Here is a 93,636-nt window from a genome sequence, read left to right on the forward strand (position 1 = left end):
GTTGCGGCCAGGTCCACGGCGCCGTCGTCCTTGAAGGGGGTGACCATGGCGGTGAGCAGTGTTCCGAACAGAGGCTTGTCCTGGTGCGCAGTCATGGCATACACCCTAACTTGCTGCGCCCGCGGACCGGGGTCCGGAATCGGCTCCGGCGGCAGAAAGTCGCACGGCCTGGCGCATGGCGCCGCGGGCCCGCCGGGTGTCCCCGGAGGCGCTGTACGCCAAGGACAGTCGATACCAGGCACGCCATTGCTCGGGTTCAGCCTCCACCTCACCCTGCCAGCGGGGGAAATCGGCATCCGCAGCCTCACGCACGATCCGGCCGGAAGGATGCCGTGGCAGATTGTCCTCCGGCAAACCGCCCTCCGCTGCCAGTTGCCGCCCCAGCTGTTCAATCCGCACGCCAAACAGCAGTTCACGTGCCAGCGCCCAGATGCCCAGAACGGGAATCAGCACCAGGGCCACCCCCATGATCCGGCTCACCCAGGTTTCGGCCGTCATCAGAATCCACGCACGCTGCAGGGACAGGGCCAGATAAAACACCAGCAAGGCCACCATGGCTGCCGTCAGCGCTTTACCCCGGTTGGTGGACTCCAGCAACGTGAAGACCCCGGCGAACGCGCCAATGACCAGCACTGTGAGCTTGGCCGTGGTGGGAATCGGAAGCAACCACAGGGTGATCAGGGCAGCAACCAGCACCACCCACCCCAGTAGCCGCAGCGAATTCATGGACGACGACGCCCCGCCGCCGTCTTGTACCGCACCCCCGTTTTTCACGCGTCCAGATCCATGAAGTTCTCCAACCCGTGAGTGAGGCCCGGATGGGTGACCACGTTACGCACGCCCAGAAGAACTCCGGACATGAAGGAGATGCGGTCAAAGGAGTCGTGACGGATGGTCAACATTTCACCCTCATTGCCCAGCAGGGTCTCCTGATGAGCCACCAACCCGCGCAGGCGCACCGAGTGGACGCTGACCTCCTCAATTTTGGCCCCGCGGGCCCCATCAGGATCTGTTTCAGTGGCATCGGGTGAGGCTCCCAATCCGGCATCGCGCCGGGCCTGGGCAACCAGTGCCGCGGTGCGGGCCGCGGTGCCGGAGGGGGCATCCACCTTGTTGGGGTGGTGCAGTTCAATGATCTCCGCGGATTCAAAGAACTTTGCCGCAATCGCGGAGAAACGCATGGCCAGCACGGCTCCGATGGAAAAGTTCGGGGCGATCAGAACGCCCACACCGGGATGCTGCTCCAAGAGGTCCTGCAAGCGATTCAGGCGTTCTTCATCCCAGCCGGTGGTTCCCACCACGCAATGGATACCGTTCTCCACGCAGAAGCGCACGTTGTCCTCCGTGGCGGAGGGAACCGTGAGGTCAATGGCCACCTGGGCTCCGGCCACCACCAGCTGTTGCAGAGAATCATTGTGGTCAATGGTGGACACCAGGTGAACATCCTTGGCGTGGTCCACTGCCTTGACGGCTTCGGAACCCATCCGCCCGTGGGCACCCAAAACCGCCACCTTGATGGGTTCGGTGTTGGCGGGATCGGCGTTGTTGCTGGATTCGGCCTTGCTGTTCTCTTGGCTCACTGTTGCTCCTTGCGTGCCTGTTGGCTGCGTTGTGTGTCCAATTCACCGGGGCCATCATCTGGTCCCAGATCATTGAGGTTGTACGGCGTCAATCCTGCTGCGGTGCCACCACCTGGACCACGGTGGGGCCTTGGGCCAGTTCTTGGGCCAGGGTTTGAACCTGCTGCGGGGTGACGGCACGGACCCGGTTCAACGTTTCTTCCAGGTCATAGAACTCCCCCGTGGTCAGCTCCGCCGAGCCCAAACGGGACATTCTGGAACCGGTGTCCTCCAAGGCCAGGACGGTTCCACCGGCAAGTTGTCCCACCACCTTGGTCAGTTCCGCCTCCCCGATTCCGTCATGGGCGAGCTTGTTGAGCTCATCGGTCATCAGTTGCAGCACCTGATCGGTCTTGGCCGGGGTGCACCCGGCGTACATCCCAAAATAGCCAGCATCTGAGTAAGACCCGCCAAAGGAGAAGGTGTTGTAGGCCAGCCCTCGCTTTTCGCGGATCTCCTGGAACAACCGGGATGACATCCCACCGCCCAGGGCCGCGTTGAGGACTGTCATGTGATAGCGGCGGTCGTCGCCGGCCACCAACCCGGGGAGACCCACCACCACATTGGACTGCTCCACCGGACGGTGCAGCATGTGCCTGCCCCACTCCGGCTGGGGTGTGGTGGCATCCACGGAGCCCCGGGTACGCCGTTGCTTTGCCGTGCCCGGTTTGTAGGCGTCCCATCCTGCGGCAGCCATGGACTGCACCACCATGTCCACCACGGCCTGGTGTTCCAAACCACCCGCGGCGGTCACCACCAGGCCCTCCGGACGGTAGTGCTCTTGGAAGTGCTGCCACACGCGCTGACGGGGTACCGCCAGAATTTCATCCGGTGTGCCCCCGATGGGACGGGACAGCGGATTACCGCGGAAGACATGCTCCACAAAATGCTCGAAAGCAACATCCGTGGGATCGTCCTGGTCCATGGCCAGTTCTTCCAGGATCACACCGCGCTCGCGCTCCAGCTCATCCGGGTCCAACACAGCGCCGGCCACCATGTCCGTGAGGACGTCCACGGCCATGGGCAGCTGCTCGGAGAGCACGCGGGCAAAGTAGCAGGTGTGCTCCTTGGCCGTGATGGCATTGGATTCCCCACCCACTTCATCAAAGGCTTCAGCGATCTGCAGGGCATTGCGCTTGGCCGTCCCCTTGAACAGCAGGTGTTCCAGGAAATGCGTGGAACCCAGATGTCCCGGGGCTTCATCACGCGATCCCACACCCACCCAAAATCCCACGGTGGCAGACAGCAATCCGGGCATGGATTCAGTCAGCACACGGGTGCCGCAGGGCAGGACTGTGCGGGTGACCACGGCGCCGCCGTCGCCGTCGTGAATCACGTGGGTGAACCCACCCTGGGTGGCGCTTCCCGCTGCACTGTGGTCGTGCGGAACGGAAGGCGAAGAGATGCGTTCAGTGGCGCTCGCGGGTGTTGAACCCGGAAGCAGAGGGAGGTCTACAACCGTCATGCGGTAACCGGTGTCTCCTGTGTGTATTGGTATCTGGGTGTATTGATGATGGTGTGGCCCCGGAGCGAGCCGGAATGACAGCGGAACCCCACAATCACCCCGTGATGGCCGTCATCCCCGGGGCTCACAGGAGCACCGGGGATGACGGCGAACTCACCGGTGCCATGAGCCCACCAGGAAACGATCCTGGTGCAGGCCACGGCGCCAGCGTGAGGATCAGGCCTCTTCAGCAGCCTCCGCAGAATCCGCGGAGTCAGCCGAGTCGTCCTCGGCCACCACCGGGGAGAGCGACAGTTTGCCGCGGTCATCCACCTTGGTGATCTCCACCTGGACCTGCTGGCCCACGGAGACAACGTCCTCGACCTCGTTGACGCGCTTGCCGTCGTTGAGCTTGCGCAACTCGGTGACGTGCAGCAGACCGTCCCGGCCCGGGGTCAGGGACACGAAAGCACCGAACGTGGTGGTCTTGACCACCGTGCCCAGGTAGCGCTCGCCGACCTCCGGGACCTGCGGGTTGGCAATGGCGTTGATGGCCGAACGGGCAGCCTCCGCGGAGGGACCGTCCACGGCACCGATGTAAACCGTGCCGTCGTCCTCAATGGAGATGTCAGCGCCGGTGTCTTCCTGGATCTGGTTGATCATCTTGCCCTTGGGGCCAATGACTTCACCGATCTTGGAGACGGGCACGTTGACAGTGATGATCCGCGGTGCGTGCTCGGACATTTCATCCGGGGCGTCAATCGCGGCGTTGATGACGTCCAGGATGGCCAGACGGGCCTCACGGGCCTGGCCCAGAGCGGCGTCCAGAACATCCGAAGGGATGCCGTCCAACTTGGTGTCCAGCTGGATGGCGGTCACAAAGTCCTTGGTGCCGGCCACCTTGAAGTCCATGTCACCCAGGGCATCTTCCGCACCCAGGATGTCGGTCAGGGCAACGTGGGCGTCCTTGCCGTCCACCTGGCCGGTGACCAGACCCATGGCAATGCCCGCCACCGGGGCGCGCAGCGGCACACCGGCGTTGAGCATGGACAGGGTGGAGGCGCATACGGAGCCCATGGAGGTGGAGCCGTTGGAGCCCAGGGCCTCGGAGACCTGACGGATGGCGTACGGGAATTCCTCGCGGGACGGGATCACCGGGGCCAGCGCGCGCTCGGCCAAGGCACCGTGACCGATTTCGCGGCGCTTGGGCGAACCCACGCGACCGGTCTCACCGGTGGAGTACGGCGGGAAGTTGTAGTGGTGCATGTACCGCTTGGACTTCACCGGGGACAGGGAGTCGATCTGCTGCTCCAGCTTGAGCATGTTCAGCGTGGTCACACCCATGATCTGGGTTTCACCGCGCTGGAAGATCGCAGAACCGTGCACGCGCGGCAGGATCTCCACCATGGCGGTCAGCTCACGGATGTCCTTGGGGCCACGGCCGTCAATACGCACGCCATCACGCAGGATGCGCTGACGCACGGTCTCCTTGGTGAGCTTCTGGTAGGCGTCGTTGACCTCGTTCAGGCGATCCGCGAACGGCTTGCCCTCACCGGTCAGATCAGCCAGCACCGACTGGTGCAGCTCATCGGTGGCGTCTTCGCGTTCCTGCTTACCGGCAATGGCGTACACCTCAGCCAAGCGGTCGCCAGCAGCCTCCTTGACGGCAGCTGCGACGTCGTCGCCGTGGCCACCAAAGTAGGGCAGCTCCATGGCGGGCTTGCCGGCGCGGGCCTTCAGATCCGACTGGGCTTCGCACAGCGCCTTGATGAAGGGCTTGGAGGCCTCCAGGCCCTCAGCCACGATGTCCTCCGACGGTGCCACGGCACCACCCTGGATCAGGTCCCAGGAGTTGTCGGTGGCTTCGGCCTCAACCATCATGATGGCCACGTCTTCGGTGCCGTCGGCAGCGGTCACCACACGACCGGCCACAGCCATGTCGAACACGGCGTTCTCCAACTGGGAGTGCTTGGGGAAGCACACCCACTGGTGCGTGCCATCAGCCTGGGCGATCAGCGCCAGACGCACGCCACCCACGGGGCCGCCAAAAGGTGCGCCGGAAAGTGTGGTGGACATGGACGCGGCGTTGATGGCCACGGTGTTGTAAATCTCATCCGGGTCAATGGCCAGGACGGTCACAACCACCTGGACCTCGTTACGGATGCCCTTGTCAAAGCCGGGGCGCAGCGGACGGTCGATCAGGCGGCAGGCCAGGATCGCGTCCGTTGACGGGCGGCCTTCACGGCGGAAGAAAGAGCCGGGGATGCGGCCATCGGCGTACATCCGCTCTTCCACGTCCACGGTCAGGGGGAAGAAGTCAAAACCATCGCGGGGCTTCTTGCCGATCGCGGTGGTGGACAGCAAGGTGGTGTCGTCGTCAATGGACACCAGGGTGGAACCAGCTGCCTGCTGTGCCAGCAGACCGGTTTCAAAGCGCACAACGCGCTTGCCGTATCGGCCGTTGTCAATCACGGCCTCTGCAAACTGAATCTCGGGACCCTCCACGGGTCACCTCCATTTCATGTGGGGATTCTTCTGATGTGGCAGCAAATCCACCGCACTCGCGCTCGGCCTTCGATCGAAGCCCACGGTGCCACCCACTGATGGGTGTTCCGTGAGCCACTGTCGAGGACCGTCACCCGAGTCTGGGTGGAACTTCACGTGCCGTGACGGCGTCACCTGTGTGGCGGCGTCGTCGTGGCCCTCGCCTCACGGCGATGACCGGTACTACATCCCTAGCCTGTCAGGTTCGTGGTCTTCACGCCTGGATTTGAGGCTGAGAATTCGCTGCGGGCACTGGTTTTTCGGTGCCCGGACAGAGGACAGGGGCGGGGTTCCACCCGATTCAACGGGCCGAACCCCGCCCCGGCTCAAGACGGTGATCAGCGGCGCAGGCCGAGGCGCTCGATGAGCGCACGGTAGCGGGCGATGTCGGTGTCACGCAGGTAGGTCAACATACGACGACGCCGACCCACCAGGCCCATCAGGCCGCGGCGGGTGTGGTGGTCGTGCTTGTGCATCTTCAGGTGCTCGGTGAGATCCGTGATGCGACGAGTCAGAACTGCGATCTGAACCTCGGGCGAACCGGTGTCGCCTTCGTGAGTCGCGTATTCCTTGATGATTTCCTGCTTGACGGCTGCGTCAAGGGCCATGATGAACTCCTTTAAGTTCAGTGCCGTGCGGCCCGGGCGTGATTCTTCACGCCGGGTCCCTGGACCCACTGGCGCGGGTCTTGCGGGGGTCCGTCCACCACGGACTGCAGGCGGACCACCGAATACTGTACCAAACGGCCCTTCGGCACGCATGGGGCACGATTCGAGCTTCCACCGAACTTTGGGCACGGCAAATGCGTTTTCCGGCCCTCCCCGGCGCATTTGCCGTGTTCAAGTTGACTGGATACCGAACGTGGTGGATCAGCTGCGGGACTCGGCCAAATCACCCTTGAGGACAAGCTCCCGGTCAATGCTTTCTATCAACAAATCGTGAAGGTCCAGGGGAACGAAGGATTCCAATCGGAGAAGACCCTTCTCGGTGAGGGTGACTTGTAATGGTCCGCGCTGCTCCGTCTGAACCCATCGAAAAGCTTGACCACCTCTGGCTGTGTCAATCGACCAGAAGGACCATGTACCCGCGGTGACCTCATCTTGAAGCCCCTCATGCCCCTCAAAGTCGATGACATCCAGAACCGGGTCCCCCAAGAAGGTGGATCCTGTGACAAATTTCTCCAAGGATTCAGCCGACACTGTCATTGCGACACTCAGTGGCCAGGTTGCCCTGAGCCCACTCCACGCAGCAATGATGGCCGGCGCCATCCGATAATGCTCGTGCAACAGGTAAAAGTGCCCATCGGCCCCAGCATGCAAATCTTTGGCGCTCGGGCCAATCAACATGAAGGCACCGTCTCCATCAAACCACACTGCGAATGTTGTTTTTGAGAAACCAACGTTTCCGCTACCACTGAGGTCGGGCTCGGTTGCAGAGACAGACGCAAATCTCTGACCCGTCTCCGTCAGCTCCCCCCGAGAAACCAGACCCAGACTTTCCAGGTACCGCAGTTTTCCCGAGTGCATCTTCAGTGAAAAGTCGGATAGCGGCCCACTGCGGTACATCTGATGCACCAGCTCCAGAACAGTATCGTGATCATGGTGAGAGCCCCCGGGAATATCAGCCAGGTAGAGTCCTGCTTCCTTGACCTGCGCTGCTTTCTCCAAAGGGACATTATCCACACCCCAGGATTCAGAAAATTCCTTAGTAGCGATGACGTCTTGACGATCCCGTGGTATTTGTGAAATAGAGTTCACAGCCCCCTCATCGGATCCCACAAGCCTGACAGAACCCGCAACAACCCGCCCCAGGTCAGCAAAATCTCTGTGAGCACCGGCCGGAAGCGTGAGAGTGATTTCAATAACTGAATCATCAGCACCAACCAACCAATGCCACTGCGTGATGGGCACGCCAGCCTCAAACAGCGAGAACACCACCTCCCGCCCGCACAATCCTGATTCCGTGCAAAAAGCATCCCAACCCAAGAGAGAACTTCCGACAAAGGTAGAAAGCATATCGCGTGTGCAGTCTGCGCTTGCCAGAGCAACGCCACCATCAGTGGCCGCACACCGAAAGAACCTCACCACCAGATTAGGGACTATCGAGTGACGTTCCCAAACCGCTTCCCACAGCACATCATCCACTGGCATGGTTGCAACTACCAAACCAGGAATGTCACTAGGGACAAGAATCCAGTCCCCCGGAATGGATAGCACAGCCTGCCCCACTCGGATCATTTCAAAACTCAGCGCTTTATCATCCAAGCCATCGATATTCAGCATAATAAATTCACCCTCAAAAGCCTTTCCGTGAACTCCGGTTCTGATCAGAGATTAGAATCCTCGCGCTCCTCTTTTACTCAGCTGGGATTCGACAACTGATATCACTCCATACGGGCTAGCCAAGGAAGACTGAAGTCCGACCGTGTCACCGGCGGCAAGCATGCCACCCACGCCACCGGGGCGCCCGGAGTGCCAGCGATTAACGGGGCGGATACGCTCTGCAGCTGCCGGAGTGACATGAACGACAACCTTGGAGCGCGCTGATTCAAGTCCCTTAATCTCCGACCAGCCCAAACACCACGATCGAGTACGAAGACCAGACTCATCTATCGTCACATGCTCCGGACGAAGTGCACCCCACATGAAATATGATCCGAACAAGATTAGGAACACGCCAACAATCGGCAACAGAGGCCAAATCAACCGAGTCACACCTCCGCCAGGCTCCATAGCACCCGTGACCAAACCAAAAAATATCCACAGACTCGATACTCCCAAACCAAGACAGAAAACACCGCTGATCAACCAACGCCAAACCTGGACTCGAACAGTCACCAGCAATGGCTGGATCGCAATATTCTCCTTCACCACTGGGCGACTACTCTCAATCTCCAACAAAGAATCGTAGTGGGGATTTTCTTGTCGAACTCGTAGGTACTCCCTGATCCACCGAGGCAACAGAAACTTTGGCAACGGCAAATACATCCCCCAGAGGCCGACCGGAAGCAGGATAATCAAATGAATAAGGCCTATAATTGTAAAAATATTCCCTAGGGGAGTTGACAATCCATGCTCTTGTGGACTGAAGGCCATAGCAAGTCCCCCAAATGATATTCCTTGAAAGAACATCGCAATGGAGAAGCCCTTCAACGGCGGCCAGCCTGCACCTCTATATTTTACCCACTCACGATTGAGTCCCATCCAGGCCGGGAGCCACAACAGATAGCCCAAACCGGCAAAAAACATTAATGGCGGGATGGCAAATAGCACATTAGAATTATAAATCATTAGTTTCCGCCAAAAAATCCTGAGAACTTACTTGCACTTTTTTTCAACAAATCACGACCTTGGTTTGCCAGCCCCTCGGCAAAATGACCTGCAGTGGAACCCAGACTTTCCTTCTCGTAGTCGCCATAAATGTCCGACAGGAACTTGACATTGTCGACCACACCCGCGGCAACAACCACGCCACTGACATCCGTTCCTCCAATTCAGAGAATCTCGAAGCTCATCCCGGACTGACGCGCGACCCACACTCAGCAACCTACCCTCTCAAATGCGATGCTCCATATGAGTTTTTCCTCACGAATCGTTTCGATAAACTGTGATTCCGGACAAGGATTAAAAGAGCGGCGATCCCCTTCGACTCAACTGGTATTCAACAATTGATATCACTCCATCCGGATTAGCCAAGGAAGACTGAAGTCCGACCGTGTCACCGACGGCAAGCATGCCACCCACGCCACCGGGGCGCCCAGAGTGCCAACGATTAACGGGGCGAATACGCTCTGCAACTGCCGGAGTGACATGAACAATAACCTTGGAACGCGAAGATTCAATTCCCTTAATTTCCGACCAATCCAAACACCACGAACGGGTCCGGAGCCCAGACTGATCTATTGTCACATGCTCCGGACGAAGACCGCCCCATACAAAGTACAGTCCAAGCAAAATCAGAAACGCGCCGGAAATCGACAATAGAGGCCAACCCAACCGAGTTATACCCCCACCAAGCTCCATGGAACCTGAGACCACACCAATAAATATCCACAGACTCGCTATTCCCAATCCGAGACAGAGGATGCCACTGATCAGCCATCGCACAACCTGAACCCGAACTGTTATCGGGAATGATTGGGTCCCAAGACCTTCGTTCACCACTGGACGACTATTCTCAATCTCCGACAAAGAATCATAGTGGGGATTTTCTTGTCGAACTCGTAAGTATTCTCTAATCCAGCGAGGTAGCAGAAATTTGGGCAGCGGCAAATACATTCCCCATAATGCGATTGGCACGACAATGAAGAAATGGAACCCAGCAACCAGGTACAGGGCATCACCCAACGGCGTCGATCCATCAGCACCGCGCGGCATGAAAGCTTCGGCGAGCATCCCGAAAGCAGCCCCTTGAAATAATGCTGCAATAGCTAGGCCCTTGAGTGGAGGCCAGCCCGAATTCCTCTCCTTAATCCATTCTTTATTTAAGCCAAGCCAAGGAGGAAGAAATATTAGATAGCCGAGTGCAGCAAGAAACATAAATATTGGAACACCAATAAGCATGTCAGGTGATTTCAGCAAATTAATCCCCTCCAAAAAATCCACGTACGGCATTTATTCCATTTCCAACTTTGTCTCGAATAACATTGCTGGCTCTTTCGGTCATATGCCCCACGGCCTGCCCTGCACTCTCACGTTCACCGTCGCCATCCATGTCCGGTAAGATTTTGACATTGTCGACGACACCGGCGGCAGCAACGCCGACTAAGGCGCCTGCCACGCCACCAACAATCGTTCCACCGACTGGAATGATGCTGCCGATCGCTGCTCCGGCAGCAGCACCGGCGGCCACGCTGGCACCAACTTGTCCCGCTGTATTGGCGGCAGCGTCAAAGTTGGCTTCTTTCTTAATATCAGCTTCAGACATTCCTGGGTTTTCACGCCTCAGGTCTTCAACATTGGATTCGCGTTCATCTTTGAATGTCAGCCCCGCGGTGGCAACGGTCCCAGCCACGCCGAAGGCCCTGCCCCCATATCGCAGACCCTTAGACCAACCCTTCTCCTTCACGCGAGTACTTTCCTCGACCACAGTCAGTGAGTTCCCTTTCAGCTCGGAACCCTTGAGCTTGACTGTCTTCTGGTCCCGCGCCTGGTGCATCTCTTTGGTGAGTCCGGCCAACGGCAACCCCTCCAGGAAATTGTTGGCAAAGCCTTTCGCGCTCCACTGGAGCCCCCGGAGAGGGCTCCCTCTATATACGGACTTACGTTCCTTCCAAAGTTCCTTCATTTGCTGTCCGGACCTGGCTGCATCACGCGACGCCAACCCCAAGATTCCGTTCTTGCCTTGCCAGAGTTCGCTGCCAAATATTGATGTGGTGTTTCGAGCTCTGGTCCTACCGGTCTCCGCCGTGGCTCGCGCCGCGCCCTTGCCACTGTCAGTGAATTCTGTTCTGTAGGTACGGTTCGTCGTGGTGGTAGTTGTGACTCGTTGTCCTTGAATAACTGCCAGTCCTGCAGCTACAACATAGCTTTCACTCGACGCTGCGAGGCCAGCAGTTACGGGACTTCGTACATCACCCCAAGAATGGTAGCCTCGGCCGCCAGGCGCAGGCCCCAGCGGATTCAGTTCCAAACCGCCCAGGGCTCCGACCACAACAGAAATGATGGATTCGTATCTCTTCTGCAGAGAGTCCATCTGATCGATGAGCTGATCGTGACGCAACTGTTCATGCGGCTCCAAGTCGCTCCACCCATGGAACAGGTGCTCTGCATTGAAGACTTGAACTTCGAGTGAGAGGTCTTCACGTTGGGATCGCAAAGCTGTCAATTCGTCGCAGAATGATTCGAGTTGACGAGCAGCTTTGTCCCCGTAGGTCTTGACATCGTCAGCCAGAGAGTTGGGAGTGTTGAGTCCAGCAACCAACTCCGCGTCTGAGTCACCCCGGTAGTGGTTTGCCAGATTTCCCCAGGTGGAGTGTGCATCTCCGATGTGGTCATTGAACCGTCGAGCCTGGTCACGGAGGTCCCCCGCCAAGGACTCGATCGGCCCCGGAGATTCCCACGTGGTGAATTTGAACGGGTTGATGAAAACCATGAAATGTCCTGTTCTAAAGGATGCCCGGCATGTCGGGGCGCATGACGGTGCTGGCAGCAGTTGACGAACGATCCCGCATCTCGCGATCACCACTGACCACGTGGCCCACAGCCTGACTCCCGTGGTAGGTAGCACCACTCACATGTTCAACAATGGACTCCATGGTGGGGACAATAGTTGTATCCCTCAACGCTGTGAGGGCGGTCCGCAGCTCGGGACTCTTGGCCTCCTGGATGAGGCTGTCGACCGTCCGATCCAGGCTGCGCCTCTCGGTGTCAGCCGATTCGCAATCAGAATCAACGGTTTTGAACACGTTAGAGCAAGCTCCCGTGTCTACGCTGTATGAGCTCACAAGCTGTCCTTTCTGAATAACCAACCAGCAAGAGGGTACTCGTAGGCTTGCATTGCTCCTAGCCGAAAGCATATTGGGGACATCATGAGGATCACTTTGCATCCATCTCATGGACGATCCGTGCATTCTCGCGGAGTTGAGGACTTCCATCAGCTATCTCCTCTGCGTAACAATTCCAAATCAGTCGCAATGGCCTGGCTCAGAAACCCCGCGGCTCCCTTCCTGGTCGGTCCCCCATTGACAGCCCACTGACGGGCAGAATGGACCCCAAGAGCACACCAGCGTCTACCGGAAGGCATCTCCCCATGAGTCACTCCACCACCCAGCCGGCCCCGCAACGCGGCGGCAGCAACGCACAGGAACCGGAGATCGAGTACGACCAGGAGAAGATCGACCAGGCCGGGCGGGAGGCGGAGCAGCAGGAGGACTTCTTTGACGATCACGAGTTCAACAAGGAACTCTCCGACCAGGTGGGGGTGGCAGATCGCCGCCACACGCTGCATGACGGGAACAAGATTCCGCCCATCGGCCTGGGCACCGCACGCATGGACAATGGCGTGGCCGAAGCCGTGGTGTATGAAGCCCTGAACGCCGGCTTCCGCCTCATCGACACCGCCGCCAATTATGAGAACGAAGCCGGCGTGGGCCGCGCACTCAAAGATTCGCTGCTGCCCCGTGAGGATGTTTTTATCACCACCAAGCTCCCTGGCCGCGATCAGGGCACGGACCCGGTGCGTAGGTCACTGGAACAGTCCCTCCAGCGCTTGCAGCTGGACAAGGTTGACCTCTACCTCATCCACTGGCCCAACCCCCAGCGGGGTCGCTACGTGGAGTCCTTCCGCACCATGTTGGAGCTGCGTGAGGAAGGGCTGATCGGCTCGGTGGGCGTCTCCAACTTCACCCCGGAAATGGTGGATGAACTGATCGCCAAGGTGGGTGAAGCCCCCACGGTGAACCAGGTGGAACTCCAACCCCAGTTTCAGCAGGAAGCCTTACGCGCCCATCACCACGGTCACCGGATTCTGGTGGAGGCCTGGGCGCCCCTGGGCTACAACTCCAAGGTCATGAACCACACCTGGATCCAGGAAATAGCGGCTGACCAGGGCCGGACTCCCGCTCAGGTGATCCTGCGCTGGCACATCCAGAACGGCGTGGTCCCCATCCCCAAGACCTCCAAGCCCAACCGTATGGCGGAGAACCTGGACGTCTTCGGCTGGGAGCTGAGCCCCGAGCAGATGCACCGCATCAAGTTGCTGCACACGGGCCTGTCAGCTTCCGGATTCGACCCCTGGGAGCATGAAGAACTCTGAAGTCACCCTCCCCCACTGAACCCCAACGACGGCGGCACCCCGGTTGATACCGAAGGGCCGCTGTCATTGGGTGTGGGGTTGGTCGGTTGAAGTGGTGTGGACTGTCTGGACTCAGGTTTCGGCCAGAAGCTCCCGGGTCTGCTCAACGTCTTTGGTCATCTGTTCGATCAGCTTCTCAACACCTTCATAGGCCACCATGCCCCGCAGGCGCTGCACGAACTCCACAACCACTTCCTGCCCGTACAGGTCAAAGTCCTCCACGCGTTCCACGGGGCGGTCGATCACATGCGCCTCCACCACCCGAGCAACACCGTCAAACGTGGGGTTGGAACCCACGGACACTGCCACGGGCCAGCGGCGGTCCTGAGCATCGTGGAGCCAGCCGGCGTAGACGCCGTCGTCCGGGACGTAACCGTCCGCTTCCGAATCCAGGTTGGCCGTGGGGAAACCAAGCTCCCGGCCCCGGGCCGCACCGTGCACCACGGTGCCGCGAACACGGTGTGGGCGCCCCAGCATGACCGAAGCCTCTGCAACCTCTCCGCGGGCCAGCAACTCACGAATCCAGGTGGAGGAGATGCGACGGTCGGTGTGCTCACCCACCAGCTCGCCCTCCAGGTCGGCCACCACCACAACCTCAAAACCTTGCTGACGCCCCAGGTCACGGAGGACTTCAACATCACCCGAGTTGCCGTGGCCAAAGCGAGTGTCCGCACCCACCACCACACAGTCGGCTCGCAGTCCCGTCCGCAGGAAATCAGTCACGAACTGCTCCGGGGACTGCGCCGCAAAATCCAGGTCATAGTGCTGCACCAGCACCGCATCCAGCCCCAACGCCTCCATGGCATCCAGTTTGTCCCTGGTTCCCATGATCTTGCCGCGGTGCGTTTCCGGGCGGTGAACTTCCGCCGGATGCGGGTCAAAGGTGAGAACCACGGCCTGCCGGTTCTGCTCCCGAGCCATCTCCACGAGCTTCCGCAGGACCTCCTGATGGCCACGGTGAACACCGTCGAAATTACCGACGGTCACCACAGACGGCCCAAAGTCCTCCGAGACTTGGGTGAGGGAGTGGTAGCGGTGCACGGTGCTCCTTGTGCGCGTGGGTCTGGTGGTGCAGTACGGGTTTGCTGACGGTGTGTTTTACCGGCACTCAGATTAGCCGGTTCCACCCTCCCCCGCCGATTTTCACGACGACGCCGGTACGGCCCATTCGTAGGCTGCCCCCTGGGAGTCCGTGGCCCGGATGGAGGCCATCCAGCAGTCCCGGATCTCGCCGCGCTGCTCCAGGTAACCGGGGATGAACACGGGCTTCCCGAAACCGAGTTTCCAGGAAAGTTTGACCGATGCCCAGTTGCCGTCGAAAGCGACCCAGTGCAGGTGCGTGAAGCCGAGGGTGTTGAAGGCGTAGTCCATGAGCAGTCGGCAGGCCGCCTCCGCGGCTCCGGTGCCACGGGCGTGCGGCCCAAAGTTCAAACCGATGTCCGCGGCACCCGCGCGAATGCGAGACAACTCGATGGTGCCCAAAAGCCGTTCGTCGGAATCGTGGACCGCCCAGTTCAGAGCCGTACCGTCCCGCCACGCTTGCGGCGCGTGTTCCAGGAGGTACCAGCGCGCGCCGCTATCCGTGTAAGGCACCGGCACGGTGGTCCATTGGACCGCCACCGGGTCCTGGCAGTTGAGCACCAGCTGATCTACGTCCGCCTCAGACATTTCCGTCAGGGTCACAAATCCATCGGTCAGCGTGGGTGGCTGCTGCGGCAGAGCTTTCACGATTCCTCCGTTCCGGGCTGGACGCCTGCTGTGCCGTGACGGCTGGGCAGAGTGCGCCACAGCCACCACAGGCCGATGAACGGTAGCACCAGGGGGATGAATCCGTAGCCCTGGCCGAAGTGAGACCACACGGTGGCATCGGCAAAGAGGTTTGGAGCCAGGTAGGTCCAGGCACCGATTCCCACCACTCCCACCAGCTCGATGAGCACGGCCACCGTGGCCACCTTGTGCCAGGTCGCTCCGGTACGGGTCAGGGCCACCGCCGCCAGGATGTAGACCAGCGCCGCAAAGAGGGAGAGCAGGTAGGCCAGCGGGGCGATGTCGAACTGCGTGCCGATCTGGTAGGCCGCACGCACGCCGGCCGAGAGCGCAAAGATGCCGTAGACGGCAATGATCACGCGACCGAACCCGCTGTTTTTGGCATCATGCGGGTGCCCGCTCTGTTGCTTGGGACCAAAGCGGCGCTGCAGCACACCCCCGCGTGCGGTTGGCTCCTGTGCAGGCTCGGCTTTGGCGACCTGGGCGGTGGGGCTGGACATGGTGGGGTCGTGACTCACGTCAGGATTCTCCGGTTGGATGTGATTGAACCTTCGATACAGCTCGGTACCGCATCCTCCATTGAACACGAACCGAAGCACTACCAACTCTACGGCCACATCACTGGTGAGAAACCACATACCCGCGGAGGAAGGGTCACCCGCACAAGAAGCTCGTCGGCCTATCGGCAGGCGGAACCGCCGTCGCTGCTTGACGTGTAGCGCAATGTCTGACCGTCGGACAACGTGACCACGACGACTGCAAAGTTGGGCACCACGGCAGTCGCGGTGGGGCAAGTTCTGGGTGGCACAACCCCGCTGTAGGTCACTGCGAATCGTCCCGACGGACCGGTCGTGAAGTCCCGGCATCCATCTGTGTCGGTGGTGTACGTGCCACTCGAACCGTTGGTGCCGGCTGTCCAGGAGAAGTTCAGATCCCAGGATTGGCGGGTGACGCCGTCCGGATAGACTTGATTGGTCAAGTTCTGAGTATTGCTCACGGTATTGCGCCAGGCCGTGCCAGCTCCCGGCGTGTAAGGCATGGCAGCAAGGTTCTCAGACCGGCGATTGGAGCTCTGATTACCGACCCAGAAAGCACCGGGCCCGGAGGAAGTCTGGCCGATCCGATTTGCGATCCACCACTCGTAGGTGACTTGGGTGACCGTGACGCCCGCAGGCAGGTTGTCGACATACGTCTGAGCGCCAACAGACAGAGACTGCGTCGTGGACGGCGCACCCAGAGTTCCCCAGTTGTAGGCCAACCCACCGCTCACGCGCAGAGTGGGAACGCACCGTGACGCTGCGTACGCCGGAGCAGCGGAGGCCACAGCAATGGTGGGTACCGTCCAGGCAAGTCCTTTGGCCACTGTGCGCCGAGATACGTCTCGGATTAGCTTCTGATTACTTGACATGGATTGAGATTAACACCGATCAATACGGGAAATGATGGGTGTGGGACTTTCCAATACGATCAACACATTTGTGGGTGCTGTGGCTTGCGACCTGGGCATCAATCCGACTCACCTGCAGGGGCACGCTCGCCGAAGAATTCTTCGCAGCCGACATCAAGAAGCCTTGAACCACAAAGACCTTGGGGCTCATCACAGTGAGCAAACCCCTATTGGTAGTACCAGATGAACTAGACGACACGGGCATAACAGCTAGTGAAAGCTAGTTCGGTTGTGTGGCAGTCCGCACAGGGTCCGCAGGAGCTTCCGCAGCCGCCCGCATGAGACCCGCCGCAGCCGCCCTTGTGGTGTCCTCCGCAGAAGGCCACATATGAGAATAAGTGTTCAGAGTGATGGTTGCAGAAGCGTGCCCCAAAGCCCGCTGAACAGTCACCACATCACACCCGGCGGCAATCAACCCGGAGGCATAAAAGTGCCGCAGATCGTGAATCCTGCAAGGCTCTCCCCCGACCTGCTTGCGCGCCTGGTTCCACCGGTAATCGGCTGAGCTTCCACCCATCAGACCACCGGAGGCCGTTGCGAACAGGAACCCCTCAACGCCGTGCACTCCTTGCCCAATGTGCTGACTCAACATGTTCAACAGGTCATCGGGAAGGTAGACGTCCCGTTCCGAATGCGCCTTCGGAGGGCACAGTTCCAACCCTCCCCCGGCCTTCCGAGCCACCTGGTTGGCGACTCGCAGCTTCCGCCCCAAGAAGTCGATGTCCTGTACTCTCACAGCGCAGGCTTCTCCGATCCGTAGGCCGGCAAAAGCGCAGAGGGCGAACAGCGGCCGGTGACGGGCGTCCGCTGCGTCGATCAGCGTGGCAACCCGTGCAGGGCTGGGAATGACTGTGTGCTGTTCACGGCGGCGCTGTTTCGGCAGTGATACACCCAGCGTTACGTCTTCTCTGAGCAGTCGGTCAGCCACCGCACAACGGATCACGGTCCGCAGATTCGTGAACCGCACTTTGATGGTGCTGGCGGCCAAGGTTTGGGCTTGTTCCTGCACCCAGGTCTGAACGTGTGAGCGGCGCAGCTTCCCGAAGGGAAGGTCCAGGAATCCAGCCGAGTTGATGGACTGGTCCACGGCCTGTTGTGTGCGGTGGTTCCAAATCTGGCGGGCTCGAAAGTCCTGGTAATAGGTTCTCAGCGTGATGCTGTCGTTGCTGGGGTCCACGTAGCGACCGGTGGCCGTGTCCACGGTGACGGTGTCGAGCCACTTTTGAGCGTCGATTTTGCGCGGGAAGTGCTTGGCGTGCTCCTTGCCGTCCTGGTCCCGGTAGCGGGCGCGCCATGACCCGTTCGGGCGCTTCTTAATCGATGCCACGCGTTAAATCCTCAACATCTTCAGCCAATCCGAGGCCAGTCAGCTCAGGTAGTGCTTGCCGCGGATCCCTCCGATCCCGCCTTGCCCCAAGATGCTGGGCAACGCCTTCAACTACACCGCGGCTCACTGGGAACTGAGCAGCTGTGTTTGCAGCCCACGCGAACGTGTCTTTCAGGGCGGCGTCATCCCCTGAATCTTGGGCTAGGGCATGCCGCAATGAAGCGTGAAGCATCAGCAATCTGCCCACTTCATCCTTAACCTTCGACACAGCTGGCCCCATCGCTTCGACCAGATCACGAACTAGTTGCCGCTGTGACATGTCCTGTGACGTCATCAGCAAATCATCAAGTGTGCAGTCCAACTTGCGGGCGATCATTGCAGCTTCTTCAACAGTCGTGGGCCGAGAACCGCGCTCGATCTTGGCGATTTTGTCCCTGGTGAGTCCGTGAGAGTTCAGGAGGTCCGCAAGGTCCTGCTGGGTCATCTTCTGCGCCGTCCGGATGAGTCTGAGGTTTGTCCCAAACCGCTCCTTGAAGTCTGCACTCACAGTGTCACCATCCATCGCTGCATCCATATACGCACACGCTATGTGCTTGACAGGCACAACGCAACCAATCAAACTAGATGTGCGTCAAACGCTCACCAAATGATCGCACCTCGCACACTGGAGGAATGATGACCACGCCCACCCAACCCGACCGCCTGCTGTACATCGAGGACTTCGCTGAACTGATTAGACGGTCACCCTCAGCAGTGAGGTACATGCTCCATGCAGGCACCGCACCCAGGTCCGCCCTGATCGGGGGCCGTCGCATGTTTAGGCAATCCGACGTCACGACCTGGCTTGAAGCGCAGTTTGAGGCCGCATCGTGACCCGCCACCGTGGAGCCGTGCTCGTGCCCCTGGAGGACTATCACGACGCGAATTTCTACCCACACGACAAAACCCGCCCCGGTGCACCAGCCGCCAAGCACGGCACCAAGACGGGCAACCCAACCACCAACAACCAGCAGGAGGGCACTCGCATGTCTATCACAGCAAGCACGGTCACCATTCCGGCCGGATTCAAACCCCAGTACGAACATGACCCCACACCCGAGCAGCCCAACCTGGCTGTTCTGGACCGGGCAGAAGGTCCAAGGTTCCACGATCACGGCTTGAACCTATCCGCTGAGTGGCACACCAGCACGGGCGTCAAAATCCACACCTGGGTATCACCCGGCGGGGAACCACAAACCGCCGTGGATGACCTCCCGAGACTCGCCGCAGCACTCCTGGCGTTCTATGACGAGGTGCGTGCTGCCACCGCGGAGACTGTCGATTTGCCGTTCACTCGAACAGACGGCAAGCACAACAACTAATCCCAATGAGTGGGAGCCCCGCGCCAACCCGAATGAGGCGGGGCGGGCAAACACGGGGCTCTCACAATTCACACCACACGGAAAGAATTGAGCGTGCGACACCACAAGTCTACCCGAATCCGGGCGAATAGATACGCGGAAGCCACCCCGCCACTAACACGCGAAGAATCCGCCACCACTGAAAATGATTGGTTGGCTGTTACCCGGAAAGCGCGGGGCCTCATTGATCAAAATGACCCCCTTGCGTTGGAAATTTTCAACATGGGACGCCGCCACGGGCAAGAAATTCAGGAATCCCGATCACAAATCGCCATGCTCGCATTCATGGAAGGGATCGACCCGAATTATCAGGGCAATGTTTCCTACGTGTGGACACGGTTGGCCAATGCCTGCCGGATATGGTCCGACCCCACAGTTTCCCACCCTGTGCAACCCCGCACGCCCGCTACGCACTTCTTCACCCCCACCCAGGACCGGGCCCAGGCGTGGGCGAACCTGGCAACCCAGGGGGTGGCCGCGTGAACCGCCCAGAAACAGAACCCTGGTCAGAAACGAACCTGAAGCTCACCCGCGCATCAGATGTGCGAACACGCCGCCAACGCTGGTTGTGGGACGGGATTATTCCGCTTGGTGTTCTGACCTGCTTCGCCGGGAACGGCGGAGAAGGTAAGACCACATTTGCGCTGGACGTCGCAGCCCGTGTCACTCACGGCACCCTGGACGGAGACTTACACGGAACCCCTCGTGATGTGATCCTCATTGGTGCTGAAGATGACCCAGCATCAACCGCCGTGCCCCGGCTGAAAGCAGCGGGCGCGGATTTGGAGCGCGTGCATTTCGCCCAGGTGGAGACCGTCACCGACTTCCACACTGGGCAACGTGAGCTGAAGTTCCCGATGGATACCAGCATGCTTCGGCAAGCCGTTGAGGCCACGAACGCGACCCTGATCATCATTGACCCCATTTCCTCAGCCATGAGCAATGGCGATCTGAATAAGGTCCAAGATGTTCGGGCAGCAGTGGAGCCCATTGCCGCGTTGGCGGCATCACAGTGTCTTTCCGTGATCCTGGTCAACCACTTCAACAAGGGATCCGGCAGTGTTCGCAACAAGGTGTCCGGCTCGCACGGTTTCCGTGATGTTCTGCGGTCTCTGCTGGTGTTCGCCAAGGATGAGGAAACTGGCGAGCGAATCCTGACGCAAGACAAAAATAATTACGGCACGGGCCTGAATTCGTACAAGTTCACGATTGAGTCAGTCGAGGTGTCCACCGATGACGGGGAGACGGCGGAAGTCGGGCGGGCACGATTCCTTGGGGCATCCGATATTTCCGTGGGGGACATCATCAATCGGGAGCCGGGTGGTGCCGATGATGCCGAGGACCGGAACGCCGCCCAAGAGTTCCTTCTCGATTACTTGCGTGACCAAGACAGGCATGAAGCTGTTGCCGGTGACGTGATCAAGGCGGGAGCAGCAGCGGGATTCAGCCGAGACGAGATGAAGAAAGCCCGCGCACGATGCCAGTCGCCACGTGTTGTATCCACGAAGTCTGGTTTCGGCTCCAAGGGCGGTTGGGTCTGGATGATCGAGGAATCCCCCCATGAAGGGAATGCCCCTTCTAACGGTGGCACCTTTGGCACCTTAACGGCAGAAACCTGTGTTCCCCCTAGTCAGACCAAAGGGGCCACCTCCCCAGTGGATGACACCTCAGGCAAGAGCCCATCTGATAAAACCCCTAGTCAAACCAAAGGTGCCAAAGGTGCCACTTTGCAAGAGGGCGACACCTTTGTGACCACCCCAGCCGAGGACGGCGGCTTCTGCCAACGCGTCGGCTGCGCCGGCAGGGCAATCAACGGCGGGAAGTTCTGCCGCCACCACGACGGCCTGACGGACCGTCTGGAAGCCGACCGGCGAACCCACCTCACGGTGGTGGAGCCATGAAAGACCGCACCAACCTTGGCCTGTCCCCCGCAACCACACCAGGCGCTTGCGCAGGAACCCCCCGTTGCATCAATGGGTGGTTAGGCACACCAGACACCCCCGCCCCGTGCCCAATCCACCGGCCCCATCTGAAACACGGTTTAGGTGGCTGGTACCTGGATCGAGACCAGTTGCCGCAGAGGGGGAAGCGATGACCCACACACGGGAAACCGCCGGAGCCTGGGTACAGGAGTACCTGACAACCAAGGGAGGGAGCGCACCAGGGGCTAAGGTCAACGCAGCAGCCATGGCGGACGGTTACGCACCCAGCACCCTCCGGGCCGGTCGGCTCACAGCGGCCGCGCCGTGGATCGCCGTCACCCGCGATCCCACCGACACCCGCCGCACCGTCTGGTCGTTGACCGACACCCAGCCAGCACCGCACAGGAGCACCCCACTCCCGGGAGGCCTGGGGACCACACACCACCGGGCGTACCGGGAACTTATGGCCCTGGTGGATGCCCACCCGGTTCCCTGCCGGACCGACCGCCACCGGCACGCCTGGACCAGCCCAGACACCGAGGATCAGGAGTACGCCGCCACACGCTGCACCGCCTGCCCCATCCGACGTGCTTGCCGCCAATACGCCACCCGCTGGACAGAAACCGGTGGTGTTTGGGGTGGGAGACAGGAACCCGCCGAGAAAAACCCAAACCCCCAACGAAAGGACAACCAACAATGAACCCGCTTACGAATTTCGAGAAAATCACCGGATACGAATTCGCCGCCGATCTTGTGAAATCCCAGTTGGAAGGTAATCAGGAACGCTTTGACCACATTTTCAGTGAATGCGTGAATGGTGATCCGCGTGTCGCGCAGCTCGCATTGAAATCAATTGCCGTAGTCGCAGCCAGGTCTTTGTACGCGCTCCACGCTGGTAATCGACAGACCGCAGCAGATCAACTGGATACCGACATCATGGGAACGGTCATGCAACTGCAGAACACACCCGAATCCGAATGACCCTGTTTACCAATCTGGGGTAAAATCATGGGCAGGTGAATGTGCGGATGGTTTTTTGGTTGTTCCTCACTAATCCGCATCAACACCCAGACACCGAAGTGTGACCCACCGGGCGGCCAGCCTAAGGCCCGCCAGCCCTGTGCCACGCGCCCCACCAGGATGGTGACGAGACCTTGGCCAAGGTAAGTCACTGGTCTTGGTGGGGCAACTTCGGGGGATGCCAAGCCAGGCAGCCGCGCCAGCCCAGACAGGAACCGGCGGACGAGACCCCACAGGGTAAGTCCACCAGTCCCGCTGAGCGGCCCCGCTAGCCTAGGCTCGCGTGACCCGCGTCGTGACCACAGAACACAGACCCCTATTCAGGGGCTATCACGATTGCGAGAACAAACAATGGATACGAAACTCCAAGCCCTCACTGCCGAAGCGCAGGGCATCATTGCCGCCTACAAGGCTGGCACCATGACCGATGCCCAACGGAACCGGCTGAACACCCTCAACACAGAGATTGAGGCACGTAAGGCTGAGGTAGACCAGATCAAGGCCGGCGAAGCCCTGGTGGCGGGTATTGGTGCGGAAAAGAGCACCGGCACACCCAAGGGCCAACGCCTGACCCGTGGGGCCGTGCAGAAGACCGCCGGTGACCTGGCGAAGCAGATCACCCGGAATTCCCACAGCATGGGCACAAAGGCCGCCATTACGGGCGTGTATCAGTCCGAGTGGGGCGAGAACATCACGGTGTACACCACCCCCTTGGCCCCGTCCCTGACCTCATTGTTCACGGCCTTGCCGCTGACCCTCCACGGGCAGGAGCACTACAGCTATCTGCGCACCGGAGAGAACGATCTACGGGCCGATACCGTGGTGAAAGGTGAGCTGAAGCCCACCTCCACGTTCGGTGTGGAATACGTCCAGGATCGACTGCGTATGTTCGCCCACGTCTCCGACCCCTGTAACGAACAGGTCTTGGAGGACGCCCCGGTGCTTCACCAGTTCCTCGGCAAAGGCCTCACTGACGGCCTGTTGACCGCCCTGGACCGGCAGCTGATCAGCGGTCGCGGTTCCACCGTCCCCGGCCGACCGGACATCGCTGGTCTGCCGCAGGACGAGAACAACGACGACGAACCGAAGCGAGATGAAATTCTTGGTTTGGCGAACGTTGATGGAATTCTTGTTGTTGAGGTTGCTGAAGGCGTTGGAATGCTCAACAGCATCCGAAAGGCAATCACTTCCATCTCGCTGGCCAGCGGCGCAGAAGCCAACACCGTTGTGATGCACCCAGCACAGTATGAGGAACTGGAGCTCCAACAGCTCACTGATGGTGCGTACCTGCTGGATTCCTCACCGGTTGCATTGCACACAAACACGCTTTGGGGCTTGAACATCACGCTCTCGCAGGGTGTGGAGATGGGTGAGGCATTCATCCTGGATACCAACGCCGTGCAGCTCTCCACTGATTACCAGGGCATCCGCCTGGCGATCTCCAACAACGTGGATGACGATTTTCAGCGCAACAATGTCCGCTTCCGCGCTGAAGCACGGTTCAACCTGGACGTGATCAATCCCAAGGGTGTCGCCCGCGTCCGCACCGCAGCGTAACCCCACACAAGAAGAAGGGGAGCCTCGCCGTCAATGGTGGGACTCCCCTTCTCCTGTATCCACAACCCCACACACCTGTTAACGAAAAATGTTGAAGTTGCAAACGCAAAGGGCGGAGGCTCCGATGATGGTTCTCTCCCCCCGGACCCCACCCCCTCCCCCTAAACGGTGTTCAAGTTTGGTTTGGGCACCCTAGTTTGTCGCCTGGTGAGCGTCGTGAGCCTGTGTCTGAGCAGTCCGACGCGGGCATGCCCACACGCGCCATAGCGCCCATTGTCGGGACCGACCAGGCGACTGTTGCCAGAGACACCCAAGCACAGTCTGATACCCCTCAGAAGGTGCCTTCTCCCACTGTCGCGGTCTCCGTTACTGGCATGGACGGGAAGACCCACACCCGGCAAGCCCCAACCCAGCCGGAACCACGCGGCACACGTCCCAACCACCGCAGAGCGCAACGCCACACCGCGCAACGTAGTGGGACCGGATTGAACACCCAGGCGACTTTATGAGCATCCCCTCTGACAAGATCAGGGCATGCTTGATTCAAACACTTGGTCAGCCCTGTACCCCTACGTTGCTCTCATAGTGACCCCCGCGGTCGGCCTAGTCGGCATATGGGTGGGAGAGCGCCTAAGACGCGCCAGCAACACTGAGTCAGCCGCTAGAGAGCGCGATATCGCCCGGCGCGGTCAGGTAGCTGCCGCGGCTGTGTCGTTGATAACCGCCGTTAGGCAACACCTTGCGTTCAACATGGCCAAGGCTGACCATGACCGAAACACCACTATGTTCAACCGGAAACCAGCAGTGGGCATCCAGTCCTTAGAAGGGATGATTGACGACCAGTGCGAGGCTCTGAGCCGGGAGCGGGATCATTTATTGGCACAGCGGACGAAAGTCAACAGTGACCTGTCCACAGCTGTGGCATTGATTCAAATCCTGTGTCCACATTTGCACGGCCGAGCGCATGAGCTGGCCAGGATGGCCGCCAAGAGCGATTCCCCCTCGGTCGAACTCGAATTGCACGTGAGAGAGTTCGCGGACGCAGCGGCAGAGTACGTCTAACCACGGTGGCGCAATCACGGTCTGAGTCCGCACAGAGTCCGCAAAAAGTCCGCAACAGGGCCAAAAACACCAACCACCGACAACACCAAGAACCCCGGAATCACGCGGAAGTTAGCGCCTCACAACCACCCGCTAACCCCTACTGGTAGTACCAGATGAAGTTCATGCGATAGACCATCACAATAATGGTGGGGCCTGTGGCGGCCAGGACCCAGTTGGACCAGCTGGAACGTTCCACCAGAGACCAAATGAAGGTGCCCGCGGGGATGATGAGCGCTGTGAGCAGATAGCCCCAGTACTCCAATACGCTACCCGAGGCTTCCGGACCCACGAACATCATCACAATTGACCCCAGCCCGTACACCACCAGGAAGGCTTCCAGCAGCAGCACGGACCCCTGGGTCAGGTCACTGGGGGCGCGGCCCCGCATGGCTTGGACCACGCACACCAGGCAGGACAGGGTGCCGAGCACCACGGAGGCCCAGAACCAGCCGTCATATCCCCACAGCATCAACGCACTCCTTCACGTGCAGAAATCATTGTGCCCGCAGCACCAGAACAGGCTTTGCGGTCCGCTCACCGGGATTGCCACGGTCCTCCAACAGGGCAACCACACCGCCATCGGGGGCAAAACCTGCGGTCAGTTCCGAGGAACCGGTGGCGGCAATGCGCTTGCCGTGACCCAGGTCGGTGGTCTCTGAGGCCGAGAGTTCCCGGGCCGGGAACATGGCCCGGGCTGCGGTGTCCAGGGAGGTCACGGGAACGGTACCGCCGCTTGCCACTATCTCCCGCAGCTGGTCCAACTCGGCAGCATGGGACAAATCAAGCGAGCCCACCCGCGTCCGCCGCAGAGCAGTCAGGTGCCCGTGAACACCCAACACATCACCCAGATCACGGGCCAGGGCACGCACATAGGTACCGGAGGAAACATCCACCGTGACCGTCACGTCCACCACCTGGGTGCCGTCTTCCAACTCCCGCCGTTCAGCAGCATGGACGTCAAACCTGGACACCGTCACGGATCGTGCTGCCAGTTGGACGTCCTCACCTGCACGAACACGGGCATAGGAGCGCTTGCCGTCCACTTTGATGGCGGACACCGCCGAGGGAACCTGCTGGATCTCCCCCGTCAGTCCCGCCACAGCAAGGGCGATCTGCTCATCAGTCACGGCCTGAACGGCATCCGCATCAGCGACGTCGGTCACCTCACCTTCGGCGTCCTCGGTCACCGTGGCCTGACCCAACCGGATGGTGGCGTCATAGGTCTTGTCCGCACCCACCAGGTAGGTCAGCAGTTTGGTGCCGCGGCCCACGCCCACCACCAGAACGCCGGTGGCCATGGGGTCAAGAGTGCCTGCGTGACCCACTTTTTTGGTGCCGCACAGTCTGCGCAACCGACCCACGACGTCGTGGCTGGTCCAGCCCTGCGGCTTGTCCACCACAACCAAACCCTCCGGGACGGGCAGGGACGGGTCCGGGCGTGGAACATCCTCCCGCGGCCGAGAAGATGGGTCGCGGGAGGATGTGTGATCCGCAGATGCAGACGTCAACGGTTGGTGTCCTCCGCCTCAGCCTCGGCTGGTTCCTCCGCCGCAACCTGGGTGGTTTCGCCGGCGTGGGCGGAGTCGTCGTCGTTGTCATCGGAGGTGCGGTAGGGGTTCTCCCCGGAGGCGTACTGAGCGCCCACCGCGGCCGCCGCCACCTCCGCGTCCTTCTCCTTGGCTCGGCGCAAAACGTCCTCCAGGTGGGAGGCCGCTTCCGGAATTTCATCCGCCACGAACTCCAACGTGGGAGTCAGGCGAGCGGTGATGTTCTTGCCCACCTCCGAGCGCAGGATGCCCTTGGCGGACTCCAGCGCGCGAGCTGAATCAGCCTTCTCCTCAGCCGTGCCGTACACGGTGTAGTAGACAGTGGCGTGCTGGAGGTCGTTGGTCACCCGGGCATCGGTCACGGTCACAAAACCCAGGCGGGGATCCTTGATCCGGCGCTCCAGGGCTTGGGCAACAATCACCTTGATGCGATCCGCCATCCGGGTGGCGCGCTGTGCGTCAACCATGGTCACTCCTTCAATCAGTTCACAAAGTTCTTCTGCTTCCAGCTTGCCAGTCATCCACACTCACAGCGGCCGGCAGGCTGGACAAGGCAACGGCCCGTACCCGTCCGGTCAGGACTGACGGTACGGGCCGTTGCATGCTCGTTTTCGCAGTGGCGAAAACTGAGGCGATCAGACGCGGGGCTTCTCCTGAAGCTCCCAGGTCTCAATGATGTCGCCTTCCTTGATGTCGTTGAAGGAACCGAGCCCAATACCGCACTCGTATCCGTCGCGGACCTCAACGGCGTCGTCCTTGAAGCGACGCAGCGATTCGATCTTCAGCTTCTCCTGCACCACGTTGCCATCGCGCACCAAGCGGGCGTTGGCGTTGCGCTTGATCAAGCCTTCGGTCACGTAGGAACCGGCAATGTTGCCCCACTTGGAGGAACGGAAGACCTCGCGGACCTCCGCCTTGCCCAGCTCCACTTCCTCGTACTCCGGCTTGAGCATGCCCTTCAGCGCTGCCTCAACATCATCCAGAGCGTTGTAGATGACCGAGTAGAACTTCATCTCCACGCCTTCGCGGTCCGCCAGTTCGGAGACGCGCTCCGCGGGGCGAACGTTGAAGCCAATGATGATGGCGTTGTCCACGGTGGCCAGGTTGACGTCGTTCTGGGTGATGGCACCCACGCCGCGGTGAATCACGCGCAGCTGAACTTCATCAGAGGCAACCTCAATCTTCATGAGCGAATCTTCCAGGGCCTCCACGGCACCGGAAACGTCACCCTTGATGATCAGGTTCAAGGTGTCGATCTTGCCCTCGGCCACGGCGGCGTCGAAGGATTCCAAGGTCACACGCTTGCGCCGCTTGGCCAGCAGGGCGTTACGGTCAGCTGCCTGACGCTTCTCAGCGATCTGACGGGCCGTACGCTCTTCAGCGGTCACCAGGAAGGTGTCACCGGCGCGCGGCACGGAGTTCAGACCCAACACCTGCACCGGGCGGGAAGGAGTGGCCTCCTCCACAGCCTGGCCGTCCTCGTCGAACATGGCACGCACGCGACCGTGGGCACCGCCCACCACCATGGAATCCCCAACACGCAAGGTGCCGGACTGGACCAACACGGTGCACACGGCACCGCGGCCACGGTCCAGGTTGGCTTCAATGGCCACACCGCGGGCTTCCTTGTTCGGATTGGCCAGCAGTTCCAAGGTGCCATCTGCGGTCAACACAACGGCTTCCAGCAGCCCCTGGATGTTCTGCCCGGCGCGGGCGGAGACATCCACGAACATGGTGTCGCCACCGTATTCCTCCGGAATCAGACCGTATTCGGTCAGCTGACCGCGGATCTTCTCCGGGTTTGCCTCCGGCTTGTCGATCTTGTTCACCGCAACCACGATCGGCACATTGGCGGCCTGCGCGTGGTTCAAGGCCTCAACGGTCTGCGGCATCACGCCGTCGTCCGCAGCCACCACCAGCAACGCGATGTCCGTGACCTGGGCACCACGGGCACGCATGGCGGTGAACGCCTCGTGACCCGGGGTGTCAATGAAGGTCAGCTTGCGCTCCTGATCGTCAACCTCCGTGGAGATCTGGTACGCACCGATGTGCTGGGTGATGCCGCCGGCTTCGCCCTCAATCACGCGGGTGTTGCGGATGGCATCCAGCAGACGGGTCTTACCGTGGTCCACGTGGCCCATGACGGTCACGACGGCGGGGCGCGGCTCCAACACTTCTTCATCCTCGGCAGCCGATTCGGCGGCCAAGTCGATGTCAAAGGACTCGAACAGCTCGCGCTCCTCGTCCTCCGGGGAGACGATCTTGATGACGTAGCCCAGCTCGGCACCCAACAACTCAAAGGTTTCCTCGTCCAAGGACTGGGTTTGAGTTGCCATTTCGCCCAGGTGGATCAGTACCTGGACCAGTGCGGCCGGGTTGGCCTCAATCTTCTCCGCAAAGTCCATCAGCGACGCACCGCGGCGCAAACGCACCTCGGTGGAACCGTTACCGTGCGGCACAGAGACGCCACCGATCTTCGGTGCATTCATCTGCTCCAGTTCCTGGCGCTTTGCCCTGCGCGACTTACGCCCCTTACGGGACGGGCCACCACGACCGAAAGCACCCTGGGTGGCACCGCGGCCACCGCGGCCCGGACCACCACCGGGACGGAATCCTGCTCCGCCACCGGCACCCGGGGCACCGCCACCACCGCCTCCGCGACGGGGACCGCCCTGGCCACCACCGGCACCGCCGCGGCCACCCGGACGGGCTCCGACCGGCGCCACATTGGTGGTGTGACCGGGCATCATGTTCGGGCTGGGGCGCGGACCGGACGGACGCGGGCCACGGGGAGCCTGGCCGGGACGCGGCGCAGCTGGGCGAGGACCGCCCTGGCCGCCACCCTGTGCCTGACCGCCGCCTTGACCCTGGCCCGGACGCAGGCCTGCGGGACGGGGACCACCTTGGCCACCACCCTGACCGCGAGAACCCGGACGGGACATACCCTGCTGGGAAGCAAACGGGTTGTTACCCGGACGCGGGCCTGCGGGACGGGGACCGCCCTGGCCACCACCCTGACCGCGAGAACCCGGACGGGACATACCCTGCTGGGAAGCGAACGGGTTGTTACCCGGACGCGGGCCGGAACCACCCGGCTTGGGACCGGGAGTGGGGCCGCCAGCGGGCTTGGGCGCGCTCTCCTGAGCCCCTGCAGCAGGGGTTGCAGACTCGCTGCGCTCGGTCGGCTCGGACTTCGCGGCAGCCTCGGGAGCGTCGGTCGGAGCCGAGGCTTCCGGCTTTGCTGCAGCCGCACCGGGTTTCGGCGCAGCCGAAGGCTTGGGAGCGGGCTTGGCTCCCGGCTTGGGGGCAGCGGAAGTTGCCTTGGCTGCGGGCTTGGCGGGGGCGTCGTCGTTGGCAGCGGCGCTCTTGGGCGCTGACTTGCCAGCGGCAGGCTTGTCCGCCTTGGTTGATGTGGGGGTTGCGGACTCGGCCGGCGCTGCGGTGCCCACGGCATCCTTCAGCTTCTTGGCCACCGGGGGCTCCACCGTGGAGGAGGCCCCGCGGACGAATTCGCCCAGGTCCTGCAATTTGGCAATGGCCTCTTTGGAGGTCATGCCGAGCTCTTTGGCCAGCTCGTGTACTCGTTGCTTAGCCACTTTTCTCCTGTCCCGGTCCGCATCCGTGACAGGAGGCGGACCGACTACTTGCCGTGTGGGGTCGCCACAACGCTCACCGAGCGCGCGGCACAACCGTGTTCAGAGCACTGCAAAGCACTCATCGTTCGGCACTCATCGGGTTTCCATCAGCTTCTGACTCGCTTTCCATGGCAGTCCGCCCCGGAACTTCACTGCCCGCCACGTTGACGGGTCAGCCGGTTTGGACGCGGCCGTCACGTGAACGGCCGTGGTCGGCTCACTTGTGCACGGCATCCAAGGGTTGGATGGCCTGCTCGATCTGCTGCACGGCGGCGGCTGCATCAACGCGGGTTTTGAAAGCCCGGTTGAAGGCGTGGCGTCGCGCGGCTTTTTCCACGCACTCGGGTGCGGGATGCAGCCATGCTCCGCGGCCACCCAGGGATCTCTTGTGATCAATCACGACGACGATCCCTGCCGCCCCAGCCTGCACGGTCAAGCGCACAAGGTGGTCGGGTTGGTCAACGGCTCTACATCCAATGCAGGTGCGCTGCATGACGTGTTCCACGAAACTGAACGCACCCCTGAGTTGGAAAATTCCCGCACCGCGAAGGGGTGAAGGCATGAACCATCGACTTTTCGACCGCAGACCAGTCTAGCCCACCCACCAACCAACTCCGCCGAAAACATGGTTCTTCTAGAAAAAGGACCCTCAGATTGGGTCAAACCATGTTTTCGGCGGAGTTGATGGGGTGGTGTCAGGCGCGGGATTCCGGGATGATGTCGATCTTCCAGCCGGTGAGCTTGGCCGCCAGACGGGCGTTCTGCCCCTCCTTGCCGATGGCCAAGGACAGTTTGTTGTCCGCCACCACAGCTCGGGCCGACCGCGCCGCAGCATCCAACACGTCAACTCTGACCGTCTTGGCGGGCGAAAGCGCATTGCTGATGAACACGGCGGGATCGTTGGACCAATCCACGATGTCGATGTTCTCCCCACCCAGCTCATTCATCACGGCCCGTACGCGGGTACCCATTTCCCCGATGCACGATCCCTTGGCGTTGACACCCGGGGTGTTGGCAGCCACCGCAATCTTGGTGCGGTGCCCGGCTTCACGGGCAATGGCCATGATTTCAACATCGCCGTCTGAAATCTCCGGGACCTCGAACTCGAACAAGCGACGGACCAAGTCCGGGTGCGAGCGAGACAACGTGATGGCCGGACCTTTGAGCCCGCGGCGGGCCTCCACGATGTAGGCGCGGATACGTCCACCGTGGGGGTACTTCTCCCCCGGTACCTGCTCGTGCGGCGGCAGCAGCGCCTCCACCGTGCCCAGGTCCACCTGGATCATCTGGGGATTACGGCCCTGCTGGATCTGCCCGGAAACCACTTCACCTTCACGGCCCTTGAAATGTCCCAGCACGTTGTCATCCTCGACATCGCGCAGACGTTGCAAGATCACCTGCCGTGCGGTGGAGGCGGCAATTCGGCCGAAGCCATCGGGAGTGTCATCGAACTCGCCGATTTTATTGCCTTCCTCATCCACCTCCGGAGCCCAGATGGTCACGTGCCCGGTCTTGGTGTCAATCTCCGCGCGAGCATCCTTGATGGCACCGGCGGAACGCAGGTAAGCCAGAACCAGAGCCTGTTCGATGGTCGGGACCAGCAGGTCCACGGGGATCTCCCGCTCCCGCTCCAGCATCCGCAGGGCACTCATGTCGATATCCATATCGAGCCTTTCCTGGTCCTGGAGCGCGGGCGTCAACCGCTGCTCCCCGTGATGGACAACAGCGCACCGCCCGGACGGACGGAACGCTGTTGATCGTTTGTTCATGAAGATTGCGAGCTGCAATCAGATTCGGCCCTCAATCCTACACCTCAGTCCTGCACCTCCACTTTGGCCCGCCGGATCTGGGACAGCTTCCAGGTTTCCGGCTCCAGGAGTTTGACGGGCATGCCCTTTTTGACCTGTTCGCTGCGCTGTAGCGTCACGGTGGCCTCACCGGAGTCGGGTGACTCTGAGGCCTCCCCAATTGCCTCCCCCGTCACCACGGATTCCCCGGCTGATGTCGGCTCCACCGCCAACAACTGAGCCGTGAACTTCCCGCTGTTGCCGCCTTCCATGGGGGTAACCCTCACGTGACGCCCCACGGAACGCTTCCAATGCCGCAGCAATGTCAGTTCCCGTGCGGCCCCGGGAGATGAAACTTCAAGCTCGTAAGCGGGACCGTCGACGGCGTCGTGTTCATCCAGTGCCTGCGAAATGGCCTGGGAGACACGCGCTATGTCTTCCAGGTCAACTCCGTCCGTGGAGCCCTCCGGCAGGTCCACCAAAACCTGCACCACGCGCGTGGCACCGGCTCCGCGAACCTGCACCTCCTCCAAATACAGTCCCGCCTCTTCAACCACGGGGCGTAGAAGTTCGCTCAGGTGTTGATCGCTGCCCTGCTGGCTCATGCAACACCACCAATGGCTGCAGCAACCGCCGGGCCAACGCCCACACGGGAAATCTCCTGGGCTTCCCCCGTGGCTCGATCCTTGAGTTCCAGCAGACCGTCGGCCAGACCGCGTCCCACCACCAGCATGGTGGGCACCCCCAGCAGCTCAAAGTCCCCGAACCGTACGCCCGGGGAGACCTTGGGGCGATCATCGAACAGGACGGCAAAGCCCTGTTCTTCCAGCTCAGCCACAATGGCCTCGGCCTCAGCCATGAACTCCGCGCCCTTCCCCGTGGCCACCACGTGAACATCAGCCGGGGCGACGGCGCGTGGCCAGATCAGGCCCTTGTCGTCATGGTTGGCTTCAGCCAAGGCTGCAACGGCACGGGTCACCCCAAAGCCGTAAGACCCCATGGTCACCACAACCTGCTTGCCGTTCTGGTCCAACACCTTCAGACCCAGCACATCCGCATACTTACGGCCCAGAGCAAACACGTGGCCCATCTCAATGCCGCGGGCAGCCTCCAGCGGACCGGAACCATCCGGTGCGGGGTCACCCGGGAGCACCTGGGCACATTCGATCGCAGCGTCCCAGGTGAAGTCGCGCCCGGCCACAAGGTCATAAACATGCTGACCCGCCACATTGGCACCGGTCACCCAGCGGGTTCCGTCCACCACGCGGGGGTCCACAAAGTAGGGCAACCCGGTGGCGGAAGTCTCTCCCAGCAGAGGTTCATCCAACGTCAAACCAGGCCCCAAATAGCCCTTGACGATCAACGGCTGGGTTTTGAGGTCGTCGTCGCCGGCTTGCTCCACCAGGATCTCACCGGGAATCTCCAAGACCTCACCCAAGCTGACTTCCAGGCGTTTGAGATCAACGTTGCGGTCCCCAGGCAGCCCCACCGCCACCAGCTGGGTCTCACCATCCGGGCGGGTCACCTTGACCACCACGTTTTTCAACGTGTCCGCCGGTGTCCAGGGGCGGCCCTGACGGGGGTGCAAACTTTGCGACTGCTCCACCAGGGTGTCGATCGTGGGTGAGTCCGGGGTGTCACGCACCACGGCGGGCGGGGCGTCGTCGTACGGGAGAGACGGCGGGACCACTGTGGTCACGGCCTCCACATTGGCGGCGTACCCACCGGGTGAGCGCACAAACGTGTCCTCGCCAATGGCCGTGGGGAACAGGAATTCCTCCGACTGGGAGCCGCCCATGGCCCCCGAATCCGCAGAGACCGCCACCACGTCCAGACCCAGGCGCTGGAAAATGCGCACGTAGGCCTCACGGTGCAAGCGGTAGGACTCAGCCAAACCGGCGTCGTCCACGTCAAAGGAATAGGAGTCCTTCATGATGAACTCGCGCGAACGGATCAGACCTGCACGGGGACGCGCTTCATCCCGGTACTTGGTCTGGATTTGATACAGGATCGCGGGAAGGTCCTTGTAGGAGGAGTAGAGGTCCTTGACCAGCAGCGTGAAAACTTCCTCGTGGGTGGGTGCCAGGAGGTGGTCGGCGTCCTTGCGGTCCTTGAGGCGGAATAGGTTTTCTCCATATTCCTCCCAACGGCCGGTTGCTTCATACGGTTCGCGCGGCAGCAGCGCCGGGAAGAGCACTTCCTGCCCGCCAATGCCGTTCATCTCCTCCCGCACAATCTGCTCGATCTTGCGCAGCACGATCATGCCCAGGGGCAGCCAGGTGAACCCGCCCGGAGCCGCACGCCGAATGTACCCGCCGCGGACCAGCAGTCGATGGCTGGCCACTTCGGCATCTACGGGATCCTCGCGCAGGGTTCGCAGGAACAAGGTGGACATTCGCAGTGCCAAAGAGTGCTCCGTTTCGGATTCATCACAGGTGATTCTTGGGTGCGGCACCCGGTCACGGGAGGCTGCTGCCGCACCAGTGACGCACATCATCAACAACGACGACGGGCCGGACCCGGGCCATCCTATCGCCCGTGACTCCGCCCCGTCGCCTTTGGAAAATCTGCCGCTCTCCGGAGTACGTCCGGAAGATCAGCGATGAGTTCTCACGCCTGCTGCAGCGCCTCAGCCACCTCGGTCAAGATTGCCTCGTAGTCGGCCTCAGTGCCTTCGTACTCAGACACAGAGATCACGGACACCAGAGAGTTGCCGTACACCATGCGGCCCGTGTGCACATCCATGCTGCCGTTGGGTCCACTGGCCGTGAAGGTGGTGCGGATGGCGGACTCGGCCGAATCCACGGTGATGTTCTCATCACTGAGCTCAATGTCCATGGCTGCACCATCCAGCGCCATGGTGGCCTGTTCGCAGTCCTGGGTGGAGGTCTGGAAGTCCTCCAACTGGGTCTCGGCCTCATCCACGGAGTCATAAACGTGCACGGTGACAATCACGGAGCCACCCTGATCTGCGGCCACCACGGAATCTGCCACATTCGATTGCATGACCCCACCCATGAAGGAGCCCTTGACCGGATCATTGCAGGTGGTTGGCTGCACGGTCACCTCACCCATGGCTTCCTCCAAGAGAGCCGGAATGTCGTAACCGGATGCCTCCATGATGGAAGCGGTGGCCGCGTTGACCCGGACGCCGTCAATGGTCTGACCGTTCAGGGCCGCCATCACGGTGTTGTTGGTCAGATCCGTGGGGGCTTCCCCGGAGGCTGCGGTGCTGGTGCTCGTGGGCGACGCAGTGGAGGTGGCGGTCTCCGTGGCAGTTGCGGTGGATTCGGGTGACTGCGTGGACTCGGCCGTCTGCCCTGTGGTTTCCGTGGCTGTGGCGGTGGGCTCAGCGGCGTCGTTGTTGCTGCCGCCGAACAGACCGCAACCGGTCAGGGCCAGGACGGTGGCGGCAGAGGTGGCTGTGATCCATGCGAATCGACGTTGAGTTGCCATGGTGTGGTGCTCCTTGAGGTGAGTTGTGCAGGCAAGTGCTGGCCGCTTCTGTTGGCTGTGCGCAGTGTGTCCGCTGCCTTCGGTGCGTGGGGTGCGGCCAGGCCCACGCACGCGGTCGAGTCACAGGCATTGCCCCCAATCAGATGATGACTAGGGGCAACGCCGCGGTGTGCAGATGAGAATTGGTCAGGACTGAGTGGGGCTGGGGCTGGCCGTGTCTGTGGGGCTGGCTGATCCGGTGGGCTCCACCGGTCCATCCACAAAGGCCGTGGCAACGTCCGCAAGCGCGGACTGCAACTCTTGTTCACTGGCCGGGGTGGCGGAACCGGTGTCACCTTCCACCACAGAGATGCCGTTACCGGGCGCAACCATGACCACCAGGTTGCCCACGCTCATCACACCGGAGCTGAAAGTGGTTTCACCGGCAGCAGTGGGACTGGGGCTGGCCGTGGCACCACCGGTGGCACCACCGGAGGCACCAGCACCTGAGAGGACCAAGGTTTCACCAGCACCTTCAACATACGGGTTGGACTATGAAGAATCCACTGTGGTTTCATCACCCATCACACTGAGGGTCACGTTTTCACAGTCCCCCAAACTGGACTCCAGATCCTTGACAGCCTGATCGGCGGCGTCCCGGGAATCCATGACCCGAACGGAAACGGTCATGTCATCCGCGTTGGTGCCACCCACCATGTCCGCCAGGTTGGGAGAGAGACCGTTCCCGTCCATGGTTCCAGCCGAGATCGCAGTGAACAGGGGGTCTTTGCACTCGGTGGGGTCACTTTCCACCATGGACATGATCATCTGCAGCATGGACTGCGCATCCTCGGACTCCGCACCACCCAGTGCATCCCCAGCGGGGGCCACACCGGTGAGTTCTTCACCATTGACCGTGGCGGCTGCCAACGTGGATTCTGCGGTTTCCAAGGTGTAGTCATCCGGGGCCACCACAGGAGTGGGGCTCGCTGACTCCCCACCTCCGTTGCCGCTTCCCCCATTGCCACAGGCGGTCAGTGCAAGCACGCAGACGGCACCTGTTGCCAACAAGAACTTCGACTTCTCAGCCATGTTTCTCCCCTTCGTTGGCCGGCTCCACCGTCAGTACGACGGTGCGGATTCGATCCGGCATTGATGCCGCTCACACTAATGATGTGCAGATGCTAATTCCAGTAGGCGCGGTGGAATTTCCCGGCGTGGCACTCGTATGACACGACATGACGAAGTGAGCGAGGGTACGACGAACGGACAAGGCTGCCGACACACCCCATCAGCCTCCGAGCATCGAGTTGTGCCGTCCACAATGGGCGGCACAACTCACTGACCGCCGCCGAGCATCAGAACAGCACCGTGGCGAATGTGCCCACCTGGCGGAATCCTGCGCGGTGGTAGGACTTCAAGGCCGGGATGTTGTAGGAGTTCACGTACAGGCTGACCACGGGCCAACGGCGTCGTACCTGCTCCACCACTGCGGTCATACACGGCGCGGAAAGCCCCTGCCCGCGGAACTCAGGGTCCACCCACACCCCTTGGATCTGGCAGACCTCCCCCGCAGCGGCCCCAATATCTGCTTTGAAGACCACCGCACCGTTGCGGATCACCACATAGGTGCGGGTCTGGCGCAGCAAATTGATCATGCGGATCACATAGGGAGAGTCTTTGGCCACGTAGGGTGCGTACCCAACTTCCTCCGTGAACATGGCGGCACTGGCGGGAAGAACCTGAGCCAGCTCCTGCGGCTGAGCCACGCGCACCTCCGGATGAGGTTCACAGCGGCTTGGCTCGGTTGCGGTCATCAGCGGTTGTTCTTCACGTACGGCAAAGGGCTGGTCCCAGTGCGGCGCCAGCCAACGCCACAGTCCCAACACTTCACGCTGGGGGCCAAAGAAAGAACTGCGTTTGACCGTTGATTCGGCAAGGTGGGTGGCCACCAGTTCAATGCCTTGATCTTCCAGGGCAACGGGAACCACATTGCTGCCCACCCAGCAGGCACCGGTCAGTGTGATGGCCTGCGAGCGCCGCCCGGGTAGGGTCCATCCACTCCGGGTGGTGGCCACCACCGGTGCCGACTGGGCAGAGTCCGCGGCCCGAAACCTGCCGTGGTTCTCCGCCACAAAAGCGGAGCTGACCGGATGCTCGGCCATGAGCCGGGTCAGGGCTCCGGCCGGTACCGCGTGGGGCAGGATCAACCGGGTTGGTGACCCGGCAAATAGTTTCATCCGGCCACGGTGACGGTGGGGGCTGCGGATTCCTCCCCATCCTCCGCGTCCATCTCCTCCGCAATGCGGTTGGCTTCCGCGATCAGGGTTTCCACGATCTGGTCTTCGGGAACGGTGCGGATGACCTCGCCCTTGACAAAAATCTGCCCCTTGCCGTTGCCGGAGGCCACTCCCAAATCGGCCTCACGGGCTTCACCGGGTCCGTTGACCACACAGCCCATAACTGCCACGCGCAGCGGGACGGTGAGATCTTTGAGACCTTCGGTGACGTCGTCGGCAAGTTTGTAAACGTCCACTTGGGCCCGCCCACAGGACGGGCAGGAGACAATTTCCAGTTTCTTGGGGCGCAACCCTAGGGACTGCAGGATCTGGCTGCCCACCTTCACTTCCTCCACGGGAGGTGCGGAGAGGGAGACCCGGATGGTGTCGCCAATGCCTTGGGAGAGCAGCGCGCCAAAGGCGGTGGCGGACTTGATGGTGCCTTGGAAGGCGGGGCCGGCTTCCGTGACCCCCAGGTGCAGGGGCCAATCCCCTTCAGCGGCCAACAGTTGGTAGGCCTGCACCATGGTGACCGGGTCATTGTGCTTGACGGAGATTTTGAAGTCGTGAAAATCGTGTTCCTCGAACAGGGAGGCTTCCCATTTGGCGGACTCCATCAGTGCCTCCGGGGTGGCCCGGCCGTACTTCTCCATGAGGCGCTTGTCCAGGGAACCGGCATTGACACCAATGCGGATGGACACCCCTGCGTCCTTGGCCGCCTTGGCGATCTCCCCCACTTGGTCATCGAACTTGCGGATGTTGCCCGGGTTCACGCGCACTGCCGCGCAGCCGGCGTCGATGGCTGCGAACACGTACTTGGGCTGGAAGTGAATGTCTGCGATCACGGGAATCGGGGACTTCATGGCAATGATGGGGAGGGCATCGGCGTCGTCCTGGGACGGGCAGGCCACGCGGACAATGTCGCAGCCGGCTGCGTTCAGTTCCGCAATCTGCTGCAGGGTGGAGTTGATGTCCGTGGTGGGGGTGGTGGTCATGGACTGCACACTCACTGGGCATTCGGAGCCGACTCCCACCGCGCCCACGCGGATCTGCCGGGTCTTACGACGCGGCGAAAGAACGGGCTGAGGTGGCGCGGGCATGCCCAGGCTGACCGGACTCACGAATGCTCCTGACACTTTGACGATTCAAGGCTCTCGACTGCGCGGCCGCGTGCCCCGCACACCACCGCAGCTTGCCGAGCTCCTATTGTGCCCCAGTCCGGGACAAGACGACACCACACCCACAACGACGACGCCGTAGCCTCCCACCGCAGCCGGCCCACCCCAAGACCGTGGCCGACTGAGTTCACAACAAGCGCACCGGTTCAATGATGTCTGCAACAACCAGCACCACGGTCATCACCAGGAAGGCCCCCACCACCACGTAGGTGAGGGGTAGGAGTTTCAGGGGGTCAAAGGGGCCGGGGTCGGCACGCCGGGTGATTTTGGCCCAGGTCCGGCGCAGCTTCTCCCACAGCGCACCAGCAATGTGACCGCCGTCCAGTGGGAGCAGCGGCAGCAGGTTGAAGGCGAACAGCGCCATGTTCACGGACCCGATCAGCCCCACCAGGGTGGCGGACTTCTCCCGCAGGTTCAGCTGGTCCGTGGTGGCCACTTCACCGGAGATGCGCCCCACCCCCACCACGGACATGGGGCCGTTGGGATCGCGCGGTGCGTCCGTGACTGTTGACACTGCGGTGTTCCACACGTTGACGGGCAGCCGCCACAGCACCCCGGCCACGTTGGTCATGGCATCCCACACGGCGCCGGGAACCTCCGTGACAGGTTGGGGCACCATGTCAAAACGTGGGGAGACCCCAATGAAGCCCACGTCCTGCAGCACGTACTGGCCGTTGTCCAGGACCGGTTCGCCCTGTCCGTCCAGCATGGGCCGCTCCGTCAACAACGGGGTGATGGTGGTGCTGATCTCCTGGCCGTCACGCTGGTACACCATGGGGATTTCTCGGTTGCCCTGCTCCCGGATGATGGTGGTCAGCTCCTCCCAGCTTTCCACCTCCTGCCCGTTCAGGGACACAATCCGGTCCCCCGGCTCCAAGCCCGCCGCATTGGCCGGTGCCTGCGGGTCCTGATCCGTGCACTCGGTGCGCGTCTGGGCCTGGTCCTGAGCATCCGTGGCCTGGACCTGCACCACACATTCGTTGACCGTGGAAATCTGCGTGGTGGGGGCCTCCCGCCCAAAACCCATGATCAGCACAGCTATGCACACCACTGCGATCACCAAGTTCATGAACGGACCGCCGAACATGATGATGATCCGCTTGTGGACCGGCAGTTTGTAAAAGGCGCGGTCTTCATCCCCCGGCTGATAGTGCAGGTCATCCTGGCTGCGGGTCTCAGCCACGGCTTGCTGGAACAAGCCGGTGGAATCCACACTCGGCGCTTCACCTTTGTGCGGCGGGTACATCCCCACCATCGCCACGTAGCCACCCAGAGGGATGGCTTTGAGCCCGTACTCGGTCTCACCGCGTCGTCGGGAAAAAATGGTGCGGCCAAAGCCCACCATGTATTGCCGCACCCGCACTTTGAAGAGTTTGGCGGGCACCAGATGCCCCACCTCGTGCAGGGCGATGGAGAGGATGAAAGCCACGGCCGCGATCAACACCCCGGCCACATAGAGCAGAACAGTCACGGCGGACATGCAACCACACTCAGCTCACAGTTCCCCACCGGGTACCGGCAAAGTACGTGGGTGCCGTACGCATTCGACCACCCGCCGTACGCATTTAGCCCACTCCGGGGCATTTTTTTGGTCATTTGCGTACTCGGACCAACGACGACGGGCCCCTTCCACAGCGGACCTCAAGCGAGAAGGTCCGGAGAGACGACGACGGGCCCCTTCCGCAGCGGACCTCAAGCGAAGCAGTCCAAGGAAGGGGCCCGTCGTCGTCATGACGTGGCCGCTCAGGCCAGATCAGCCAAACTCAGCGGCGCATGATTTTCCGCGCCAGGGAGTTGCCGAAGAACTGGACCAGTTGCACCAGGACAATGATCACGGCGACGGCGGCCCAGGTCACCTCATCGTTGAACCGCTGGTAGCCCAGGCGCAAGGCAAAGTCGCCCAGACCACCGGCGCCGATGGCACCGGCCATGGCGGACATGTCCGTGACGCCGATGACCAGGAAGGTGTAACCCAGCACCAGGGGTCCGAGGGCCTCGGGCAGGATCACCGTGGTGATGATCTTGGGCCGGGAGACACCCATGGAGCGGGCGGCTTCCACCACACCGGGGTCCACGGACATCAGGTTCTGTTCCACAATGCGCGCCACGGCAAACACGGCGGCAATGGACATGGCAAAGATCGCGGCATTTTGCCCCAGGCGGGTACCGATCACGGAGTCCGTCAGGGGGCCCAGTGCGGCCAGCAAGATGATGAACGGGATGGGCCGAACAAAATTGACCACCAGGTTGATCGCGGTGTTCACCGCCCGGCTGGCGTACAAGTTCCCCGGGCGAGTGACGTAGAGGGCCACGCCAAAGAACAAACCGATCAGTCCGGCAATCACCATGGTCACGGAGACCATGTAGAGAGTCTGCCCAATGGCAGTCAGCAGTTGCGGACCCAAAACGGACCAGTTCATGCTGAAACCTCCTTCACGGTACTCAGTTGACCCAGGGCTGCGATGGTTTCCTCCACGGCATGGGGTTCACCAGCCAGGTCCAGGGTCAGTGATCCAAAGGACTGCTTCTGCAGCACGGAGACCCCACCGAACACAATGCGGAAGTTCACCCCGCGCGCGGCCGCAGCGGAGAGCACCGAGCCAACATCAACGCCGTCGCGGATCTCGACGACGATCAGCCGGCCCTGACTGTGCTGGCTCAGATAAGCCAGTTCTTCCGGATCGGGTTCATCGTGACTGACGGTGGAGACAAAACGCCTTGCGGTTTCGGTTTCCGGGGTGGAGAAGATCCGCGCGGTGGGGCCTTCTTCAATCACTCGTCCGCTGTCCATGACGGCAACGCGGTCCGCGATGGAGCGCACCACATCCATTTCATGGGTGATGAGCACCACGGTGATTCCGAACTCCCGGTTGGCCCGGCGCAGCAGACCCAGAACTTCCTGGGTGGTGTCCGGGTCCAATGCAGATGTGGATTCGTCAGCCAGCAGGATCTTGGGCTGGGCAGCCAGCGCACGGGCAATGCCCACGCGCTGTTTCTGCCCACCGGAAAGCTGCTCAGGATAGTTCCCGGCGCGCTCCGTGAGTCCCACAAATTGCAGCAGCTCAGCCACGCGTTCCTTGCGCTTGGCCTTGCTCCATCCGGCCCGGATCAGCGGGTACTCCACGTTGCCGGCCACAGTGCGGGAAGTGAACAGGTTGAACTGCTGGAAGATCATGCCGATGTCACGGCGGATGGGTGCCAGCTGATCCTCGCTGCGGCCATCCACGCGGTGACCGTCCACCTGGATGGTGCCGCTGGTGGCAGGCTCCAAGCCGTTGATCATGCGCACCAGCGTGGACTTGCCCGCCCCGGAGTACCCGATCACGCCGTAGATTTCACCGCGACGGATTTCCAAGGTGACATCCTCCACGGCCGTCACCTCCCGGCGCCCCTTGCCCTTGCCGGTCACGAATGTCTTGGTCGCGTTCTCAAAACGAACAATGACCTCAGCATCCTCACCCGGCCGGGACAAGGGGTTTTCCGTCTCCACGGAGGTCACTGCTGCAGGTCCGCTTGGTAGTCGGCCAAGATCTGGTCCAGCTGCTCCCGAGGCAAGTCCAGGGACACGGCGGTGTCGCGGGACTCCTCAGCTTCAGCTGCCAGAACGGAATCCGTGTGGAAGAGGTCGGCAACCTTGTTCAGGGTTTCGTCGTCAGCATTGGCTCCCGTGGTGGTGAACAAGTTTACGTAGGGGTAGGAGCTTTCCTCCCCCACACCGTCCTCGGCCAGGGCGTCCTCCGCATTCAGATCAGCGCGCTCCAGGAAGTCGTTGTTGACCACGGACGCAGCCACGGAGTCCAAGGAGAGCACGGTCTGCTCAGCAGAGACCGAGGTCACCCGCACCTTGGAGTTTTCTGTGTCCACGTCATTTTCGGTAGGAGCGGTGGTGTCGGAGGTGAACTGCACCAGGTCGTTGGCCTCCAGCAGCAGCAGTGCCCGGGTCTGGTTGATGGAGTCGTTCGGAATGGCGATCTCGTCACCATCCTGGATCTGGTCCAGGGAGTCGTACCGGTTGGAGTAAATGCCCATGGGGTAGATGGAAGTGGAGACGATCGGCACCACGTCCTCACCGGAGTTGTTCCGGTAATCGGCCAAGTAAGCGATGTGCTGGAAACGAGCAATGTCAATGTCGCCGTTGACCGTGGCCGGGTTCACCTGGCTGTAGTCGCCAAATTCGCGCAGTTCCACCGTGATTCCTTCTTCGGCAGCTGCATCAACGATGGCCTGGTCCACGGGAGAGGAGCCGATCACGCCCAGGGTGATCACGCCGTCGTCGTACGGGGCTGCGTTGTCATCGGAACCACCGCAAGCGGCCAGGGTGAGGCCCAAGATGGTGGTGACGGCCAGTGCGGAAACTCGGTAAGCGCGCATGGGAGGGTGTGCCTTTCATTCGTGATGCGTGGGTCTGGACCCGCGCGCACACCATGAATCATCCCGTGAGGATTGGGCGCGATTCCGTGCTTGCCACAGGTCCGTTGACCGGAGCCGGATGTTCATCTGGGGCACCCCACCACGTGAGAGGGTTGCCGCCCGGCCAGCCAGAGCTTGTCGCCGGGACTCGTCATCCATTGCCCGGAATCCTAGCATTGGCGCCGCACCTTGGTGGAGACCGCCCACGAATTCCGTAACCCGTGAGCGCAATCTCACACCGCCATCACAATCGGGTTCTGTGCGCTCTGCGCACGCGCTAAACACACACGAACACACATGTTCACCAAGAAATCCACTGCAACCGGCCCGTCTCTTCGTGCCCCCTTCCGTAGCGTTTCAGGAGGAATGTGGGGGCGCGTCTACACCCAGGGGCAACCTCACCAACGCTGCCGGAGTCACCGCTGGACTCCGGTCATGTCAGGAGGAGCACCATGACCGCCCAGACCACTGACCGCTTGATCAACGACGATCAATTCGGACCTGACGCCACCCCATGGCGAGGTTTTACCGAAGGTCCGTGGCAGGACGGCGTTGACCTCCGCGATTTCATCCAGCGCAATTACACCCCCTACGACGGCGACTCCTCCTTCCTAGCAGGTCCCACCGCCCGCACCACGGGCATCTGGGAGCAATTGCTGGCCATGTTCCCTGCCGAGCGGGAGAAGGGCGTCTACGACGTCGATCCCCTGACGCCGTCCACCATCACCTCCCACAAGCCCGGCTACATCAACGCCGAACAAGAGATCATTGTGGGCTTGCAGACCGACGCCCCGTTGAAGCGCGCCATCATGCCCAACGGCGGCTGGCGGATGGTCAAAACCTCCCTGCAAACCTACGGGTACCCCGTGGATGAGGGTCTGGACAAGGTCTTCACCACCTACCGCAAGACCCACAACGACGGCGTCTTTGACGTCTACTCCCCCAATGTCCGGGCTGCCCGTTCCTCCCACGTTGTGACCGGTCTGCCCGATGCTTACGGTCGCGGACGCATCATCGGCGATTACCGCCGAGTGGCCCTGTACGGCGTCGATGCTCTGGTGGAGGCCAAGAAGCGCGAGCGCGCGGAACTGGACCTCTACGGGGCAGATGAAAAGGTCATCCGCGAGCGCGAGGAGAACTCTGAGCAGATCCGCGCCCTGCGGGAGTTGCAGGAGATGGCGGCTTCTTACGGTTTTGACATCTCCCGCCCTGCTGCCAATGCCACGGAAGCCGTACAGTGGCTCTACTTTGCCTACCTGGGTGCGGTCAAGGAACAGAACGGTGCGGCCATGTCCTTTGGCCGGAACACCGCGTTCCTGGACGTCTACTTTGCCCGTGACCTGGCTGAGGGCACTCTGACGGAGTCGGAGATCCAGGAAATCGTGGATGACCTGGTGATCAAGCTGCGCATTGTGCGCTTCCTGCGCACCCCGGAGTACGACCAGCTGTTCTCCGGTGATCCCACCTGGGTCACCGAATCCATTGGCGGCATGGGTGCCGACGGCCGGACCTTGGTCACCAAGACCTCCTTCCGGTTCCTGCAGACTCTCTACAACTTGGGCCCCGCTCCGGAACCGAATCTGACGGTGTTCTGGTCGGCTGACCTGCCGGAAGGCTTCAAACGGTTCTGCGCCCAGGTCTCCATTGACACCTCCGCCATTCAGTTTGAATCTGACGAGCTGATCCGCAGCGCCTGCGGGGATGACGCCGCCATTGCGTGCTGCGTGTCCCCCATGACGGTGGGTAAGCAGATGCAGTTTTTTGGCGCCCGCGTGAACGTGGCCAAGTCCCTGCTGTACGCGATCAACGGTGGCCGGGATGAGGTTTCGGGTAAGCAAGTAGCCCCCGAATCTCCCGTGGTTGCCGGTGACGTCCTGGACTTCGACGACGTCTGGGAAAAGTTCTTGGTGCTGCTGGACTGGCTGGCTGCCACGTATGTGGAAGCACTGAACTGCATCCACTACATGCACGACAAGTACGCCTACGAGCGCTTGGAGATGGCCCTGCATGACCGCAATGTGCTGCGCACCATGGCCTGCGGCATTGCCGGGCTGTCCGTGACCACGGATTCTTTGTCTGCGATCAAGTACGCCACCGTACGCCCGGTGCGTGATGAAACGGGTCTGGTGGTGGATTACCAGGTGGAGGGCGACTTCCCCACCTACGGCAACGACGACGACCGCGCGGATGACATTGCGGTGAAGATCGTCCACGAGTTCATGGAACGCGTGCGCCGGCACCCCACCTACCGGGATGCCGTGCACACCCAGTCCGTGCTGACCATCACCTCCAACGTGGTCTACGGCAAGGCCACCGGCAACACTCCTGACGGGCGCCGCACCGGTGAGCCCTTTGCTCCGGGGGCCAATCCGTCCAATGGTCGGGACACCCACGGCATGTTGGCCTCCGCCCTGTCCGTGGCCAAATTGCCCTTCGATGAAGCCATGGACGGCATCTCCCTGACCAACACGGTGGTTCCCTCCGGACTTGGCCGCACCAAGGACGAACAGGTCACCAACCTGGTGGGTCTGCTGGACGCCCAGAACGTCTCCGACGGCTACCACATGAACGTCAACGTGCTGAATCAGGAAACCTTGGAAGATGCCATGGAGCATCCGGAGAACTATCCGCAGCTCACCGTGCGGGTCTCCGGGTACGCCGTGAACTTTGTGCGCCTGACCCGCGAGCAGCAGTTGGACGTGCTCTCCCGCACGTTCCACGATCGCATCTGAGATCGGTCCCAGTCACCACATGCCAGGTACACGAACTACTCACCCCCGGTTTGCGCCGTCGGAGGGATCGGTGGCGGCCATGCGCCCCACCGCACCCACTGCCGCGGTGCAGCCGACCGCTCTGCCGCGCCCCCGACGTCGTGGTGCCGCCGATGGACTGCCCGAAACACTGGGCGACCTCCACCGGGAACTCCTGCCGCTGGACGACGACGGCCGACCCCTGCACCATGAAAAGGTCCAGGCTCTACACGCCGGGCTCATGGGTTCCATCCACTCGTGGGAGTTGGTCACGGCGGTGGACGGTCCTGGTACCCGCATGACCGTGTTTCTCTCCGGTTGTCCGCTGCAATGCCTGTACTGCCACAACCCGGACACCATGCAGCTGAAAAACGGCACGTTGCAGTCGGCGGAGGAAGTGCTCAAGAGGATCAAGCGCTACCGCAAGATCTTTGATGCCACCGGCGGTGGGCTGACCATTTCCGGTGGTGAACCGCTGTTCCAGCACCAGTTCGTGCGCCGGATTTTGCGCGGCGCCAAGGAGATGGGCGTGCACACCGCGCTGGACACGTCCGGGTTCTTGGGCCGGGTTGCTGATGACGAACTGCTGGCGGACGTTGACCTGGTTCTGCTGGATGTGAAGTCCGGAGATGAGGACACCTATCGGAACACCACCGGCCGGGCGTTGGCTCCCACCGTGACGTTCGGGGATCGGCTGGCAGCCATGGGCAAGCCTCTGTGGATTCGATTCGTGCTGGTCCCGGGCCTCACGGATGCACCGGAGAACATTGAGGCCGTTGCTGAGATCGTGGCTCGGTGGGGCTCCGTGCAGCGCGTGGAGGTGTTGCCGTTTCACAACATGGGTCAGGACAAGTGGGCAGCGCTGGGACTGAACTATTCGCTGGAAGGTGTGCAGCCGCCGTCGTTGGAATCCACGGAAGCTGCCCGTGAAATCTTCCGGGCGCGGGGCCTCACGGTTTACTGACCCTTGAGCCAGTCTGTGGACTCCGCCTGCTGCGCCCAGTGCGCAGTTTTGAGCCTGCTGAGGCCGCCCTGGCGCCGAGTGCGCAATTGTGTGGCCCCTGAATGACTCAGGAGCCACACAATTGCGCATCCGATGTGGAGAGAGCCTTATCCGAGCAGGGCTCTGCCAGGGGGTGCTGCGCCAGCCGGCCCTGCGCCAGAAACCGGGTGAACCCACTTACGTGCAGATTGAGAGGTCATGGCGATCACCACGATGACCGACACTCCGGCGTTGATGAGCTCCATCCACGGCGCGGGCCCGCCCGTGGCTCCGGTGACCGCTGCCAACCGGATGGCCGCATCACCAACGCTGATGGCCACCAGGATCAGCCGTGCCCAGGAATTGCGCCTGAGGACTGCTGTCAACAGAGCTGCAAGAACCAGAACAGCCATCCAATAACAGCTCAGGAGTAACCACTGCGGCCAATTCGGGGTGAGTCCGGGAAGCAATACCACTGCGGTTCCCTCACGGTGGAGAGCAGTTGTGTGCCACACGTCTGCTGTCCACCGCACCAGCAGGATGGCCGCACTCACGATCAACGGGACGGGTGGGATCCGAAGCCGCGGCACCCTCAAGTCGGAGCTCTGAATGAGCCTCGGTTCCCGCGCTACCTGCTGGTTGCTGTATTCCTCATCATCTGCACTGCTGTATTCCTCGCCTGGACTGTGCGGTTGTGAGGCGGATATTGCACCGCGGCCACTGTCCGTATGCCGTCTGGCAGTCATGTCCGCCAGAGCCACACGGCCATCAGATTCCAGGTTGTCTCCCCCGCCATTTCGGGTGTGAAACGGGACTCCCACGTCCAGGAGTGACCACTGCGCAGCTGGGGTGGATTGCTCCACCATGGCAACCATGTAATCGCGTTCAGCATCAATGTCCGCATCAACTTTGTGCGTCACCTGCATGGTGAACAGCGAAAATCCAATTCCCCGGTCAAAGGTTGCAGCCGCTACCCAATCCACTGGATGTCCCCCGGGCAATCTCCACCCGGTCGGTGCTCTCCAGAGGCGAATGTGGTGCCGTTGGCTAGTGGTGTGGCCCACCAACCGCTGAAAAGCAAGGTCTTGGGGCCGTCCGAACAGCTCCAAGGTGGAGACCGGAGCTGATGGGTAAGAGCGGCGAGTCAATGTGGCCACGATCATTTTCAGCGTTGACCGGGTGTCCAACGGGTCAGCTTCAATCCATCCAGCAGCGCTCAATGCTGATCGCAAACTCTCTGGTGAACCACAAAACGCCATGTTGACAGGATCCCCCAGAATGCCAATGTCTGTCCGGGTTCGCCCCATGTAATAGTCCGGTAAGTACAACTGGGCCAAAACTTCGTGAATGCGTGGCAAGGACACATAACTGAGGACAGCCCAGAATGGGATGAGCAAAAGCAGCCGGCTGGTGTTCCCCGCGGAAATGTCCAGGACGCACACCACCGCCAACCACGCCGCCAGGATGCCGCCCATCAGCAGAAGCACAGTATCCAGCACCTCATTGCGGCGTAGTCGCAGCCGACGCCGCGCTACCCGGCCGCTGGATACATAGCGGACAGGAACCGGGTGGGCGGATGTCTCCGGCCCATCTGCTCCCTGCGTCTCAGATTCGGCTGCCATCCAAGTACCTTATCCACCGGGCAGCATCAGCGGGGCTGTTTCCGTGCATCTGGATGGTGACTAGTGTGGTGAGGGCCAATAGATCAGAGGAGAGCCATGAGAGTACTCGTCACCAGTTCCCGCAATACCTTCGCCCTGGACATGGTGCGCAAGTTGGCGGAAGCAGGCCACACAGTCTTCACTTCCGACACCTACGACGGCGCCATTGGCAACCATTCCCGTTATGTCACAGCTCACCTGGTCACTGCATCACCCACGTTTGAAACCGACCAGTTCATGGCGGACATCAATCAAGCGATTGTGGATCATGACCTGGACGCAATCCTCCCCACCTTTGAGGAGGCGTTCTACCTGGCGGCCCGCCGTGAGGAACTTCCCCACAATGTTCGCCTCTACACGGGCAGCTTTGAGCAGCTTGCCCGATTGCACGACAAAGACACCTTCCAAGGCATTGCAGCGGCAGCGGGGGTACCTGCCCCGGAGACCACCATGGCCACCGATGATGAATCTTTGCGGGCGGCCACGGAAAAGTATCCGCATTACTTTGCCCGTGCTGCCTTCTCCCGCGGGGGCGTAGCTCTGCTCACCAACACGGGGCCGTTGGCCGGCAATCTGAAAATCACGGACGTGCACCCGACTCCGGAGCAACCTTGGCTGGTTCAACCGTTTGTCCAAGGCCCCATGGTGTGTTCTTACTCCACGCTGATTGACGGCGTGGTGACGGCCCACTCCACGTACCGGGCACCTGAGCAGTGGGCACACAGCACAGGCATTGAGTTCCAGGCCGTGGACTCCACCAAAACTCTGGAGTATGCCCAGAAAATTGCCCGGGAAATTGGCCCCTACACGGGGCAGTTGTCTTTCGATTACGTGGACAACGACGGCGATTTCTCCATCATCGAGTGCAATCCGCGCACCACCAATGGTTCGGTTTTGATGACGGCCCAGCAACTCTCCGACGGCTTGACCAAGCCTGGTTCGGGTCCATCCGTTGTGGCCCCCGGCAAAACTGTGGAGCTGACTCCGGCCGTGATCTTGGAGGGATTCCGGGAGCCACTGCGGCACATGCCCGTGGAGATTCACGATCTCATCCACGGCAAGGATCTAGGTGCAGGCTGGCATGACCCGACCGCCATGTTGTGGGCCCCAGCTTCGGTCCTGCACGGGTTGAAATTGGCGCGCGGCCATCATGAGAAGGCACTGGCAGCGCTGGGCGGAGACATTGTGTGGGACGGTCAGCCCATCACAGGAATGTCCCAGGAGGCCGCCTCGGTTTTGGCCGGTCTCCACTGAAATCCATGATGTGCGATTCATGCCCGTGGTAGCTGGGTCATGACCGAGATAGCTGGGTCATGACCGAGATAGCCGCGCCGTTACGGTAATAACCGTGCGGCTAGGGTCACCGCGCGCGTCAAACTTGCGGTAGCTCCGCGGGGTGAGCCCCACCGGGGAGAGTCGCGGCTCATGTCTGGGCTGTTCAACTCCCCCCGGTGGGCACGTTCCATGATGTGCACGGCGGCATCAGGATGTGCTTCCAAGATGCTGTGCCCCACCGGTAGATCAATCTCCGTAGCTGCGGGCAGAAGTTGAGTGATGCGGCGGGCCACCGGCGGCGGTGTGCGCAGGTCATACTCACCGCTGACCACCAACGTTGGCCAGGAAAAGTCCCGGTAGTGATCATTGAGGTCATAAGGCTCACCACTGAACTCCGGGTATTGTCCCGCCGAGCTTGCATAGACCAGCGCTGTGTCCAAGGGTGCACCGTCCGGCACAGGACCATAGTTGAGTTCGCGGAAAGCCAGTGTGGCCACCACGTCAAACTCATAGAGGAAACGCCACCCGTGACCGCTGGAGTTCTCACGCCCTGCATACGCGTTGAGTAAGCTCCAGGCAGTTTTACCCCGGCCCTTCAAATGGGCATCGGCCACGCTCAGTGCCAGGTCCGGCCCTCCGAGTTCAAATGCGGCACGGAGAACAACCACCGTTCGGGTGTCAGGAACAGACCCGGCGCAGATTTCCCGCACCTTGGCCGCCAAGGCGGGGGTTCCCGGTGTTTTCCCTTCCCACAGCACCTCACGGAGATTGGCTCGCTCAAATATGGGATCCTGCCCAGAGGTTATGGGCGAGTCCAACACCATGGAGTGAACTCTCTGCGGATACTGCACGCCCAAGCCCCCGGCAAGATAACTGCCGTAGGAGCTTCCGTAAACAATGACCTGGTCAATGCCCTCAGCTGTCATCACTGCTTGCAGATCAGCCAATACGGCTCCCACCGTCATGGCAGATCCAGGCAATACCCCGCCACGTATATCCTTGCGGGAGAACCCGACACCGCGGTGTTCAACCATGAGCAGATCAAGTCCGCGCCGGGCGGCACGGCGTCGTAGTCCTCGGTAGGGCAGACCACTGGCCAAACCCGGTCCACCGGGGATCACCAGGATGGGAGTGTTTGACGGCGGCCCGGTCCGAAAGTAGGTGAGATCAAATTCCGGGGTGGCGGTCTCCGCTGGTCGCCGCAATCGTCGCAGTCCGGGAATCAGATGATCAGCCGGCTTGAGTGCAGATTTCACAGTTCACATGCTCCTGAGCCCGCCCCGGCCCCGACTGTGCAGTTCTGGGGCACCTGAGTGTTGTCCGTTCGTCGAGTGCGCATTTTTGTGGCCCCTGAAGCCGCACTGGTACCGAGTTCGCAATTGTGTGCCCCCTGAATCACTCAGAGGCCACACAATTGCGAACTCGACGCCAACGTAGGGTCCGGTAGGTCAGCCGGCCAAAATCTCATCGGCCCGGGTCCGGGCCCAGCGTTCGGCCTCCAAGACAGTGGCCAAGGTGAGTTCACTGCTGGGTTCGTGCTCTTGCACCACCTGCGCCACGGTGTCCACGATGCCTGTGAAGCCGATCCGCCCCGCGTGAAAAGCCAACACAGCCTGCTCGTTGGCCGCGTTGAACACAGCCGGTGTGGTAGGGCTTTTGGCTGCGGCCTTCTTGATCAGTTCAACGGCTGGGAAGGCCACGGTATCCAGCGGCTCAAACTCCCAGGTGGCAGCAGTGGACCAGTCACACGGCGTGGCCGCACCCGGTACCCGGTGCGGCCATCCCAGCCCCAAAGCAATGGGCAAGCGCATGTCCGGTGGTGAAGCCTGGGCGAGTGTGGATCCGTCCGTGAACTGCACCATGGAATGCACCACGGATTGCGGGTGCACCACCACATCAATGTGATCCAGCGGCACATCGAACAAGAGGTGGGCCTCCAGAACTTCCAGGGCTTTGTTGACCATGGAGGCGGAGTTGGTGGTCACCATCAGACCCATGTCCCACGTGGGATGGGCCAGGGCATCCTGGGGTGCGACGTCCTGCAATTGTTCGCGGGTGCGGCCCCTGAATGGGCCACCGGAGGCAGTCAGAATCAACCGGTCCACCTCTTGGTGGCTGCCGGAACGCAGAGCTTGCGCCAGCGCGGAATGCTCCGAATCCACCGGAATCAGCGGATCAGCGTGTGCGGAGGCGGCCACAGCCTCCTGAATGAGCGCTCCGCCTGCAATCAGGGATTCCTTGTTGGCCAGTGCCAGCAACTTATTCGCTGCCAGCGCCGCCAAGGTGGGGGCCAGCCCGATGGAGCCGGTGATCCCGTTGAGCACCAGATCGGCGTCCTCCGCCGTGGCAGCCTGGGTGGCGGCATCCGGTCCATGAACGACGACGGGGCGGTACTCACCTTCCGTACCCGGAGCATGCGGGGCACCTGCGGCGCGTGCTTCTACCTGAGCGGACTCGATCAAAGCGGTGAGGCGAGCGGCGTCCTCTGTTCCCCCACTGGTGGCCACCAACTGCGCCCCTGTTTCCACGGCCTGCTGTGCCAGCAATTCCAGGTTGGAGCTACCGGCTGCCAGCGCTACCACCTGGAAAACGTCCTGCCCGGAGTCCTCGCGCGCCTTGCGGACCACATCAAGTGCCTGGGTCCCGATGGACCCCGTTGAACCCAGGACGCTGATCCAGCGGGGGGCCACCGCCAGGAGTTCTGCCCATGGTGACCGCTGACTGCTGCTGGCTGTTGGTGCGCTCTGACTCATGGTCCCAGTATGGGCCAGAGGGCTCGGGACACGACAACGCCCGGCTCTCCTGAGAAACGGACCCCGAGCAGAGCAGCCCGGGCAAGACCGGGACTCGCCACAAAACGACAACGCCCGGCCCTCCTGAAACGGGCCCCAACGAGCCCGTCCGCGGAAGACCGGGTCTCACCGCAAAACGACGACGCCCGGCCCTCCCGAAGCGGACGTCAAGCGAAGCAGTCCGAGGGAGGGCCGGGCGTCGTCGTTGCAGCGCCTACAGCCGAAAGTCAGCGACCGGCGCCGCGGCGACCGGTGAGGAGGCCCCAGACGAAGAGCACGACGAGGGCACCGACGGTGGCGATAACCAGGGACATGATGATGCCGCTTTCGCCGATGGTCTGTCCTGTGACTGCGGAGAACAAGAAGCCGCCGACGACGGCACCGACGATACCCAGCAGCATGGTGACGATGATGCCACCGCCCTGGTTACCCGGCATGATGAGCTTTGCCAGTGCGCCGGCGATCAAGCCCAGGATGATCCAACCAATGATGGCGAGCATGAGAGTCTCTCTTTCCGTTGGTGACCCCGCTGGTGCGGGGCTGAGGGGGACGGTCCAACAGCCTGCTGATGGCTGCCGGTTACCAGCAGATTACAAGACCACTGACAGATTTGCGCGCATACACATGAGAGGTATCTCATGATTGCCACCACATTGTTACCAACGAGTCATGGAAAGGCCCCCGTGGTGCCGGTGTGATCCGGCGCCACGGGGGCCTTGATTTCTGAGCCCAAGGCTCAGAGTGTGAGGCTTCGCTCAACACTGAGCGCAGGCTTCACTCAGTGCTGGTACAGAATCTGCGATCAGTGCTGGTGTGGGAGCTTCGCTCAGTGCTGGACGGGAGCCTCCGCACCCACACCGGTCATGGAGCGAACCTCCATTTCGGCCTGCTTCTCCACGCTCTCCTTGTAGGGATCGGTCTTGGAGCCGATGTAGCCCAGCAAGAACGACGCCGGGATGGAGACCAAGCCCGGGTTGGACAGCGGGAACCAGGAGAAGTCCACGCCCTGGATCATGGAGGTCTCCGCCCCGGACATGACCGGGGAGAAGATGATCAGACCGATGGAGATGATCAAACCGCCATACATGGACCACACCGCACCGCGCGTGGTGAAACCGCGCCAGTACAGCGAGTACAGGATGGTGGGCAGGTTGGCCGATGCTGCGACGGCGAAGGCCAGCGCCACCAGGAATGCCACGTTCTGCCCCTGGGCGCCAATACCTCCCAGGATGGAGACCACACCGATCACCACCACGGTGAGTTTGGCAACTCGCAGCTCTTCCTTGGCGCTGGAGTTACCCTTCTTGATCACGTTCGAGTAGATGTCGTGAGCAAAGGAAGCTGAAGCGGTGATCGCCAAACCGGCCACCACAGCCAGGATGGTGGCGAAAGCCACGGCCGCGATGATGCCCAGCAGCACAGAGCCACCCAGCTCAAAGGCCAGCAGCGGCGCTGCGGAGTTCACGCCACCGGGCGCTGCCAGGATGCGTTCGCTGCCGATCAGGGCGGCGGCAGCAAAGCCCAGCACCAGGGTGAACAGGTAGAACAGGCCGATCAGGGAGATGGCCCAGACCACGGACTTACGGGCTTCCTTGGCGGTGGGCACGGTGTAGAAGCGCATGAGAACGTGAGGCAGACCTGCTGCGCCAAAGACCATGGCCATACCCAGGGACACGAAGTCCAGCTTGGTCCATTCGTTCAAGCCGTAGCGCAGGCCCGGCTCCAGCAGCTTCTGGCCGTCCATGTCAGCACCGGACTGGTTCACCACATTGACTGCTTCTCCCAACATGGAGGAGAAGTTGAAGCCGAACATGGCCAGCGCCCAGATGGTCATGGCACCCACGCCAGTCATCAGCAGCACGGCTTTGATGATCTGCACCCAGGTGGTGCCCTTCATGCCACCGATCAGCACGTACATGATCATGAGCGCACCCACCACAATGATGACCAGCGACTGGCCCCAGCTGGAGGAGATGCCCATGAGCAGGGAGACCAGTGCACCGGCACCGGCCATCTGTGCCAACAGGTAGAAGAAGGTCACGCACAGCGTGGAGGTGGCCGCAGCAATGCGGACGGGGCGCTGACGCAGACGGAAGGACAGCACGTCAGCCATGGTGAACTTGCCGGTGTTACGCAGCGGCTCGGCAATGAGCAGCAGTGCAACCAGCCAGGCCACCAGGAAGCCGATGGAGTACAAGAAGCCGTCGTAACCCTGGAGGGCGATGGCACCCACAATGCCCAGGAAGGATGCTGCCGACAGGTAGTCACCTGCGATGGCCAGACCGTTCTGGGTGCCGGAGAAGGAACGTCCACCGGCGTAGTAGTCAGCTGCCGTGGAGGTGTGCTTTGAAGCTCGCAGCACGACCACCATGGTCACGGCAACGAATGCACCAAAGATCAGCATGTTCAGCCACGGGGCGCCAACGGTTTCCGTGGCTGTTTCGGCGGGAAGCATTACGTTCATGAATCAAGCCCCCTTGCTTGAATGAGCGCCGGTGGAGCCACCGTGGGTTGCGGCGTAGTTGCCGGCTTCCAAGGCTTCACGCAGTTGCTCGGCCTGGGGATCCAGGCTCTTGTTGGCAAAGACCACGTACAGGCCAGTGATGGCAAACGTGGTCACAAATTGCAGCAGGCCAAGGATGATGCCCAGGTTCACGTTGCCGATCACCTGAGTGGACATGAAGTCCGTGGCGTAGATGGAGAGAACCACGTACAGCAGGAACCAGACCAGGAAGAAAATGGTCATGGGAACCACGAATTTGCGGTGCGTGGATCGGAGAGATTGGAACTCCGGGGAGCGCTGGGCTGCCTGGAAGTCCTGGGCCGTTGGTTCGGCCACTGAGGGTTGCTCTGACACGGGAGACCTCTCGTAACGAGCTTAACGTGACAGGTGTCACAGTGTGGACTCGCTCACATTAACCGCATGTTCGCCGTCCACCAACCACCGTTCATCTGATTTCAGCACCGTGTTGCGCAAAAAACGGCGTTCACACTTGTCTGACAAGTGTGAACGCCGTTTTAGACAGGTGCAAAAATTTTGTCTCAGCGCAGGGCCAGAAGCAGCTCCACCAGCTTGTCCAAAAAGGCGTCCACCTGCTGTTCCTCATAGGCCGACTCCCCCGATGCCGGGCCGAACACCGCCGTACGAACCCGATCAGGATGGATTGCATCCGCCGTGCTCAATTCCTCCACGATGGCGTGGCAGAGGGCATCCACATCAACCACTGCGTAGCCGCGTGTGGTGACGCCGGAGGGGCGACGGAAGCGCTGGCCGTCCGGGCGTTCCAATCGACCAAAAATGAGGTCCGACAGTGCCCCCACCTGCTCTTCCCAGGACTCCCGTCCGTGAGCTGTGATGTAGGCGTGGTTTTCCCGTTTGGCCAGGGTGTTTTCCACCGTGTCCAGGGCGGCATCAACCTCCGCTGGTTCATAGCCTCCGCGAGCTCGCCCAAAGATCACCTGGCGCAGTTCGCTGCTGGTCAGTTCCTCCCCAGATTCCGCGCGACTCAGGAACTCGTCCACGTCCTGGGGGTCATACCCCCACCGGCGGCCTTCCACCCGGGAAAACCGCTCGCCGGGGGCGGCAACGACGTCGTCGTCCTGAGTGGAAGTGACTGTGGGTGCGTTGTGGGGGCTTTCGGTCATGGCACGTGCTCCTGGCTGATGACGGAATCTGGTGAGGGGACGGGAGCTGTCAGGTGGAAAACGACTGGATGGAGAAGTGCGGCGCGGATCAGCCTTGCAGGACGCGCAGCAATTCAAAGACCACGTAACCCACGGGGGCCACAAACACAATGGAATCAATGCGGTCCATGACGCCCCCGTGGCCCGGGAGCAAGGTGCCCATGTCTTTGACGCCGATTTCGCGTTTGACCATGGACTCGGCAAAGTCCCCCAGCGCGGCCACCCAGACCAGGAAGAACGCCAGAATGGGTCCGTGCCACCACGGATCACCCAGCATCAGGGGAATCAGCACGGAGGCCAGGACCATGGAACCGAGCATGGACCCCGCAAAACCCTCCCAGGTCTTTTTGGGACTGATCCGCGGTGCCATGGGGTGCTTGCCGAACAACACCCCGGCAAAATAGCCAAAGGTGTCATTGCCAACCGCCATGAGAATCACGATCAGCACCTTGGCCGCACCCTGCTCCGTTTGGAACAGCAGCACCAGCAGAGACAGACACAACGCCACCCACGTCAGGGCAAACAGTGAGCCCATCACGGAGAGCATCATGCCCTGTTTGGGTCCGAACACCCGCACGGAAATGACCACCAGGGAAGCCACCACCGTGGCAATGATCAAAGCCTGTGCGCCACCAAAAAAAGCGGCCATGGGCATGACCAACGCGCTGGCGACTGCGGGGATCACCGGAATCTGGATACCTGCATGCGCCAGGGCACGGCAGACTTCGTACACTCCCAACGCAGCCGCCGCTCCCGCCAGCAGGGCAACCACCGGCGGATAAACGAACAGACCAATTCCCAAAGCCCCCAAAAGCACAACGGCCACGCCGATGGCCGCCGGCAGGTCACGTCCGGCGCGGGATTGTTTGGGGGCGGTGGGCGGTTGAGCCTCAGTGGTGTTCGCGGCGGTTGACATCAGACTTGAAGCAGCTCAGCTTCCTTGTTCTTGAGCAAGGCATCAATCTGCTCCACGTGCTTTTTGGTCTCTGCATCCAGATCCTTCTCAGCGCGTTTGCCTTCGTCCTCCCCGATCTCCCCGTCCTTGACCAGTTTCTCAATGGAGTCCTTGGCCTGGCGGCGCACATTGCGCACGGAGATTCGGGCGTCCTCCGCCTTGGTGTGCACAATCTTGACGTATTCCTTGCGGCGCTCTTCCGTGAGTTCCGGCATGACCACTCGGATCACATTGCCGTCATTGGCCGGATTGGCACCGATGTCCGAATCACGCAGCGCCTTTTCAATATCACCCAAGGCGGCGCGATCGTAGGGGGTGATCAGCAAGGTCCGGGCTTCCGGGCTCTGGAAGGAGGCCAGCTGCTGCAACGGAGTGGGGGCGCCGTAATACTCCACCAGCACGTTGGAGAAAAGGGACGGGTTGGCCCGGCCGGTGCGCACCGCAGCAAACTCCTCGGAGGCATTGTCCACAGCCTTGCCCATGCGGGTCACAACGTCGGACTGGATATCGGAAATCACGGTCTTCTCCTTCGGATGACACCGGGCCCAATGCTCGGTGTCGATTGGTGACGATCATGCGGCACATCCTGGTGCTACCGGTGCTGACAGGCTCCCGGCACACCACAGCCGCGGACACTGGCAGGTAGTCTACCGGCGTCCGCGGCCGTGATGGCGCTCAGACGGTGATGAGCGTACCCAGATCCTCCCCCAGCACCGCGCGGGTGACATTGCCCGGTTCCTGCATCCCGAACACCCGCATGGTCACGTTGTTGTCCCGGCACAGGGAAAACGCCGTTTGATCCATGACGCGAATGTTCTGCGTCAGGGCGTCGTCGTAGGTCAGGAAATCCAGCTTCTTGGCCTCCGGGTTGCTGCGGGGGTCATCCGTGTACACCCCGTCCACGCCATTTTTGCCCACCAAAACTTCATCGGCATTGACCTCCAGGGCGCGCTGCGCCGCCACGGTGTCCGTGGAGAAATACGGGAGCCCCGCACCCGCGCCGAAAATTACCACGCGGTCTTTTTCCATGTGCCGGATGGCACGACGCGGAATGTAGGCCTCAGCAACCTGCTCCATGGAGATGGCCGACTGCACGCGGGTGTCCACACCGCACTGCTCCAAGAAATCCTGGAGAGCCAAGCAGTTCATGACCGTACCCAGCATGCCCATGTAGTCGGCACGGGAACGGTCCATGCCCGCGGTGGAGAGCTCTGCCCCGCGGAAGAAGTTGCCACCGCCCACCACGATCGAGGTTTCCACGGTGCCAACGGTCGCTGCGATCTGCTCGGCAATGTCGCGGACCACGGTGGTGTCCAGCCCCACCTTGCCCCCTCCGAAAACCTCACCGGAGAGCTTGAGGAGGATGCGTCGTCGCCCATTGGGGTGGCCGGCATCCCGGCTGGCCCGGACGGCGTCGTCTTTGATTTCTGACGGGCTGGTGGTCGGCATGAGTGCTCCCAACGTGGACCTACAGTGGATGACCTGCGAACCGGCCCCGCAATCTCCGGGGCGCACGCACGCAGGTGGGCAAACTGGATTCAGCATAGCGGCCCGGCAGTCCATGGCGAGCTTCCGCACCTGCTGAGGCGATACCGCAGATCAGACGACAACACCCCACTGACCGGTGTGGTCAGTGGGGTGTTTGCCCGGTGAAAGCTCAGGAATCAGGAGCCCACGCGGAACCGAGCGAAACCGGTTGCGGTGGCGCCGTTGTCGGCCAGGAACTGGCCCACGGAAACCTTGGAATCCTTGGCAAAGTCCTGATCCACCAGCACCGACTCCTTGTAAAAGCCGTTCATGCGGCCTTCCACAATCTTCGGCAGGATCTTCTCCGGCTTGCCTTCAGCCTTGGCGGTCTCCTCGGCAACGCGCTGCTCGTTGGCAACGGTCTCCGCGGGGACTTCTTCGCGGGAGAGGAAAGACGGGGACATAGCGGCAATGTGCACGGCGACGTCGTGTGCAGCCTCGGTCACGTTCTCACCGTCAACTGCCAACAGCACGCCCACCTGGGCCGGGAGGTCCTTGGAGGTGCGGTGCAGGTAGAGCTCAACGGTCTGACCCTCAACGCGAGCGATGCGGCGAACCACAACCTTCTCACCCAGCAGCGCGCCGGTCTCGGTCACCAGATCGGACACCTTCTGGCCGTCGATTTCGGTGGCCAGAAGGGTGTCCAGGTCGGCAACATCGTTGGCGACGGCAGCGTCCATGACCTTCTCGCCGAACGCAATGAAGGGGTCGGCCTTGGCCACAAAGTCGGTTTCGGAGTTGACCTCAACCAGGTAGCCCTTGCCACCCTCAACGCGACCCACCACAATGCCCTCGGCGGTGGTGCGGCCTTCGCGCTTGGTCACGCCCTTCAAACCCTTGACACGGATGATCTCCAGGGCCTTCTGCTGATCGCCGTCGGCCTCGTCCAGGGCCTTCTTGACGTCGAGCATGCCGGCGCCGGTGCGCTCACGCAGTTCCTTGATGTCCTTGGCGGTGTAGTTCGCCATGTGTCAGCTCCTTGTTCGTTCGTGTCCGCGGTGCAGATGCGCTGACCGCGGGTGTCCCAGGAGGCATGATGCGTTCCTGAAACAAAGAAAAGTTGAACGGAAGGGGACGTGTTGGCACGTCCCGTGATCCCCGAATGCCTCCCCACCTGCACACACGTGTGACAAGTGAGGAGGCAATCCTCGGGGTGAAAATCACTCGGCGGAAGTGGCCTCAGCAACAACCTCAGCGGCCTCCACTGCTTCCTCAGCAGCTTCGGTTTCCTCGACAGCTTCCACTGCCTCCGCGGTGGTCTCAGCTTCGGCGGCAGCCTTCTCAGCGTTGTGCTGTTCCAGCAGCTCGCGCTCCCACTCAGCCATGGGCTCCTCGGCAGCACCTTCAGCGCCACCCTTACCGGAGCGGGCCAACAGACCCTCGGCGACGGCGTCGGCCACCACGCGGGTCAGCAGGTTGACCGAGCGAATGGCGTCGTCGTTGCCCGGGATGGGGAAGGTGACCTCATCGGGATCGCAGTTGGTGTCCAGGATGGCCACCACCGGGATGCCCAGCTTCTGAGCCTCGTCAATGGCCAGGTGCTCCTTCTTGGTGTCAACAATCCACACCATGGAAGGGGTCTTGGTCAGATTGCGGATACCGCCCAGGGTGCGCTCCAGCTTTTCCTTCTCCCGGCGCAGCAGCAGCAGTTCCTTCTTGGTGTATTGCGAACCCGCAACGTCCTCGAAGTCGATCTGCTCCAGTTCCTTCATGCGGTCGATCCGCTTGGAGACGGTCTGGAAGTTGGTCAACATACCGCCCAACCAGCGGTGGTTGACGTAAGGCATGTTCACGCGGGTGGCCTGCTCGGCAATGGCCTCCTGGGCCTGCTTCTTGGTACCCACGAACAGGATGGTGCCGCCGTGTGCCACGGTGGACTTGACGGCCTCGAACGCGCGGTCAATGTAGGACAGCGAGTTCTGCAGGTCAATGATGTAGATGCCGTTGCGCTCGGTGAGGATGAATCGCTTCATCTTCGGGTTCCAGCGGCGGGTCTGGTGGCCAAAGTGCACGCCGCTGTCCAACAGCTGGCGCATGGTGACGACTGGCATGGTCGTTCTCCTTGATGAGATGTGCTCGCGCACCCCTGGTCCGGGGAAACGGAACACGGTTGGTGGTTGTCGGCCTCTTCCGGCGGAAGGACCCCTGGCACGTTGCGGCCGCTGCCCCAAGGCTCAGGGCAGTTTCCACTCACCACCCGCTCTCCTTGTGGAGGGCGGGACCGTGGCGTGTGGGCCGCGCGTCCGCGCTCCTCCGGTTTCAGCCGGTGGTTTGACGGACAGCACGACGACGACGTGCGCGAAGTCAGCATCTGGCCTGAAGTCCCGTCCTGCTCGCGGGTTCCCAACCCCTGAGAAGTCTCTACCGGTAGATGAGATCTTTCGGCAGGTGACATCTCTTGGGTGAAAAACGCGGGCACAACAAGACACACAGTTCAGACACTGCGGCGTCCAACTGTACTACAGATCGGCCTGCACTGGATGACTGGATTGTCTGCCTGAGCCCGGAAGAAGTGCGGCCAGCTGCCCCCGCTGCATTGGGCACGTGGTCTGCCGCTGAGCCAGGCAAGTACCACGTCACGCGGCACCACCTCCACAGGCGGTTTTTTGTGCCGAGGTGCGGGGGTAAATATCCACACATCACAACCAGCCCTGGTGACCCTGCCAAGCCGTGGGCCACGGTGAGGGCATGAAAACCACATCACGTTTTGTGCGCGACTGGATGGCCCTCAGTCTTGTGCCGGTGCTGCTCGTTGTTGCCGCAGGACTACTGGCTGTGACGGCACCCCCATCCAGCTGGTTGGCCCAACCTGCCACGGCGGCGCCACCACCGAATACTCCTGCGTCCCTGACCACGGCCAGTGGTTCCGTGGAATCAGCGCTGCTGGCTGTGCCACCGCGAGCACCTGCACGCAGCGGCCAGGAGGCCGCACTGGCCAAGCATAGGGGCCAGTGGGAATCCCCCACTGGCGGTGCACCCAGAGTGGCCAAGGACTTCCAGCCACCAGCCAAGCGATGGCTCTCCGGCCACCGCGGCGTTGACCTGACGGTGGCTTGGGATGGGCGTGTCTACGCACCGGCAGATGGCACGGTCTCCCACGTGGGCACGGTGGTGGACCGCAACACCATCACGATTGATCACGGAGACGGTCTGCGCTCCAGCTTTGAACCGGTGGACAGCGACTTGAAACGTGGAGAACGTGTCCGCAAGGGTCAGCTGATTGGCATTCTGGAAAACGGCAATCACTGCATGTTCTCCATTCGAGCCTGCGTACATTGGGGTGTTCGGCTGGGCGATGATTACGTGAATCCGTTGCAGTTCATCGGGGCCTTTTTGCCCTCGGTCTTGCTGCCAGTTCCCTAGCGCGGCCACCGGTCAGACTGACCGGAAGCCACCGTTGCGGGACCCACCCGGCGCCGCTCGAACACAAGGTGGTTATCCACGTCTCAACAATCCTTGACGTGCAAGTCAGAGCGCGTCTAGTCTGCGAAACATGACTCGACATAGAGTTATCCTCGCCAAGAAGAACCTCATAAAAAAGCTGCAATTCCCCAGCCTGACGCTCATTGTTGGGTGACGATCATGCCTATCACCTACAAGTATTGGCTCGCCATCATCATCAGTGGCGTTCTTCTCTTGAGCGGCATTGGAGGGATGATTTTGATGTTCTTCCAGCCGTGGGCATCGTGTGAGTACGGAGACGTCCCAGCCGAGTGCGCCCTGTCACCCACCGCCGCCATGGTCCAAGCTATCTTTGCTCTCACGGCACTAGCTGGCTGCGTGGCGCTGCTGATCACCAATTGGAAACTCAGTCAGGTGAAGACTCGCTGACGGGGGCTGCGGCAGGGCGAGTGACCTGAAATCACCCCGGGCAAGTCCGCGTCCGGTGCGCTACATCAGCAAGTCTTGCCCATCAACACGCGTCTCCCAAAACTCGAACTGCACGTGTATGTACGGTTCAACAACGTGTTGCACCTCCTCGGACAAGGCAAGTCCCTCCGTCAACGCCTGTTGCCTTCGAGAAATCGACGGCCACCCACGTTGCTCGTCGTAGTCCGTGGCGAACGACTGTGACCACGCTCGAACTCTCGCCGTGAGCTCTGGCCCCAGAGATAACTCGTCTTCCGCCAGCGGGCCTTCCGGGCCGAAAAACGGCCAAGGGCAACCGTAGTCATTGAACATACGAACAGTTCCCTGACCCGTCATCAGCAACCACCCCCTGGAATCGACGTAATGACTCGGCGATTGTTCGTCGAGATCACCACACGGGGGTAGAAGGTCTTAAACACCTGGCCACGGGTGTTGCGAACTTGGATGGGTGTTGTGTAGCAAAACTTCCCGCCACCTTGATTCGCATACTTTGACGGTGCGGCCAGCGATTGCCTTGTTGCGAAGTCCATAAAGTCGTCCCAGTTGCCCCTCATCGGCGACATGCGGTTCGTCCAATCAACCTGGTGTCGTGCTCGTATATGCCGGTACCCATGGCTTGCTGGAGCGCCGCACTGCAATGTAATCCTCCCACCAGAAAAACTGTCACGTTTCGCAGCCTGGTAGGTGGTCACCACGTAGTTTTCCCGCTTCAGAGTGTTGCAGTTCAGCGAGCTGGTGAAGATCGTCACGGCTCTGGACCTCAGTCTCAGTGAGCTCTTGGGACCGAGCATCCTCCAGGCGCAGCAAAACCCCGCGATGAACTTGTCACCACGGGGCTGAGGTAGGGCAGTGGGGCTTGAACCCACAACCAAAGGATTATGCGACTATCTGTAGTACACTTTTTGCATGGCACTTGAGTTTGCCTCGACCGTTGACCGACACGGCATTCCGCGCGCCGACACGTTGCACGCGATGCTCAACGCCGAAGCATCAGCGGAGGTGGAAGGCCGCCCAGGTGAAACCACCATGGTCTACGTCGGGCACCCGCATCCACAAACGGATCGGTGGCTTGAGGTCATCGCGGCGCACCGCCCACCTCGCACCATCACAGTTTTCCACTCCATGCCACTGACAGATCAGTACCGATATCTCCTCCAGGAAGGGAAATCGTCATGAGCCAGACCGATTACGACGACCTGGCCGACCAGGCCGAGCGCGGACAACTTTCAACCAAGCCTGGCACTATCCGCCGCGGCTCGGCTGCTGCAGCCGAGGCACGAAAAGCCCTTCTGGAAGCCGCTGATGCAGCCACCATTGAAGAACTGTCAGCAATACCCTTGGGCCGACCCACGCTCCGGAGCACCAAACCCGGCCCCTCGCCGATTCTTCAAGTCCGCGTCCCCCAGGACCTCAAGGACCGTGTCGCGGCCATAGCTCAGCGCGAGCACCGCAACGAATCAGAGATCGTCCGTGAAGCTCTCGCAAACTGGGTAACGCGCAAAGGCGCCTAACTACCCCGATACGCTGCGGAGTTCAACATCTCGCTTGGTGAGCTCCTGGGACCCAGCATCCTCCAGGCACGGCAAAGCCTCCGCGGTGACCTTGTCACCACGGGGACTGAAGTAGGGCGAGTGGGGCTTGAACCCACGACCAAAGGATTATGAGTCCTCTGCTCTGACCAGCTGAGCTATCGCCCCTTGGACGTCGTTGTCGGCAGCTCACGTGGCACCGACAACGACGGCGGCCCCTAGCCTATCGGAGTCTGCGGGTCATCCAGCATCGGCCAGTTGGCCAGAAGCCTCGCTGGGTCTGCTCCGCGGTACATACGCTCAAAGGCTTCCACCGTGGCGCCGAAGCTGTGCTGTTCCACCAGTTTCCGGCTGGCCTCCCCCATGGAGCGGCGTTGCTCCACGGTTAGATTCAGAAAATCCAAGAGCTTTTCCGCAACCACGGCGTCGTCGCCCGGCGGGAAGAGCCACCCGTTGACGCCTGATTGAACCAAGTGCGGCAATGCACGCGCGTTGGCCAGCAGAACTGGCCGGGAAGCGGCCATCGCTTCCAAAGTCACCAATGACTGCAACTCTGCGGTGCCCGGTTGGGAAAAAATCTCTGCACCGAGGTAGGCCAGGCGCAGGTCGGCGTCGGAGAGAAACCCACGGAAGTTCACTCGCTCAGCAACGTCCAAGGACTGCGCCAGTTCGGCAAGTTTGTTGTACTCCCCGCCTTGTCCCACAATTTCCAGGACCGCATCCGTTTGATTCTTGATGCGAGACAACGCCCTGATCAGCACGTCAACATTTTTCTCCGGATCCAAGCGTCCCACAAAGAGGATGGTGGGGTGCTCGTGCGGCGGCAGCTGCTCCCCTGGTCGCACCTGATAATTCTGCGCATCAATTCCGTTGGACAGCGCGTACACCGGGTACGTGAAGCCGTTGGCTTTCATAGAGTCAACGGCCAACGGGGTGGGTGCGGTGACCACATCACAGTGGCTGAACACCCGGGCCATGTCTCGCCAGGAGATTTTGCGGTACATCCGCCGAATGATCCCCGGCAGGGGCAGGTGCTGTTCAATATTCTCTGGAATGAAGTGGTTGGTACCGATCAAACGGATACCGCGCCGGGCAGCCTCACGGGCGAACAGCCGTCCCAGAATGTAGTGGCATTCAACATGCACCACATCCGGGCGTACATCATCCAAGATTCGTTTGATCTCGCCGCTGACTTCCCAGGGCAAACACAGGTTGAACGTGGTGTAGGTGAAGGCTGTGTGCGAACGCAGACGGTGCTCCGTGACCCTCCCATCCATACGTCTGATGGACCGCCCCCGGCTGGGACGCGGTGCGGCCACGTGCACTCTGTGCCCACGATGAGCCATGGCCTGAGCCAGACGTCGGGAAAACTGCGAGGATCCATTGATGTCCGGCGGATAGGTTTCAGCAACCACCAAAACGGTCAACGCTCCTTGGGGCGGAACCGGCACCGCATCAAGGTCCTCAGCGGGAAGGCGGTAGTCATCCCTGATGTGTCCACGCGGATCTGGGGTGAGCTGACTGCCTACGGGATGGCCGGTACGGGGGGTCGGCACAGAGATTCAATCCTCCTGTTGTTGAGTGGGCCGGGTTTTCACGGCCCCGGGCACAATACCCAGTTCACCTGTTTTTGGGGCCCGCGCGGCGGCCAGTTTGGCCAAAACTTCCGGGTGATGCCTGGACAGGAGGCGAACCCCGGACACAGAAACGCCGCCGCTGGCTGCCAGGGCCAGCGCTGACACTGGACCAAAGTTGGCGCCGGCCTCTCCCAGCACGCTCAGACCGAGGATCACACCCACCATGGGGTCCACCACGGTCAGTCCAGCCATGACCAGCTCGGGCGGCCCGGCAGCGTAGGCACTTTGCACCAACCAACCGCCCAGCGCCGCAGCCACAATCAGTCCGATGAGATTGTCGTACTCAATGTTCTGCCACCAGGCTCCCGTGCCCGTCCGCAGCTGCACCGAAATTACTTTGACTTGGACCGCAACGAATCCATAAAGCGTTCCGGCAGCGAACAGGTAAAAGAGGGCTCGATGCTGGTCCCTGAGCACCAGCATCCCGATCAACACCAGGACAATGACGCCGGCCAGTAGGTATGTCACGACGTCGGAGGCTCGGTCGGCAATGGCCACGGCGGGATCAGTGACCCTGACTGCCGTCAGCACAAAAACTGTGGCTCCACCCACACACAGGGCAATGGCCCGCCATGTTGGAGCGTTGATGGGGATTCCCACATGCCGGGAATGCAACACCGTGGTGATGACCAACCCCAGCACACCAATGGGCTGCACCACCGTGACCGGAGCCAAACTCAGGGCAGCTACGTTGAAAACCGTACCGAACCCCAAGAGACCCAGGCCCACTGTCCAGCGCGGAGAGCGCAAGATGTGGAGGAACTGGTGCAGGGACAGTTTTCCGTCACTACGGCTGACCACTGCCACAGACTGCAGATGGGTCCCGCATGCAAGCCCCACAGCCGAGAGCACTGCCAGGCCCACAGCGATCCAAAGCATGCAATATCCTCTCGGAGCAATGTGGTCCTGCGGGGCTTCGTGGCGCCAGAAGCGCCTCCTGACTTGTTAGGCCAACAGTGGCAATGCTAAGGGAGAGTCACCGATATTTGCCGCAACATCAAAAATCCCCGGGAGTCTGCCAGACTCCCGGGGATTTCCGGTGGATGATCAGCGCGATCGACGAACCAGTTTGATCAGGAAAACCAGAAAGGCCGTTCCAGCAGCTGCGGCCACTGCCAGGGGCCCTACGCGCTCGCCCAACTGTTCTGCTGAAGAAGCCGCCTTGAAACTGGCACCTGAAACTTTGCTTCGAGTGCGGTCCACAAATCCGACGGCGGAGTTCTGAACGTGATTCTTGCGAGCCTCGGCGTCGTCGCGCAGTTCCTTGAGTTTCTCGCGGCGCACGCTGAGACGCTGACGCAATTGTGCCTCGGTGGGAGCTGGCGGCTGATGTGAAGACTGGGCTTTCTTCTCCTTCTTCTCCTGAGCCTTGCGCTCCGTGGCCTCCGCCTCCTCCCTACGCACACGAGCTTCGGTGTAGGCGGAACCCTCTTTGACCACACCGAGGTCGTATTTCAAACCACGGATGGCGCGGACGGGATTCAAGGGCATGGCGCTCTTGATCATGAGCGCACCCACAGCAGCCAAAACAATGAGCACCAGCAAGAAGAAAGCTGCCACGATCAGAGCCGACAGCCAGAACGGCATGACCTGAGCCAGACCGGCCACTGCGGCCACCACCAGAGCAATCGTGGCCAGCAGCAGGAACACCAGCCCCACCACCACAAAGGCGACGCCCTTGCCAACCTTGATGCCCTTGTCTTTGAGTTCCAGTTTGGCCAGAGCCAATTCGTCCTGGATTTGGCGCGGCAGCAGCTTGCTGAACACCTTGACAACGTCCGGCAGCGACGCCGCACCGGCCTGGGATGAGCGCTGCGTGGCGGTGCCCGCTGCAAGGTTGGCTCGCTCCGAACCGCCGCTGTGGGCCGAGTTCGCTTGCGAATCCACGGACGTGGACATTACTGCCTCCGTAAAATTCTAGATCAGCAGCAACCTGATGGTTACTTTGTTCTCAGCCACCAAAGTATCACCGGGCTGATGAAAATGTTGCTTGGCCCAGACACCTGTAGGCCCACCAACTCCACTGTGGGGACGAAAAAGATCACCTCCCGCTACCGCTTGACCACCCCACGTGAGAGGCATCACAGCACAAAGTTCATGATTCCGCAGACACCGTGTTGCATCTTTGGTGACAAGTCCTTTAACGTTGCACCGTTATGGAACCGTGATAGTCCCTCCCCCTTTCCGGTTCCCGCGCTTCCCCACGGATCATTTTCCGCACACTTTTGCTGCCCGCGGCCTCTTTGGCCTGGCCGGGACCGGTTGTGCGCGCACCAAAGTGGTCCTTTGACTCATGTCTCCCACCAGGAAGCAAACACGGATGAAGAACCCCCGTTTTCTCAGTGCTGCCGTCACCGTGGCTGTTGGCGGCGGCACCCTCGCTGCCGTAGGCGCCACCCCTGCCAACGCAGCTCCGGAGTCCGACTGGGACGCCCTGGCCCAGTGCGAATCCAGCGGCAACTGGTCCATCAACACCGGTAATGGTTTTTACGGTGGCCTGCAGTTCACCCTCTCCACCTGGCAAGCCTTTGGCGGCACAGGCATGCCGCAGGATGCCACCCGCGAGCAGCAGATCGCCGTCGCTGAAAATGTTCTGGCCGGCCAGGGATGGGGCGCATGGCCCGCCTGCTCCAGCGCGCTGGGACTCAACAGCGCCGCCCAGCCTGTGGCCAACCCCATGGGTGTCAGCACTTTGCAGACTCCGGTGGAAACTCAATCCACCACCACGGAGACCCCTTGGTCAGCCCCCGCTGCCGAGCCCGCCGCTCCAGCACAACCGAACGTCACCTATCCGGGTTTGACCACTCTGTCTGTGGATGTCAACACGGGAGCCATCCAGTTCCCAGATGTTGATGCTGCGCACTACGCCAAAGACGACATTGATTGGGCCTCTTCCAACGGCGTCGTGATCGGTTACGGCAATGGCAACTTTGGTCCGGACGACTCACTCAACCGTGCCTGGTACATGCTCATGCTCTACCGCATGGCCGGTGAGCCCCCGGTGGATGAGACCTTGGCAAGCCGGACTTACACGGATGTTGCGGCCAATCACCCCCAGGCAGCTGCCATCTCCTGGGCCACCGAACGTGGCCTGGTGGCTGGTTGGGAAGATGGCACGTTCCGCCCGTCAGCAGCCGTTGACTCCACTGCACTGGGAACTGTGCTCTGGCGTGCTGCGGGCTCCCCCGTTCACCAGGGCCCTTCAGTCTCTCCCTACACAGATGTGGCTCCGTGGACCCCGGGGTACGACCAGATTGATTGGCTGAACTCGGTAGGCGTTCTGCCCTCCTATGACGGCAACTTGGGCGTGGGTGATGGCATCACCCGCGCGGAGGCCACCAGCGTGCTGCGGTCCTCCGTGGGTGCCGGAATCCTGCACAACAACGGGGATCAGGCCAGCGATGTGACCACCGTGGCCGAGACTGAGCCCACTTACACCGAACCCGCTCCCGTTGAGCAGGGCATCCAGACCTCCGAGCAGGCGCAGCAGCAGGAAGCTGCCCTGGGCAACACGGGAGCCACCCCGGTTGATGTCCAGACGGTGGTTGACGGTAACGCCACCACCTCCGGCGCAGCCCTCGTGGAAACTGCCATGCAGGGTTTGGGTGGCAACTACGTGTGGGGCGGAACCGAGTTCAAGAACTGGGATTGCTCAGGCTTCACCCAGTGGGTCTATGCCCAGCACGGCATCCAGATTCCCCGAGTGACCTGGGATCAGTTTGCCGCCGGCACCCCCACCTCCAACCCACAGCCGGGCGATCTGGTCTCCCAGAACAACGGCTCCCACGTTGGCATCTACCTGGGCGATGGTCTGATGATCTCCGCACTGAACCCGCAGCAGGGCACTATGATCCACTCCGTGGACGCCATGCAGGTGGATGGTTTCTACACCTACCTGTAAGCTCCGGGAAACCGTGGCTGATGGCCTGATAATCCCTGAGCCTCGGTTGCCAACGGATTCAATCCCCCCGTACCTGGAGTGAGTCTTGCCGCCGCGCAGATCGCTTCGGAATGAGTCAAGCCCCGGCGTGTCACCGCGCCGGGGCTTGACGTTCATCAGCGGCGCCACAGTGCTTGACCCGAAACCGTGGCTGGTGTTCAACAACCAAAAAGACCTTGACCAGGCTTGTGCCTGGTCAAGGTCTTTTGTTCGCTCCCCCGACTGGGCTCGAACCAGTGACACTTCGATTAACAGTCGAATGCTCTGCCAACTGAGCTACGGGGGAATGTGCTCACATACGCGTGCAACGAGAGAAAATCATACCCGCCGGACCTGCAACACACAATTCGACGACGAGACTCACCCAAGATGCCCACGTGGAGTGCTTCCTTGACTCGTCTCAAACTGGCCCAGGCCGCTGCACGGGGCCCGGCCGAAAGCACAGCGCGCCACCCGTTCAGTTTCCCGGAGTGAGAATGCCGTCCAGCAGGTTGTCCAGCAGGGCTTGGATGAACTCAGCCGTGATGGGTTCGTCGGGGATCAGCAGGCGGTGGTAGACGGCACCCCAGAGCTGATCGACGACGACCTGGGGGGCGACTTCGGCACGAAGTTGCCCGGATGCTTGGGCGCGCTGCATGCGCACGACGGCGAGGCGGCGTCGTGCAGCTGAGTAGAGCGTGCGGTAGGCGACGGCCAGCTCGGCGTCGGTCTGCGCTGCTCCGATGAGCTCAGCCAGGAGCCGACCGGCCGGTGTCTCACTGACAAGTCGTCCAAAAGCGTGCAGCTGAGTGGTGAGGTCCGCGCGGATGTTGCCGGTGTCGGGGAAGGCAAGAGTGGATTCGACGGCGTGGAAGTAACCGTCGAGAGCGAGCGCCCCACGAGAGGGCCACCACTTGTAGATCGTGGTCTTGCTGACCCCGGAGAGACGGGCGACACGCTCTATGGTGAAATCCGTGAGCCCTTCGGCAAGCAGCAAGTCTCCGACCGTGTGCAGCACGTCGGCGCGGACTTCCTCGGCTGGGCGGCGACCTCGACCACGGCGTCGCGGTGCCTGTGGTGAGGTTTCGATCGCGGGATCGGGAGTGCTGGCCAACGGCGGGAGCTCCTGTCAACTGAGGCAGTCTGGGTTGAGCACTCCGCTTAGCTGATGACGAGACGGGCCATCAGGCCGTCGCGGAGTTCGACGCGCATCGGGCCAAGGAGTCTGCGTGGATGGTCCGGGTGAACGGGAATCCCCGTAGTGGCCCCGCGGTCGCGGATGCGGCCTTATGCGAGGCCGCCATTGGCGAAAATGACCTGGCCGTTGATCCAACGGGCGGGGCCGGCCAGGAAGGCGACAGTCTCCGCGATGTCCTCGGGCTGGCCAAGACGCTCCAGCGGGGCAGCTTTCGAGAGGTTTTCGATGGTGGCCTCGTCCTTGCCTTTGAGAAACAGCGGTGTGGCGGTGGGGCCGGGGGCGACGGCGTTGACGGTGATGTCATTGCCGCGCAGCTCACGGGCGAGGATCAAGGTCATCCCCTCGACGGCGGCCTTGGAAGCGACGTATGCGCCGTAGGTCGGGAAGGAGGTCCTGGTGACGGTGGTCGACATGTTGATGATCGCGCCGCCGGGCCGCAGCGTGGTGGCCGCAAGCTGGGAGACCACAAAAGTCCCACGGATGTTGATGCGGTGCATCCGGTCGAGGTCAGCCAGGTTCAGGTCCGCGATCGGCGACAGGAGCATGATCCCAGCTGTGTTCACAACCACATCGAGGCCGCCAAATGCTGTGATGGTCGCGTCGAAGACGGCCTTCATCGCCTCTTCGTCAGCCACGTCACCAGCCAGGGCGATGGCCTGACCGCCCTTGCTCTGGATCTCGGCGACGATCGCATCGGCCTTGGCTGCGTTACTGGAATAGTGAACCGCCACCGCGAACCCATCTGCGGCAAGCCTCTGGACCACGGCCTTGCCGATGCCACCGGAGCCCCCGGTCACCAGTGCAACTCGACCTGTGCTGGATGTGTTGTTCATGGTTGGTGTCCTCTCCGTGAACCGTCGCCTTAATGGACGACTCGTTCACAATAACGCGTAATGGACGAACCGTCCATATCTCACGTTGACTCAGTTCAGGTGAGGCACCACGAACGAGTGGACTCAACCCACTTGCAGCTTGCGCCGCTGCACTTCCAAATCCATCAGTTGCCGACTGATGGACTGGAACTGTTCGGGATCGGTACGCGAATCCGTACGTTCCAATTGCGCCCGCAGGTCCGCTTGCCGGCGGTGAATCTGACGGTCGAACAGGTGTGCAATCACACCGGAGGCGTAGCGCTGCAACTGGACTTCATGGGATGCAGGTAAAGCCCGCATGGACAGTCCGGCCACGTAGCCACGCAGTTGCTCGGGAACGGCGGCGGTGAGAGCTTCCACCCACGCTCGGCCCTGTTCAACGTCCCCGGCACCGGCTCCGGAATACACCGCGCACACGGCATCGTGAATGGCAGTGTGTGCCGGGTGCGCGCATTCCACGGCCGTGAATTGCTCCCACTCAACATCACCCAGCAGATGCGGGGCCTGGACCACCACCTCCAATGCTTCACGCTCGGTGCGCAACATGGGATCACGCGGATTCGGGAGCTGGAACCTAGGCGCGGGTTCTGCCTGCTCCTGGACGGGAGGCTCAAAACGGGGTTCGTAAGTACGGCTTCCCGAACGCGGAGCTCGGGCCGCAATTTCCACCGCATTGACGACGTCGGGAACCTCCAGTCCCAGCCACCCGGCCAGTTGCCGCGCATAGGCCGGGCGCAATGTCACGTCCCTGATCTGGGCCACGATGGGTGCCGTGGCGCGCAGGGCTTGGACTTTGCCCTCCAGTGTTCCCAAGTCAAAGCGCTTCATGGTGGCCTGAATGGCGAACTTGAACAGCGGCTGCTTGGCCTCCAACAGCCCCCGCACTGCTGCATCACCGCGCGCCAGGCGTAATTCGCAGGGGTCCATGCCGCTCGGTTCAACTGCCACAAAAGTCTGGGCCATGAACTTCTGGTCCTCTTCAAAGGCACGCAATGCGGCTTTCTGTCCGGCAGCATCGCCGTCGAAGGTGAAAACCACCTCTCCGCCGGAACCGTCGTCCGAAAGGAAACGCCGCACAATCTTGATGTGCTCCGCACCAAATGCCGTCCCACATGTGGCCACGGCCGTTGGGACACCTGCCAGGTGCATGGACATCACATCCGTGTAGCCCTCCACCACAACCACCTGACGCTGCTTGGCAATCTGGCGTTTTGCTTTTTCGATCCCGTAGAGCACCTGGGATTTCTTGTAGAGCTGCGTTTCGGGAGTGTTGAGATACTTGGGGCCCTGGTCATCGTCAAAGAGTTTGCGTGCCCCAAAGCCAATGACTTCTCCGCCGATTCCACGGATGGGGAAGATCAAACGCCCACGGAAACGGTCGTAGAGACCCCGGTTCCCGGCCGAGAACATGCCGGTGGCTTCCAGTTCGTCGTCGTTGTAACCGCGGGTGCGCAAGTGTTTCAGCAGGTGATCCCAGCCCTGCGGTGCATACCCCACGCCATATTCCTGAGCGTCCTGCGGGGTGAAGCCGCGTTCGCCCAGGTACTTTTGCGCCTCCAGCGCTGCGCGAGTGCGCAATTGCGCCTGGAAGAACTCGGCGGCCACTTTGTGGGCGTCCAACAGTCTTTGACGCCGCCCTATCTGCTCCCGGTCTGGTCCGCTGCCTTGCTCGTAGCGCAGTTCGTAGCCAATCCGTGCAGCCAAGCGTTCCACTGTCTCCGTGAAAGTGGTGTGCTCCAAGGCCATCAGAAACGCAATGACGTCCCCTGATTCATCGCAGCCAAAGCAGTGGTAGGTGCCGTACTGCGGCCGGACGTGAAACGACGGCGTTCGCTCGTCATGGAATGGGCACAACCCCTTGAAGGAGCCGATACCTGCGGGCTTCAAGGTCACGTAGCCATCAACGATTTCACGGATGTCAGTGCGCGAACGCACCTCATCTATGTCTTCACGTCGAATCAGCCCAGCCACAGCACATGAGTCTAAGCCCTCCGACCTTGGTGGCTTCCAAGTTCAGCCGGTGGCTTGGTCGAACCGGAACAGGAAGGCAGCCAAACGTGTGCTGTGCAGCACCACTGGGACGACGTTGTCGATCCTGTCAGTCGCCTTGCTGCAAAGTTTTGGTTCCGGCCATGGCGCCGCCTCCCAGGATAGCGGCAATGGCAAAGCCAAAGAATCCCCAGGGATGGGCAACCCCCGCCGCCAGAACTGCTCCACCCAGAATCGGTCCGGAAATTGCCCCCAGACGACCAATACCTGCGGCCATACCCAGAGCTGTGGCCCGGACCTTGGTGGGATAATTCGCAGCGCAGAAAGCGTAGACCAGCACTTGGGCGGAAAAGACAAAGCACCCAGTCACAAACACCATGGCATAGATGCCCAGCAGCGGCAGTTTGATGGCCAAGGCCGCCAGTAGTGCACCTGCACCGATGAACCAGACCACCGCCGCCACACGCGGAGTCACGCGGTCTGCAACTCGCCCTGCAATGACAAGTCCAACCACGGCACCGATGTTGAGGATCAGCAAGAAACCCAGTGCATTTCCCAGGTCATAACCGGCAGAGCGCATGATTTGAGGCAGCCAGGTGTTGAGGCCATACACCAAGAGCAGCCCCATGAAGGATGTGATCCAGACCAGCACGGTATTGCGCTGATACTGACCGCTGAGCACAGTTGCAGCACCCCTGGGCTCGGCTTTGGCAGGCGCATCAGCCTGGGCCGTTGAGCCCGGGCCTGTGCCGTCTACGGTTCCCGCAACGGCTGCCGCGCGCAGTTCACGTTCCACCTGCTCCTGGTGGGAGAAGTCCAGGCCGTAGTGCTCGGAAACGCGCCGGGCATCCTCCACTCTGCCCTTGGAGAGCAGGTAGTCCGGGGATTCTGGCAAGTAGAAGTACATCAACGGCACCAGAACCAGCGCGGGTAGGGCCCCGATGATGAACATGGCGTGCCAGTTGATGTTCTGCACCACCACAATGGCCAATGCCGCCGTCAGCACCGCACCCACGTGATAGCCCGTCATCATCAATGTGGTGGATTTTCCGGTGCGGCCACGTCCCGCAAATTCGGTGACCATGGAAATACCGGTGGGCAAGCAACCACCCAGACCCACGCCGGCCAAAAACCTCAGCAGCCCGAACAAAAATATCGAGTCAACAAATGCCATCCCAAAAGTGAAGATGGAAAACAAGATCACAGCCCCGATGAGCAACTTGCGGCGCCCGAACTTGTCCGTGGCCCAGCCCATGCCCAGCGCGCCGATCATCATGCCCACCAAGCCCACCGTGGCTACGGTGGTGCCCGATGCCGCCGTCAACGCGAATTCGGGATCATCAATCATGGAAGACATCACGGCACCCAGTACCACGGCGTCAAAACCGTCCAGCAACACCGCCACCCAGCACAACGGGGCAACCCAGCCCCGGCCTTTGAGAATCACCACAGCGGCTTGTCTCCCATTCTCCAGTTGGTACCAACTATGCGATTGTGCAGCCGCAGCGCAGAGGTGTCCGTCAGGGACGCGATCTGATCCACCACAATGCGTAAGCGCCGGTCCTCCGCCCCCGGGCCATCCGCCACGGCATTCCAATCCCCCGCAAAAGCAGGCGAGAGGAATCTTCCGTCGGAATCCATCAGTGCCGAAACCAGAACGCGCAGAATCTCACGCTGGTTGTCATAGATCGGTTGGGAGTCGCGGATGTTCATCATGTAGGTGACCGCAAGCCCTTTCAGGACCGCGATCTCCTCCACGGTCTGGGTGGGCACCACCAGTGAGGCGGCGTACCGAGTCAGAGCGCCTTGTCCCGTGACTTGACGCGTGGCGGCCACAGCGGACATGGCAAATCGGCCAATGAGCTGGGAGGTCATGTCCTTCAGATGTGCCAACGCCCGCCGGGAGCCATTCATCTCCCCCACCCACTCGGGTGCTGCTTCCAAACGGCACAGCGCAGCGTCCAGCACCGCGTCCTCCACCCCGTGCAGGTACCAATTGCGGGTGTTCTCAAACACCCGTTCGCGTTGCCGGGAGTCTGACAGGCGCGACAGGCGCAGCATCCCGGCTGCCACGGCATCTTCTACATCGTGCACCGAATAAGAGATGTCATCGGCCAGATCCATGACCTGGGCTTCCAAACACTTGGTCCGCGCCGGTGCTCCTTCACGCATCCACTCAAAAACTGGCAGGTCATCCTCATACACCCCAAATTTCTGCGAGCGCGAACCATCCGCTTTGAGAGGGGCCTCATGGGCCCTCCACGGATATTTGCATGTGGCATCCAGGGTGGCGCGAGTCAGATTCAAACCGGCGGAGGTGGAGTCGTCGTCGTTGTAAACCTTTGGTTCCAACCGCACCAGCAGGCGCAAGGTTTGAGCATTTCCTTCAAACCCGCCAATGTGTGCGGCAGCGGCATTCAGTTCAGTTTCCCCGTTGTGGCCAAAGGGCGGGTGGCCAAGATCGTGCGACAGACTGGCGGCATCCACCACATCCGGATCACAGCCCAGCATGCGGCCGAGCTCCCGCCCGATCTGGGCCACTTCCAGGGAATGTGTGAGCCGATTGCGCACAAAATCGTCCGACGACGGCGCCACCACCTGGGTTTTTGCCGCCAACCTGCGCAGGGCTGAAGAATGCAGCACCCGGGCACGGTCCCGTTCAAAATGTGACCGGTATTTGTTGTGGTGATTCTCCGTGACCCACCGTTCGATGTCCCGCGGTGCATAACCCTCCGCCGGGGTTTGCGTGCGATCCACCGCGGCAAGCATTTGGGCAATGCCTTCGATGGGCAATTCAGCGGCAGCGGGCGGCTGGTGGGAGGCACCGGTGGAGAGTGATTCGGAATGGGGCACGGAACCATTCTGCCTGTTCAGCCGCCGGATACATCCAATTCGGCATCCGCCAGGCCCAGACGTTGGTCATCGTGAATGTAGCGGTCCTCCAGCCACCGGTCCGGCAAGGCAGCTTTTTTGGGATTGCCCGCGCGTCCACGCGGGCCTTCCACGTCTGCCCCGGGGTAGGGCTGGTCCAGATCCAGCTGGTTGAGCAGTTCTTCCAACTGGTCCAGGGATTCCACGGAGGCCAGCTGGGCTCGGAGTTGGCCCCCCACGGGGTACCCCTTGAAGTACCAGGCAACGTGTTTGCGAATTTCACGGAGGCCGTGCAGTTCGTCGTTGTTTTGTTCTGCCAGCAACTGTGCGTGACGGTAGATGGTGGCCGCCACGGCGCGCAGGCCGGGCCGGGCGCGGTCCCGGCGGCCGTCAAAGGCTGCCTGGAGGTCACCGAACAGCCAGGGCCTCCCCTGGCAACCACGTCCGATCACCACACCGTCCACGCCCGTTTGCTCCACCATGCGCACGGCATCTTCCGCCGACCAGATGTCCCCGTTGCCCAGGACCGGAATGTCCGGCACGGCCTCCCGCAACCGGGCGATGGCGGACCAATCCGCCTGACCGGAGTAGTGCTGTTCCAGAGTGCGACCGTGCAAGGTGATGGCGGCAATACCGGTGTCCCGCGCCATGCGGCCGGCTTCAAGGTAGGTGAGGTGGTCGTGGTCGATCCCCATGCGGGTTTTGACGGTGACCGGGATGTCACCGCGGTCTGCCTCCCTGACCGCTGCGGAAATGATGGCCTGGAACAGATCCGTTTTCCAGGGCAGCGCGGAGCCGCCACCGCGTTTGGTGACCTTGGGAACGGGGCAGCCAAAGTTCAGATCAATGTGATCTGCAATGTCCTCCTCAACCACCATGCGCACGGCCTTTCCCACGTTGACCGCGTCCACGCCGTAGATCTGAACGGACCGCGGTGTTTCATCGGGATCGTGGTGGACAATTGCCAGGGACTTCTCGCGGCGTTCAACCAGTGCGCGGGCCGTGACCATTTCCGTGACGTACAGGCCGCCTCCGTGTTCGCGGCACAACCTACGGAACGCCTTGTTGGTCACCCCAGCCATGGGGGCCAGGACCACGGGAACGTCAATGGTCAGGTTCTTGAGCTGAAGCGGCGGGAGGTCCAGGACCACAGCTTCCTCAGCTTGAACGGTCTCCACAGTGCCCGGACCGAACGGCGTGAGGTCGGCACGGGGGCGCAGGGGGATTTCAGTCAAGCTGGTCATCAGAGTATTTTCCCACAGCCCACCCCCCGGCAGAACGTGAGTTTGACCGCCCCGTGAGGCCCCGCCATCCGCACCGGGCAGCCCGCGCAATATATGTATGGGGTTGCCGTGGAACCCCATCACGTGGCATAGAATATTCGCATCTGCACACTTTTTGTCTGCTCGCACTCCTGGTGCACCGCAGAACGTTGATCCCGGAGGCCACCGTGTCCTACGCCCCGCAAAATCCTCAACCGCTTTCCCCGAATGCGGGCCCCTACCCCACCGGCCAACAGCAGTTTCCGGGATCACCGCCACAGAACTCACCTCAGCTACAGGCCGCCTGGCGTTACTCTGCACGCCGCAAGAATGACACCGCCGCTTGGCTTCTCTGGATCGGTGGACCCTTCCTCATTGGCATCCCGGTGCACGATTTCTACTTTGGTGACATCAGCCGGGGCCTGGCCAAGCTGGGGCTGCTGGTCTTGATCTTTGTCAGCTTCATAGGAGGCGGGATTGCCAGCGCAATTTTTGCCTCCCAGACCTACTACTCCTCAAGTTCCTCAGGTTTGCCCGGCCTGTTCATGGCGGGGATGCTGGTGGCCGGGTTGTGCTTTCTGGCCCTGACCATCTGGTGGATTTACGACGGTGTGACCATGTCCCGCCGCTTGGAAAACACCAATGACCGTATTCGGCAGGAAATCGCGGCTGAACAGGGCATTGACCCCTATTCATTCTGAGATCATTGCCACCACAGCACCCCTTCGTGAATCAGGTGTCTACCATGACAAACCCCAGTCACCCCGTTGATCCAACCCAGGACCACGTATCCCAGCCCGGCCCCGCAGGGCTGGAAAACGCCGATGCCGCGGCGCGCTCCCGGCAAGCCGCCTGGCGTTTCTCCGCGCGGATGAAGAACAACACTGCGGCGTGGATCATGTGGGCCGCAGCACCCTTTGTGGTGGGCGTACCCATTCATGACTTCTACCTGGGTTCCATCCTTCGCGGTCTCATCAAGGTCGCCCTGGTGATCATTGCCTGGGGCGCGTTCATGGCCAGCTACTTCGGTTTCATCTTTGCTGTGGTGGGAGCTGGTGAAGATGCACAGGTCATCCCCAACCCCGGACCAATGTTGTGGGTCGGATTCGGTCTGACCCTTGTGTGCTGGCTGGTGCTCACTGTCTGGTGGATCTACGACGGCTTCATCATGACCAAGCGCATTGATGCCCGCAACGATTCCATTCGTCAGGAAACCGCCCAAGAGTTGGCAGTGGATCCCTGGTCCTTCTGAGTCAAGGGTCTTGCCACGCAGGCCAGAAGTGAGGTGTGCCGCCCAACAAACCTGTTGGGCGGCACACCTCACTTCTGACGGGCGATTCTCTCAGTCGGGTTCTCAGGCGGGGTCAGCGTAGGTGACGGCTTCATCCATCACCTTGGCCGTACCCTCCGCCACCAACTGCGCACACACCACGGCCAAGGGCCGCATGGCATCCGTGACTTCCACCCGGATGGGATAACGGGCCACCAGCAGCCCCATCAACTTGGCCACGGCCACCGCTGCCTCTTCATCCCCCATGCCGGGATCCCAGCCGATCAGAACATCTGTGGGTAGATCATCCAGTTCGGCCAGCCGTTCGGGATCAGCTTCCGTACGTTCCACGTCCAGCTCCAGGGAGCGGTAACTGATGGCAAAGGCGCCAATGCTGCCGCGGACACCGGCCCCACGATCCACCCCACGACGCAGGACGATGGCACCGTAAGCCTGCGAACTTTCGGCCAGAAATTGCGCGTTGACCTGTCCCAACGTCAGTTCCGCGGGCGGATCCCACGCATTGACCGAGCTGTAGAACTCCCCCACCGCGCGGGTCAGCTCCACAGATCCCGTGGCCAGGTCCTCAATGGACTCCGTGGCGGACTCCCCCTCACCGATGGGCTGCGGAGGAATCGCCCCGGGAGCAACAACAACGTGACGGTGAGTCATCACAGGAATCATCCCCTGTGCCTGTACAAACCTCTCCCCCGACGTACCGGGGCCCACCTTGGTACGTAAAGGCAGCCCGGGGTGTTGTTCGTGGGCCGCACCCCGCAAACGGGCAGCCAATTCCTGACCCACGCCCTCACCCCGCGCCGCCGTGGCAACCTCCACAAACGCCCAGAGTCGCGTGGGGTGCATGGGGTTCAACTGCACGGCTCCGGCACCTACCACGACGTCGTCCCCGCCGGCGGAGTCGTTCGCCACCAGAGTTCGTGACCAGGCTGGTTGCTCCGAATCCGGCCCCATCAGGGCTCGCAGGGCAATGACAGAGTCAGACTCCGGGGCGGGCAGCACGCCCAGGAGGGCAAGGTCATCGCCGTCGTTCCACGTGCGGTAGGAATAGGACATGAATCAGCAGCCCAACTTCTCCGCCAGGTAACCGGTGACCTTGTCCAGGGACACCCGTTCCTGGGTCATGTGATCACGTGAACGGATGGTGACCGCCTGGTCCTCCAAGGAATCGAAGTCCACCGTGACACAGAAGGGCGTGCCGATTTCATCTTGGCGACGATAACGGCGGCCGATCGCACCGGCGTCGTCGTAGTCAATGTTCCACCGGCGCCGTAATTCGGCGGCAAGGTTCTGAGCCACCGGTTTGAGGTCGTCTTTTTTGGAGAGCGGGAGCACGGCAGCCTTGACCGGCGCCAACCGCGGATCCAACTTGAGCACGGTGCGGGTGTCCACACCCCCCTTGGTGTTGGGCGCCTCATCCTCCACGTAGGAATCCACCAGGAAAGCCATCATGGAGCGGGTCAAGCCGAAGGAAGGTTCGATCACGTACGGGGTGTAGCGCTCGTCTGTGGCCTGATCGAAGTACTGCATCTTGGTACCCGAATGCTCGGTGTGATTGCTCAGATCGAAATCAGTTCGATTGGCAATACCCATCAATTCGCCGTACTCAGAGCCCTGGAAACCAAATTTGTACTCGATGTCAATGGTTGCATCCGAGTAGTGCGCGCGTTCCCCGTCCGGGACATCAAAGCGGCGCATGTTCTCCGGGTTGATGCCAAGGTCCACAAACCAGTTCCAGCAGGCTTCCACCCAGTCATCGAACCACTTCTGGGCATCGTTCGGGTGGACAAAGTACTCAATCTCCATCTGCTCGAACTCGCGGGTCCGGAAAATGAAGTTACCGGGGGTGATTTCATTACGGAACGCCTTGCCCACCTGGCCGATGCCGAACGGCGGGCGTTTGCGGGAGGCCGTGACCACATTGAGGAAGTTCACAAAGATGCCCTGGGCGGTTTCCGGGCGCAGGTAGTGCTTGCCCTTTTCATCGTCCACCGGACCCAGGTAGGTCTTCATCAGACCGGAGAACTGCTGAGGCTCGGTCCACTGACCCTTGGTACCGCAGTTGGGGCAGGCGATCTCTGCCATGGACTCGGGGGCGCGGCCCTTTTTGTCTGCAAAGTTTTCTTCCAGGTGATCCTGGCGGTGGCGGGTGTGGCAGGACAGGCATTCCACCAGCGGGTCCGTGAACGTGGCCACGTGCCCGGAGGCCTCCCACACGGCGGTGGGCAGGATGATGGAGGAGTCCAGACCCACCATGTCCTCACGCCCGCGCACAAAGGTCTGCCACCACTCGCGCTTGATGTTTTCTTTGAGCTCGGCACCCAGCGGCCCGTAGTCCCACGCGGAGCGTGAACCGCCGTAAATCTCACCCGCCTGGAACACAAAACCGCGGCGCTTGCAGAGCGAGATAACGTTATCCAGCGTGGACTTGGGAGCCATGAAATTCACTTCCATTTTCTGCCGCGACCACTGGCTGTGGCCTGGCGTGAGGTTGCGGGCTGTCCGCCGCGACGTCCAGAGGTCACCGGCGGCACACAAGATGTGCGGCCACCGCATCACCCAGTGATCCGGCAGCCCATCAAGGGTAACCAACGACGACGAAACCAGGCGAGTCACCACACTGCGCCATACCCAAGCGACCGGCCGAGGCTCACCACCACCAAGGGCTGCATGATTCAGAATGTGGGTGTAAGCCAACGACCAATCCTTCTGCGGCACCTTCCCGGAGCACAACAGACAGCACGATTTCCCAGATCACAAGGAGTCAACCCGTGGCAACAATTCTGGTGGTCGAAGATTCGGCTGACATTGCCTCCCTGGTGACAGAGACCTTGGAATCGGTGGGCCACCGGGTTGCCGTGGCCAAGGACGGGTTGGCGGCACGCCAGCATCTCCAAGAGGGTGCCACCACCGCTGATCTGGTGATCCTGGACCTGATGTTGCCCCATGTGGATGGTGGCACGCTCCTCAAAGAACTGCGGATCACCAGTCAGGTTCCCGTGCTGATCCTCTCTGCCAAGGACGCCGTGTGGTCCAAGGTGGACCTGTTGCGGCTGGGTGCCGACGACTACATGGTCAAGCCTTTCGACCTCACGGAATTGACGGCTCGCGTGGAATCTCTGCTGCGCCGCTCAGGGCTCAGCGTTCACCGCAAGGTCTTGGAACACGGAGCGTTGGTCATGGACACGGCATCCGCCACGGTCACGGTCCACGGCTGCCCCGTGGAACTGACCGCCACCGAATTTCGCATCCTGGAGATGATGCTGCATTCCCCCGCGCAGGTCTTTTCCCGGGCACAGATCTACGAAGCGGTCTGGGCAGAGCCCTTCATGGGTGACGACGGCGCCATAAAAACGCACGTGTCCAATCTCCGCTCCAAGTTGGCTGCGGTCCCTCACTCGGTAGCTGATTCAGACACGCCTGAGTACATCCAAACCGTCTGGGGCTTGGGGTATCGACTGGCACAGCAGCCGTCTTGATGTTTTCTTGACGCTTTCTTGACCCGCGGTGGATGGATCTTGACCCCGGTCTGACATCTACCTCTTACGGTTGGCCTCATGAGCGGAACAAACATCCCGGCGGTGACCACCCGCGGGCTCACCAAAAAATTCGGGACACACCCAGCCATCACGGACGTGACTCTCACGTTGGGCAGCGGCACGATTCATGCCCTCATCGGTCCCAGCGGGTCCGGCAAGACCACTCTGTTGAATCTGGTGGCGGGCCTTGCCCAGCCCAGTTCCGGCTCGGTGCACCTCTTTGGTGTGGATCACGGGGTCCGCCCCGGTCTGGATCAGCGGCGCAGAATTGGTGCCTTGATCGGGGACCACCCGATCATGGATCACCTCACGGCGGTTGAGAACTTGACCTACCACCGGACTCTGCGTGGTCTTGCCCAACGCGGCTTGGAGGATCGGCTTCTGAACCAGGTGGGGCTCGCGGACCACGGCACCGGTGGCACAGCGCAACGTCGGAAGATGCGGAACTGTTCGCCGTCCATCCGGCAAAGAGTCGCCCTGGCCACCGCCTGGATGGGCGCGCCACAGTTGGTGCTGCTGGATGATCCGCTCGCCGCACTCGATGCACCGGAAGCGGACCGCGTCAAGGGAGTCATGACCACGTTGGCCCAGGAACACGGCACCGCGGTGGTGATCGCCGATCGTGACATAGGCCCGTGGCGCAACGCAGCAACACAATTCATCCTGCTGGCCGACGGAGAGGTCCAAGACGTCCTGAACTCGGTCGATCTTCTTCGGACAACGGGACGATTTCTGCGGATCGTGAGCGAACAGACCCCCGCGGTGGTCCGTGTGCTCCAGGAGGAACTTGACCTCACCGACCACGCAATCCTGCCCGACGACGCCGTTCGGGTCCGTCTGGGTGATCTCCAATCCTCAGTGGTGCTGAAAACACTGGCAGCCCACGACCTTTGGCCATCCAGCTTCACGGAGGAAAGCATCCCGTGGACCTCCTCATCACCCACCACGCACCACACTCCTGGGAGGCAGGCATGATCAATCTTCTGCGCGCCGAGACCTTGCGCTTGCGCCACAACCCCGCCGTTCGCCTTGCTCTGATCTTGACCTGGGTTTGCGCCTTCGTGGCCGCAGGTGTCATCTGGTTGAGTCGGCAGTTGTCTTCGGGCGGTTCGTTCTCCAGCTACGGCACGGGAGCTCTGTCCGAGGTGGTGGTGGGCATCAGTCTCTCCGTTCTGTTGGTGAGCGTGATCGTGGCTCAGGACTATGAACACTCCACCGCCAAAGCCGTGAATCTTGTCTGCAGCGCGGGCCAGATTGTGACCGTCAAAGCCATCCTCCTGGTGGCCGGGGTGGGGCTGATCCTCCTGCCTTACTCGGTGGTGGCTCTGATAGGGCTGTTCCCATTCGGAGATTTTCTCTGGGGATCACCCAGTCCCCTGATGGGGGCGGCGTTGAACTCAACGATTTTTCCCGGTGGTGACCGGGCTGCACGCACTGTGGTCGTGATCCTTGCCACAGTGCTGAACATCGCGGCGCAGGTGTCCATCTGTTTGCCACTGGCCTTCTGGTTGCGGCGCACATGGCCCACCTTGGGCATCGGGATCGCTGCGGTGTTCCTGTTGCAGGTTCTGGCCAACAGCTTTGACCGGGTGCCGTATGTGGGAGCGTTGTGGCAAATGACGCCGTTCAGTTGGAACCGTTGGCTGCCTCTGCCCTTCACGGAAACAGAGATGGTGGCTTCCATTGCCGTGTCCGTGTTTTTCATGGCCGCCATGGTGTTGTTCTCCTACGCCATCGTGCGCCGTCGTGATCTCAACTGACAATCGGCGCACCCACGGACCTGGTGCGGCTGTCACAACTGGCCGGCAACAAAGGAGGATTCCACGATGATCTGGTGGCTGATCGCCGTGACGGTATTGGGCGTGGCCTGCGCGGCAACGCTGGTGCATCGGCACCTGATGACCGCTCAGATCGACAGTCTGCGGCGGCAGTTGGACGAGCAGATGGCACGGGATTGGTTCCGGCCCGTGACCGTCCAGTTCGTGGACTCCCATGTGGCCGAGTTGGCCTCAGCCGTCAACAGCACCCTGGATCAGCTCGTCGCACGGTCCTCCGACGAGCGCCGGATGGAGCACGAGTTCCGCCAGCTGACGGCAGACCTCTCCCATGACCTCCGCACACCGCTGACCGCCGCCCGCGGTTACACCCAAGCCTTGGCAGCTGAGCCCTGCACCCCGTTGCAGCACAACCGGATTGCCGTGGTGGAGCGCAACCTGCAGGAGGTCGAGCGGCTGATCGACCGCTTGTTCGAGTACACCACGCTCCTGGACAGCAATCGCGTCCCCCAGGTGGAGGAGTTTGATCTCAACCGTGAGGTCACGGAAGTCCTCCTGTCCCATGCCGGGCAGCTGGAGGCAACCGAAATCCCCGTGACCGTGGCATCCTCCCATCCCGTCATGGTCAGATCAGAACGTGGACACCTCCAGAGGATCGTCAGCAATCTGGTGGCCAACGCGGCCACCCACGGCACCGGATGGCTCCGGGTGCACGTGCTCCCCCACGCCTCCGGGGCGCGGATGATCTTTTCCAACGGCCTTCACGACGGCGACCCCGTGGAAGCCAACCGTGTCTTTGAACGCTTCTACACCACGGACTCGGCCCGCTCCACCCGACGCCAAGGGTTGGGACTGGCCATTGTGCGCAGTTTGACCGAGCAGTTGGGCGGTACTTGCTGGGCGGAGACCACCACAGCGCAGGAGGTTGCGGGTGGACGCAGTCTGACGGTCACGGTGGAACTCCCGGGAGCAGACGGGACTGATCCATGAGTCACAATGGGTCCATGGCAGCTTCCGCATCTGATCAAGAACTTCCCATCCGCGATTCCATGATCCGCCTGGGCCAGGCCCTCAAACTGGGTTCCCTGGTGGAAGACGGCGCACAGGCGCGCACCGTGATCGAGGACGGCTTGGTCAAGGTCAACGGAGACATTGAGGAACGTCGGGGACGTCAGCTGCACGACGGCGACGTCGTCACCCTCAACGGGATCTCTGTGGTGATTCGCACCGGGGCCTGAGCAAGCCAGCATCATGTCCGTGACACGGCTGGAGTGTTGACTGACCCGTCAGGCGTTGAGCACGTAGTGGGTCAGGTATTCGTTGACGTGACGCAACTCTTGCGGGGAGATGCTGTGCCCCATCCCCTGGTACTGGACCTTGGTGGTGTCCGCGTGAGTCAGCAACCACTCGGCGGACACATTGACCAACCGCTCCGGGAGCACCGGATCTTGCGGGTCACGGCCCCAGAACAGCTTGAACGGCTGCTGCTCCAGTTCACTGTCCCGGAAGATGGCCAGCGGCTCGGGCAGGGTGAAACCTGAGAGCCCGATCACCGCAGCGATTTCCCCCGGCATGGCCCTGACCAGTGATGTTGCCATGGACATGCCCTGGGAGAAGCCCAACAACGTCACAGAGGGACGCCCGTGAGCTTGTTCACGCAGCCACCCGATCAGAGGTTCCAGGACGGATTGCACCTGGGCGGGGTCGAACGCGTCGTCGTCGTACAGCGGATACCAGCGGTACCCCGGCCCCTCCTGCTGCGGTGCACGGACGGAGGCCACCACGAACTCCTGCGGTAGGCCCGGCAGCAGGCCCAACAGGTCTTTTTCATCGGCGCCAAAGCCGTGGAACATCACCAGCAGCGGCGCGTGAGGGTCCTGGGCGGGGTCGCGGTTCCAGGCAATCGTCATCTGTTCAGGCATGAAAACCATCTTCCCACGCCGAACCCTCACGCCACTCGTCGATCAGCCGGTGATGGGCGAGTCACGTGAGGGTTCGGCGCAGCACTCAGGACATCGCTCGTGCCCGCGCCTCCCGGACCAGGAGAATCAACCGCGGGACGCTGCCCGGCGGCTGATGCGGCCCCACCTCCAGGTCGGCCGCCACCACGCGGATCTCAATCCACCCCGCCGCCTCCGTGGCACGTTGACGCTCAATGTCGCGCACTCGCTGCCCCCGGTGATCATGGTGAGCACCTTCAATCTGCAGGGCAATCCTGTGGTGCCGATCAGCCAAATCCGGCCACACAAACCGGTGCCCGGGCGCGCCGAGCTCCACGTCCGTCTCCCACCCCGTGAGGCCGTACTCTTCCAACAACAGCCGAGCCCTGGTTTCCAGCGCAGAATCCACTCCCGGTACCGCACGTTCCACGGCTGCCCGCGCTCGCAGCACACCGCGACGGCCGGACAGTCCGTCAAGATCGGCCAGAAGCGAGCGTTTGTCGCGCTGTGCCAACTGCCCACGACTGAAGCCCGTGGCGTGTTCGTTCACGATTCCATCCGCAATGGCCACCAGCGCGGCGTCGGTGAAGACGTGGCGACCACGTGCGGTCTTCATGGCGGCCAGATCCAGCAGAGTTCGGGCCGGTGAAGTCACGGCCACACCACCTCCGTTCCAGACCTCTCCGGGCCCCGGTTGGAACTGATGGCCCACAAACCCCTGGACCCGCAACGGATTGGTCCGGGAACTGACCGAAAGGTGAATGCTCTGATTTTCCTGCGGACGGAAGGGAAGTCGAAAACCCAACAGGATTGCCGCCGTCACGTGGCTGGCCACTGCATCCGGATACTGCACCATGACCGCTGGAAGGCGTGCCATCAGACCCTCCCTAGTGCCTGTTCCGGGAAGAGCAACACCCGGAAATCGCCCTTCCCAAACACCCGGCATCACCGCACGATAGTTGGCGCTCCACAGTTGGCTTGAAGTGACCCCGTGGTCGGCTGCCTGAGTGGTCGTGAACCAACGGGATGCCAGCTCGGCTGGTAAACGTACTCGCGGTGTGGGCATGGCCCCAGCTCACCGCGCGGGAACCATCCGGCGCCAGGGGCCGCCCCAACCTGTGGAAAACACCAACCCGGCTGATGCCGAACCCTCATGTGACTCGCCGATCAGCCGGTGATGGGCGAGTCACGTGAGGGTTCGGCGCAGGCATCACCGCAAGACCGTGGCGGCCACCAAGTCCCCCAGCTGCCGATCCTCGATCAAGAATCCGTCATGCCCTGCGCCCGAGTGGATGGTGTGCCGAGGCACCTCACCCGGCAGTGCTGCACACAGCTGATCCGACTCGGATGGGAAATACAGGCGGTCGCTGTCCACCGCAGCGACCAACCAGTCGCACGTGGTCACAGCCAACGCTTCCTCCAGGCTGCCGCGCCCGCGAGCGACGTCGTGGCTCATCAACGCCTCATTGAGCGTCAGGTACGCGTTGGCATCGAACCGGTCCGCCAACTTGGAGGCCTGGTGATCCAGATAGCTCTCCACCTTGTACCTACCGCGTTCACCGGCGGCGGCACCCAGAATGGACTCCCCCGGCTGGGGATCGCGGCTGAAACGGGTCTGCAGTTCGGCGGCCGAACGGTACGTGATGTGAGCGATACGCCGAGCCAACCCCAAGCCCAGGGATGGGAAGGCCGAACTGTAATAGTCCCCACCGGCGAACGCCGGATCTTGGCGCAGCGCCAAGTTTTGCGCCTGGCCCCACGCAATCTGTTCGGCACTTGAAGCAGCGCAGGAGGCCACCACGCCGCATGCGGCCACACGCTCGGGGAAAGTCACGGCCCATTCCAGCGCCCGGGCACCTCCCATGGACCCACCCATCACCAGCCGCCACCGCCGGATGCCCAACGCATCTGCCACGGCGGCCTCCGCATGCACACCATCCCTGATGGTGACGAACGGGAACCGAGATCCCCACGGTCTGTGATCGGGGTCCACGGACGACGGCGCCGCAGTGGCCGGGCCCGTGGAGCCGTAACATCCGCCCAGCATGTTGATGCAGACCACAAAGTACTTGGTGGTGTCGATCACCCGTCCGGGACCCACCAGACCCTCACACCAGCCAGGTGCTTGCGCCCTGTGCCGTTCAATCTCCGGCGCGTGTTCGCGGGCTTGGCCGCGGGCCAGATGGGTGTCTCCGGTCAGGGCATGTTCCACCAAGATGGCGTTGGAGGCCTCAGCATTGAGTTCGCCCCAGGTTTCGTAGGCCATTCTGACCTGCGGCAGGGTGACACCGCTCTCCAGGAGCACGTCTCCCACATCCACAAAAGCCAGTACGCCGTCCTCACGCACAAACTCGGTGGCACTTTCTGTTCCCCCGACCAACGTCATCTCAGGCTGCTCCCCCGCCGGGGGCATCGTCGTCAGTGGCCATGGCATGTTCCACACTTCCGGCAGCTGTGAAGCCCAGCTGAAGGTCGGCAAGGATGTCGTCAATGTGCTCCAAGCCCACGGAGAGGCGCACGAATCCGGGCTGGACCCCGGCATCCGCCTGCTCTGCTGGGCTCAACTGGGCGTGGGTGGTGGAGGCCGGGTGAATGACCAGGGAACGGACATCGCCGATGTTGGCCACGTTGGAATGTAGGACCAACGCATCCACGAACGCCTGCCCGGCGGCAGCTCCCCCGTCCAGCTCAAAGCCCACAATGGAGCCGGGACCCAGGGGTGCGTAGCGCTGCGCGGTTGCGTACGACGGCGAGGACGGCAGCCCGGCGTAGGTCACCGAGCGCACGTCCGGCTGAGCTTCCAGCCATTCAGCCACCTTCTGGGCATTGGCCACGTGCTGTTTCATCCGCAAGGACAGCGTTTCAATGCCCTGCTCAATGAGGAACGCGTTGAACGGGGAAATCGAAGCCCCCAGGTCACGCAACAACTGGGTACGTACCTTCAAGGCGTAGGAGACGTTGGCACCAAAAGGACCGTCTGCACCGAACACCTCACCGAACACCACATTGTTGTAGGTGGGATCCGGGGTGACGAACTCCGGGAAACGCTGCGGGTAACGGGTGTAGTCAAAATTGCCGGAGTCCACCACGAATCCTCCGATGGAGGTCCCGTGCCCACCCAGGAACTTGGTGGCCGAATGCACCACCACGTCCGCGCACCATTCAAAGGGTCGCACCAGATACGGGGTGGCCACCGTGTTGTCCACGATCAGTGGCACCTCAGCGGCATGGGCCACCTCTGCCACAGCCTGAATGTCCAGAACGTCATTGCGCGGGTTGGGGATGGATTCCGCAAAGAACAGTTTGGTGTTCGGCTCAACGGCATCCCGCCAGGCTTGGGGGTTGGCCGGGTCGGTCACGAAGGTGGTGCTGATCCCCAGCTTGGCCAGCGAGTGCTTGAGCAGGTTGAAGGTTCCGCCGTACAGGGAGGCGCTGGCCACCACGTGATCGCCGCTGCCCGCAATGTTGAGAATCGCGTACGTGCTGGCGGCCTGCCCGGAGGCGACCATGACCGCAGCCACACCGCCCTCCAGGGAAGCCACCCGGTTCTCCACCGCTTCCACGGTGGGATTGGTCAACCGCGTGTAGATGGGGCCGAGTTCCTGCAGCGCAAATCGTCCGGCAGCCGTTGCGGCGTCCGGGAACACAAAGGAGGTGGTCTGGTGGATGGGCAGTGCCCGCGCCCCCGTGTTGTCCAATTGCTGACCGGCGTGAATTTGCCGCGTTTCAAAGTTCCAGTCTGCGGGGTTACCGGCGGTGGCGTGATGGCTCATGGTGGCTCCTGTACTCAGGGGTCTTGAGCCGGAGCCATCGCCAGGTACCGGCGTTCGCCCCGGGTCCGCGACCCGCGCTTGCCGCAACGCGAATACGCGCGGCCCGGTCCTCACCCAGGGCACCCCACCGCGGTGGAGGGTTGCCGGCCAGCAAGCTGGGGCTTGACGCTGGCTCTCGTGACCGCTTTCATTCTCCGGTGTGGACGGCTTGATCCGCAAGCCGCGTCAGGTGTTCAGGACACAGGCCTTCAAACACCGGTCATACCCCAGCCGCAAGAGCTCACCTCAGCCAAAGAAATAGGCTCCCGCCAGGAAACCCACCGCGTCCAGCAGGAAATGCGCTATGACCAACGGCATGATGCGCCCAGTTTTTCGATAGATCCACAGGAACACCAACCCCATCACCACGTTTCCCAGGGCCGGGCCGATTCCTTGATACAGGTGATAGCTACCGCGCAATACCGCTGAACCCACCAGAACCAGCGGCCAGCTCCACCTCACGCGCAGGAGCCGATCCGCCAGGAAGGCCACCACAATGACCTCTTCCACCACGGAGTGTCGTACCGCTTGGGCCATCATCAGGATCAGGTTCCACCATTCAGTGCCACCGGCATTGGTGGTGAGTTCCGCTGTGATCCCCAGGCCTCTGCCTACCTGGTAGAGCCCCAGCGTTCCCAGGCCCATCACCAGGAACAACAGCGCCCCCAATGCCAGATCTGGCACGGGCGCCTTGAAATCCAGTCCGATCTGGCGAATCACCGTTTTGAGTTGCCCCGCTGATCCCGCCAGGAAATACAGCGCCAGGAGCACCGGCACAAAGGCCAGCAGGATACTCAGCGACTGCCGCAGGACATCGAACACCGGGAAGGTGCTCATGGCCTGATTCATGCTCGCCTGCGACTCGGCAATGCCGGTGGTGGAGAGTACTTCGGCCAGGTTCAGGATCGACCACAGAGCGCTGGCTCCCAGGGAGACCCCCAGAACCAGCACAATCTGCATCCACAAGTCGGCGCGGACACTCCCAAATCCGGGTACGGCTTGGGGGGTGACGTGCGGGTCCGAGGAGGCAGCGGCGTCGTAATCCAGGTGGCTGGAATCGGCCCTGTGCCGGGCTGTTGTGGCGGGCAGCTCCGCGGGTTCGTCAGGTTCAACGGTCATGAGACCTATTGTGCGTCAGCGCGATAAGTTGGGGTTCATGACTGAACACGCCGCACGGCACCCGCATGCCCCCACCACCGACCGCAGAGAGACGGTCCGTGAATTCCACGGGGACAGGTTCGTGGATTCCTACGAATGGCTGCGGGACAAGGAATCACCGGAGGTATTGGCGCATCTGGAAGCGGAGACCGCATACGCGGAGGCCGCCACCGCCCATCTGACGGGACTGCGAGAGCGCATTTTCCAGGAGATCAAGGGCCGCGTTCAGGAAACGGACCTGTCCGTGCCCTACCGCAGGGGTGATTGGTGGTACTTCGGGCGGACCGTGGAAGGCGGGGAGCACGGGATTCGGTGCCGCGTTGCGGCCACCACACCCCTGAACGACGACGACGCCTGGACGCCTCCTGTACTGACCCCCGGTTCCGCATTGCCCGGTGAGCAGGTGCTGCTGGATGGAAATGTCGAGGCCGCCGCGCATGATTTTTGGGCCCTGGGCAGTTTTGACGTGACCCCGGACGGTCTCTGGATGCTGTGGGCCACGGACACCACCGGGGACGAGCGCTTCACGGTACGGGTGAAGAACTTGGCCACAGGTGAGGTGCTACCGGATGAAATTCCGGACGCCTCATACGGCGCTTTCCTCTCCCCCGATGGCAAGGAGATCTACTACACGGAGGTGGATGACTCCTGGCGCCCGTGGCGGTTGCGCTGCCATCGGCTGGGAACATCTGTGGCGCAGGACCCGGTGGTGGCGCAGGAAGATGACCCAGGGCTGTGGTTGGGAGCCAGTCTTTCCGCTGACCGCACGTGGCTAGTGATCGAATCCGGGTGCTCGGACTATTCGGAAGTTTCCCTGCTGCCTCTGAGTGCAGCCCCGGGGACGCAGCCGCAGGTGGTGATTCCCCGGGAGGATCGGGTGCTGTATCAAGCCGAGCCGGTTCACCTGGATGGCCGCACAGCTGTTCTGATCTCCCATGACGTTGAGGCCCCGGATGGCCGAATCTCGCTGATTGCCTGGGAGCAGCTGGGGAAATCCTTGACTGCGGCAAATCCCACGGAGGTGATCCCGGCCCAAGCCGGTGTGCGCATCCTGGGATTCACGGTGCTGCAGGATTACGTGGTGATTTCCGCTCGTGCGGAGATGATGCCATCCGTGATGGTGCTTGCCCTGGACGGTTTGGGGACGGCTGAGCAGCGGGAGCTGATGAACGTCACGGTCCCTGCTGGTACTGGTGCTGGTACGGCTGCTGATGCCGGTGCCGGTGCGCACGCTACCGATCAGAGCACCTCAACCTTTGAGAGCATTGAACTGCTGGCCGCCGACTACGACTCCCCCGTACTGCGGTTTTCCGCCGAATCCTTCATCCGCCCCACTCGCATCTATGATCTTCTGCTCAACCCACAGCCCGAACTGCAAGGTGCTGAGCCGTCTGGCCTTGCTTTGCCTCAGCCCGTACTCCGGCAGGAAAAGTCTGTACTGGGCGGATACAACCCGGCGGATTACACGGTGGAACGCGATTTTGCGGATGCTGCAGATGGCACGCGGATTCCGATCACGTTGATTCGTCGTCGTGATGTGAACGGCGCGGCCCCAGCCGTCATCTATGGCTACGGGTCTTACGAAATCAGCATGGACCCGGCCTTCTCCTATTCCCGGGTGTCCTTGCTGGACCGCGGGGCTGTGTGGGTGATCGCCCACGTCCGTGGAGGTGGTGAGCTGGGCCGCGACTGGTACGAACACGGCAAGAAGCTGCATAAGATCAACACGTTCACTGACGTGGTGGCGGTGACGCAGCACGTGGGGGCTCGGGTGGATGTCGATTCCTCCCGGCTGCTGCTCATGGGTGGGTCAGCTGGCGGCTTGTTGGTGGGCGCGGTCTTGAATTTGGCGCCGGAGTTGTTCTGCGGCGCGGTGGCCTCCGTGCCGTTTGTTGATCCCCTGACCTCGATCCTCATGCCGGAACTGCCGCTGACCGCCCTGGAATGGGAGGAGTGGGGCAACCCCATTGAAGACCCTGATGTCTACCGCTGCATGAAGGCCTACTCCCCGTACGAAAACATCCGATCCGCCACTGCCCCGGCACACCACAACGACGCCGCACCCACCACCCACAGTTATCCGGCTCTTCACAATCCAGGGTGTAGTCGCGGTCTGAACCCGCCGGCTTCCAGAA

At 61.6% G+C, this 93,636-nt stretch carries 88 protein-coding genes, 2 tRNA genes and 2 riboswitches (1 of these 92 cut by a window edge); of the genes, 25 read left to right on the forward strand and 65 right to left on the reverse strand.

Translation table 11 applies throughout. The features are described from left to right. The 11 genes from dapA to Q4G32_RS08315 form a co-directional block, all read right to left on the reverse strand. Positions 1-95, reverse strand: the 5' portion of a protein-coding gene (gene dapA, locus Q4G32_RS08265; protein ID WP_303350632.1) for a 4-hydroxy-tetrahydrodipicolinate synthase. It extends 820 nt beyond the left edge of the window; 95 of the gene's 915 nt are visible here — the first part of the coding sequence; it begins with the start codon at positions 93-95; its stop codon lies off the left edge, out of view. A gap of 10 nt (positions 96-105) precedes the next feature. Next, positions 106-774, reverse strand: a complete 669-nt coding sequence (locus Q4G32_RS08270) for a hypothetical protein (RefSeq protein ID WP_368660378.1) — start codon at positions 772-774, stop codon at positions 106-108. Further along, positions 771-1,484 (reverse strand): 4-hydroxy-tetrahydrodipicolinate reductase, encoded by a 714-nt coding sequence (gene dapB / locus Q4G32_RS08275; RefSeq protein ID WP_441327481.1) that lies wholly within the window; start codon positions 1,482-1,484, stop codon positions 771-773. Before dapB ends, Q4G32_RS08270 begins: the two co-directional genes overlap by 4 nt. 184 nt (positions 1,485-1,668) lie before the next feature. Further along, positions 1,669-3,084, reverse strand: a complete 1,416-nt coding sequence (locus Q4G32_RS08280) for a M16 family metallopeptidase (RefSeq protein WP_303350634.1) — start codon at positions 3,082-3,084, stop codon at positions 1,669-1,671. Positions 3,085-3,300: 216 nt separating this feature from the next. Next, the gene (locus Q4G32_RS08285) at positions 3,301-5,568 is read right to left on the reverse strand and encodes a polyribonucleotide nucleotidyltransferase (protein ID WP_303350635.1); all 2,268 of its coding nucleotides are present in this window, start codon (positions 5,566-5,568) and stop codon (positions 3,301-3,303) included. A 377-nt stretch (positions 5,569-5,945) separates the two neighbouring features. Further along, positions 5,946-6,215: a 30S ribosomal protein S15 gene (gene rpsO / locus Q4G32_RS08290; RefSeq protein ID WP_303350636.1), complete on the reverse strand. Its 270-nt coding sequence runs from the start codon at positions 6,213-6,215 to the stop codon at positions 5,946-5,948. Between the two features lie 261 nt (positions 6,216-6,476). Continuing rightward, positions 6,477-7,889 carry a hypothetical protein gene (locus tag Q4G32_RS08295; RefSeq protein WP_303350637.1) on the reverse strand — a complete coding sequence of 471 codons (1,413 nt, stop codon included), beginning with the start codon at positions 7,887-7,889 and terminating at the stop codon, positions 6,477-6,479. 51 nt (positions 7,890-7,940) lie between these two features. After that, positions 7,941-8,879 carry a hypothetical protein gene (locus tag Q4G32_RS08300; protein WP_303350638.1) on the reverse strand — a complete coding sequence of 313 codons (939 nt, stop codon included), beginning with the start codon at positions 8,877-8,879 and terminating at the stop codon, positions 7,941-7,943. A 17-nt stretch (positions 8,880-8,896) separates the two neighbouring features. Beyond that, positions 8,897-9,076 carry a hypothetical protein gene (locus tag Q4G32_RS08305; RefSeq protein WP_303350639.1) on the reverse strand — a complete coding sequence of 60 codons (180 nt, stop codon included), beginning with the start codon at positions 9,074-9,076 and terminating at the stop codon, positions 8,897-8,899. Positions 9,077-9,230: 154 nt separating this feature from the next. Further along, positions 9,231-10,211: a hypothetical protein gene (locus tag Q4G32_RS08310; protein ID WP_303350640.1), complete on the reverse strand. Its 981-nt coding sequence runs from the start codon at positions 10,209-10,211 to the stop codon at positions 9,231-9,233. Next, entirely contained in the window at positions 10,189-11,700 is a 1,512-nt protein-coding gene (locus Q4G32_RS08315; RefSeq protein WP_303350641.1) for a hypothetical protein, read from the reverse strand. The genes Q4G32_RS08310 and Q4G32_RS08315 overlap by 23 nt, the downstream gene beginning before the upstream one ends. 657 nt (positions 11,701-12,357) lie before the next feature. On the opposite strand from Q4G32_RS08315, the gene Q4G32_RS08320 reads away from it, so the two are divergent. Then, entirely contained in the window at positions 12,358-13,362 is a 1,005-nt protein-coding gene (locus Q4G32_RS08320) for an aldo/keto reductase (protein WP_303350642.1), read from the forward strand. 111 nt (positions 13,363-13,473) lie between these two features. On the opposite strand, the gene Q4G32_RS08325 is transcribed toward Q4G32_RS08320, so the two are convergent. The 6 genes from Q4G32_RS08325 to Q4G32_RS08350 form a co-directional block, all read right to left on the reverse strand. Further along, complete coding sequence (locus Q4G32_RS08325; protein WP_303350643.1) at positions 13,474-14,442, reverse strand: bifunctional riboflavin kinase/FAD synthetase; 969 nt, start codon at positions 14,440-14,442, stop codon at positions 13,474-13,476. A gap of 102 nt (positions 14,443-14,544) precedes the next feature. Beyond that, complete coding sequence (locus Q4G32_RS08330) at positions 14,545-15,129, reverse strand: GNAT family N-acetyltransferase (RefSeq protein WP_303350644.1); 585 nt, start codon at positions 15,127-15,129, stop codon at positions 14,545-14,547. Further along, entirely contained in the window at positions 15,126-15,686 is a 561-nt protein-coding gene (locus tag Q4G32_RS08335; protein ID WP_303350645.1) for a hypothetical protein, read from the reverse strand. The genes Q4G32_RS08330 and Q4G32_RS08335 overlap by 4 nt, the downstream gene beginning before the upstream one ends. Positions 15,687-15,847: 161 nt before the next feature. After that, positions 15,848-16,576: a hypothetical protein gene (locus Q4G32_RS08340; RefSeq protein ID WP_303350646.1), complete on the reverse strand. Its 729-nt coding sequence runs from the start codon at positions 16,574-16,576 to the stop codon at positions 15,848-15,850. Between the two features lie 259 nt (positions 16,577-16,835). Beyond that, on the reverse strand, positions 16,836-17,942 hold the full coding sequence (locus Q4G32_RS08345) for a tyrosine-type recombinase/integrase (RefSeq protein WP_303350647.1): 1,107 nt from the start codon (positions 17,940-17,942) through the stop codon (positions 16,836-16,838). Next, positions 17,929-18,489 carry a helix-turn-helix domain-containing protein gene (locus tag Q4G32_RS08350; protein WP_303350648.1) on the reverse strand — a complete coding sequence of 187 codons (561 nt, stop codon included), beginning with the start codon at positions 18,487-18,489 and terminating at the stop codon, positions 17,929-17,931. The genes Q4G32_RS08345 and Q4G32_RS08350 overlap by 14 nt, the downstream gene beginning before the upstream one ends. 128 nt (positions 18,490-18,617) lie before the next feature. On the opposite strand from Q4G32_RS08350, the gene Q4G32_RS08355 reads away from it, so the two are divergent. From Q4G32_RS08355 to Q4G32_RS08385, 8 genes are all read left to right on the forward strand, one after another. Beyond that, positions 18,618-18,815, forward strand: coding sequence for a helix-turn-helix transcriptional regulator (locus tag Q4G32_RS08355; protein WP_303350718.1), 198 nt, complete (start codon positions 18,618-18,620; stop codon positions 18,813-18,815). A gap of 17 nt (positions 18,816-18,832) precedes the next feature. Further along, a complete protein-coding gene (locus Q4G32_RS08360) occupies positions 18,833-19,303 on the forward strand; it encodes a hypothetical protein (protein ID WP_303350649.1) in 471 nt (156 codons plus the stop codon). Between the two features lie 93 nt (positions 19,304-19,396). Beyond that, positions 19,397-19,825 (forward strand): hypothetical protein, encoded by a 429-nt coding sequence (locus Q4G32_RS08365; protein WP_303350650.1) that lies wholly within the window; start codon positions 19,397-19,399, stop codon positions 19,823-19,825. Then, positions 19,822-21,243, forward strand: coding sequence for an AAA family ATPase (locus Q4G32_RS08370; protein ID WP_303350651.1), 1,422 nt, complete (start codon positions 19,822-19,824; stop codon positions 21,241-21,243). Before Q4G32_RS08365 ends, Q4G32_RS08370 begins: the two co-directional genes overlap by 4 nt. A gap of 484 nt (positions 21,244-21,727) precedes the next feature. Next, positions 21,728-21,964 carry a WhiB family transcriptional regulator gene (locus tag Q4G32_RS13960; RefSeq protein WP_368660382.1) on the forward strand — a complete coding sequence of 79 codons (237 nt, stop codon included), beginning with the start codon at positions 21,728-21,730 and terminating at the stop codon, positions 21,962-21,964. Next, on the forward strand, positions 21,961-22,245 hold the full coding sequence (locus Q4G32_RS08375) for a hypothetical protein (protein WP_303350652.1): 285 nt from the start codon (positions 21,961-21,963) through the stop codon (positions 22,243-22,245). Before Q4G32_RS13960 ends, Q4G32_RS08375 begins: the two co-directional genes overlap by 4 nt. A 390-nt stretch (positions 22,246-22,635) precedes the next feature. Further along, positions 22,636-23,841 (forward strand): phage major capsid protein, encoded by a 1,206-nt coding sequence (locus Q4G32_RS08380; RefSeq protein ID WP_303350653.1) that lies wholly within the window; start codon positions 22,636-22,638, stop codon positions 23,839-23,841. A gap of 534 nt (positions 23,842-24,375) precedes the next feature. Beyond that, positions 24,376-24,903, forward strand: coding sequence for a hypothetical protein (locus tag Q4G32_RS08385; RefSeq protein ID WP_303350654.1), 528 nt, complete (start codon positions 24,376-24,378; stop codon positions 24,901-24,903). Between the two features lie 139 nt (positions 24,904-25,042). Here the strand turns inward: Q4G32_RS08385 and Q4G32_RS08390 are convergent, their stop codons facing one another. The 17 genes from Q4G32_RS08390 to Q4G32_RS08470 all read right to left on the reverse strand — a co-directional run bounded on the left by Q4G32_RS08390 (position 25,043) and on the right by Q4G32_RS08470 (position 43,177). Then, positions 25,043-25,414 carry a hypothetical protein gene (locus Q4G32_RS08390; RefSeq protein ID WP_303350655.1) on the reverse strand — a complete coding sequence of 124 codons (372 nt, stop codon included), beginning with the start codon at positions 25,412-25,414 and terminating at the stop codon, positions 25,043-25,045. Between the two features lie 25 nt (positions 25,415-25,439). Next, the gene (gene truB / locus Q4G32_RS08395) at positions 25,440-26,369 is read right to left on the reverse strand and encodes a tRNA pseudouridine(55) synthase TruB (protein ID WP_303350719.1); all 930 of its coding nucleotides are present in this window, start codon (positions 26,367-26,369) and stop codon (positions 25,440-25,442) included. Between the two features lie 80 nt (positions 26,370-26,449). Continuing rightward, a complete protein-coding gene (rbfA, locus tag Q4G32_RS08400) occupies positions 26,450-26,959 on the reverse strand; it encodes a 30S ribosome-binding factor RbfA (protein ID WP_303350656.1) in 510 nt (169 codons plus the stop codon). Between the two features lie 168 nt (positions 26,960-27,127). Then, positions 27,128-30,088 (reverse strand): translation initiation factor IF-2, encoded by a 2,961-nt coding sequence (gene infB / locus Q4G32_RS08405; protein WP_303350657.1) that lies wholly within the window; start codon positions 30,086-30,088, stop codon positions 27,128-27,130. Positions 30,089-30,344: 256 nt separating this feature from the next. Beyond that, the gene (locus Q4G32_RS08410) at positions 30,345-30,689 is read right to left on the reverse strand and encodes a YlxR family protein (protein WP_368660379.1); all 345 of its coding nucleotides are present in this window, start codon (positions 30,687-30,689) and stop codon (positions 30,345-30,347) included. Positions 30,690-30,822: 133 nt separating this feature from the next. Next, on the reverse strand, positions 30,823-31,791 hold the full coding sequence (nusA, locus tag Q4G32_RS08415) for a transcription termination factor NusA (protein ID WP_303350659.1): 969 nt from the start codon (positions 31,789-31,791) through the stop codon (positions 30,823-30,825). Between the two features lie 149 nt (positions 31,792-31,940). Continuing rightward, a complete protein-coding gene (rimP, locus tag Q4G32_RS08420) occupies positions 31,941-32,519 on the reverse strand; it encodes a ribosome maturation factor RimP (RefSeq protein ID WP_303350660.1) in 579 nt (192 codons plus the stop codon). Continuing rightward, positions 32,516-34,321 (reverse strand): proline--tRNA ligase, encoded by a 1,806-nt coding sequence (locus Q4G32_RS08425; RefSeq protein WP_303350661.1) that lies wholly within the window; start codon positions 34,319-34,321, stop codon positions 32,516-32,518. Before Q4G32_RS08425 ends, rimP begins: the two co-directional genes overlap by 4 nt. 203 nt (positions 34,322-34,524) lie before the next feature. Then, positions 34,525-35,370: a hypothetical protein gene (locus Q4G32_RS08430; RefSeq protein WP_303350662.1), complete on the reverse strand. Its 846-nt coding sequence runs from the start codon at positions 35,368-35,370 to the stop codon at positions 34,525-34,527. Positions 35,371-35,556: 186 nt separating this feature from the next. Continuing rightward, entirely contained in the window at positions 35,557-35,868 is a 312-nt protein-coding gene (locus Q4G32_RS08435) for a hypothetical protein (protein WP_303350663.1), read from the reverse strand. A 33-nt stretch (positions 35,869-35,901) separates the two neighbouring features. Beyond that, entirely contained in the window at positions 35,902-36,441 is a 540-nt protein-coding gene (locus tag Q4G32_RS08440; RefSeq protein WP_303350664.1) for a hypothetical protein, read from the reverse strand. Between the two features lie 266 nt (positions 36,442-36,707). Next, positions 36,708-37,589 (reverse strand): GNAT family N-acetyltransferase, encoded by an 882-nt coding sequence (locus Q4G32_RS08445; protein WP_303350665.1) that lies wholly within the window; start codon positions 37,587-37,589, stop codon positions 36,708-36,710. After that, positions 37,586-38,749: a flavodoxin-dependent (E)-4-hydroxy-3-methylbut-2-enyl-diphosphate synthase gene (ispG, locus tag Q4G32_RS08450; protein WP_303350666.1), complete on the reverse strand. Its 1,164-nt coding sequence runs from the start codon at positions 38,747-38,749 to the stop codon at positions 37,586-37,588. The genes Q4G32_RS08445 and ispG overlap by 4 nt, the downstream gene beginning before the upstream one ends. A gap of 184 nt (positions 38,750-38,933) precedes the next feature. Then, complete coding sequence (locus Q4G32_RS08455; RefSeq protein ID WP_303350667.1) at positions 38,934-40,286, reverse strand: M50 family metallopeptidase; 1,353 nt, start codon at positions 40,284-40,286, stop codon at positions 38,934-38,936. A gap of 283 nt (positions 40,287-40,569) precedes the next feature. After that, positions 40,570-41,226 carry a methionine ABC transporter permease gene (locus Q4G32_RS08460; RefSeq protein ID WP_303350668.1) on the reverse strand — a complete coding sequence of 219 codons (657 nt, stop codon included), beginning with the start codon at positions 41,224-41,226 and terminating at the stop codon, positions 40,570-40,572. Beyond that, a complete protein-coding gene (locus tag Q4G32_RS08465) occupies positions 41,223-42,305 on the reverse strand; it encodes a methionine ABC transporter ATP-binding protein (protein WP_303350669.1) in 1,083 nt (360 codons plus the stop codon). The genes Q4G32_RS08460 and Q4G32_RS08465 overlap by 4 nt, the downstream gene beginning before the upstream one ends. Beyond that, entirely contained in the window at positions 42,302-43,177 is an 876-nt protein-coding gene (locus Q4G32_RS08470) for a MetQ/NlpA family ABC transporter substrate-binding protein (protein ID WP_303350670.1), read from the reverse strand. Before Q4G32_RS08470 ends, Q4G32_RS08465 begins: the two co-directional genes overlap by 4 nt. Before the next feature lie 81 nt (positions 43,178-43,258). Beyond that, positions 43,259-43,372: riboswitch (SAM riboswitch) on the reverse strand. A gap of 296 nt (positions 43,373-43,668) precedes the next feature. Here Q4G32_RS08470 and pflB point away from each other — a divergent pair. Next, complete coding sequence (pflB, locus tag Q4G32_RS08475) at positions 43,669-45,948, forward strand: formate C-acetyltransferase (protein WP_303350671.1); 2,280 nt, start codon at positions 43,669-43,671, stop codon at positions 45,946-45,948. Between the two features lie 19 nt (positions 45,949-45,967). Beyond that, positions 45,968-46,930, forward strand: a complete 963-nt coding sequence (gene pflA / locus Q4G32_RS08480) for a pyruvate formate-lyase-activating protein (protein ID WP_303350672.1) — start codon at positions 45,968-45,970, stop codon at positions 46,928-46,930. 146 nt (positions 46,931-47,076) lie between these two features. Here pflA and Q4G32_RS08485 read toward each other — a convergent pair whose 3' ends face one another. Then, positions 47,077-48,570 carry an LssY C-terminal domain-containing protein gene (locus Q4G32_RS08485; RefSeq protein WP_303350673.1) on the reverse strand — a complete coding sequence of 498 codons (1,494 nt, stop codon included), beginning with the start codon at positions 48,568-48,570 and terminating at the stop codon, positions 47,077-47,079. 96 nt (positions 48,571-48,666) lie between these two features. Between Q4G32_RS08485 and Q4G32_RS08490 the strand changes: the two genes are divergently transcribed. After that, a complete protein-coding gene (locus Q4G32_RS08490) occupies positions 48,667-49,863 on the forward strand; it encodes a carbamoyl-phosphate synthase large subunit (protein ID WP_303350674.1) in 1,197 nt (398 codons plus the stop codon). An 80-nt stretch (positions 49,864-49,943) separates the two neighbouring features. Here Q4G32_RS08490 and Q4G32_RS08495 read toward each other — a convergent pair whose 3' ends face one another. The 11 genes from Q4G32_RS08495 to rpsB all read right to left on the reverse strand — a co-directional run bounded on the left by Q4G32_RS08495 (position 49,944) and on the right by rpsB (position 60,893). Then, positions 49,944-51,140, reverse strand: coding sequence for an alpha/beta fold hydrolase (locus tag Q4G32_RS08495; protein ID WP_303350675.1), 1,197 nt, complete (start codon positions 51,138-51,140; stop codon positions 49,944-49,946). A 192-nt stretch (positions 51,141-51,332) separates the two neighbouring features. After that, positions 51,333-52,574 (reverse strand): 1-deoxy-D-xylulose-5-phosphate reductoisomerase, encoded by a 1,242-nt coding sequence (gene dxr / locus Q4G32_RS08500; protein WP_303350720.1) that lies wholly within the window; start codon positions 52,572-52,574, stop codon positions 51,333-51,335. 329 nt (positions 52,575-52,903) lie between these two features. Then, positions 52,904-53,176, reverse strand: a complete 273-nt coding sequence (locus tag Q4G32_RS08505) for a GlsB/YeaQ/YmgE family stress response membrane protein (RefSeq protein WP_303350676.1) — start codon at positions 53,174-53,176, stop codon at positions 52,904-52,906. A 326-nt stretch (positions 53,177-53,502) separates the two neighbouring features. Then, complete coding sequence (locus tag Q4G32_RS08510; protein ID WP_441327482.1) at positions 53,503-55,131, reverse strand: solute symporter family protein; 1,629 nt, start codon at positions 55,129-55,131, stop codon at positions 53,503-53,505. Between the two features lie 12 nt (positions 55,132-55,143). Next, positions 55,144-55,533, reverse strand: a complete 390-nt coding sequence (locus Q4G32_RS08515; protein ID WP_303350678.1) for a DUF485 domain-containing protein — start codon at positions 55,531-55,533, stop codon at positions 55,144-55,146. Positions 55,534-55,718: 185 nt separating this feature from the next. Then, positions 55,719-56,321: a DivIVA domain-containing protein gene (locus Q4G32_RS08520; protein ID WP_303350679.1), complete on the reverse strand. Its 603-nt coding sequence runs from the start codon at positions 56,319-56,321 to the stop codon at positions 55,719-55,721. An 88-nt stretch (positions 56,322-56,409) separates the two neighbouring features. Then, positions 56,410-57,276: a phosphatidate cytidylyltransferase gene (locus Q4G32_RS08525; RefSeq protein WP_303350680.1), complete on the reverse strand. Its 867-nt coding sequence runs from the start codon at positions 57,274-57,276 to the stop codon at positions 56,410-56,412. Beyond that, positions 57,276-57,797 (reverse strand): ribosome recycling factor, encoded by a 522-nt coding sequence (gene frr, locus Q4G32_RS08530; RefSeq protein ID WP_303350721.1) that lies wholly within the window; start codon positions 57,795-57,797, stop codon positions 57,276-57,278. The genes Q4G32_RS08525 and frr overlap by 1 nt, the downstream gene beginning before the upstream one ends. A 193-nt stretch (positions 57,798-57,990) precedes the next feature. Further along, positions 57,991-58,764: a UMP kinase gene (gene pyrH / locus Q4G32_RS08535; protein WP_303350681.1), complete on the reverse strand. Its 774-nt coding sequence runs from the start codon at positions 58,762-58,764 to the stop codon at positions 57,991-57,993. 215 nt (positions 58,765-58,979) lie between these two features. After that, entirely contained in the window at positions 58,980-59,810 is an 831-nt protein-coding gene (gene tsf / locus Q4G32_RS08540) for a translation elongation factor Ts (protein ID WP_303350682.1), read from the reverse strand. Positions 59,811-60,002: 192 nt separating this feature from the next. Further along, positions 60,003-60,893 (reverse strand): 30S ribosomal protein S2, encoded by an 891-nt coding sequence (rpsB, locus tag Q4G32_RS08545; protein WP_303350683.1) that lies wholly within the window; start codon positions 60,891-60,893, stop codon positions 60,003-60,005. Between the two features lie 637 nt (positions 60,894-61,530). Here rpsB and Q4G32_RS08550 point away from each other — a divergent pair. After that, a complete protein-coding gene (locus tag Q4G32_RS08550; protein WP_368660380.1) occupies positions 61,531-62,205 on the forward strand; it encodes a M23 family metallopeptidase in 675 nt (224 codons plus the stop codon). A gap of 219 nt (positions 62,206-62,424) precedes the next feature. Next, complete coding sequence (locus Q4G32_RS08555; RefSeq protein WP_303350684.1) at positions 62,425-62,673, forward strand: hypothetical protein; 249 nt, start codon at positions 62,425-62,427, stop codon at positions 62,671-62,673. 374 nt (positions 62,674-63,047) lie between these two features. Here the strand turns inward: Q4G32_RS08555 and Q4G32_RS08560 are convergent, their stop codons facing one another. Then, a complete protein-coding gene (locus tag Q4G32_RS08560) occupies positions 63,048-63,461 on the reverse strand; it encodes a hypothetical protein (RefSeq protein ID WP_303350685.1) in 414 nt (137 codons plus the stop codon). A 157-nt stretch (positions 63,462-63,618) separates the two neighbouring features. On the opposite strand from Q4G32_RS08560, the gene Q4G32_RS08565 reads away from it, so the two are divergent. Further along, positions 63,619-63,888 (forward strand): hypothetical protein, encoded by a 270-nt coding sequence (locus Q4G32_RS08565; RefSeq protein WP_303350686.1) that lies wholly within the window; start codon positions 63,619-63,621, stop codon positions 63,886-63,888. Beyond that, on the forward strand, positions 63,885-64,223 hold the full coding sequence (locus tag Q4G32_RS08570) for a ribbon-helix-helix protein, CopG family (RefSeq protein ID WP_303350687.1): 339 nt from the start codon (positions 63,885-63,887) through the stop codon (positions 64,221-64,223). The genes Q4G32_RS08565 and Q4G32_RS08570 overlap by 4 nt, the downstream gene beginning before the upstream one ends. A gap of 112 nt (positions 64,224-64,335) precedes the next feature. Here Q4G32_RS08570 and Q4G32_RS08575 read toward each other — a convergent pair. The 4 genes from Q4G32_RS08575 to Q4G32_RS08590 form a co-directional block, all read right to left on the reverse strand. Then, a tRNA-Ile gene (locus tag Q4G32_RS08575) sits at positions 64,336-64,409 on the reverse strand. Between the two features lie 50 nt (positions 64,410-64,459). Next, positions 64,460-65,797, reverse strand: a complete 1,338-nt coding sequence (locus Q4G32_RS08580; protein ID WP_368660381.1) for a glycosyltransferase — start codon at positions 65,795-65,797, stop codon at positions 64,460-64,462. Positions 65,798-65,803: 6 nt separating this feature from the next. Then, positions 65,804-66,757: a DMT family transporter gene (locus tag Q4G32_RS08585; RefSeq protein WP_303350688.1), complete on the reverse strand. Its 954-nt coding sequence runs from the start codon at positions 66,755-66,757 to the stop codon at positions 65,804-65,806. A gap of 168 nt (positions 66,758-66,925) precedes the next feature. Continuing rightward, positions 66,926-67,777, reverse strand: a complete 852-nt coding sequence (locus tag Q4G32_RS08590) for a phage holin family protein (protein ID WP_303350689.1) — start codon at positions 67,775-67,777, stop codon at positions 66,926-66,928. A 421-nt stretch (positions 67,778-68,198) separates the two neighbouring features. Here Q4G32_RS08590 and Q4G32_RS08600 point away from each other — a divergent pair, with 421 nt between their 5' ends. Beyond that, positions 68,199-69,779, forward strand: coding sequence for a transglycosylase family protein (locus tag Q4G32_RS08600; RefSeq protein WP_441327480.1), 1,581 nt, complete (start codon positions 68,199-68,201; stop codon positions 69,777-69,779). A 252-nt stretch (positions 69,780-70,031) separates the two neighbouring features. Here the strand turns inward: Q4G32_RS08600 and Q4G32_RS08605 are convergent. From Q4G32_RS08605 to dusB, 7 genes are all read right to left on the reverse strand, one after another. Continuing rightward, positions 70,032-70,104, reverse strand: a tRNA-Asn gene (locus tag Q4G32_RS08605). A 171-nt stretch (positions 70,105-70,275) separates the two neighbouring features. Continuing rightward, a complete protein-coding gene (locus Q4G32_RS08610; protein WP_303350690.1) occupies positions 70,276-70,911 on the reverse strand; it encodes a TetR-like C-terminal domain-containing protein in 636 nt (211 codons plus the stop codon). A gap of 173 nt (positions 70,912-71,084) precedes the next feature. Continuing rightward, positions 71,085-71,828: an SDR family oxidoreductase gene (locus tag Q4G32_RS08615; RefSeq protein ID WP_303350691.1), complete on the reverse strand. Its 744-nt coding sequence runs from the start codon at positions 71,826-71,828 to the stop codon at positions 71,085-71,087. A gap of 123 nt (positions 71,829-71,951) precedes the next feature. Continuing rightward, positions 71,952-73,838, reverse strand: coding sequence for a DNA primase (gene dnaG / locus Q4G32_RS08620; protein WP_303350692.1), 1,887 nt, complete (start codon positions 73,836-73,838; stop codon positions 71,952-71,954). A 127-nt stretch (positions 73,839-73,965) separates the two neighbouring features. Next, positions 73,966-75,306, reverse strand: a complete 1,341-nt coding sequence (locus Q4G32_RS08625; protein ID WP_303350693.1) for an MFS transporter — start codon at positions 75,304-75,306, stop codon at positions 73,966-73,968. After that, positions 75,300-76,625 carry a deoxyguanosinetriphosphate triphosphohydrolase gene (locus Q4G32_RS08630; protein WP_303350725.1) on the reverse strand — a complete coding sequence of 442 codons (1,326 nt, stop codon included), beginning with the start codon at positions 76,623-76,625 and terminating at the stop codon, positions 75,300-75,302. Before Q4G32_RS08630 ends, Q4G32_RS08625 begins: the two co-directional genes overlap by 7 nt. 101 nt (positions 76,626-76,726) lie before the next feature. Next, positions 76,727-77,971, reverse strand: coding sequence for a tRNA dihydrouridine synthase DusB (dusB, locus tag Q4G32_RS08635; protein ID WP_303350694.1), 1,245 nt, complete (start codon positions 77,969-77,971; stop codon positions 76,727-76,729). Between the two features lie 173 nt (positions 77,972-78,144). Here dusB and Q4G32_RS08640 point away from each other — a divergent pair, with 173 nt between their 5' ends. Continuing rightward, positions 78,145-78,690 carry a hypothetical protein gene (locus tag Q4G32_RS08640; RefSeq protein WP_303350695.1) on the forward strand — a complete coding sequence of 182 codons (546 nt, stop codon included), beginning with the start codon at positions 78,145-78,147 and terminating at the stop codon, positions 78,688-78,690. A 44-nt stretch (positions 78,691-78,734) separates the two neighbouring features. After that, positions 78,735-79,241 carry a hypothetical protein gene (locus Q4G32_RS08645; RefSeq protein WP_303350696.1) on the forward strand — a complete coding sequence of 169 codons (507 nt, stop codon included), beginning with the start codon at positions 78,735-78,737 and terminating at the stop codon, positions 79,239-79,241. Between the two features lie 102 nt (positions 79,242-79,343). On the opposite strand, the gene Q4G32_RS08650 is transcribed toward Q4G32_RS08645, so the two are convergent. After that, positions 79,344-80,333, reverse strand: a complete 990-nt coding sequence (locus tag Q4G32_RS08650) for an N-acetyltransferase (RefSeq protein WP_303350697.1) — start codon at positions 80,331-80,333, stop codon at positions 79,344-79,346. A gap of 3 nt (positions 80,334-80,336) precedes the next feature. Beyond that, the gene (locus tag Q4G32_RS08655) at positions 80,337-81,716 is read right to left on the reverse strand and encodes a glycine--tRNA ligase (protein WP_303350698.1); all 1,380 of its coding nucleotides are present in this window, start codon (positions 81,714-81,716) and stop codon (positions 80,337-80,339) included. A gap of 332 nt (positions 81,717-82,048) precedes the next feature. Between Q4G32_RS08655 and Q4G32_RS08660 the strand changes: the two genes are divergently transcribed. The 5 genes from Q4G32_RS08660 to Q4G32_RS08680 all read left to right on the forward strand — a co-directional run bounded on the left by Q4G32_RS08660 (position 82,049) and on the right by Q4G32_RS08680 (position 85,829). Then, positions 82,049-82,756: a response regulator transcription factor gene (locus Q4G32_RS08660; RefSeq protein WP_303350699.1), complete on the forward strand. Its 708-nt coding sequence runs from the start codon at positions 82,049-82,051 to the stop codon at positions 82,754-82,756. 78 nt (positions 82,757-82,834) lie between these two features. Further along, a complete protein-coding gene (locus Q4G32_RS08665) occupies positions 82,835-83,791 on the forward strand; it encodes an ATP-binding cassette domain-containing protein (RefSeq protein WP_303350700.1) in 957 nt (318 codons plus the stop codon). Continuing rightward, the gene (locus Q4G32_RS08670; protein WP_303350701.1) at positions 83,788-84,576 is read left to right on the forward strand and encodes a hypothetical protein; all 789 of its coding nucleotides are present in this window, start codon (positions 83,788-83,790) and stop codon (positions 84,574-84,576) included. Before Q4G32_RS08665 ends, Q4G32_RS08670 begins: the two co-directional genes overlap by 4 nt. A gap of 66 nt (positions 84,577-84,642) precedes the next feature. Next, entirely contained in the window at positions 84,643-85,581 is a 939-nt protein-coding gene (locus Q4G32_RS08675) for a sensor histidine kinase (protein WP_303350702.1), read from the forward strand. A 14-nt stretch (positions 85,582-85,595) separates the two neighbouring features. Next, on the forward strand, positions 85,596-85,829 hold the full coding sequence (locus Q4G32_RS08680) for an RNA-binding S4 domain-containing protein (RefSeq protein ID WP_303350703.1): 234 nt from the start codon (positions 85,596-85,598) through the stop codon (positions 85,827-85,829). A gap of 48 nt (positions 85,830-85,877) precedes the next feature. On the opposite strand, the gene Q4G32_RS08685 is transcribed toward Q4G32_RS08680, so the two are convergent. From Q4G32_RS08685 to Q4G32_RS08705, 5 genes are all read right to left on the reverse strand, one after another. Beyond that, complete coding sequence (locus Q4G32_RS08685; RefSeq protein WP_303350704.1) at positions 85,878-86,513, reverse strand: alpha/beta hydrolase; 636 nt, start codon at positions 86,511-86,513, stop codon at positions 85,878-85,880. 85 nt (positions 86,514-86,598) lie between these two features. After that, a complete protein-coding gene (locus tag Q4G32_RS08690) occupies positions 86,599-87,408 on the reverse strand; it encodes a hypothetical protein (protein ID WP_303350705.1) in 810 nt (269 codons plus the stop codon). Between the two features lie 333 nt (positions 87,409-87,741). Beyond that, positions 87,742-88,917, reverse strand: a complete 1,176-nt coding sequence (gene metX, locus Q4G32_RS08695) for a homoserine O-acetyltransferase MetX (protein WP_303350706.1) — start codon at positions 88,915-88,917, stop codon at positions 87,742-87,744. 1 nt (position 88,918) lies between these two features. Further along, positions 88,919-90,304 (reverse strand): O-acetylhomoserine aminocarboxypropyltransferase/cysteine synthase family protein, encoded by a 1,386-nt coding sequence (locus Q4G32_RS08700; protein ID WP_303350707.1) that lies wholly within the window; start codon positions 90,302-90,304, stop codon positions 88,919-88,921. A gap of 69 nt (positions 90,305-90,373) precedes the next feature. Then, positions 90,374-90,487, reverse strand: a riboswitch (SAM riboswitch). Between the two features lie 102 nt (positions 90,488-90,589). Then, complete coding sequence (locus Q4G32_RS08705) at positions 90,590-91,462, reverse strand: CPBP family intramembrane glutamic endopeptidase (protein WP_303350708.1); 873 nt, start codon at positions 91,460-91,462, stop codon at positions 90,590-90,592. Between the two features lie 37 nt (positions 91,463-91,499). On the opposite strand from Q4G32_RS08705, the gene Q4G32_RS08710 reads away from it, so the two are divergent. Beyond that, positions 91,500-93,636, forward strand: a 2,137-nt coding sequence (locus Q4G32_RS08710) for a S9 family peptidase (RefSeq protein ID WP_303350709.1), incomplete at its 3' end; no start/stop codon positions are given.

Origin of the sequence: Kocuria sp., assembly GCF_030538595.1 — a bacterium.
Taxonomy (GTDB): Bacteria; Actinomycetota; Actinomycetes; order Actinomycetales; family Micrococcaceae; genus Kocuria.

Bases quoted from the DNA above. Each gene is read 5' to 3' on its own strand.
- Q4G32_RS08600 (WP_441327480.1), top strand. From the start codon at position 68,199: ATGAAGAACCCCCGTTTTCTCAGTGCTGCCGTCACCGTGGCTGTTGGC.
- Q4G32_RS08665 (WP_303350700.1), top strand. From the start codon at position 82,835: ATGAGCGGAACAAACATCCCGGCGGTGACCACCCGCGGGCTCACCAAA.
- rpsB (WP_303350683.1), bottom strand. From the start codon at position 60,893: ATGCCAGTCGTCACCATGCGCCAGCTGTTGGACAGCGGCGTGCACTTT.
- Q4G32_RS08410 (WP_368660379.1), bottom strand. From the start codon at position 30,689: ATGCCTTCACCCCTTCGCGGTGCGGGAATTTTCCAACTCAGGGGTGCG.
- Q4G32_RS08320 (WP_303350642.1), top strand. From the start codon at position 12,358: ATGAGTCACTCCACCACCCAGCCGGCCCCGCAACGCGGCGGCAGCAAC.
- Q4G32_RS08650 (WP_303350697.1), bottom strand. From the start codon at position 80,333: ATGTCCTATTCCTACCGCACGTGGAACGACGGCGATGACCTTGCCCTC.
- Q4G32_RS08655 (WP_303350698.1), bottom strand. From the start codon at position 81,716: ATGGCTCCCAAGTCCACGCTGGATAACGTTATCTCGCTCTGCAAGCGC.
- Q4G32_RS08440 (WP_303350664.1), bottom strand. From the start codon at position 36,441: ATGGCTGAGAAGTCGAAGTTCTTGTTGGCAACAGGTGCCGTCTGCGTG.
- nusA (WP_303350659.1), bottom strand. From the start codon at position 31,791: ATGGATATCGACATGAGTGCCCTGCGGATGCTGGAGCGGGAGCGGGAG.
- Q4G32_RS08510 (WP_441327482.1), bottom strand. From the start codon at position 55,131: ATGCTTCCCGCCGAAACAGCCACGGAAACCGTTGGCGCCCCGTGGCTG.
- Q4G32_RS08630 (WP_303350725.1), bottom strand. From the start codon at position 76,625: ATGCTTGCCGCGGTGGATCGCACGCAAACCCCGGCGGAGGGTTATGCA.
- Q4G32_RS08645 (WP_303350696.1), top strand. From the start codon at position 78,735: ATGACAAACCCCAGTCACCCCGTTGATCCAACCCAGGACCACGTATCC.
- Q4G32_RS08280 (WP_303350634.1), bottom strand. From the start codon at position 3,084: ATGACGGTTGTAGACCTCCCTCTGCTTCCGGGTTCAACACCCGCGAGC.
- Q4G32_RS08550 (WP_368660380.1), top strand. From the start codon at position 61,531: ATGAAAACCACATCACGTTTTGTGCGCGACTGGATGGCCCTCAGTCTT.
- Q4G32_RS08295 (WP_303350637.1), bottom strand. From the start codon at position 7,889: ATGCTGAATATCGATGGCTTGGATGATAAAGCGCTGAGTTTTGAAATG.
- Q4G32_RS08685 (WP_303350704.1), bottom strand. From the start codon at position 86,513: ATGCCTGAACAGATGACGATTGCCTGGAACCGCGACCCCGCCCAGGAC.
- Q4G32_RS08555 (WP_303350684.1), top strand. From the start codon at position 62,425: ATGCCTATCACCTACAAGTATTGGCTCGCCATCATCATCAGTGGCGTT.
- rpsO (WP_303350636.1), bottom strand. From the start codon at position 6,215: ATGGCCCTTGACGCAGCCGTCAAGCAGGAAATCATCAAGGAATACGCG.
- Q4G32_RS08315 (WP_303350641.1), bottom strand. From the start codon at position 11,700: ATGGTTTTCATCAACCCGTTCAAATTCACCACGTGGGAATCTCCGGGG.
- Q4G32_RS08675 (WP_303350702.1), top strand. From the start codon at position 84,643: ATGATCTGGTGGCTGATCGCCGTGACGGTATTGGGCGTGGCCTGCGCG.
- Q4G32_RS08670 (WP_303350701.1), top strand. From the start codon at position 83,788: ATGATCAATCTTCTGCGCGCCGAGACCTTGCGCTTGCGCCACAACCCC.
- pflA (WP_303350672.1), top strand. From the start codon at position 45,968: ATGCCAGGTACACGAACTACTCACCCCCGGTTTGCGCCGTCGGAGGGA.
- frr (WP_303350721.1), bottom strand. From the start codon at position 57,797: ATGGGCAAGGCTGTGGACAATGCCTCCGAGGAGTTTGCTGCGGTGCGC.
- Q4G32_RS08485 (WP_303350673.1), bottom strand. From the start codon at position 48,570: ATGGCAGCCGAATCTGAGACGCAGGGAGCAGATGGGCCGGAGACATCC.
- pyrH (WP_303350681.1), bottom strand. From the start codon at position 58,764: ATGCCGACCACCAGCCCGTCAGAAATCAAAGACGACGCCGTCCGGGCC.
- Q4G32_RS08585 (WP_303350688.1), bottom strand. From the start codon at position 66,757: ATGCTTTGGATCGCTGTGGGCCTGGCAGTGCTCTCGGCTGTGGGGCTT.
- Q4G32_RS08340 (WP_303350646.1), bottom strand. From the start codon at position 16,576: ATGTCAAGTAATCAGAAGCTAATCCGAGACGTATCTCGGCGCACAGTG.
- Q4G32_RS08455 (WP_303350667.1), bottom strand. From the start codon at position 40,286: ATGTCCGCCGTGACTGTTCTGCTCTATGTGGCCGGGGTGTTGATCGCG.
- Q4G32_RS08445 (WP_303350665.1), bottom strand. From the start codon at position 37,589: ATGAAACTATTTGCCGGGTCACCAACCCGGTTGATCCTGCCCCACGCG.
- Q4G32_RS08430 (WP_303350662.1), bottom strand. From the start codon at position 35,370: ATGGCAACTCAACGTCGATTCGCATGGATCACAGCCACCTCTGCCGCC.
- Q4G32_RS08525 (WP_303350680.1), bottom strand. From the start codon at position 57,276: ATGTCAACCGCCGCGAACACCACTGAGGCTCAACCGCCCACCGCCCCC.
- Q4G32_RS08380 (WP_303350653.1), top strand. From the start codon at position 22,636: ATGGATACGAAACTCCAAGCCCTCACTGCCGAAGCGCAGGGCATCATT.
- Q4G32_RS13960 (WP_368660382.1), top strand. From the start codon at position 21,728: ATGGCCCTGGTGGATGCCCACCCGGTTCCCTGCCGGACCGACCGCCAC.
- Q4G32_RS08385 (WP_303350654.1), top strand. From the start codon at position 24,376: ATGCTTGATTCAAACACTTGGTCAGCCCTGTACCCCTACGTTGCTCTC.
- Q4G32_RS08505 (WP_303350676.1), bottom strand. From the start codon at position 53,176: ATGCTCGCCATCATTGGTTGGATCATCCTGGGCTTGATCGCCGGCGCA.
- Q4G32_RS08460 (WP_303350668.1), bottom strand. From the start codon at position 41,226: ATGAACTGGTCCGTTTTGGGTCCGCAACTGCTGACTGCCATTGGGCAG.
- Q4G32_RS08390 (WP_303350655.1), bottom strand. From the start codon at position 25,414: ATGCTGTGGGGATATGACGGCTGGTTCTGGGCCTCCGTGGTGCTCGGC.
- pflB (WP_303350671.1), top strand. From the start codon at position 43,669: ATGACCGCCCAGACCACTGACCGCTTGATCAACGACGATCAATTCGGA.
- Q4G32_RS08590 (WP_303350689.1), bottom strand. From the start codon at position 67,777: ATGTCCACGTCCGTGGATTCGCAAGCGAACTCGGCCCACAGCGGCGGT.
- Q4G32_RS08570 (WP_303350687.1), top strand. From the start codon at position 63,885: ATGAGCCAGACCGATTACGACGACCTGGCCGACCAGGCCGAGCGCGGA.
- Q4G32_RS08490 (WP_303350674.1), top strand. From the start codon at position 48,667: ATGAGAGTACTCGTCACCAGTTCCCGCAATACCTTCGCCCTGGACATG.
- rimP (WP_303350660.1), bottom strand. From the start codon at position 32,519: ATGAGCCAGCAGGGCAGCGATCAACACCTGAGCGAACTTCTACGCCCC.
- Q4G32_RS08690 (WP_303350705.1), bottom strand. From the start codon at position 87,408: ATGGCACGCCTTCCAGCGGTCATGGTGCAGTATCCGGATGCAGTGGCC.
- dapB (WP_441327481.1), bottom strand. From the start codon at position 1,484: ATGGGTTCCGAAGCCGTCAAGGCAGTGGACCACGCCAAGGATGTTCAC.
- tsf (WP_303350682.1), bottom strand. From the start codon at position 59,810: ATGGCGAACTACACCGCCAAGGACATCAAGGAACTGCGTGAGCGCACC.
- Q4G32_RS08700 (WP_303350707.1), bottom strand. From the start codon at position 90,304: ATGAGCCATCACGCCACCGCCGGTAACCCCGCAGACTGGAACTTTGAA.
- Q4G32_RS08615 (WP_303350691.1), bottom strand. From the start codon at position 71,828: ATGAACAACACATCCAGCACAGGTCGAGTTGCACTGGTGACCGGGGGC.
- Q4G32_RS08355 (WP_303350718.1), top strand. From the start codon at position 18,618: ATGACCACGCCCACCCAACCCGACCGCCTGCTGTACATCGAGGACTTC.
- Q4G32_RS08680 (WP_303350703.1), top strand. From the start codon at position 85,596: ATGGCAGCTTCCGCATCTGATCAAGAACTTCCCATCCGCGATTCCATG.
- Q4G32_RS08520 (WP_303350679.1), bottom strand. From the start codon at position 56,321: ATGACCGAAAGCCCCCACAACGCACCCACAGTCACTTCCACTCAGGAC.
- metX (WP_303350706.1), bottom strand. From the start codon at position 88,917: ATGACGTTGGTCGGGGGAACAGAAAGTGCCACCGAGTTTGTGCGTGAG.
- rbfA (WP_303350656.1), bottom strand. From the start codon at position 26,959: ATGGTTGACGCACAGCGCGCCACCCGGATGGCGGATCGCATCAAGGTG.
- dusB (WP_303350694.1), bottom strand. From the start codon at position 77,971: ATGACCAGCTTGACTGAAATCCCCCTGCGCCCCCGTGCCGACCTCACG.
- Q4G32_RS08470 (WP_303350670.1), bottom strand. From the start codon at position 43,177: ATGCGCGCTTACCGAGTTTCCGCACTGGCCGTCACCACCATCTTGGGC.
- Q4G32_RS08565 (WP_303350686.1), top strand. From the start codon at position 63,619: ATGGCACTTGAGTTTGCCTCGACCGTTGACCGACACGGCATTCCGCGC.
- Q4G32_RS08375 (WP_303350652.1), top strand. From the start codon at position 21,961: ATGAACCCGCTTACGAATTTCGAGAAAATCACCGGATACGAATTCGCC.
- Q4G32_RS08705 (WP_303350708.1), bottom strand. From the start codon at position 91,462: ATGACCGTTGAACCTGACGAACCCGCGGAGCTGCCCGCCACAACAGCC.